Origin of the sequence: Streptomyces sp. AC555_RSS877 (genome assembly GCF_019049245.1) — a bacterium.
Taxonomy (GTDB): domain Bacteria; phylum Actinomycetota; class Actinomycetes; order Streptomycetales; family Streptomycetaceae; genus Streptomyces.
Genome location: NZ_JAGMUK010000001.1, coordinates 114,942 through 227,864 on the forward strand (window position 1 = coordinate 114,942; position 112,923 = coordinate 227,864).

Below are 112,923 nucleotides of genomic sequence, written 5' to 3' on the forward strand. Positions count from 1 at the left end.
GCAGAAGCTGCTCGACCAGGGCGTGATGCAGATCGTCGCCGTCACGGACCCGCTCACCGTGGGCTTCCGCCGACAGGCGATGGTCGGCATTCACGTGGAGGGTGACGTGGAGTCCGTCGCCGACGCCGTGACCGCCATGTCCGAATGCGAGTACGTGGTGATGACCGCAGGCTCCTTCGACCTGATGGTGGAGGTCGTCTGCGAGGACGACGACCACCTCCTGGACGTCATCAACAAACGCATCCGAGCCATCCCCGGAGTGCGCTCCACCGAGAGCTTCGTCTACCTCAAGCTCAAGAAGCAGACCTACATGTGGGGAACCCGATAGCCGTGAGCAAGGACCTCAGCCAGACCGCGTACGACCACCTGTGGATGCACTTCACCCGCATGTCCTCGTACGAGAACTCCCCCGTCCCGACCATCGTCCGGGGTGAGGGCACCTACATCTACGACGACAAGGGCAGGCGCTACCTCGACGGTCTCGCGGGTCTGTTCGTGGTCCAGGCCGGTCACGGCCGCACGGAACTCGCCGAGACCGCCTTCAAGCAGGCTCAGGAGCTGGCGTTCTTCCCGATCTGGTCCTACGCCCACCCGAAGGCTGTCGAGCTGGCCGAGCGCCTCGCGCACCACGCGCCCGGCGACCTGAACAAGGTCTTCTTCACCACCGGCGGCGGCGAGGCGGTCGAGACCGCCTGGAAGCTCGCCAAGCAGTACTTCAAGCTGACCGGCAAGCCCACCAAGTACAAGGTCATCTCGCGTGCGGTCGCCTACCACGGCACCCCGCAGGGCGCACTGTCCATCACCGGCCTGCCGGCCCTCAAGGCCCCGTTCGAGCCGCTCGTCCCGGGCGCGCACAAGGTCCCCAACACCAACATCTACCGCGCCCCGCTCTTCGGCGACGACCCGGAGGCCTTCGGCCGCTGGGCCGCCGACCAGATCGAGCAGCAGATCCTCATGGAGGGCGCGGACACGGTCGCCGCGGTCTTCCTGGAGCCGGTCCAGAACGCGGGCGGCTGCTTCCCGCCCCCGCCCGGCTACTTCCAGCGGGTGCGCGAGATCTGCGACCAGTACGACGTGCTGCTGGTGTCGGACGAGGTCATCTGCGCCTTCGGCCGCCTGGGCACGATGTTCGCCTGCGACAAGTTCGACTACGTCCCGGACATGATCACTTGCGCCAAGGGCATGACCTCGGGCTACTCCCCCATCGGCGCCTGCATCATCTCCGACCGTCTGGCCGAGCCGTTCTACACGGGCGACAACACCTTCCTGCACGGCTACACCTTCGGCGGCCACCCGGTGTCGGCCGCGGTGGGTCTGGCCAACCTCGACCTGTTCGAGCGCGAGAACCTCAACCAGCACGTCCTCGACAACGAGGGCGCCTTCCGCGCGACCCTGGAGAAGCTGCACGACCTGCCGATCGTCGGCGACGTCCGCGGCAACGGCTTCTTCTACGGCATCGAACTGGTGAAGGACAAGCACACCAAGGAGTCCTTCAACGACGAGGAGACCGAGCGCGTCCTGTACGGCTTCCTTTCCAAGGCCCTGTTCGACAACGGCCTGTACTGCCGTGCCGACGACCGCGGCGACCCGGTCGTCCAGCTCGCCCCGCCGCTGATCTCCAACCAGGAGACGTTCGACGAGATCGAGCAGATCCTGCGCGCGACGCTCACGGAGGCGTGGACGAAGCTGTAGTCCCCCGGCGGTTCCGCGGCCCGGGTGCACCCGTACGAGTGAGAAGGGGTGCACCCGGGCCGCGTGCTGTCCGGCGTTCCGGCCCCGGATCCTTAGCGTGCCCTGTGACCGATCGGCCCTGCCTTCGTTCCCCCGCACGGGGGATTGGCCGGGAATTACGGATCTGAACGAGGTGTACGCCCATGGTGGCCCCGCCGGACAACGACGTGCTCTGGGCACGCGCCCTGCACTTCACCCACGACGACGGCTCGCCCGCGCTCAGCGGCGTCTCGCTCGGCGTCCGCGAGGGCGAGATCCTCGCCGTCAGCGGCCCGCGCGGCAGCGGCAAGTCGACCCTGCTGCGGTGCCTGTCCGGCCAGGTCCCCGCGCAGCGCGGCGAGGTCTGGTTCAACAGCGCGCCCGTGCACACCATGAACCCGGCGGCCCGCGAGCGCCTGCGCCGCGACCGCTTCGGCTGGATCGACCCGGCCCCGGTGCTCGTCCCCGAGCTGAACGTCTGGGAGAACGCCGCCCTGCCCCTGATGCTGCGCGGCACCAGCCGCCGCCGCGCCAAGACGGCCGCCCTCGAGTGGCTGGAGCGCCTCGACATCGGCGACCAGACCCGCAAACGCCCGCACGAACTGCGCCAGTCCGAACGCCAGCGGGTCTGCATCGCGCGGGCCCTGGCACCCGCCCCGACCGTCCTGTTCGCCGACGAGCCGACCGCGCCCCTGTACCGCGCCGACCGCGCCCACGTGCTGCGCACGCTCACCACGGCGGCCCGCTCGCACGGCATCACGGTGGTGCTGGCCACGCACGACGCGGACACGGCGGCCCTCGCCGACCGCACGGTGTCCCTGCTGGACGGACGACGCGTGCACACCGTCCACCTGCCCCCCGTCACCGAGACGGAAGGCCGGGCCACGTGCTCGCTCTCCGTCTGACCCGCGGCGCCCACCCGGCCGTCCAGCTCCGCCGCCTCCTGGTGGCGGCGGCCTCGGCCGGCACGGGCTTCCTCCTGCTCTGCACCCTCGGCTACGCGATGAGCCACCCGGACGCACCGGCCGCCTCGCTCCTGCGCCTGGCCTGGTGCGCGACCCCGCTGGCCGCCACGGTCTACTTCGCTCTCGCCGTGGCCCGCACCGACCCCGCCACCAAGCCCCGCACCGGCCTCTCGGCCATCGGCCTGGGCCCGGCCCGCCAGATGGCGATGTCGGCAACGACAACGGCCCTCTCCTGCACCCTGGGCTCGATGCTCGCCCTCCTGTTCTTCCTCCACCTGCGAGGCGACCTGACGGGCATGCCCTTCGACGGCGCGGCCGCGGAGTTCCTGGCGGCGCAGAACCCGCTGCCGCTGCCGGCCGCCCTGACCCTGCTGACGCTGACACCGGCGATCGCGTCGGTGGCGGTCGCCTGGGTGCTGCGCCCCCGCGAGGACAGACCGGCATCGACCCGGGCGGGAGCCAGGTCGTACGGCCGCTTCGGCACGTACGGCAACTCGGCCGCACGGGACACCCTCGGTGCGTACGGCCGCTTCGGCGCCCGCCTGCGAGGCGCGGGCAGCCGCTCCACGCAGCCTGCGGGCAGTGGTGCCGCTGGGGCGATGGGGGTCCCCCCGCTCGAGCGAAGCCGAGAGTGGGGGAGGGTGGGCGCAGGCGGCACCCCGCACGCGCGGGCCAGTGAAACCCACCCCCCAGCACCGGCCCAGGACGCGCCCACCCCCGACCTGGACCCCAGTACCACCCCAGCCCCGGACCCCATGACCCTCACGCCGGCCCCCCAAGAGGCCCCCCGAGGCCTCCCGTGGGGCATCGCCGTAATGGCCGCGGGCCTGGCGGCGGAGGCATACGCCACCCGCACAGCCCCCGGCACTCCCGCTACCCTGCCCGGCGGCCTGGCCACCCCCGGCCCGGCCTCCGTCCTCGTCGGCTGGATCCTCACCGCCACCGGCCTCGCCCTCGCCGGCCCCGGCCTCACCCACCTCTGCGGCCGCCTCCTGCAGACCGCCCGCCCCGGCGCCCTCCGTCTCCTCGCCGGCCGTGTCCTGATGGCGGAGGCCGGCCGCATCGGCCGTCCCCTCGGCGTGGTCTGCGCGGTGGCGTCGGGCACGTACGCCATGGCGTCGCTGTACGACAGGGCGGAACCCTCCTTCGGCCCGCTGACCGCCCTCGGCCTGCTCCTGGTGACCGGCTGCACGGTGGCCACCCTCCTCACCGCCGCCGTCGAGGCCAGGCAGGCCCGCGCGGACACCACGGCCGCGCTGCTGCGGCTCGGCGCCCCCGCCACGATGCTGCGCAGTGCCGCCGCCCTCCGGGCCGGCGCGCTGCTGGCCCTGTTCGGCCCGCTCACGCTGGTCGTCGCGGAGCTGGCGGCGCTGCCGCTGGCCCGCTGACAGGCCGTAGCGAAGATCCGTAGAAAAAAACTCCGTCGGGCGATGAGTTCCGCCGGGACGCACCGTCTATCCCACCGAACACCACGCACCCGATGGGAGAGACCGATGACCTCCACGTACCAGCAGATGATCTTCGTGAACCTGCCCGTGAACGACCTCGACGCATCGAAGAAGTTCTTCACGGAGCTGGGGTACGCGATCAACCCGCAGTTCAGCGACGACAACGCGGCCTCCGTGGTGATCAGCGACACCATCGTCGCCATGCTGCTCACCAAGCCGTTCTACGCGACCTTCACCAAGAAGGAGATCGCCGACGCCACGAAGACCAGCGAGGTGATGGTCGCGCTGAGCGCCGAGAGCCGCGAGAAGGTCGACGAGCTGGTCGAGAAGGCCCTCGCCGTCGGCGGTTCCCCGGCCGGCGAGACCCAGGACCACGGCTTCATGTACGGCCGCTCCTTCGACGACCCCGACGGCCACACCTGGGAGGTCGTGTGGATGGACCCGTCCGCCATCGAGGGCTGAACCGATGTGCCTAGCATGGGCGGGTGCAGACGATGCCCGCCCATGCGGCCCACCACAACGACCGTGAGATCGAGAGCCTCGACGAGTTCGACGCGACCGTCTCGGCCCGTGCGACGCTCGCCGGATACCGGGTCCAGGCCGTGGACCTGACGGACCGTACGCGGGAGTTGCTCACCACGGATGCGGCGGGCGCCGTCTTCCTCGGCTGCCCCATGCGGGAGGATGCGGCGGCCAAGGTCCGGGCGGACGGCGCGATGGTCTTCCCGCCCGTCCCCGACCTGCCCTTCGACCCGTACAGGGGCCTGGTCTACTCCCCCGACGAACTGTTCGCGTCCCTGCCGGACGGCTACGAGGCCACGCCCGACGCCCTGGCGTACGCCTGGTTCCAGCAGACCAAGGCCGACGGCGACATACTCGCCTCGATGCTGCGTTCGGTCCACGACGACTCCATCTCGGACGCCCTGGACGAACTCCTGCGCGGGGCGCGGGTGGTGGGCGTCATGGGCGGCCACGCGATGGCGCGCGGCACGGAGGCCTACGCGGGTGCCGCGCGGCTCGGCCGGGAGCTGGCCCGTGCCGGTTTCACGGTCGCCACCGGCGGCGGCCCGGGCGCGATGGAGGCGGCGAACCTCGGCGCGTACGCCGCCCCGTACGACGACGCGATGCTGGCCGAGTCGCTCCGACTGCTCGCCAAGGCGCCGAAGTTCACGCCGTCGGTCACCGAGTGGGCGTCGGCCGCCTTCGAGGTGCGTGCCCAGTGGCCGAAGGGCGGCGCCTCCGTCGGCATCCCGACCTGGTTCTACGGCCACGAGCCGCCGAACCCCTTCGCCTCGCACATCGCCAAGTACTTCGCCAACGCCACCCGCGAGGACGGCCTGCTGGCCCGCTGCACCGCGGGCGTGGTCTTCCTGCCGGGCGCCGCCGGCACGGTGCAGGAGATCTTCGACAACGCGACGCCGAACTACTACGAGTCGCGCGGCGAACCCACGCCGATGGTCCTCGTGGACCGCGCCCACTGGACGGAACGGCTGCCCACGTGGCCGCTTCTCCAAGCGCTCGCGCGGGAGCGGTCGATGGAGTCCCGCATCGCGCTGGTCGACCGGATCGAGGAGGCCCCGGGGGTGCTGAAACGTCTCGGTGGTTAAACAGACGGCAAAGCAAACGCTTGTAGCCTGCATATGCGTTGACACTTCTTATGCAGCGCTTATAGACCTGTGAGCCTCCAGAGGATGCTGATGTCACATCACCACCTCACCCACCCCCCGCAGTTGCGCAACCCGTAAAGGACAAACGTGTCCATAACTCGCCGTACCGTCGCACGTTCCGTGCGCATCCTCGGTGTCGCCTCCGCCTCGGCCGCGCTCGCGCTCAGTGCCTCCGGCAGCGCTTTCGCCTGCAACATCAACGAGTTCTCCGCCGAAGCCAAGTGCCAGGGCGCCAAGGGCGTCATCACTGTCACCAACGTCGACCCCGAGGGCATCCCGGCCACCGTCTCCGTGTTCCTCGAGAGCAACGGCGCCGACGTCAAGAAGGTCGGCGAGCAGGTGGTCAAGGGCTCGCGCGAGGGCGTCACGATCACCTTCAAAGAGGACTGGCTGCCGAACGCCGAGTACCGCATCCACGTCAAGGCCGAGACCTACGTGGACGAGGACATCAAGCCCAACCTGACCACCCCGTCCACGGCCTGCAAGGCCGAGGACGCCCCGGTCCCGACGCCCACCCCGACGCCGTCGGTGTCCGCCTCGACCCCGGCCGAGGAGACCATCACCCCGGCCCCGGCGGCCTCGGAGAGCAGCAGCACCGCCCCGGCGGACACCACGAGCAGCGCTCCGTCTCCGGCGGCCGGTGAGTCCAACCTCGCCGAGACCGGCGCGAACTCCAACACCGGCATCATCGCCGGCATCGCGGCCGCCCTGGTCGCGATCGGCGGCGGAGCCGTCTTCTTCGGCCTGCGCCGCCGCGGAACGAACAACAGCCGCTGACCCCTCCCGCACACCACGGTGGCCCGCCCCCTCACACCAGAGGGGACGGGCCACCGCCGCGTCACACTGCCAGGCGTGCACCCCCAGCTGCGGGCAATCGTGCCGCGGGTGCGGCACGGGTGGGCGCAGCGGCACCCCGCAAGCGCAGGCGAGCCAAACCCACCCGGCGCCGGCCCCCACGCGCGTGCACCACGAAGACCGACAGACGCTGCCCGGCTCACGCCTCAGCCGAGCACGACCACGTCACCCACATCGAACTCCACCCCCACCACGTCCCCCACCCCCGGCGCCACCCGCAACGCACACGCCGCCTCCAACCGAGGCGCACCCTCCTCCGGCTGCAGATGTACGGCGACATGCGTGCCCTTGAACGTCCGCGCGGCCACCACACACCGCAGCCCCTCGTCCGCACCCACCAGCCGTACCCCCGCGGGCCGCACCAACAGGGACCGCACCCCCTGCGCAGCCCCCGCAGGCACCGGCACCTTGCCCCACGGCGTGTCCGCGGCCTCCCCCGCGACCGTGCCCTCGACCACGTTCTCGAAGCCGAGGAAGCGGGCCACGAACTCGTCAGCCGGCCGCTGCCACACCTCAAGAGGCGTACCGGACTGGGCGATCCGCCCGTCCCGCATCACCACGACCCGGTCGCCGAGCGCGAAGGCCTCACCCTGGTCGTGGGTCACGGCGAGCACGGTGGTGCCCAGCCGGCCGAAGAGCTCCCGCAGTTCGACGACCAGCCGCTCCCGCAACGACCGGTCGAGCTGCCCGAGCGGCTCGTCCAGCATCAGCAGCCGCGGCCGCGGCGCGAGTGCCCGGGCCAGCGCCACCCGCTGCTGCTCGCCCCCGGACAGCGAGGCGACGGCACGGCGCCCGGCGCCCGGAAGGCCCACCAGATCGAGCAACTCCCGTACCCGCTCGCCCTGCTGATCCTTCGACGCCCCGTGCATCCGCAACCCGAACCCGACGTTGCCGCCCACGTCCCGCTGCGGGAAGAGCTGATGGTCCTGGAACATCAGCCCGACCCCCCGCTTGTGCGCGGGCACGCCCGCCTGATCGCGCCCGTCGAGCAACACCCGTCCGCCGTCCAGGGGTTGCAGGCCGGCCACCGCCCGCAGCAGCGTCGACTTGCCGCTGCCGCTCGGCCCGAGCACGCACACGATCTCGTGCTCGGCGACACCGAGGCCGACCCCGTCCAGCACGGCCCGCCCGCCGAACCGTACGGTCGCGTCCTCAAGACTCAGCAGCACGCAGAACTCCCCGGCATCTAGAACTCCCCGGTCCGGTCGGTCCGCAGCCGCTCCAGGACCAGCAGCGCCACCGCGCACACGAGCATCAGGATCGTCGAAAGGGCCATCGCCTGGCCGTAGTTGAGTTCGCCGGCCCGCCCGAGCAGCCGCGCCACGGCGACCGGCAGGGTCGGGTTGTCGGGCCGTGCGATGAACACCGTCGCCCCGAACTCCCCGAGCGAGACCGCGAACGCGAACCCCGCCGCGATCAGCAGCGCCCGCCGCACCATCGGCAGGTCCACCTCCCGCCACACCCGCCACGGCGACGCCCCGAGCACGGCCGCCGCCTCCCGCAGCCGTACGTCCACCGCCCGCAGCACGGGCAGCATGGTCCGTACGACGAAGGGGACGCCGACCAGCGCCTGCGCGAGCGGCACCAGGATCCACGACGACCGCAGGTCCAGCGGCGGCTCGTCCAGCGCGATCAGGAACCCGAACCCGACGGTCACCGCGGACACCCCGAGCGGCAGCATCAGCAGCGCATCGAACCCACGTACGAATCGGCCCGCGTCCCTGCGGGTGAGTGCCACAGCGGCCAGACCGCCGATCAGCACGGCGATGGCGGTGGCCACGACGGCGTACTGCAGCGAATTGCCGATCGCCTCGATCGGCGGCACCAGGAAGAGCCCGCCGTCGTCGCTGGTCAGCGCCCGGTAGTAGGCGAAGTCGGGCGCGTCGAGGGACCGCTGCACCAGGACGGCGAGCGGCAGCAGAAGCAGGACGACGACACAGACGAGGACGCCGGCCAGCAGCGCCCACTGACCGGCCCCGCGCGGCCGGCGCGCGGTCACGGACGCGTCCACCAGCCGCAGGGCGGTCTCCCGCCGCCGTACGGTCCACGCGTGCAGGGCGAGGATCGCGCCCACCGCCATGAACTGGATCAGCGTCAGCACGGCGGCCGTGGACAGGTCGAAGATCTCGGACGTCTGCCGGTAGATCTCCACTTCGAGCGTCGAGAAGGTCGGTCCGCCGAGGATCTGCACCACACCGAAGGAGGTGAAGGTGAAGAGGAACACCATGAGCGCGGCGGCGGCCACGGCGGGCGCCAGTGCGGGCAGCGTCACCGTCCGCCAGGCCGCGAGCCGGGACGCTCCGAGCATGCGCGCGGCCTCCTCCTGGCGCGGGTCCAGCTGTCCCCAGAGCCCGCCGACGGTCCGTACGACCACCGCGTAGTTGAAGAAGACGTGCGCCAGCAGGATCGCCCACACGGTGGTGTCCAGGCGTATGCCCCACAGCTCGTCCAACAGTCCGCCGCGCCCGACGAGCGCCAGGAACGCCGTGCCGACGACGACCGTCGGCAGCACGAAGGGGACGGTGACGACGGCCCGCAGGACCTGCTTGCCGGGGAAGTCGAAGCGGGCGAAGACATACGCGCCCGGCAGCGCGATCAGGAGGGTGAGCGCGGTGGAGGCCAGCGCCTGCCAGGTCGTGAACCACAGCACGTGCCGGACGTCGGACTGCCCGAGCACGTCCGCGATCCGGCCGAGCTGCCACACCCCGTCGGCCTTGAGGCCGCGTGCGACGATCGCGGCGACGGGGTAGGCGAAGAAGACCGCGAAGAACGCGACGGGCACGGCGATGAGGCCGAGCCGCGCCGCCGCGCTCTTCCTGGCTCCCTTGCGCGGGACTACTTCAGTACGAGCGAGGTCCACGACTTGACCCACTGGTCACGGTGTTCGGCGATCGCGGCCGGTTCCATGGTCTCGGGAGCCTTCGCCTGCGGACCGAACTTCGTGAACTCCGCCGGCACGCGCGCACCCTCTCGCACCGGGTAGACGAACATGTTCAGCGGCATGTCCTCCTGGAACTCCTTGCTCAGCAGGAAGTCGAGGAGCGCCTTGCCGCCCTTGGTGTTCGAGGCGTTGCTCAGCAGACCCGCGTACTCGACCTGGCGGAAGCAGGTGCCGTCGGCGACGCCGGTCGGCGCGGTCGTCGGCTTCGGGTCGGCGTAGATGACCTCGGCGGGCGGGGAGGAGGCGTAGGAGACGACCAGCGGCCGGTCGGCGCCGGTCTTCTTGCCGGTTGAGGAGCCGGAGAACTCCTCGTTGTAGGCCTGCTCCCAGCCATCGACGACCTTGACGCCGTTGGCCTTGAGCTTCTTCCAGTAGTCCGCCCAGCCGTCGTCGCCGTACTTCGCGGCCGTGCCGAGCAGGAATCCCAGTCCCGGCGAGGAGGTGGAGGCGTTCTCGGTGACGAGGAGGTTCTTGTACGCGGGCTTGATCAGGTCGTCGAACGAGGCCGGCGGGGTCAGCTTGTGCTTGCTGAAGTACGCCTTGTCGTAGTTGACGCAGATGTCGCCGGTGTCGATGGGCGTGACCCGGTGCTTGTCCTGGTCGGCCCGGTATGCGGCCGCGATCCGGTCGGAGCCCTTCGCCTCGTACGACTGGAAGAGCCCGTTGTCGAGGGCCCGGGACAGCAGGGTGTTGTCGACGCCGAAGAAGACGTCGCCCTGCGGGTTCTCCTTGGTGAGGATGGCCTTGTTGACGGCCTGCCCGGCGTCGCCGTCCTTGAGGACCTTGACCTTGTAGCCGGACTGCTTCTCGAAGTCCGCGAGGACACTCTTCGAGACGGCCCACGAGTCGTGGCTGACGAGGGTCACGGTCTTGGAGTCCCCGCCGCCGCTCCCGCCGTCGGAGGACCCGCACGCGGAGAGCGTGACGAGACCGAGTCCCACGGCCAGAGCCGTGGCGTTCCTGGTGATGCTCACAGAATTCCTCCTGGGGGTGGCCAGGAAGAGACGCGGCCCTGCCCGGACGCCTCGGAAAGAATCCGAGACTCCCGGGCAGGGCGCAACAGCTCGAGTAGTGACCGAACTTCCTACCCAGAATGACCTGGGCGAGGTTCAGAGGGTCTGCGGCCGGTGCCGCACTCTCAGCGCTGTGGCGCTCCCCTGTCGGAATATGAAGATGTTCGTACGGACGTCACACTACCGTTCGGTCGCGGCGAGCTGACCACACGCCCCGTCGATCTCCTGTCCACGGGTGTCCCGGACAGTGACCGGCACCCCATGGGCGGCGATGGCCTCGACGAACGCCTTCTCGTCCTCGGGACGGGAGGCGGTCCACTTCGACCCGGGCGTCGGGTTCAGCGGGATCAGGTTGACGTGCACGGGCTTGCCGCGCAGCAGCCGCCCCAGCCGGTCACCCCGCCATGCCTGGTCGTTGATGTCCCGGATCAACGCGTACTCGATGGACAGCCGGCGCCCGGACCGCTCCGTGTACGCGAAGCCGGCGTCCAGGACCTCGCGCACCTTCCACCGCGTGTTCACGGGGACGAGCGTGTCGCGCAGTTCGTCGTCGGGGGCGTGCAGGGAGATGGCGAGCCGGCACTTGAAGCCCTCGTCGGTGAAACGGTTGATCGCCGGGACGAGTCCGACCGTCGAGACGGTGATCCCACGCTGGGAGAGCCCGAGCCCGTCCGGCTCAGGGTCGGTGAGCCGACGGATGGCGCCGACAACCCGGTTGTAGTTGGCGAGGGGCTCACCCATACCCATGAAGACGATGTTGCTGAGCCGCGCCGGACCACCGGGAATCTCGCCGTCCCTGAGCGCCCGCATCCCGTCCACGATCTGGTGCACGATCTCCGCGGTGGACAGGTTCCGGTCCAGCCCCGCCTGCCCCGTGGCGCAGAACGGGCAGTTCATGCCACACCCCGCCTGGGAGCTGATGCACATGGTGACCCGGTCCGGGTAGCGCATCAGCACCGACTCGACGAGTGTCCCGTCGAACAGCCGCCACAGCGTCTTACGGGTGGTGTCCTGATCGGTCGACTGATGCCGGACGACCGACATCAGCTCCGGAAGCAAGGCCTCCTGAAGCAGGCCGCGGGACCCGGCCGGGATGTCGGTCCACTCCTGCGGATCGTGCGCGTACCGCGCGAAGTAGTGCTGCGAGAGCTGCTTGGCACGAAACGGCTTCTCGCCGACCGCGGCCACGGCTTCCCTGCGCTCGGCAGGCGTGAGGTCGGCGAGGTGCCGCGGCGGCTTCTTGGCTCCGCGCGGGGCGACGAAAGTGAGTTCTCCGGGTGCAGGCATAACACGTCCAGTGTGGCAGATCATCTCCGGGACCCCAGGCCAGAGCGGGGTGGGGGCGGTCACCCGTGGGTGGCATCTGTCAGCGTTGGTCGGCCTCGCACGGCCCAGGGACGGCCCGGGGGCTCGGCAGTACGTTCTGCTGCGCTCTCAACAGGTTGCGCGTGAAGGTCCTGTTACAGCACCATCCTCATACCTCATGTGAGGTGCGATGGATTGGAGCGACGAGGTTGAATAAATCTCTGCTCAGGGCGGGGGATTATGTCTGTCTACTCAGCGGTCGACGCCATCAGTACCTGGACAGCAATACCCTTTGCCGTGGGAGGGTTCGGCATTACGATCTGGCAAACCACCAAAGCCAAGAGGGCTGCAGAATTGGCGAGAGACGCGGCTCAAAGCGCACGGGAAGATGTCAGTAGAGCTTCGCTTCTTGTATTGATTCCTCAGCTCAATCATGCTGAAGATCAGCTCGAGAGATCGATCAGGGCTAGGTCGCTAGATTCCACCATTTCCTGGTTGTCCACGTGGCGCTGGCAAGCAGGACAGGTTAGAGGCCTACTCGACGGCCAAAACGGAAATAACGATACTCTAGCGAGTCTCCTTCAAGCGTCCATTACCGCTGCCACTTCCGCCAAGCTGCGGCTAGTCGACAGTAATTCACCAGATATCATCACCAGCACTAAGGCGGCGCGCCAAGCAGTGAGCAAAGTGACTAACGAGCTTGGTGCGCTTGCGGCGGCATACGGAACGCAGACGGGGAGTGGACAGGCGTGACAAGGAATTACGAATACCAGGTCGAGAAGATGATCAAGCTCATTTCTACACTCGCCGAGCGCACAGGTTCTGGAAATATCACATGGTCGATCACCACTCCCGTGAACGGACCACGCGGAACGGCAGAATGCTTCGGCGTTTCGCTACCTCACGGGTCCGTGGATGTTTGGAGTGAAGATAACGACGGACTCCACCCGTTCGGCTTTCGCCTCTACGGACCTGATGGGGAGATCGTCGAAACAATCACCACTACGCGCATTCTCGAAGATGAGCGGCCGCCCATTGAAGAATACATCGAAGACCTGTACGAAATCGTAAATCGCCAGGTCCGAAATGTCGACGACCTGCTGGATAGCCTGATTAGCGATTTGGAGTGAGTGCTGCGGTAGAACGGAGGTCGGCGGAGCGGCTTTGGGCTGGAGCTGTTTTGGGGCGAGTGATCATGGCCCCGTAAGCTTCCGGCGAGTCGGGCAGTCTGTGGACCTGCCCGTTAAAGCACGACGTTGGGGCCATGATCTTAGAGGCTCGCCCCAAAGTGGCTGCCTAAAGCCGTGGAGCCGACCGCCCCAGCCACAGAGGGTGTCTCCCACTTCATGCCCGCAGCTCGCGAGCGCGCCGCCGGGCGCGGCCAGCCGGGGCGGAGACAGGAGGCAGGCCGCGCCGCAGAGGCGGCGCGCGCCCGCGCCGTGCGCGGGCCTTGATGAAGTAGGGAAAGTTGTACCGCGCCCATGATCGAAACCGCTCGATCGTGCCCTGTCGGCTCACCACTCGTCTCGGCTACCGTTCCATGCATGCCTTCTGCACTGGACACGCCTCAGGGAGCGGCCGAACTCGCCGAGTCCCTGCTCCCCCAGCTCGGGAACCGCTGGCTGCACACACAGGCGGTGGCTGCTCGAGCTCAGGAAGCTGCTGCGGCTGTGTCCGAGGCTGACCGGGATCTCCTCGTCGCCGCAGCGTGGCTGCACGACGTCGGATACGCCCCCGAACTACGGGACACCGGATTCCATCCCCTCGACGGTGCCCGCCACCTGGAAACGCTGGGTGCGCCGGCGCGCCTCGTACAGCTCGTCGCCCACCACTCCGGGGCCGTGTACGAAGCTGAGCAGCGCGGGCTTTCGGCAGAGCTGGCCGTCTACGAGCGGGAGGACTCCCCCGTCCTCGATGCGCTGATCTTCGCTGACATGACGACCGGCCCCGCCGGGCAGTCCTTCGACTTCGACACGCGGATCGACGAGATTCTCGTCCGCTACGAGCCGGGCAGCGAGGTGCACAACGCGATCAGCAAGGCGCGACCGTACCTCGGTGCGGCTGTCGACCGGACGCGTAGCCGTCTTGGTGTCAGCTCCTGATCACTTGGTCAGTGCGAATGTCCGTGCTTGTGCAGTGCCGCGCTGGCGCGGAACCGCACACGTCCGCAGCGGTCCTTCTCCTCATCGGACGCGTCCGCGGGGCAGCAGCAGTGGCCAGACAGCCATCGCAGGTCGTCGGGGTCTAGCCAGAGTGACACTCGGCCCTTGGCCGCTTCCGTCGACGGGTCGGTTTCGTTCATGGCGGGACCATACCGAGGACATCAGCCGATGTAGGGCTCGGTCCGGCCGGCCAATCCGTGCTCGATCCGCATGCGCATCGACGGGTGGATGCTCAGCTCGTCCAACCTGCTCGGATCGACGAACGCCACTTCCTTGCTCTCGCTGCTCGTCCGCAGCTGGCCACCGACGATGCGGGCGTGGAAGCAGATGGAGAACTGCTGGCGGACCTCGCCGTCGTCGTACGCCATGACATGCCCCGGGTTCGTGTAGATCCCGACCAGGCCGGTCACCTCCACGTCGAACCCGGTCTCTTCCCTGGTCTCGCGTACAGCCGCGCCGGGGGCTGACTCGCCCAGATCGATGCCGCCTCCGGGCAGAGCCCACAGGTCGTTGTCGGTCTTGTGGATCAGCAAGACCTCTCCGGCCTCGTTGCGAGCCACGGCGGTCACGGAGGGAACGAGGCTGTTCGCCTTCGGGGCGTTCGGATCGTTGAAGTAGTCGACACGTGCCATGCCTTCAGCGTCGCATGCCGCTTCTTGCTACTCGGTCCGGCCCTGCTCCCATGCGTAGTCGAAGCTCCGCATGTAGTGCCGGAACGTCCGCGCCCCCGGCAGGTACTTGAAGTGCATCACTGGGTTCTGTCCTGCGGGAGCTCCAAGCACATGGGGGTTCACCAACACGTCGTCATCGAACCGGTAGATCGAGTTGTAGAGGATCGTGTCGTGCAGTCGGATCTCAACGCCGGGCGTCGCCATGGCGGGCTGGAGATACCGCCGAGTGATCCTCGCTCGCGCCGCGAGATCGTCGCCGATGCCCTCCTCTTCACCACGCTGGCGAACAGCCGCGGACTCCGGGTCGCCCAACAGGATGCGGACCTGGGCTCCGGCCTTCGCCTTCTCGGCCAACTGATCCGGCAGGTCCGGATGGCTGTCGAAGAGGAACAGTCCCGCGTACACCAGGACGTCGACCTGGTCCGTCGCCTTCTCAATCAGGGATGACCACAGCGGGACTGGGACTGCACCACGATGCGGGTAGTACGTGATCAGCTCCGACGCGCTCGCTTTCTCGGCCTGCTTCTCGACTGACGGCCAGAGATAGACCTCGTCGACTCCGAGGACGCTCGCGGCCTTCCAGCGGTGCCCCCGGTGGGGAGTTCGGTTGGTGGTGATCCAGCGCTCGACGCTCTTTGGGTCCACTCCGACGTGCTCGGCAACGGACTGGATCGTCTCGCCCTTCGCTGAAATCGCTGCACGTAGACGCTCGTTCGCCATGGCGTGCCCTCTCTCGGGACCCGTAGGGACGTTTTGACGATAACTCAGACGTCCCTAAACGTCCATACGGGCCGTGATGTGTCCACCCCTTCTCGCGGTCTCCTGGTCTCACCGACGGGACGTCGGTCAAAAACCCACTGCAGCAGGAGACAAGACGATGCGTCAGATTCCCGTGGACACCTCCAACGCGACCGTGATGATTGCCAAGGCTCCGCAGAAGAAGGTCAAGGACCGCCGGACGGGCGAGATCGCCCTCGACAAGGACGGCGTCACGCTGATGACGGTGGAGGTCATGTTCTCCACGCCGGATGAGGTGGAGATCCTCAAGCTCACCGTGCCGCAGCCCGGCGTGTCGGAGGAGCTGACCATGGGTACCCCGGTCGCCCTGACCGGTCTGGTCGCCTCGGCGTGGGAGAACGAGTTCAACGGGCAGAAGCGGCACGGGATCGCGTTCCGCGCGGTGGCGGTGACCTCGCTGGCCGGTGCGGCTTCGCAGTCCAAGGCTGCTTGATCATGACGTGGTTCATGGTCGCTCTGGTGCTGGTCGTCGCTGCCGCAGTGATCCTGCGGTGGCGGCGCCCCGCCTGGTACTGGCTGACCTTCGGCGTCACCCTCGCCACCCTGCGGGTCCTGGTCCGCTACGCCTCCGTCATGGACGCCTGCGGCCTGACCGTCCCGCCCTCCCGCTGGCGGCTCGCGCTCGCCCGGATGACCAACCGGCCCGTTCCCGAGTCCCGTCCGCCGCGCATCCTGCGGATCCGCCCGACCCGCACCGGCCTGGTCCTGCGGCTGGGCCTGCGCCCCGGCCAGGACGCCTTCGACGTCGCGGCGGCCTCGGACCGGCTGCGCCACTCCTTCAACCTGTACGGCGTCACCTCGCGTGAACTGCGCTCCGGTGTGGTCGAAGTACGGATGACGGGCTATGACGTCCTCAAGCGGGTGCAGATGCCCGCCCGGACCGACACCCGCCCCATGCGGGTCCCGGTCGCCCTGCGCGAGGACGGCGCTGTCCACTACCGCGACTACCGGGCCGTCCCGCACGGGCTCACCCTGGGCGCCACGGAATCCGGGAAGTCCGTCTACCAGCGCAACCTGGTCGCCGGTTTGGCTCCGCAGGATGTCGCCCTCGTGGGCATCGACTGCAAACAGGGCGTCGAGCTCTTCCCGCTGGCACGCCGGTTCTCCGCGCTCGCCGACAACCCGGACACCGCCCTCGACCTCCTGGAAGCCCTCGTCTCCCACATGGAGGACGTCTACCAGCTCATCCGCGCTCAGCAGCGCATCAGTGTCGCGATCCCGGATGCGGAGATCGCCGCCGACATCTGGGACCTGCCCGCCGACCTGCGCCCGGTCCCGGTGGTGGTCCTGGTCGACGAGGTGGCCGAACTCGCCTTGTTCGCCACCAAGGACGAGGAGAAGCGGCGGGACCGCATCATCACCGCTCTGGTGCGCCTGGCCCAGCTCGGCCGCGCCGCCGGCATCTATCTGGAGATCTGCGGGCAGCGCTTCGGCGCCGAACTCGGCAAGAGCATCACGATGCTCCGCTCCCAGCTCACCGGCCGGACCGCCCACCGCGTCAACGACGAGACCTCCGCCAACATGGCCTTCGCAGACATCTCCCCGGACGCGGTCCTGGCGGCCGTGCAGATCCCCACCGACATGCGCGGTGTCGCCATCGCCGGGGACTCCTCCGGCGGCTGGGCCCGCATCCGTGCCCCGCACACCTCGCTGCGTGAAGCCGTGAACATCTGCAACAAGCACGCCGACCGGGTCCCGGACCTGCCCGCCCTGGCAGCCTTCCGCCCCGCGATGGGCCCGCTGCCCTCGGCCCGTGTGCCGCTGTCCAAGACAGCCCCCGCCACCGCCTGAACCACCCCCGCTCCACCGGTCGGCGCGGCCGTCCTCGCGCCAGGTCCCTACCCCCGCCATGCCTCATCACCGGAAGGAGCCGTGATGGCCCGCCCCGCCCTCCGTGTCGACGCCGTGCTCGTCCAGGCCGTCATTGCCGGGGCACTGTCCTTCGCCCACCTCCACGACCTCGCCGCCGCTGCCGGACAAGACGGCTGGAAAGCCTGGGCCTACCCCATCTCGGTCGACCTGCTCCTGGTCGCCTCCTGGCGGCGCCTGCGCTCGGACGGTCCGTCCCGGCTGGCCTGGTGCTGGTTCGTGATCGCCCTGGTGGCCTCCCTCGGCGCCAACGTCGCCACCGCCGGACTCCTCAACCTCCAGCACGTACCGGCCTGGCTGCGCATCCTCGTCGCCGCCTGGCCCGCCCTGGCCTTCATGGGCGGCACCCTCCTCGCCCACTCCACCACCGACCACCCCGCACCCGAAGTGCCGGCCACCACACCCGAGCCCGACTCCGACCGCGAACCGGTCGCCTCGCCTGAGCCGGAAGCCACCCCGGCCGCAGTGACCGAGGTCCAGGAAACTCCCGCACTTGCAGCTGCTGAACCCGTCCCGACGCCGGAGTCCGCCACGGCTGCTCCTGCTGTCCCGGCTCCTTCGGTCCCGGCCGCGCTGGTCGACCACGCCCGCAAGGTCTCCGCCGACCACCAGGCCCGTACCGGATCGCCGATCGACACCGACACGCTGCGTGCCCGCCTCGGCGTCCCTCCGCAGCTGGCCGACGCCATCGCCGCCCAACTCGCCTGACCAAGAAGGGAGCAAGACCGATGCTGCGTGATCCCGCCGACCTGACCGTCGCCGACTACCTCGACGGTGCCCGCGAGATGGCCGCCGCCAACCGGCCCTACCTCGCCCACCTTCTCGCCGAGGAAGCCGCCCAGCGCACCACCGACCCGGCCACCGCCGCCGGTATCCGCGCCCAGTTCCCCGCCCCCACACGGAAGGACTGACCGACATGCCTGCCCGCGACCACTTCCACTCCGTCATGCGGATCGGCCCCGTGCAGATCGGCACCCACCGCGACCGCCACGGCCGCACCAAGCACGCCGCCGTGTGCACCAACGACCGCTGCGGCTGGTCCGCCGACTACTCCAGCCAGACCGCCGCCCAGCTCGCCGCCCGCACCCACCGCTGCACCGCCCGATAGGAGGCCACCACCCATGGAAGTCCCCCTCTGGTTCGCCCTCGCCGCCGTCGGCTACCTCGGCATCAAACTCATCCGCCCGCCGCTCTGGCTGGTCCTGGTCCTCCTCCTCGGCGGCTACCTCATCGCCGACAGCCTCCTCGCCCCCGTCATCGACACCGCCATCAAGTAACCACCGCTGAAAGGAGATCTGCTGATGTTCCGTCCCAAGCTCCCGGTCATGCCCCAGCCGACCGGCCTGATCACCCCGCCCGCAGCCGTCGAGCCGACCGCCGTCATCCAGCACCAGCCGACCACCCCGGTCGCTCCGGCCCCGGCTGCGGTGTCTGCCCGGCCCACCGTCCAGCTCACCCCCGGCGCCGTCGTCGCCCTCGTCGGTGGCGGCACGGCCGTGGTCCTGGTCGTCGGTGCCGTCCTGGTCTCGATGCTCCTCGCGGTCGCCATCACCGGCGCCTCGGTCGCCATCTGCGCCCTGGTCATCCGCTCACTCATCACCAGCGAAGCCAAGCGGTACTGACCGGCCCCCGGGCGGCCTCAACCGCCAAGCATCCGCCGCCCGGGAGCCCTGCCCCATTCCGAACCCGAAGAGCCGGAAGGAACCCCCAGCATGACGCAGCACACCACACCCCTGCCCCGGATCTGCCCCAACTGCGACGGGCACGCCTCCGCCGCCATCACCCTCGGCGGCCGCGACCAGCACGGCCACCTGCGCACCATCACCGCCCACTGCCCGGCCTGCCACGGCACCGGCACCCGCCCCGCCCGCACACGGGAGGGCGCCCGTGCCTGACCTTCTCCTCGACCCGGTCACCCTCGGCGATCTGCTGAGGGTGGCCTCGGCCGATGACTACGACCGCTGGCACGAACAGATCCGCCGCACCGGCGGCTGCGCCGACCCCATCCACCTCACCGGCTGGACCCTCGCCAAGGACAAGACCACCGGCGAGACCCTGCACCACTACTCCACCGAGTCCGAGCCCGGCGGGCGCCTGCGCGTCGCTTGCGGGAATCGCCGTGCCTCCCGCTGCCCGTCCTGCGCCTGGACGTACGCGGGCGACACCTACCACCTCATCCGCGCAGGCCTGGCCGGAGACGACCGCCGCGACATCCCCGCCACCGTCCGCGACCACCCCCGCGTCTTCGCCACCCTCACCGCCCCCTCCTTCGGCCCCGTCCACAACCGGCCCGACCGAGGCGTCTGCCGCTGCGGCACCCGCCACACCCCGGATGACCCGGCCCTCGGCACGGCGCTCGACCCGGGCACCTACGACTACGCGGGCGCCGTCCTCTTCAACAACCACGCCGGACAGCTCTGGCAGCGCTTCACCAACCGCCTCCGCCGCGAGATCGCAGCCCGCGCCGGCATCACCCAACGCGAACTCAAGGAAGCCGCCCGCGTCTCCTACGGCAAGGTTGCCGAGTTCCAGAAGCGCGGTGCCCTGCACTTCCATGCCGTGATCCGTATCGACGGCCCCGACGGCCCGGACACCCCGCCTCCGGCCTGGGCCACCGTGCAGCTGCTCGACGACGCGATCCACGCCGCTGCCGCCCACTCCTACACGTCGGTCTCGGTCCCGGCCTCCCATGACCAGCCCGCCCGCACCTTCCGCTGGGGCAAACAGCTCGACGTCCGACCGGTCAAGGCCTTCGGCGACGGCTCCGACATCACCGAACAGGCCGTCGCCTCATACGTCGCCAAATACGCCACCAAGGCCGCCGAGAACACGGGAACCCTCGACCGCCGCATCGGCGAACTCTCCGAACTCGACCGCCACCAGGTCCCCGACCACACCCGCCGCCTCATCGAAGCCTGCAAGACCCTCGACCCGCTCTACCCCGACCGCCGCATCTGGGCCTGGGCCCACATGCTCGGCTTCCGCGGCCACTTCTCCTCCAAGTCCCGCCGCTACTCCACCACCCTCGGCGAACTCCGCCAGGCCCGAGCCGACTTCCGCGCCGCCCAGGAACGCGAAGCCCTCGGCCTCGACGACGTCGAACCGGACACCGTCCTCGTCCTCGCCGACTGGCAATACGCCGGACACGGCCACACCCCCGGCGAATCCGCCCTCGCCGCCACCATCGCCCGCGACCTGCAACACAACCGCGAAACCGCCCGCGAAGCCCTACGCGACCAGTTCTCCACGGAAGGAACCACCGCATGACCGTCCGCACGCTCCCCGAGCGGTACCTGACTCCGGCCGATGTCGCCGACCTTCTCGGCATCCCGGTCGAGACGCTGTACCAGTGGCGGCGCAAGCGCACTGGTCCTCCGGCCTTCCGCGTGGGCAGGCATCTCCGCTACGACCCCGCACGGCTTCACCAGTGGATCGACGGTCTGACCGACGTGGCCGCCTGATGGCCGGACACGTCCAAGACCGCTGGTACAAGACCGAGCCGGGTCCGAACGGCAAGCCGGTCAAGGTCAAGACCGAGCGCTACGGCAACGGGCTCCGCTACCGCGCCCGGTACGTCGGCCCGGACGGCACCGAGAAGAGCAGGTCATTCCCAGACCGTCAGAAGCGCCGGGCGGAAGAGTGGCTGGCCGAGACGGCTGCCGACATGTCCCGTGGTCAGTACGTGGATCCGAAGGCGGCCCGGATCACGTTCCAGCAGTACGCGGAACGCTGGATCGCCGGTCAGACGACCGACCCGACCACCCGCATCGCCGTGGAAACGCGCCTCCGGCTGCACGCGTTCCCCCGCATCGGGGCCCGGCCGCTGGGGTCCTTCCGTCCGGTACACATCCGCGAGTTCGTGCGCGACCTCGAGCACGACCCGATGGCCGGCACCTACGCCCGCACCATCTACGCCAACGTCCGGGCGGTCCTGTCGGCCTCCGTCGATGACGGCCACCTCGCCCGGAATCCGTGCTCGGCGGCCTCCGTCCGCCCGCCCGCCATCTCCGCCGCCCGGGTCGTGCCCTGGCTCCCCTCCCAGGTGCGCGCGGTCCGCGACGCCCTCCCCGAGCGCTACCGGGCCATGGTCGACATCGGCAGCGGCTGCGGCCTCCGCCAGGGCGAGATCCTGGGCCTGGCCGAAGACGCTGTGCGACTCGACAGGGACACCCTTCGGGTCACCACGCAGGTCAAGCTGATCCGGGGCGTCGCCGTCTTCGCCCCGCCCAAGGGCAACAAGGAGCGAGACGTCCCGCTGCCGTCCTCCGTTGCCTCGGCCTTGCGGCGGCACGCCGAGAAGCACTCGCCCGTGGGAATCAAGCTGCCGTGGATGAGGCCGGACGGACCCCTCGTCGAGCGGCGTCTGATCTTCACCAACACCGCCGACGGGATCGTTTGGCGGAGCAACTTCAACATCCACGAGTGGAAGCCCGCTCTTGCCGCCGCCGGCCTTATCCCGACTCCCGAACCCGGCGAGCCGTACGCCTCCGCCCGGCAGCACGGAATGCACGCCCTGCGCCACTTCTACGCCTCGGTCCTCCTGGACGCGGGCGAGAGCATCAAGGCCGTGAGCGAGTACCTCGGGCACTCCGATCCGGCGATGACGCTGCGGGTGTACGCCCACCTGATGCCCACCAGTAACGAGCGAGCCCGCCGGGCCCTGGATGGTGTCTTCGGAACGGCCCAGGAGCCCTGACGGCCCAGAGACGGCCCACTGGGCGTAAGACGGCCCCCTACTGGCGACAAACGCGCTGGTAGGGGGCTTCTTCGCGCCTGCAGAACATGAGTTCTCCGGGTGCAGGCATAACCCTTCCAGTGTGGCAGATCAACTCTGGGGGCCCAGGCCAGAGCGGGGTGGGGGTGGTCACCTGTGGGTGGCGACTGTCAGGCGGCACCTGTCGGTATCGGTCATTTCGAGTGCCCTTCCACTGCCCGATACGGCCGGGAGGCACTCGTGTCCGGAGAACGCATGACCGTTCACCTCGCCCGCGGCGCACCTCCGTGGTGCGATGGAACGGGGGCAGAAAGGAGAGCGTGATGGTCCTACCAGCAGCGGAGCGCAAGAGTGGCGCGGCCCCGGTAACCGTCCGCCCGCTGGTTGAGGCGGACCTGGATCGGGCCGATGAGATCTGCAGGGCCGCCTTCGGGACCTTCCTGGGGGCACCTGATCCGTTCGGGACCGTCGACTACGTGCGCACCCGCTGGGCGGCCGATCCACAGGCGGCCTTCGCGGCGACGGTCGAGGGCGAAGTAGTGGGGTCGAACTTCGCCGCCGACTGGGGCAGCGTCGGGTTCTTCGGACCGCTGACCGTACGTCCGGATCTGTGGGACCAGGGCATCGGCAGACGTCTGATGGAGCCGGTCATCGACTGCTTCGACGCCTGGGGGAATCGCCACCTCGGCCTGTTCACCTTCGCGCACAGTCCCAAGCATCTCGAGCTCTACCGCCGGTACGGTTTCTGGCCTCGATACCTCACAGCCATCATGAAGAAGCAGGTCACAGACGGAGTCGCAGTCCCCGGCCGGGTGCTCTACGGCGAACTGCCCGCCGCCGAGCGACCCGACGCACTGAGCCTCTGTCGCGCACTGACCGGAGCCGTGTACGAGGGCCTGAGCCTGGAGCGCGAGATCGTGGCTGCGCACGCGCAGGGACTCGGTGACACCATCCTGCTCCATGGCGCCGGCCCCGAGCTCGACGGCCTGGCCGTCTGCCACTGCGGAGCCGGGTCGGAGGCCGGCATGGACGTGTGCTTCGTCAAATTCGGCGCCGTACGTCCTGGTCCGGAGGCCGCCGACCGGTTCGAGCGACTGCTCGACGCGTGCGAGCGGCTGGCCGCCGAGCGCGGGCTGGGGCAACTGGACGCCGGCACGAACCTGGGTCGCCCGGATGCCTACCGGCGCATGATCGACCGCGGTTTCCGCACCTGGTTGCAGGGCGTGACCATGCACAGGCCCAACGAACCCGGGTACAGCCACCCTGAAGCGTATGTGATCGACGACTGGCGTTGAGCGCGGTCCGCTGCTCCCCCTCCCCACCCAAGCCGGAACGCAGATTCACTCGGATTGCTCCAGCCGGTCCTTGAGCAGTTGCTTGTCGCGCGGGAGCTCCTTGCGCATCTGCGGACGGGCGACGAGAGGGACGAGGACCTTGCCGAGGCCGTGGCCTTCGAAGTCGATGTCGATCGTCACTCGGGAGCGTCGCCCCTCGTCGAGCGGTTCGATCGCACCGTGGACGCGCGGCCTGACGGGACCGTCGACACCGTGCAGGCCCCAGCTGTGCGGCGGGACGTGCTCGTCGAACTCCACAGTCATCGGCATCTCGCGGCTGCCGATACGCCGGAGGACCCGGACCTGGGAGCCCTCGTGCAGCGGACCCTTGTCGAGCCGGCGTGCGGAGACCGCGCTCAGTTGCCAGTCCGGCAGATGGGAGGTGTCCGTGACATACGTGTAGACGTCGTCGGGGCTGCGGTCGATGTCGATCACTTCTCGGATGGCGGACATGGCGCCCTCCTTCCAGAGTGAACCCGTTTGCGGGCTTATACCAGAATCGTCCCACTCGGCGGCCGGAGGGGCCATCGCCCGGAAACGCAAGAGGCCCCCGCCGAAGCGAGGGCCCTCACGAGAACGGCGTACGAGGATCAGCCGGAGCCGACGAAGATCACCATCAGCAGCCACACCACGGGAGCCGTCGGCAGGAGCGAGTCCAGACGGTCCATGATGCCGCCGTGTCCGGGGAGCAGGGTGCCCATGTCCTTGATGCCCAGGTCCCGCTTGATCATCGACTCGCCGAGGTCGCCCAGCGTGGCGCTGGCCGCGACCGCGAAGCCCAGCACCACGCCCTGCCACCAGGTGCCGTCGTCGATCAGGAACTCCATGGACAGCGCGCCCGCCACCATGGCGAAGCTCAGCGCGCCGAGCAGGCCCTCGCGGGTCTTGCCGGGGCTGATGCGCGGGGCGAGTTTGTGCTTGCCGAAGCGCCAGCCGATGGCATACGCCCCGGTGTCGCTGACGACGGTCAGGAGCAGGAACGTCAGTACGCGACGCGGGCCGTCGTCGGCGGTGAGCATCATGGCGACGAACGTGGCCAGGAACGGGACGTAGAAGGCCGCGAAGACGCCCGCGGTGACGTCCCTGAGGTAGCCCTCCGGCGGTTCCGTCATCCGCCAGACCAGGACGGCCAGCGCGGTGAGCGCCATCGCCACCCACGCGCCCTCGGCACCCCGGACGTACCCGGAGACGACCATGGCCGCGCCGCCGAGCGCGAGCGGGACAAGGGGCGCCTTGATGCCCTTGCGCTCCTCGAGCCGCTTGGTCAGCTCCCAGACGCCGACCACGACGGCGACCGCGATCACACCGACGAAAGCGGCCTTGACGACGAACAGCGACGCGACGATCACCACGCCCAGACCGACGCCGACCCCTATGGCCGCACTCAGGTCACGCCCCGCGCTCTTCTTCTGCGGCGCGGACGCCGGCTGCGAGGAGTCGGGCATGGGCTCCGGATTCTGCGGCGCCGTCCTGTGGGACGACGTCTGCGGCATGTCGTAAGGGCCGTAGGACGGGGCCTGCGGCGGGTCGTACGGCCGCGACTGCCGTACGTCGTACGGCGGCTGCGGCGTCTCGTCGCGGAACAAGGGGCCGCTCAGCCGAGCGGCCCCCCGGTCGTCATCCTGGTCTCCGCCATGTGCGGGTACGTCGGGCACGATGGGCATGGGGCGAGTCTGCTGCGCGTCATGCGCATCGTACGTGGGACCCGCCGGGTCGGCCCTCTGGACAGGCCCCTGGTCGGTGGGCTGCCAGTACCCGGCAGGTGGCCCGGCGTGTGGCGGAGAGCCCCAGGAAGAGTCGTTCATCAGACCTCGAGCAGCTCCGCTTCCTTGTGCTTGAGGAGCTCGTCCACCTGGGCGACGTACTTGTGGGTGGTGTCGTCGAGCTCCTTCTCCGCACGGCGGCCCTCGTCCTCGCCGACTTCGCCGTCCTTGACGAGCTTGTCGATGGAGTCCTTGGCCTTGCGGCGCACCGCGCGGATGGAGACCTTGCTGTCCTCGGCCTTGCTCCGGGCGACCTTGATGTAGTCGCGGCGGCGCTCCTCGGTGAGCTCGGGGAACACCACCCGGATGATGTTGCCGTCGTTGCTCGGGTTGACGCCCAGGTCGGAGTCGCGGATCGCCTGCTCGATGTTGCGCAGCGCGCTCTTGTCGAACGGGGTCACGACCGCCATGCGCGGCTCCGGCACAGAGAACGAAGCCAGCTGGTTGATCGGCGTCGGCGCGCCGTAGTAGTCGGCCACGATCTTGTTGAACATCGCCGGGTGCGCACGGCCGGTGCGGATCGCGGCGAAGTCCTCCTTGGCGACCACGACGGCCTTCTCCATCTTCTCCTCGGCCTCGAGGAGGGTCTCTTCGATCACCACTTGCTCCTGCGTGTCTTGAGTAGGCCCGGCCGCTGTTCCTTGGTGAGGGCGGCGGCCGGCTTCGTCGCGTCTTCTTCCTGCACGGTTCCCGACCGGCAGGACATTGTCCATCCCTCCGGTCGGGTCATCAGCCCTGGCTGACTTGGTCACCCACCAGCGTGCCGATCTTCTCACCCTTGACGGCGCGCGCGATATTGCCCTCGGCGAGAAGCTCGAACACCAGGATCGGGAGCTTGTTGTCGCGGCACAGCGTGACGGCGGTGGCGTCGGCGACCTTGAGGTCACGCGTGATGACCTCGCCGTAGCCGAGGGCGTCGAACTTGACCGCGTCGGGGTTGGTCTTCGGGTCGGAGTCGTAGACCCCGTCCACGCCGTTCTTGCCCATGAGGAGCGCCTCGGCGTCGATCTCCAGGGCGCGCTGGGCGGCGGTGGTGTCGGTCGAGAAGTACGGCATGCCCATACCGGCGCCGAAGATGACCACGCGGCCCTTCTCCAGGTGCCGGATGGCGCGCAGCGGGATGTACGGCTCGGCGACCTGCCCCATGGTGATGGCGGTCTGCACCCGGGACTGGATGCCCTCCTTCTCCAGGAAGTCCTGGAGGGCGAGGCAGTTCATGACGGTGCCGAGCATGCCCATGTAGTCGGACCGGGCACGGTCCATGCCTCGCTGCTGGAGTTCCGCGCCACGGAAGAAGTTGCCGCCGCCGATGACGACGGCGATCTCCGCGCCGTCCCGCACGACCGCCGCGATCTCACGGGCGATCTTGTGCACCACGTCGGGGTCGACGCCCAGGCCCCCGCCACCGGCGAACGCCTCTCCGGACAGCTTCAGCAGAAACCGCCCGCGTACTTTGCCGTCGTCGCTCTTCTGGGGCTTGGTGGTCATGGCGTTCTCCTCATGGTGCACATACGAGGAGGCCATTGCCGGCGGGGTGTCGTTCGCAACCCATGCGCGGCAATGGCCTCCTCGTCAGATCTGCTGTCGTCCGCCACACATGTGACGGCGTACGCGGACGACTGCTGCCGACCCTATCGGGGTCGCGCGTCGATCGCGGTACGGACTCAGATGCCGACCTTGATGCGCGAGAAGCGCTTCAGGGTGACACCCGCCTCGTCCAGAACCTTCTGGACGGACTTCTTGTTGTCCAGCGCGTACGGCTGGCCGAGCAGCGTGGCGTCCTTGAAGAAGCCGTTGAGGCGACCCTCGACGATCTTCGGCAGGGCGGCCTCGGGCTTGCCCTCGGCGCGGGTGGTCTCCTCGGCGACGCGGCGCTCGGACTCGACGACCTCGGCCGGAACGTCGTCCTTGGAGAGGTACTTCGGCGCGAAGGCGGCGATGTGCTGGGCGACGCCCTTGGCGATCTCGGCGTTGGGCTTGTCGAGCTCGACGAGGACACCGATCTGCGGCGGCAGGTCGGGCATCGTGCGGTGCATGTACGCCGTCACGAAGCCGTCGGAGAACTGCGAGAAGCGGTCCAGGACGATCTTCTCGCCCAGGTTGGCGTTGGCCTCGTCCACGAACGCCTGGACGGTCTTGCCGGGCTCGATCTCGGAGGCGAGCAGCGCCTCGAGGTCGGCCGGGGCGCTCTTGGCGACGTGCTCGGCGATCGCGGTGGCGACGGCCTGGAACTTGTCACCCTTGGCGACGAAGTCCGTCTCGCACTTCAGCTCGACGAGGACACCGGAGGAGTTGTCGTCGGCGATGATCGAGACCACGGCGCCGTTCTCGGCGGAGCGGCCCTCGCGCTTGGCGACGCCCTTCTGGCCCTTGATACGGAGCGCCTCGACGGCCTTCTCGACGTTGCCCTCGGCCTCGTCCAGCGCCTTCTTGCAGTCCATCATGCCGGCGCCGGTGAGCTCACGGAGCTTCTTGACGTCGGCGGCGGTGTAGTTCGCCATGATTCTGGAATCTCTCTCGAAGTCTGAAGGTCTACGGGCGCCGGACGGCGGGGGCTTCGTGGGCCCCCGCCGTCCGGAACCCGAAGGTCGTGAGGGGTCAGGCCTGCTCGGCGTCCACAGCGGGGGCCTCGGCGGCGGGGGCTTCGGCGGCAGCCTCGGCGGGGGCCTCAGCAGCGGCCTCGGCCGGCGCCTCGGCGGCGGGGGCCTCGGCCTCAGCGGCAGGGGCCTCGGCAGCGGCGGGGGCCTCGGCCTCGTCGGCCTTCTTCTCGCCCTCGAGCAGGTCGCGCTCCCACGCGGCCAGCGGCTCGCCCGCGGCCTTGTCGCCCTTGCCCTCGGTGGCGACACCGGAGCGGGAGATGAGGCCCTCGGCGACCGCGTCCGCGATCACACGGGTGAGCAGCGTGACGGAGCGGATCGCGTCGTCGTTGCCGGGGATCTTGTAGTCGACCTCGTCGGGGTCGCAGTTGGTGTCGAGGATGGCGACGACCGGGATGTTGAGCTTCCGGGCCTCGCCGACCGCGATGTGCTCCTTCTTGGTGTCCACGATCCAGACGGCGCTGGGAACCTTGGACATCTCGCGGATACCGCCGAGGGTCTTCTCCAGCTTGGCCTTCTCGCGCGAGAGCACGAGAAGCTCCTTCTTGGTCAGACCGGACGCGGCGACGTCCTCGAAGTCGATCTGCTCGAGCTCCTTGAGGCGCTGCAGACGCTTGTAGACGGTCGAGAAGTTGGTGAGCATGCCGCCCAGCCAGCGCTGGTTGACGTAGGGCATGCCGACGCGGGTGGCCTGCTCGGCGATGGCCTCCTGCGCCTGCTTCTTCGTGCCGACGAACATGACCGTGCCGCCGTGGGCGACGGTCTCCTTGACGAACTCGTAGGCGCGGTCGATGTACGACAGCGACTGGAGCAGGTCGATGATGTAGATGCCGTTGCGCTCCGTGAAGATGAACCGCTTCATCTTCGGGTTCCAACGACGGGTCTGGTGACCGAAGTGGACGCCGCTTTCCAGCAGCTCCCGCATCGTGACGACGGCCATGGCCGTTCTCCTTGAATTTCTCGGTTGTGCCGCGGGTACCGGCGGTACCCGCGCCTGACGCCCGCGATGCGCCTTGCCGCTAGGGACCGAGAGGCGCTGACACCGGCTGTTTGACGGCCTGATGTCGGGGCGTGCGAAGTCGACCCGGTGACCCGGATCGCCAGAAGAAGTGTACGGGACCCGCGAGGCACCGGGTGACGCCGCTGTCCACAACCGGGGAGTGGTCCACAGGCCCCGGCCACGATCTAGGCGGGTGCGGGACGGTTCTCGCATGCGAGCGATGCGATGTGTGCGATGCGCGGGTCCGTGGACGGGGTTGCTGCTGCTTCTCACAGCGACGGTGCTGATCTGCGCGCCCGCGCCGAGCAGCCGACCGGCCCCTTTCGGCCCGACGGCCACGGACACCTCCGTCCCGCCCCTCGGCCGCACCTGGCCCGTGGGCACCCGACCACCGGTCATCCGGGGCTGGGAACCCCCGGCGACGGCGTACGGCCGCGGCCACCGAGGCATCGACCTCGCGGCCGCCCCCGGCACACCGGTACGAGCGGTGGCGGCGGGCCGGGTCTCCTTCGCGGGCCGGGTGGCGGGCAAGGGGGTCGTCTCGGTGGAGCTGCCGGGGACGGGCGCCCCACCGCTGCGAACGACGTACGAGCCGGTACGGGCGTCGGTGAAGAAGGGTGAGGAGGTGGCGGCGGGCGAGGTGGTGGGCACGGTGGAACCGACCGGCTCCCACTGCACGCGCACGTGCGTGCACTGGGGCCTGAGAAGGGGCGACACCTACCTGGACCCGCTCTCCTTGCTGCCTCCGTGGCTGCTCACCGGTAGACCGTCGCGACTTCTTCCGGTGATCGGCGTACCGATGCCGTCATGACCAGCCGCCATGACTGCCGACAGCCGACGCCGTTCGTCGTGAGCTCGCGAGCAGCCATACCGCCGAGACGAACGGGCAAACGCGGGCGACACGGGTGGGCGCGGGCGGCACGCGTGGTGCTGCTGCGCGCTGCTCGCGCCGACGAGGGCGGAGGTCACCGGCCCCGCGCACGCCCGGACGCGACCGACACCCCACTGACGCCCGGCCGCTGTCCGCGGGCAGTCGTGCCGACGAGGCGAACGGCCACACGCGGGCGGCACGCACGGACGCGGGCGGCACCCCGCCGGCGCCGGGCCGCGGTCCGCGGGCAGTCGTGCCGCTGGGGCGGCACGGGTGGGCGCGGGCGGCACCTCGGCAGCGCCGGGCCATGCGACTCACCCCGCCGGCCACGGCCGACGTCAGCCCTGGACGCGGCCGACGTCAGCCTGGACGCCCCGCAGCGCCATGGAAACCGCCGCCTCCGTGATCACCGAAGGCTCCTCCGCCGCTCCCAGCTCGATCCGCCGCACAGCCGCGTCCACAACCCCCTGCAGCAGCATCGCCGCCATCCGAGGCTGCGCGTGCCCCATCTCCGCCAACGCCTCGACGATCATCGCCACGAGCCCGCCGTGCGCGGCCCGGATCTTCTCCCGGGCCCCCGCGTCCAGCTCACTCGCGGAGATCGCCACCACAGCCCGGTGACGCCGGTCCCCGACCAGCGCCAACTGCTGCCGCACATACGCCTCGACCTTGCCCTCGGGCGCCTGGGCCCGCTCCATCGCCGACGACACCTCCGCCGCCCAGACGGGGAAGTCGACCTCGCACAGCTCCTCGACCACGGCGGCCCGCGACCGGAAATACTCGTACACCGACGACCGCGCGAGCCCCGTCCGCTCGGCGAGGGCCGGGAAGGTCAGCGCCTCCGTCCCACCCTCGGACAACAGGGAACGAGCCGCGTCCAGCAGGGCGGCTCGCTGCATCGACCGGTGCTCGGCCACGGAGGCCGCTCGAATCCTTGGCACTCAACCACTCTACGGACGGACCACCGCCGACGGGAACGACTCCCCCTCGCCTCGCCGCCTCAGCGACCGAAACTCGCCAGCTTCGCCCGCAGCTGGAGCACCGACTTGGTGTGGATCTGACTCACCCGGCTCTCGGTCACCCCCAGCACGTTCCCGATCTCGGCGAGCGTGAGCCCTTCGTAGTAGTAGAGCGTCACCACGGTCTTCTCCCGCTCGGGCAGCGTGTTGATCGCCCGTGCCAGGAACCGCCGCAGCTCCCGGTCCTCGGCCACCTCCACGGGGTTGTCCGCGGCGGTGTCCTCCAGCGTGTCCATGAGGCTCAGCCGGTCGCCGCCCTCACCGCCGACGTGCAGCAGCTCCTCCAGGGCCACCACGTTGGCCAGCGACAACTGACTGAAGACCGCGTGGAGGTCGTCGACCGCGATGCCCATCTCGGCGGCCACCTCCCCCTCGCTCGGCGTCCGCCGCAGCCGCGCCTCCAGCGTGGCGTACGCCCGCTCGACGTTGCGCGCCTTCTGCCGCACGGACCTCGGGATCCAGTCCAGCGCCCGCAGTTCGTCGATCATCGCGCCTCGGATCCGCGTGATCGCGTACGTCTCGAACTTGATCTCCCGGTCGACGTCGAACTTCTCGATCGCGTCGATGAGTCCGAAGACCCCCGAGGACACGAAATCCGCCTGCTCCACGTTGGGCGGCAGGCCGACGCTCACCCGTCCCGCCACGTACTTCACGAGGGGCGAGTAGTGCAGGATCAGCTGCTCGCGCAACCGCTCGTCCCCCGTCGCCTTGTACGACCGCCACAACTCGTCGAGCGTCGAGGGAGCGGGCGGCCGCACGCTGCCACCCTCGCGGGCGGCTGGGGGGATCGCCGCCCGGTCGGACCCGGAGGTGTGCTGGGGCATTCGTCGCCTTGTGCCGTTCTGCCGTGATGTGGGGGTGCCTGGGTGAGCTGTCGGACTGATGCCGTTCTGATGTCGAGTCGCCTGTCTGTGACGGAATCCACGTGAGCGTAGCGTGACTGTAGCGTCGCAGTGCGCGAACGGCGTGCCTCGCACTGTGCGCAGATACGTTCCGCTGCTGCCCCACCGCGTCGCACCCGTCGCTCTGAGTGATCATCGAATCGCGTCAACTGCGGGGATTTCCAAGGGCGTCAGGGTTCCCCCGGACGGCCGAACACGCTCGGTCAGCACCCGCGTCCGTCACCGCCCGCTGAGATCATTGCCTGGCGTGTCAACTTCCAGCCGTCGCCGTGTCGTTCGACGTAACCAAGTGCTCGGAGTTCGTACAGTCTCGCGACCGCGTCGTCCCGGGTCGTCAGCGCGCCGCGCGCGATCTCGTCCGGCGTCGCCGCGCGGTGACCGGGCAGCGCGGCCAGGACCCGCCGTGCCGCCGCGTCGAGGAGGTCGCGCGGCAGCACAGGGCCGCGCCGGTCCGGGGCCAGCTCCCCCATGTCACCGACCAGTTCGACCACTTCCGCGGCGTCGGTGGTCAGTACCGCCTCTCCGCGCAGCAACTCGTGCACTCCGGCGGACAGGCCGCTGGTGGCCGGTCCGGGCACGCCCATGGTGTGGCGGCCCAGCCGCTGTGCCGCACGTGCCGTGACCAGCGAACCGCTGCGATGGGCGGCCTCGATGACGACGGTGCCTCGGGTGAGCGCGGCGATCACCCGGTTCCGCAGCACGAATCTGCTCGGTGTCGGGTGGTCGCCGGGCGGCAACTCCCCGATGACCAGGCCCTGTTCCGCGATCCTGGTGATCAACTGGGTGTGCCCGCGCGGATAGGGCCGGTCCACCCCGCAGGCCAGTACTGCGACGGTTGCACCGCCGGCGCCGAGGGCCCCGCGGTGGGCGGCGCCGTCGATTCCGTAGGCACCGCCGGACACCACGACCCAGCCGCGTTCGGCGAGGTCCGCGGCGAGGGTGGCCGCCATGTGGGCGCCGTATTCGGTGCAGGCGCGGGCGCCCACGACGGCCACCGACCGGAGGGCCCACATCCGCAGACTGGGCCTTCCCCGCACCCACAGCCCCAGCGGGCGGGCGTCCCCCAGGTCGTCGAGCTGCCCCGGCCACTCGCCGTCGCCCGGACCGACGAACCGCACACCGGCCTCCCGCGCGACGGCGAGATCCCGCCCGGGCTCGGCCCCCGCGACCCGGCCGACCAGCCCGGCCCACCGCTTGTCACTCACCCCCGGCAACGGCATCTCACCGTCCCGCAACCGCCGGACCACCTCCCCCACGCCGTACTCCCGCACCCACCGCCCGGCGACCTCGTCGCCGGGCTCGACGACCCGAGTGAGGAAGACCCGTCCGAGCAGCTCACCGTCCGGGTCGTCGCCGATGTTCATGTCAGCGCTCCGATGGCCATGGGCACGCCCCGTGGCACTCCCGTACGCAGTTGCAGCGCCAGGGCGACGTCCGTCGCGTCCGGACGGTCGTGACCGACGAGGTCCGCGACGGTCCAGGCCACGCGCAGCACCCGGTCGAGCCCGCGAGCGGTCAGCACGCCCCGCTCCAGGTTGCGCTCCGCGTCGTCCATGGCACCGGCCACGGCATGCCAGCGGCTGCGCAGCTCGCGTCCGGGAACGTCGCTGTTGGTGCGCCACGGAGTACCGGCGAGACGGGCCACCGCTCGCTCCCTGGCCTCCCGGACCCGGTCGGCCACCGTGGCCGTGGACTCACCCCGGGCGCCCCGCTCGGTCAGCTGGGCACGGGTGACCCGGTCCACCTCGACCCGCAGGTCGACCCGGTCGAGGAGAGGGCCGGACAGCCTGGCCTGGTAGCGCCGGATCGAGGAGGGCGGGCAGTCACACAGGTCGTCCGTCTGGGAGAAGCGGCCGCAGGGGCACGGGTTGGCCGCCAGCTTGTGGCCGCCGTTTAGAACTGACCACTGACCGTCTGCAGGCGAAGCTGCAGACGGTCTAGAGCCCACTATCACGTCTCAGCCCCCGGCGACGGAGTCGGCCGGGGGGGTGCATCAACGAGGTCGGCGGTCGGGTCAGAGTCCAGCGTGCTGAAGCAACCTTCGGACAATGCTGGTGATGATCAGCATTCTGAAGCGCGCCTCGTCCGCGTTGGAACGGCCGGGGTGGGGGCCCTCCGGGTGCGAGATGTCCCAGGCCCCCTGCATGAGGCGGCCCCACTTTTCGGGGACGACCTTCTTCTGGTCGACCATGAAAGTGATGGCGTTGCCGCCTGAGGTGCCCGTGTAGCCGTACTTCTGCGCGACTCGAAAGGTCACGTCTTCGAGCATCGGGCGGAGGGCACCGTTACTGGCCTCGTAGTTGTGGTGGTTGAGGTTGTCGACAGCCTGCTTGTAGTGGTTGAGGGCGACCTCGAAGCCGGCGGCGTCAAGCTGCGCCTCCAAGGCGCTGATCTCCCCACCCATCTCGGTGCCCGCGGCTTCGGTCGGGCGGATGTGATAAACGACGGGCCCCCTGTCGATCTCGATCCAGCTGTCGGAGCCGGTGTCCGTCCGGATGGTCGGGTCGTCCCACTGGAGGTCGTAGCCATCCGCGAGGAGGGCTTCCTTGAGCTGGAACAGCAGACTCTCCGGGCCCAGCTCATCGGGGCTCCGGAAGCCGCTCGTCTGCTCCTTGGCGAACATGAGCAGGCCGCGGTGGGCGTCCTTGTCACCTTTCTGTGCCGCCCGCCGGGCGGCCATCAGGACCGTCTGGACGAGCCTCTCCTTGGAGGACGTCACGGTGATGAACCGATCGAGGTTGGCGGCGAGCAAGCTTGTGTTGATCTCCTTCATCGTTCGCTCGATAGCGATCTTGGTGAGAACGGCCAGAGTGGGACTCGAGAGGGTCTGCATCACAGCGAGACATCCTCGGGGGCCGACGGTCATTCCGTCCCGTGGATTTCCGAGATCCGTGCTTGGGTTCGTTCAACCTGGCGAGGCTGCGGCCGCCAATCGGGGTGACCGTCGAAGCCAGCCGCGCCCGCTCACGGTCTCGGAAGGTCACTCGGGATCAGGCTCTGCCAGGGCCACGAGCGTCTGAGCCAGGCGTCTCATCGGGTCCCACTCGCTTCCGATAGCGCCCTCGCCGACTTCCGCGGCTCGGAGCATCTCCTTAATGCGCTCTTGGACGTAGGGCTTGTTGACGAGTTCGCCTTGGTAGTCGTTCATCGAGTCGTTGTGACCCTTCCAACGGACTGGGATCAGCTTCCCGTCGGTTCCGCGCAGGCAGTCTTGTCCGAAGTAGAACTCCACGGAGCAAGCACGACCCGCCACGTCGTCGACGGAAGCGCCTGAGGGGCCGAGGGTCGGATAGGCGTGCGCGTAGTCGAGGTCGGGCAGCCTGCAGACCGCGTAATGGTCAGGCAGAGGTGTGCCGGCGAGTTGCTTCTCAGCTAGGCGCCCTGCTGTGTCGTCGTCCAGGATCCCGATCACTCGGTTCATCACGCCGGCAGCTGCGAAGCTTCTCATGTTCTTGACGACTTGATCGGTGCCACCAGCGGCCTTCGTAGTCTCGATGTCCCAAAAATTGAAGTATCCGGCGATTTCAGGACGGACCAGCCTAAGAGCGCGGGGTAGGACCTGCGCGTCGAACTTTCCCTCGGTGATCACGATGATGGGGCCTGTATTCGCGGTGATGAAGCCCAGCTCGCCGAGGGCTTGAGCGGACAGGTCCTCGAAGCTGCTGCAGTAGCCGGCCGCCAGCAGATCTGACAAGTCCATCGTCAGCACGGCCTGAGGGTCTTGGTCGTAGAGAAGAGCACTCAGAATAAAGCGAGGATCGTCAGTGCCGTCTTCAAAGTAGAACTCCAGCTCATCAATGCAATTCAATTCCACCAGGTCAAGGTCCTCACCCTCCTCTTCCTCCTCTTCCTCTCCCTTGAAGTCGAGCTCATGGTGCGCGGTGCACCCCTTGATGTAGGCGGCAAGCCCAGTGAGGATCACCTGCTCGCATGACATCTCGTGAGGTGTCCCCTGAACTCCGTGAGCTGGGCTGACGAGGAGGATGTTTTCGTCCATCCCATTCTCCCTCAGCTGCGACCTGCGGATCTCTGCCATCGACCGCACGCTGGCCTCGGGTGTGAAGCCCATGAGCTTCAGGCGGGCGAGCACGGTTGCGACTGTCGTGCGATAGCCAAAACGATCAAGCGTATCGACGTCATCGCCCCCCTCCGCAAACACCTGAAGCTCTGGCGGGAGCTCTTGACCCGAGGGGACCTGGTTGAGCTGGTCGACGCCCTGAGCCCAGTCGTCCTGCATGTACTTGTCTTCTTCTTGGAAGACGGTCATGAGTCGGGACGGAAAATCATTCTTTCCGGACAAAATCTGCCGTTCTCCCAGCAGCAGTCGCCATCTGTCTCCCATGAGCGCCTCCGTCTCAGTGCCGACAGCGAGTCATGGTGATGATGCCAAGGATGGTCGACGCGAGTCATAGCCTCCGACGCTGCCGACCAAGCTGACGTCGATCGGCAATCGACGAGACCCTCGCTTGGATCTCCAGCGCATCCTGCATCTTGGCAACACGCAGAGCCAGGTGTTGGATCTGCGCCGCCGCCAGGGCGAGCTGGGTGTTCAGCTCGCGGTTGCGTCGGCGGAGCTTCGCGTTGCGAGCGACGAGCCTGTCGTGCTCGGTCGGCCCGCTGCGCAAGGTGGTGGGGGCGGCCCGATGATCGGCGATCTCTCGTGCGATCTCGGGGTAGCGCCGACGGAAGGTGGTGTTGGTCAAGCCGAGCCGGCGGGCCAGCATGAGGACGCTGGGGGCGGTGTTGGTCTCGCGGCAGCTTTCCAGCACCTCCTGGAGGTGTTTGCGGACCAGCGCCTCGGGGAGGTCGGGGACTCGGCGGGTCATGCCCGGATGGCCTCCTGCCCGTTGGATGTCAGGAACTCGACGACCTCAGCCCGCCGGTTCTGCAGGAGTTGCAGAAGACGGGGAGCCAGGGTCGGCCGGGAGCCGAGCCGTTTGTCGATGCGGGCGATCTCTCGCTGCCAGGTAGCAACGTTCTCCGGGGTGAGCGCGACGTTGCGGCAGGCCAGAGGCAGGCAGCCCCCGTGCGAGGGCAGTCCCTCGCTGTTGCCGCGGCGGCCCTTCTCGCAGAGGGCTTTGGCCGGGTCGTTGACGCAGGTGATGTACTCACCGGGATAGATCGCCGGATCGTGCCGCTTCATGATCCTCTTCAGGCGGTGCTTGTCCAGGGCGACTTGGCCTCGGAACTGAGCGCGGTCGCCGAAGTCCTTCAGCCGCCGGGCAGCCTCTTCCGCCGAAGGACCCGCCAGATCAAGGTGCTCGTGAGCGTCGATCATCTCCATGAAAACCTCGCCGCGAGCGATGGCCTGCTCGCTTTCGACCTCGGCCCGGAAACCGGAGTCGCTGGTGCCGGCATAACCCTCGAACATTTGAATTGAGTGATGCCGGAACTGCAGGGCGCCTGCGATGACCCCACCTGGGCGCCGGGCGATGAACCAGGCCAGCGTCCGTCTAAAATGGCTGGTCTTGAGCCTGATCCGTTGGCCAGGACCGGCTGCGATGGTGTCGGTGCGGCCTCGACCAGCACAAAGGCGGTTCACGAACGCGGCGAACTCATTGAGGTGCTTGTTGGTCGCCTTGTTGCCGAGGGCCTCGTTGTCACCTTTGTGAGCTCCGCAGCCGTGGAGGAGACGGCCGAACAGGAAGGCCTCGGTCGATGGCTGGAGCTGTTCCAGGACCTTGATCGCGCGAGCGACGGCTGCGCTGACCGTCCAGGTCGCCGGGACGCCTGCGACATCTTCCTCGCCCTTGAACGCCAAACTATTGAGTCGCCAGCGATAGGGGCGGCCGTCTTCGTCGTACTTGATCTCCAGAGACCCGCGCTTGATGTGCTTGACCTCGCTGTCCCGCATGCCGCTGAGGAACGCGATCACGATGTAGCAGGCGGCCTGGAGATGACGGGCCAACCGGGACAGGCTGTTGGCCGTGGTGTGGTGAGTGGTGATCGATTCAATCCAGGGCTCTCCGTCCAGCCGCCCCTGAACGTTCTCGATGAATGCGCTGTCCGTGACACCGACGATGGCCGTTGCGGCATCGACGGCCCGGCGGTATTGATCGACGGCAGCTCGGTCGCAGTCCAGCACGCGTGCGAGGTAGGCGATGTTGGGCTGCCCGCCACGACCAGGCAGAGGACGGCCGGCGGCGATGTGCTGATCGAGCAGACCCTGCAGTCGGGCAGGAACGCTGCCACGAGCCGATCTCCGACTCGGGCCGCGCATGCGGGCTTCTCGCCATCGCCGGTCCGCCTCGAAGATGTCCTGCGCGAAGTCGTCGATGAACCGCAGCGCCCAGACCACCAGCGGCCCCAGGACATCCTCGGGCAGTCGGTCGGTGTCGTTCTCACCGTGCCGGACCTGCTTCGACTCGCTCCAACCCTCCAGGTCGAGCGGGTTGAATCGCAGTGCGTCCACTCCCAGGTGTCGACGCCAGCGCCATAGCAATCGCACGGCTGTCCGGGATCGCTCACGCTGTGCGTGATGGTTCGGGAAGCGGGCCAGAAGGTGCTTGCGGTAGCCGTCGAGGTCGCCGGGCGACAGCTCGGACAGTTCATTCCGCTCTGGTGTCCACCTGCGGTCGAGCCACTTTAGAAACCGCTTTATCTCGGTGAACTTGCTGCGGATAGTCGTGATCCCCGGTGCCTCCTCGCCATCCGGCAGCTCCAGGGACAACAAGGCATAGAAGAGCCGCTTGGCCGCGGGCCGGAACCGCTGCGGGAGTGTGGGGAAGTTCAGGATCAGGGCATGCTCGTGGGCCTTGAGCCGAGCGGGGGTCAGCTGCCAGATGTCGTGGCTGTAGCGGGAGGTGTCCTCCAGCCTGATGCCGGATCGCAGCTGACGGCCGTGCAGGACGTACGGATCCTTCAGCGTGACGGCCGTGGGGTAGGAGGCGAAGGTGGCAATGCTCATGGCTGTTCCCAGGGGGCTTCGACCAGGTCGAGGAAGGCATCGGGGAGGGGCTGCTGGCGTACTTTGTCGACCTCCGCCGGGGTGAACTTGGCGAGGATGTCGCGCCGGACGGCGACCCAGGCGGGCCCGTAGCGCTTCCACCAGGTGTCCTCGCTCATGCGCTCGCGCATGACGCCCAGGGCGTCCAGCAGGGCCAGGAGCTTCGGCAGATGCGTCCGGGTGACAAGGCAGTTCCCGCAGTGGAAGCAGGCCAGGAAGGAGTCGCCGCAGGTGCTTCCCGTCTCCGGGTGGTGCTCGTAGTCCTCGCAGGCCGTCCAGGCGGTGTCCAGTCCGCCGTCGGCAAGCTCCCGGGCTGTCTGCGGGGCGAGCCCGGCATCTTCGAGTTGCTGGGGTGACTCGGCGTCCGTGATCACAGTGGGTTCGCCGCGGCGGCCAACCGCCGCCGCGTGTGCGTCCCAGGCCGTCTGTTCAGCGTCTGCGAGGGCTTCTGTGATCACTTCTTCGGCCCACTCGCGGGTGGCCTCATCCGGTTTGAGGTAGTTCGTGAACAGCACCTGGGCCGTGTTGCTCTTCGTGGACGAGGGCAGATGCCCACCGAGCTGCTTGGTGCGGCGGGCGTCGACGCTGGTCTTGATCTGGTTGAAGGTCACCTTGAGCGGCGTCGGTCCGGTGTCAGCCGACTCCTCCGCCTGGTTCTTCTTCGTCTTCGCCGTGGGCGGCGGGTCCGCAAGGACCGGCTTAGGCCGAGTGGCGGCCCATTCAGACATCGCGATGCGGCCGCCGTCGTGGAGGTCGGACTCGAAGGGAGCGAAATGCTCGCCGCGGCCCCCGATCACCGCGGTTCCGTTGCGCCAGATGCAGAAGGCCAGGGATGATCCGCAGATCTCCCGGCTGCGTGCGGTCAGCTCTAGCAGGAGGAGATAGAGGCCGCCGGGCGTGTGCAGTTCACGCTCTTTCGGACCGATCTCCCAGGTCAGCGTGTCGAACCACTTCCTGGTCCCGCGTCGGCGTTTGACCACCACAAGCTCGACCGCCCGGTCCTCCAGGATCCGGTGCTTGGCCGGCAGCTCCTTGAGGGTCTCCCCGTTGCGCTCGGTGACCAGGGCCAGCAAGGCCATCAGCGGGGCCAGGTCCCTCCAGGTCAGGAACAGGTGAGAGGCGAGATCGGCCCTCCGTCGACGATGCGAAAACTCAGCCGACACCGGGACCTCACCGGTGGTCGCCATCGTGGTCAGGACCCCCGACAAGTCCCGTTGCCCTGGTTCCACGTTCTCAGGGGCGGCACGATGCTGTCGCACGAGCAGTTCACCCGCCCGGATCCGCCGGGCGATGCGAGCCGTGTCCGCCCTTGCAGCCGCGGTCAGCCGGTCCAGTTCACCGTGCGAGTAGCCGCCGACCCCACCCCGCGAGGGCCTGCGTAACCGACGTGCGAATGCATCCCCGGCGTCAGCAGGTAGCCGACTCTGCAGACGGTCATCAGCGAACTGCAATTTCAGCTCAGCCATGTCGCTGTACTTCGTCTGCGGGGACGTGCCACTGCGGCCGTGGAAGGCATCCACATGCGCGCGGGTCAGCTCGTCCGGAGTCGCTGGCGGCGATTCCGTCGAGGCCAGGAAGCCGGTCCAGTTCTTGATCGCTCGCCAACTGGTCTTGGTGCCCGCCAGTGTGCGGATGCCGCCGCTGGGGCCGATCCGCCGCGACATCGCCTCGGCCAACAGCGGGTGCCAGCCTGGCATAGGCAGTTCACCGACGTCGTAGCTCGCGCGGCGACCGTCGTCCCCGTGGAAGTCGACGATCAGGCTCCCTGCGATGCCTTTCCGGACCGGTGCGGGCGACTCGTAGCCGTCCGGCGGCAGGCTGGACGGACGGCCCGGACCGGTGCTGCCGCGCCCCCGTCGCGTCATGCCCTCACCTCCGCTTCCTCAGACAGGTCGTTCGGCGGCTTCTCGTCCCCGAGGGCGCCGAAAGGCGTGTCGCGGGGGTCCTCCCAGGTGTCGGGGACCAGCGCCATGCGGGTCTCCATCTCCAGTTCCTGCAGGGCGTGCAGGTAGATCAAGGTCGACAGCTGAGAGGTATGTCCGAGTCGGCGGCGGACCCAGTCCATGGGGTCACCGAAGATCCGCTGGTAGTGCAGCCGCTGGGCCTCGTTCATGTCACCGAGCGCGGCGATGTGCCCGCGCTGGAGCTGTTCGAGGGTGATCACCGCGAAGGTGTGCCGCAGGAGATGTGCGTGGGCGTAGAGGTCGAGGCCCTGTTCCTCGCAGCGACGGTTGGCATCGGTGAACATGTCCTTCCAGGTCGACAAGGACAGCGGCATCCCGCCCTCACCGAGCCAGAACATCGCCGGCTCCAGACCGTCCTCGGTGTCGATCAGCAACCGCTGACGCTCGCGCGGATCAAGCAGCCGGGTGTCGACCTTCTCGCCCCGGTTGATGCCGCTCGAGTACTGGGCCAGGTGAGGCCGCTCCGGATCGAAGATCACGATTGGACGCCGGATCTTGTCGTAGCGGCCCGCAGCGCGTGCCTCCTCGATGACCCACCGCCGGTCCTCGTCCGCGTAGGCCGTCAGGTCCCGGCGGACCGAGGCTGGCTCGTAGACCCAGCGGGCCGAGTTCCGCTTGGCGATCACCGCGGGCAGCCAGGACTTGCTGTAGCCGGCCGGGCCCGGCCCCACGGGAACCTCCGTGACCAGACGGCTGGCCTGCTCTTCCAGCCGCAGGCCGGTGCGAACCGTGGAGTCGCTGAAGGTTCCGTTGCGTGAAACCCACCGGCCGCGGAAGTTATCCCGGGGCAACCCCTCGCGGTCATAGCCGAGGACACCGACATCCCGCCAGCGCCGGTAGGACGGTGCGGGCAGCCACTCCACGACCTGGCCGCCCACGTCGTGGGCGTAGGTCGCCGGCACCCTCCTCTCCGCGCTGTCCGGCTTCGGGCGGCGCCCGCCCTTTTTCTGCTCGTGTTCGTCGCGCGGTGGCCGCTGCGGGATCGGCACCTCCGGCACCCACAGCTTCTTCTTCGCGTAGAGGTAGAACTGCTGCAGGTGGGAGACCTCCTGGCTCCACGTATCGCCGTCGACTCGCGGCCCGCGAGGATCGCGACGCCGCCAGTAGTGGTAGGCGGTGTGGTCGGCCTCGGTCGCGTCCCGCCAGTCCTTCCCGCCCCTGCTCTGGTGCAGGAAGTTCAGCTTCCGGCAGAGGGCCGACGCGCGGTTGATCTGGCTGTTGAGCGGACCCTCTATGAGGTTCACCTGATGGAAGTACGAGTTCAGGTCGGTGTCGTAGACCAAGCACGGCGACAACAGGTACGGCGTCCCGTCGGGAATGCCCAGGTCGTCGAGCCATAGCTCCCACTCAGTCAGAGAAACTCGCAGGTGCCAGGGCTGGGGTTCAGGCTGCGGCAGGTCTCGCGAGCTGTAGTGGACTGACCAGGCACCTTGTCTCAACACCCGCGGACCATATAGGTCCTGATCAATCGGGCGACTGCCGGAAGTGCGGCGTGGTCACGCACTGGATGGTCGAGAGGTGGCGGCGCCGCTCTTGTCGGCGGTGCCGTCTTCCCTCGGCGTCAGCCAGGGGAAGTGCGCGCCGTGGTGTAAGGCGGCGATGAACACGCTCCGCAGTTCCCAGTGCAGACCGGCCGTGGAGAGTGGCCTGCTTGGGTGAGGCGACCACGAACTTATGCGTGGTACCGGCCGCCACAGCCACAACCTGTAGCAGGAGCCGTTGTCGGTCATCACCCCTTCTAGCGTGACACCGCAGGCCAATTACCCCGCGCAGCAGCGCCCACCAGGACTTCTTCAACCTCTGGTTGAGAGCGTACGGCGCTTTGCGCTCCACCTCCGGAGGCCGGGCCGAACCTCCCCGGCCTCTCCTCGCGGCTGTACGCATGAGGGCGCCGCCGCTGCTCGCCCGTTCTCAGGCCCGGGGCCAGCCTGGTGAGCAGTGTCGCGTCTGTGTCGAGGCTCGCGGACAGAGTGAGCATCGGCGGGAACCACTGGGCGCAGCGTTCGTGCGGGGCGCGGTCAGGGGCGGCGGCGCTTGCCTTGCTCGTCGTTTTCCTCTTCCGCCTCGATGCGCTCCTTGGGGACCTCACCGGTGACGGTCTCCTCATCGGTGACGGTCTCCTCATCGGTGACGGTCTCCTCATCGGTGACGGTTTCCTCATCAGTGGTCAAGCGGACCCGTTCCTCGGGCACCGCCCTGGTTTCCACCACAGGCGCTTCCTCGTGGGGGGTGACCTCGTGTTCCGCCTCCACGATGTCCGGGCCGGCGTCGCCGCGATTGGCGTCGGTGATCGGCTCGCGCTCCACGCGGACCTCTTCGCGCCGTACGGGTACGGTCCGCTGCTGCTCCTCGGTGACCACGTATTTACGCAACCGCGCGCGCCCAGCCTCGCGGCGTTCGACGCCGACGCGCATCTCCTCCTCGGAGCGTGTGACCGCGTCGTCGGAGTGCGTCATCGCGCCCTCGGGGGTGACGGCGGTCCGGCCGACGCCGGACTGCTCCTGCGGCCAGGCGGCGCCCCAGTCCAAGCCGTAGTGCTCGTACAGACGACGCTCTTCCTCCTCCGATAGGAAGTCGCCTGCGTGGACATCGACATTGGGTGCGTCCTTGACCTCATCCCTGCGGTAGGGGACCTCAAGGTGGTCCTCGACCACAGTGGCGTTGCGAACGGGGATGAAGGACTCGCTGGTCCCGAACAGGCCCGTCCCTACGCTCACCCATTCCGGCTCGCCGGTTACATCGTCGAAGAAGACGTGCTTGGCGTCACCGATCTTGTTGCCATTCGCGTCGTAGACGGGGTGATCCAGCACTCCTTGTATTTGCTTGAGGGTGAGGGACGAGCGGAATTGGGTGAACCTGCGATTACGGGCCGCTACCGTTCGGCGGGTCGATGCCTTGTTCACGGCTTGACCAAGGAGGTCTGCTAGCTCTTCCGAGCGGCTCCGATCGACTCCGCGTGCAAAGACATCACGGAGAACCGGCGCCCACTTGGCCTCCCACTCGGCAAGTTCCTTCGGTGAGATGCGAGGCTTGACACCCTTGACGAGGGACTGCCGCGCTTGTGATTGCGCCGTGCTAGACATCGTCGAGCCACCTCTCCATGAGAGCGATGACCTCCTCCGGGACTCCTGCGCACATCAGGCACTCACCTCTTAGATCGATCGTAGCGGTGAACCCGGTCCACGCGCACTCCTCAGCCTTGTCCAACTGGTCATGTGCTGGTAGCGCCATGATCTGCTTGAAGTTCTGACACTTCTGTACCCACCTGATCCAATGGTGCTGAGCCCAGGTTCGATCATTGTTGTGCCGATGCAAAAGATCCTTTGCGAGCTTGTCCAAGTGCGGCATGCCAGACTCTTCGAGTTCTCGAAGGCTGCGGATGTGCCGTCTCATTGTCCAGCTCCAGGGGTACCACCGGGACCGGGGGGCTGCTGGGATGCGGCGATGCCGAGTTCTTCTTTGATCGCTTCAGCGGCCTGCCTGACCGTGATGCCTGTCATACGGCGCTCCATCACATACCCCACCGCTTCACCAGCCAGCGCACCGATAAACGCAGGCACTACCAGCCAGCCCGTGATCCACACCACCCAGCCCATCTCAGGGTTCCTGACGTCCTGGTCGTACGGGGGCGTATTCGACAGCAAGACGTCGTAGGTGATGCGCCCGCCGAGTAGCCACGCCCCCAGCAGCAAGATGACTGCAAGCAAAAAGAGCATTGGCAAGAAGTCAATGAGCATCAGCACGGGGAAGGGGTATGTCCGCCTGCCTGACCAGTACCTGATCAAGAACTGCACCCACCGTGGCCTGGGCTTCGACATACGGGAACGCTATGCACTCCCCGCTCGGGCGGCATACGCAGAGAGCCAGCCGGGTGAGCGCTCCCCATCTCGTCGTGCGCTCTTCCTGGCGCCGACTCTCACGGGCGGTGTCGGCTCAGCCCACGCCGGTCGTCGATGCGCGAGATATTCACCTGGCCCTCAGGCGCCTCCTGCATCCGAGCGACACGAAGAGCGAGGTGCTGGACCTGTGCAGCAACAAGGGCAGGCTGAGCGGTCAGCACACAGTTGCGTCGGCGGAGCTTCGCCTTGCGAGGCCCGCTGCTTCTTCTTCGCGTAGACGTAGAACTGCTGCAGGTGGGAGACCTCCTGGCTCCACGTATCGCCGTCGACTCGCGGCCCACGACGATCTCGGCGTCGCCAGTAGTGGTAGGCGGTGTGATCGTCGCCGGTCGCGTCCCGCCAGTCCTTCCCGCCCCTGCTCTGGTGCAGGAAGTTCAGCTTCCGGCAGAGAGCCGACGCGCGGTTGATCTGACTGTGCAGCGGACCTTCCGTGAGTTCACCTGATGGAAGTACGAGTTCAGGTCGGTGTCGTAGACGAGCACGGCGAGAACAGGTATGGCGTCCCGTATGGAATGCCCGGTCATCGAGCCACAGCTCCCACCCATCCGGGCAAACCTGCAGCTGGCAGGGTTATAGCTCCGGCGTCGGCAGATCCCGCGAGGTGTAATGAACTGACCAGGCACCTTGTCTCAACACTCGCGGGCCGTACAGCTACTCGGTCACTGACCGAGCGTGCACAAGCCAGCACCATCAGGAACCGCGCCGGGAAGCGCACCACCCCCGCACTGCGGGCGATCACGACATGGCCCGCCTCCAGGGGCTGCCGGAGGGCGTCCAGGGCCCGACTGCTGAATTCGGGGTTTCGTCCAGGAAAAGAACACCTCGGTGTGAGAGGGACACCGCGCCGGGCCGGGCAATGCCGGGACCCCCACCGACCAGCGCCTGCATCGTCGCCGAGTGGTGCGGGGCGCAGTAGGGCGCGACGTCGATCAGGGGCTTGCCCGCAGGCAGCAGGCCCGCGACCGAGTGCACCGCAGTGACCTCCAGCGACTCCTGGCGGTCGAGTGGCGGCAGGATGGCGGGCAGCCGCTCCGCGAGCATCGTCTTGCCCGCGCCGGGCGGTCCCTCCAGGAACAGGTGATGTCCGCCCGCCGCGGCGACCTCCACGGCCGTCCGCGCCGACGTCTGGCCCACGACGTCGGCGAGGTCGTGGTCGAGCTGTGCGGCACCCACGCCGTGCATTCCCGTGGCCGCGCCGGTGCCCGGCACCCGCAGGCCGGCCAGGAGCGGGTCGGGGCGGCCCACCTCGTCCGGCTCCTCTTCCGGCACCGGCTCGTCCGCGAGGACCGCGATCAGCTGCCGCAGACTGCGCACTCCCAGCACGGACACACCGGGCACCAAGGATGCCTCGGCGGCGGCGCACTCCGGCACCACCACCTGCTCGTAGCCGGCGTCCGCCGCGGCCAGTACCGCCGGGAGGATGCCCCGCACCGGCCGCACCCGGCCGTCGAGTCCCACTTCTCCGATCATCACGATGTCGGCGAGCACCCGCGGATCGATCCGCTCGGCCGCCCCCAGCACCGCAGCCGCGACGGCCAGGTCGAACCCGCTGCCGCTCTTCGGGACGGACGCCGGGCTCAGGCCGACCGTCAGCTTCTTCTGGGGCCATGAGGCCCCCGAGTTGACCACCGCGGCCCGGACCCGGTCCCGGCTCTCCGTCAGGCTCTTGTCCGGCAGTCCCACCAGGGTGAACGCCGCGACCCCCGGTTCCAGGTCGGCCTGGACCTCGACCACCACGCCCTCGACGCCCACCAGCGCCACCGAACACGTACGTGCGAAACCCATCTCAGGCCACCCCCCGCACATGCTCGACCGCGGGTGCGCCGCGGCTGGGCAGGACGACTCCCACCACGTCGATGCGGACGCCTCCCGGCGGCGCCCCTCCGTGTGCGTGGATCCAGCGTTCGGCCAGGCCCCGCAGGCGCTGCGCCTTGTCGGGGGTCACCGCGGCCATCGGGTGCTCGAAGAGCCCGGCCCGCCGCGTCTTGACCTCGCAGACGACCAGGACGTCGCCGTCCCGCGCCACGATGTCGATCTCACCGGTCCTGCCGCAGCGCCAGTTGCGCTCCAGGACCGTCATTCCGGCCTCCGCCAGCCGCCGCGCGGCCAGTGTCTCGCCGTACTTGCCGAGTGCACTGCGTGCCTGATGCGTGTTCATGTCGGCACCACCTCCGGCGCCAACCGTCACGCAACCGCCCCCAAGAAGTGGATCTTGGTGGACTACTCGGCGGTTGTGGAAAACCCCGTCACCCCGGCGGGGGAAATCTCAGCGGACCGACCCCGGGCCGGCCTCAGCTGCCCGGCATCTCCAGGTCACTCTTGTTCAGCTCCTCGATGTTCACGTCCTTGAACGTGAGCACTCGCACCTGCTTCACGAACCGAGCGGGCCGGTACATGTCCCACACCCAGGCATCCGCCATGGACACCTCGAAGAACACCTCACCCTGGACCGAGTGCACCTGCATCTCGTAGTCGTTGGTCAGATAGAAGCGCCGCTCGGTCTCGATCACGTATTTGAACAGTCCGACGACATCGCGGTACTCCCGGTAGAGCTTGAGCTCCATCTCGGTCTCGTACTTCTCGAGGTCCTCGGCGCTCATGGCATGTTCCCCTTCAGCCGTGCGATCCCACCATTGTGCGCCAGTCCCGCGAGCCCCTAGACGATCTCGGTGTCCAGGGTCACGGGCCCGGCCGGGGGACCTTCGTCGAGCAGCCTGCTCAGCAGCTCGGCGAGTCTGGTCGGATACACCGTCTCATGTGCCTGGCTCAGTTCCCGACACGTCCACCAGCGCGCTCCGGCGACACTGCGCCGTTCCAGTTCGGTCAGCCCTCTGGCCTCGGTGACCGTCTGGGTCGTACGGGCCAGGTAGTACCACTCGTCCTGGTCCCAGCGGCGACCCGCGAACGGGAAGGAGCACATCCGCCGCCACAGGACCGGGCCGAGCTCGACCTCGGTGATGCCGGTCTCCTCGGCGAGTTCCCTGAGGGCGGCCTCCTCACGAGTCTCGTCGCCCTCCAGGCCGCCGCCGGGCGTGAACCACCAGTCGTCGGCCGGGTCGTCCGGCTCGTGGCCGTGAAGGAGAAGGATGCGGTCATCGGGGTCGAGCAGGACGACCCGGGCAACCTTCCGCAGACCGCCCTCGTACGAGTCCCGGCCCGTGTCCGGCGCCTCAGCGGGCACCGGCCGGCTCCGTCCGCGTCCGGGAGCGGCCGCCGAACAGCTTGGCGACCGGGCCGTACGCGCCACCGCCGAGGACGAGCACGCCTCCGCCGACGATCAGCGCGACGATCGTACGGAGCGGACCCGGTGAGGACAGCGCGCCGAGCGTCTCGAAGCCGCTCGGCCGCTCCAGCATGCCGTTCATGGGCCAGACGACGGCGTCCACCCGGGCCGACACGGCGCTCTGCGCCACCGTGCCACGGGCCGCGTCGCTGAGGTGGGCGGTGGAGTCCAGGGAGCCCGCTCGCTCGTCGCCCAGCAGGAACAGCCGGCCCTCCGGAACCTTCACGGCCGCGAAGCCCGTGATCTCGGCCGCGCTGCCCGCGGGCAGATACGGCTCGTCGATCTGCTTGCCGTTGACGGTCAGCTTGCCCTCGGTGCAGCAGGCCACGGTGTCGCCGCCGACCGCGACCACCCGCTTGACCACGGGGGCGTTGGTCACCCAGCTCTCGTCCGTGAAGACGACGACGTCGCCACGGCGTATCTCACCGCCGTCGATGCGCTGGGCCAGGACCCGGTCGCCGGCGTCGATCGTCGGCGTCATCGAGCTGGTAGGCACGGTGTACGGGCGGTAGGCCACCGCTGCCCAGGCGAAGCCCCCGAGGAACAGCACAAGGCCCAGTGCGACGGCCAGTCCGGACAGTCTCTGTCCGGTCCGGCTGCCCACCGGGCCCGTGTCCGTGCCGCCGCTGCGCGGGGCTGTACGCGTCGTGCTCTCGCCACCCATGGGTCCGCACCCTACCCGGCGGTACCTGACCCGGTCAGCCCTTCGGCCCCGACCAAGGTCACAAGCTGTACGAGGGTTTTGTCGAGCCTTGACCTCAGCGGGTCTCGGCCACCGCGATCTTCCGACGGCGCCACAGCGCCACCGGCACCACGCCGACGAAGGCGAGCGCGTTCGGCGCGACCGTCAAGGCCGCGGACGCCGCCGACTGGGTGTTCAGACCGGACTGGTCGAAGGTGTCCGGGACCGGCAGGGTGCCCCAGCGGTTGATCGGCCAGGCCTTCACGATGGCGCGGCCGACGACCTCGCTCACCGGGACCATGCCGTGGTGCCTGTCGTTCTGGTTGTAGCGCGAGTCGCGCGAGTTCTGCCGGTGGTCGCCCATGACCCAGATGGAGCCCTCGGGGACCTTCACCGTGAACTGGCCGCCCTGGTCGTCCTGGCTGCACGGGGTGTTGCCCGGGTAGACGTACGCCGACTCGTTCAGCGCCTTGCCGTTGACCTTCAGCGGGCCGGTGCCGTTGCACGAGACGGTGTCGCCGCCGACGCCGACGACCCGCTTGATCAGGTCCTTCTCCGACGGGGACGGCATCAGGCCGATCCAGCTGAGGAACGTCTGCACGGCGTTCGGGTTGGTCGTCGGCTCGCCCGCCAGCCAGTTGTCCGGGTCGTGGAAGACGACCACCTCACCGCGCTCGGGCTCGGAACCGAACCAGGGGGTGAGCTTGTCGACCAGGACGCGGTCGCCCTCCTGGAGGGTGTTCTGCATCGAGTCGGACGGGATGGAGAACGCCTGCACCAGGAACGTCTTGATCAGCAGCGCGAGCACGAGCGCGATGCCGATGAGGATCGGCAGCTCCTTCCAGAAGGAGCGCGGCTTCTTCGCCCTGGAGGAGGAGCCGCCCCGTCCCTGATCGTCCGTTCCGGCCTCGTCGGTCCTCATGCCGTCCTCGGCCGCCCCGGAGTCATTCCCGGAGGTCACGGCGCTGTCCGCGGCCGGGACGGCTGATTCCGCGGGTCGCCCGCGGTGCTCCTCGCCGTCGTGTCCGGACCGTGCGCCAACCGCCACATCCCCCACGCCAACTCCTCACTCTGTGCCGCTGCCTGCCCCACGTTCGGTGCAGGCCCACCACTCCCATAACGAGCGGGAGTTCCGCAGGGCTCGGGAGTTGGGTAGATGCGTTCGGATCGTCGTGAGCAACCCTAAGCGACAGCTCGGGAGCCGCGGTCGCCCCGGACCCCGAGTCGGACACGGATGCGTAGGTTTTCGGCTCCTCGAGCGTGGTCCAGTGGCCGAAGGGCCAGGCGATGACCCTGGCCCGTCCCACCACCGAGTCCTCGGAGACCGTGCCGCCGTAGTCGGTGTCCTGGTGCGCGCGGGAGTCCGCGGAGTTGGCCCGGTGGTCACCCATCACCCACAGCCGCCCCTGCGGGACGGTGATGTCGAACTGTGTCGTGGACGGGGCGTTTCCTGGATACAGGTATTCCTCGATCAAGGGAACGCCGTTGACGGTGACTCGCCCTTGCGTGTCACAGCACGTGACACGGTCGCCGCCGACGCCGACGACCCGCTTGATGAGGTCCTTCTCGTCGTCGGACGGCAGCAGGCCGATGAAGGTGAGCCCTTCCTTGACCTGCTTGACGACGATGGGGTCGTCCTTCTTCGTGGTGGTCTGCTCGTCGTTGAGCCAGCCGCCGGGGTCCTTGAAGACGACGACGTCCCCGCGCTCGGGCTTGGACCCGAACCACGGGGTGAACTTGTCGACCAGGACCCGGTCACCGATCTGGATCGTCTGCTCCATCGAGCCGGACGGGATCACGAACGCCTGGACGAGGAAGGTCTTCAGGACGAGGGCGATGAGGACGGCGACCCCGACGAGAAGGGGTATCTCCTTGACCGCGCCGCGCCTGCGGCGCCGTTTGACCTTGCGCTGGAGTTTCCGCCTCTCGGCGCGGGTACGGCTGCCGGTCGGGCCGGAGGAGCGGCGGGAGCCGGTGGGCAGCAGGTTCTCGGCCGCGCTGGCGGGCGCACCGCGCGGTTTGCCACGGTTACCCATGGGCGCCGTCCACCGGGTCCGGCTCGCTCGACTCCGGGCCGGGCACGCGCGCGTAGGCACCGGGGCGATGCAGGCGGGTGAAGTGGCCCGTGGGCCAGAGGATCCAGTCGGCCCGTCCGATGACGCCGCCGAGGGGGATCATGCCGCCGCCCGGTGAACCCAGGTGGTCCCGTGAGTCGCTGGAGTCGCTGCGGTGGTCACCGAGGACGAACAGGGTGCCGGCGGGCACCTCGACGTCGAAGGGCACCGTGGAGGGGCTGTCGCCGGGGTACAGGAACGTCGACTCGTCGACCGACCGGCCGTTCACCTCGATCCTCCCCTCCCTGTCACAGCAGACCACGTGGTCTCCCCCTACCCCCACAACGCGCTTGACGTAGTCCCCGTCCCCGAAATACCCCGTTCCGTCGAACACGACAACATCGCCGCGCTGCGGTTCGGAACCGAAACGGTACGCCAACTTATTTACGAGAACGCGGTCCCCGATCCTCAATCCGCTTTCCATGGATCCGCTGGGAATCTGGAAGGGCCGCACCACGAAGGTGCTGAGCAGCAGCAGGAACAGCAGGCAGAGCAGCAGGGTCAGGGTGATCCGTCCGCCGGGCAGCCATTCGGCTGCCCGCGACACCAACGCGAAACGCGACCGGTCCTCCGGCCCTCCTGAGTCCGAGATCTCCTCGGCGTCGGAAGGGCGGGAGGAGCGGTCGCGCTCCGTCGGCTGTGCTTCGGTGTCCATCGGGGCCAGATGCTATCCGGCCCCGCTGTGGGACTCCGCGCGCGATCAGTTGTCGCGCTTCTCCTTGATCTTCGCGGCCTTGCCGCGCAGCTCGCGCAGGTAGTAGAGCTTGGCGCGACGCACGTCACCGCGGGTGACGAGCTCGATCTTCTCGACGATCGGGGTGTGCACCGGGAAGGTGCGCTCGACGCCGACGGAGAAGGAGACCTTGCGGACCGAGAAGGTCTCGCGGACACCGGCGCCCTGGCGGCGGATGACTACGCCCTTGAACTGCTGCACACGGGAGCGGTTGCCCTCGATGACGCGGACGTGGACGTTGACCGTGTCGCCGGGGCGGAAGGCCGGGACGTCGGTGCGCAGCGACGCCGAGTCGACGGAGTCGAGCAGGTGAGACATTTCGTCTGCTTTCCTCGCTGATGCCACAGGTCATCAACGGAAACTAGGTTCTTTGGGTGGAGTTGCGCGGATCGGGGCGGGCGTCGTGTCCCCCTGTGGCAGGGGCGCACGCCGGACGACGCACAACAGCGGCCTATTCTTCCACGCCCTCCGGCCTGCGCCAAAATCGTCCGTACGACTCCCCGGCCGGATCCGGCGCCCAGCCCAGGATGGAGAGCATCTCGCGGTCCTTCTTGTCGAAGACCTTGGGCTCGCAACGCTCGATCAGATCGGGCCGGTTGGCCGCCGTGCGCTTGAGGGCCTCGTCCCGGCGCCAGCGGGCGATCTTGCCGTGGTGGCCGCTGAGCAGCACGTCCGGGATGCCGCGCTCACGCCACCGGGGCGGCTTGGTGTAGACGGGGCCTTCCAGGAGGTTGGCCATGGCCCCGGGCGCGAAGGAGTCGTCCTGGTGCGACTCGGCGTTGCCCAGGACGCCGGGCAGCAGCCGGGCCACGGCCTCGGTGACGACGAGTACGGCCGCCTCGCCGCCGGCGAGGACGTAGTCGCCGATGGAGACCTCGTAGACCGGCATCCGGGTCGCGTACTCGTCGATGACGCGGCGGTCGATGCCCTCGTAGCGGGCGGGCGCGAAGACCAGCCAGGGACGCTCGGAGAGCTCGACGGCGAGTTCCTGGGTGAAGGGGCGGCCGCTGGGCGTGGGGACGATCAGCGCGGGGGCGTGGGAGCCCGTCTCGTAGCCGTCCGCGAGGATCTCGTCGAGTGCGTCGCCCCACGGCTCGGTCTTCATGACCATGCCCGGACCGCCGCCGTACGGGGTGTCGTCGACCGTGTTGTGGCGGTCGTACGTCCAGGACCGCAGGTCGTGCACGCGCACGTTCAGCTGTCCACGCGCGCGTGCCTTGCCGACGAGGGAAACGTTCAGGGGTTCCAGGTACTCGGGAAAGATCGTGACGACGTCGAGCCGCATTACGCCTCTTCCTCTGAGGCGCCCTCGGAGGCGTCCCTGGAGGACGCGATCACCGCGTTGTCGTCGATCAGGCCCGGCGGCGGATCGATGACCGCCCGCTGCTCCTCGAGGTCGATCTCGGTGACGATCTCCTCGACGAACGGGATCATCACCTCGCTCCCGTCGGCCCGCTCGACGATGAAGAGGTCCTGGGACGGCAGGTGCGAGATCTCGGTGATCCGGCCCACCTCCACGCCGTCCTTGGTGACGACGTCGAGGTCCATGAGCTGGTGGTCGTAGTACTCGTCCTCGTCCTCCGGCAGTTCCTCCGGATCGATCTCGGCGATCAGGAGGGTGTTGCGCAGCGCCTCGGCGGCGGTGCGGTCACGCACGCCCTCGAAGCGCAGCAGGAGGCGCCCGCTGTGGACGCGGCCCGTCTCGATGGTGAGCGGACCGGTGGCGGCCGGCTCGGTGGCCAGGACCGCGCCGGGGGCGAGCCTGAGCTCCGGCTCGTCGGTACGTACCTCGACGGTGACCTCGCCCTTGATGCCGTGGGCGCGGCCGATCCGTGCGACTACCAGCTGCACTGTGCTTGCTCTCCTGTCATACGACGGGCCGTTCGACGTCGGACATACGACATCGGGCCGGGGACGGCCCAGTGGCCCTCCCCGGCCCGAGCCGGTGCTGCGTTTGGCGCGTCAGCGCACGTGGTCCACGTCGACTAGGTCGACGCGGACACCGCGGCCGCCGATGGCGCCCACGACGGTGCGCAGGGCGCGTGCGGTGCGGCCGTTGCGGCCGATCACCTTGCCGAGGTCGTCGGGGTGGACCCGGACCTCGAGCACCCGCCCGCGGCGCAGGTCGCGCGAGGCGACCTGCACATCGTCAGGGTTGTCGACGATGCCCTTCACGAGGTGCTCGAGAGCCTCCTCGAGCATGCTCAGGCCTCGGTCGACGCGGACTCAGCCGGGGCGTCGTCCTTCTTCTCAGCCTTCTTCTTCTGGGTGATGGCCTCACCCTTGCCCTCGTCTTCGCCGCCGAGAGCCTCGAACAGCGGACGAGCGGCCTTCTCGGCGGGCTGGAGCAGCGGAGCCGGGGCGGGCTCGCCCTTGAACTTCTGCCAGTCGCCGGTCTTCTTCAGGATGGCGAGCACGGGCTCGGTCGGCTGAGCGCCGACGGAGAGCCAGTAGGCGACGCGGTCGGCGTCGACCTCCATGCGCGACGGGTTCTGCACCGGGTGGTACAGGCCGATCTCCTCGATCGCACGGCCGTCACGACGGGTGCGGGAGTCGGCGACGACGATGCGGTAGTGAGGCGAACGGATCTTGCCCAGACGCTTCAGCTTGATCTTGACTGCCACGGGAGTGGGTTCTCCTGGTTTTGACGTGGTTGGGCACGGCAGATGGCCGCGTGGGGTTGCGGTACCCGAGTGCCCGATGGACGCGTCAGCCGGAGGCGAGAGGGTTCCTGTGCGGCTGTCGAGTACAGCTGGCCATTCTGCCACACTCCGCGGGCCGACTCCGACCGCGGGGCCCCGAGGCATGCCTGAGGGGCGCCCGGCGCCACGGGGTGCCGCTGCCTTACGGCTGCAACGACGCCCCGCGCCCCTGCCGTCCGCACGTCCGGCACCCACGAGATGCCGGTGAGGCGGTCAGCTCGCCGCCGCGCCCACGATCTCCGGGATGCGGAACGGCTTCCCGCACCCTCCGCACACGATGGGCGCCTGGGCCAGTACCGACGGGACGACCCGGACGTTGCGCCCGCAGTCGCAGACCGCCTTGACACGGACCCCGCCACCGGAGGAGCCGTGGCGGGCGGCCGGGCCCCGGAAGGTGCTGGACGTGTCGGCGGCGGTCGCCACCGAGTGGGCCTTGAGGGCGCGCTGGATGCGCTCGATGGTCGGGCGGTAGCGGCGCTTCGCCTCGGGCGTGAGCGTGACCAGGGAGAAGCCGCTGCTGGGGTGCGGTTCCTCGGGGTGGTCCAGGCCCAGCTCCTCGGCGATCGCGAGGAATCTGCGGTTGTGGTAGCGGCCGGCACGGGACGTGTCGCGGATGCCGCGCGCGGCGGCGATGCCATGGACTGCCTCGTGAAGCAGTCGCTCGAAGGAGAGCTCGTGACCGCACGCGGACGACGACTCCCCGATCAGGGACTCTGGCGCGGCAAGATCGGGCAGCTCGGGGTGGTACCGCTGAATGTCGGCCCACGCCTCTGCCAGCTCTGCGGCGAGAACAGGTGGTGTCTGTGTCGTGCTCACGTAATGACAACGAGCCAGAGTGCCGCTGTGTTCCGATTCCGGGGCATCCCAAATAATTTGCACGTACCCGTCAGTTGCCGCTGATGCGTCCTGACGAGGGCGGGTGCGCTGATCTGCGGATAAGCCTCGCAGCTCGTCACAAGCTGGTGCGTAGCCTGACGTACGCCCCGGCGCGTAGACGTTGTCCACGCGCCGGGGTACGTGTGTTCCGCAGGTGCGCAAGAGACGTTTCGGTCGCTCTCTCGCCGGAGGGGCGCTACTCAGTAGGCGCGCGCGACGACCGCGACGTTACCCGGTGCGTCGCCGTCCTCCGGCACCGACCCGTCCTCGGCGACCAGACACCGTACGGTCACCGAGTGCTCGGCGAGATTGGCCTCGCCCTCTTCGCCGAGGTTCGCCCAGGGGATGCGCGCCCAGCCGCCGGCGACGGCGGCCTCGACGGCCTCCTCGATCGTCGACACCTCGGACGTACGGGATTCGCGGCGCTCGCGGGACTGCTTCAGCAGCAGCGCCTGGTCCTCTTCGAGGATCGCGGGGAGGAGGCCGACGAGGGAGTCCAGGGCCACCGGCTCCTTGCCTCCCGGGATGCGGCGGGCCAGCATCGCGGTGCCGTTCTCCAGGTCACGGGGCCCGATCTCGATCCGTACGGGCACTCCCTTCAGTTCCCAGTCGACGGCGCGGCGGCCGAAGGGGGTGTCCACCCGGTCGTCCACCTGGACGCGTACGCCCGCCGCCTTCAGCAGGTCGCCGAGCTCGCGGACCTTGGCCAGAACCGCCTCGTCGCCCTTGATGGCGAGGACGACGGCCTGGGTCTGCGCCAGGCGGGGCGGGACCCGCAGGCCGTTGTCGTCGCCGTGCATCATCACCAGGGCGCCGATCATGCGCGTGGTCGAGCCCCAGGAGGTCTGCCAGACCAGTTCCTGCGTGCCGTCCTTCGACAGGTACGAGGTGTTGAAGGCCTTGGCGAAGTTCTGGCCGAGCTCGTGGCTGGTGGCCATCTGGAGGGCCTTGCCGTCGCCCATCATGCCTTCGAGCGTGAGGGTGTTGATCGCGCCGGCGAACCGCTCCTTGACGGTCTTGCGTCCGGGGACGACGTCCATGGCGAGGACGTTCACCATGAAGTCCTCGTAGACGTCGCGGTGGATGTGCGAGGCGAAGTCGCGCGCGTCCTCGAAGGTGGCGTGCGCGGTGTGGCCCTCCTGCCACAGGAACTCGCTCGTGCGCAGGAACAGGCGGGGCCTGAGTTCCCAACGGACCACGTTGGCCCACTGGTTGATCAGCAGGGGCAGGTCGCGGTAGCTCTGCACCCACTTCGAGAAGTAGTCGTTGATGATCATCTCGGAGGTGGGGCGGACGACCGCGGGCTCCTCCAGCTCCTTGCCGCCGCCGTGCGTGACCACGGCCAGCTCCGGCGCGAATCCCTCGACGTGGTCCGCCTCGCGCGCCAGGTACGACTGCGGGATCAGCAGTGGGAAGTACGCATTCTGGGTACCCGTCTCCTTGATGCGGGCGTCCATCTCGGCCTGCATCCGCTCCCACAGCCCGTACCCGTACGGTCGGATCACCATGGTGCCGCGCACCGGGCCGTTGTCGGCCAGCTCGGCCTTGCTGATCAGATCCTGGTACCAGCGCGGGAAGTCGTCCGCGCGGGGCGTGAGAACGGGTGCCTTTGCCATGGCGCGATGGTACGGGCCCAGATTGCCGGGATGTGAATTCTCGCCACTCGGGCTGCGAATGCGCAAACCGGGCCCGACAACCCCTGGACGCGGGGTCGAGTGCGGAGTTATCTGGCATACGGGGGGAGTGCGGCGCACGTCACGGGGGCTACGGAATCGGGCACAGCGACAACTCTCGGCGGATTGGGGCGCGTATCCATGACACCTACGCTCGTGCGGCAGCACCTGTCTCATACGGGAGGAGCACCCCGTGTGGACCCCGGTGCACGCGCGCGTGACTGGTCCGAGATCCAGGAGCGGATGCTGGTCCCGCTCTACGAGGCCGTCTACGAGCGACTCGAAGTGGGCCCCGGAGCAAGGCTGTTGGGCCTCGACTGCGGCTCCGGGCTCGCCCTGTTGATGGCGGCCTCCAGAGGTGCCGCGGTGACCGGTGTCGACGCCTCCCCCGAGCGGCTGGCCCTCGCCAAGGAGCGGCTGCTGCCGCCGGCGTGGGGCACGCGCGCGGGGGGCGGCACCCGGCTCGTCGAAGGGGCGCCCGGGGACGCGGCCGACCCGGACGCGCCCGCGTACACCCTGATGACCGCCTTCGAGCCCATCGGGCATCTGGCGGGCGACTCGGAGGGGCTCGCGGAACTGCTCGCTTCCGCGGTGCCGCTCGCCGCGCGCGGGGCGTCGGTGGTGCTGGCCGGCTGGGGTCCACCGGAGCGGTGTGCCACGTCGTCCGTGCTGCGGGTGGCCACCAAGCTGGCGGATCCGCTGCGCGGCACGGGCAGTTGGCGTCTCACCCTGAGGGACGACCTGGAGGAGGTCGCCCACCGGGCCGGCCTCGAGCCGGACGGCTCCGGCCGGGTCGCCTGCCCCTTCGGGTACGCCGACGTCGGCAGCGCGGTACGGGGACTGCTGTCGACGGGGCTCTTCGACGCGGCGATCTCCGCGACGGACCGGGTCCAGGTCGACAAGGAGCTGACGGAGGCCCTGCATCCGCATCAGCGCCGGGACGGCACGGTGTGGATGCCGAACGTGTTCCGGTACCTGATAGCGCGTGTCCCCTAGACCGGTCGTGTCGAGGGTCCCCGGGGCGGCCGTCAGACGGTGGCCGCCTGCTGGGCGTCGTCCGGGAGGGCGGACGGACGGCCGACGCGTTCGCTCATGCCCCACCGGGCGAGCAAGGCTTCGGCGGCTCCTCCGGGGTGCCCTCGGTGTGCGCCAGCGCCGGTCAGGGGCCGCAAACGCCCTGCGGGCGCCCCTCCGAAGAGGGGCGCCCGCAGCGCCGTACGAGAGGCTGTCAGCCCATGAACTTCTTGAACTCGTCGGGCAGTTCGAAGTCCTGAGGAGCCTGCTGTCCCGGCACGCCGAAGGCGTTGCCGCCCTCGGCCGCGGCGGCGCGGCGCGCGGCCTCCTCCTGCTCCTGCTGCTTGCGCTTCATCGGGTTGCCGGAGCGCTGCTTGCCCTTGGCCTTCTTCGGCTGCTTCTTGGACCGGCCGGGACCGCCGCCCATGCCCGGAACGCCCGGCATGCCCGGCATACCGCCGCCCTGGGCCATGCGCGACATCATCTTGCGGGCCTCGAAGAACCGCTCGACCAGGCCCTTCACCGCACTGACGTCGACGCCGGAGCCCTTGGCGATACGGGCGCGGCGCGAGCCGTTGATGATCGTCGGCTCCTGGCGCTCGGCCGGGGTCATCGACTTGATGATGGCGGCCGTGCGGTCGACGTCGCGCTCGTCGAGGTTGTTGATCTGGTCCTTGATCTGGCCCATGCCCGGAAGCATGCCGAGCAGCTTGGAGATGCTGCCCATCTTCCTGACCTGCTCCATCTGGGCCAGGAAGTCGTCCAGGGTGAAGTCCTGGCCCTTCTTGGACGCCAGCTTGGAGGCCATCTGCTGGGCCTCTTCCTGACTGAACGTCTTCTCCGCCTGCTCGATCAGGGTGAGCAGGTCACCCATGTCGAGGATGCGGGAGGCCATCCGGTCAGGGTGGAAGGCGTCGAAGTCCTCCAGCTTTTCGCCGTTGGACGCGAACATGATCGGCTTGCCGGTGACCGAGGCGATCGAAAGGGCCGCACCACCGCGGGCGTCACCGTCGAGCTTGGAGAGCACCACGCCGTCGAAGCCGACACCGTCGCGGAAGGACTCGGCGGTGTTGACCGCGTCCTGACCGATCATGGCGTCGACGACGAAGAGGATCTCGTCCGGCGAGACCGCGTCCCGGATGTCGGCTGCCTGCTGCATCATCTCGGCGTCGATGCCGAGGCGGCCGGCGGTGTCCACGATCACGATGTCGTGGACCTTGGTCTTCGCGTGCTCGATGGAGTCCCTGGCGACCTTGACCGGGTCGCCCACGCCGTTGCCCGGCTCGGGCGCGTAGACGGCGACGCCGGCCCGCTCGGCGACGACGCTGAGCTGGTTGACGGCGTTCGGGCGCTGGAGGTCGGCGGCGACCAGGATCGGAGAGTGGCCCTGCTCCTTCAGCCAGCGGGCGAGCTTGCCCGCGAGGGTGGTCTTACCGGCACCCTGCAGACCCGCCAGCATGATCACGGTCGGCGGCTGCTTGGCGAAGCGCAGGCGCCGGGTCTCGCCGCCGAGGATCGTGACGAGCTCCTCGTTCACGATCTTCAGGACCTGCTGGGCCGGGTTCAGCGCCTTGGAGACCTCGACGCCGAGGGCACGCTCCTTGACGTTCTTGATGAACGTCCGCACGACCGGCAGGGCCACATCCGCTTCGAGGAGCGCGATGCGGATCTCGCGCGCGGTGGCGTCGATGTCCGCCTCGGAGAGCCGTCCCTTGCCGCGCAGGTTCTTGAAAGTCGCTGAGAGGCGATCGGAGAGAGTATCGAACACGGCGCTCGCGGTCCTCGTGGTTGTCGGTGGCTGGCTTCGGAATCGCCCTCCAGGGTATCCCGGCTCCACAAGACCGGGTCACTGCCGGTCAGCCCCGCAAGGTCTCCTCCAGTTTCCGCGCCACGGAGGCGGCCTCGTCGTTCGGCAGGGGCGAGCCGTCGGAGCCGGTCACGTAGAAGGCGTCCACGGCGTTGGCGCCCAGGGTGCTGACATGCGCGCTGCGCATCCGCACGCCCGCCTCCTCCAGCGCGTGCCCGATGCGGTGCAGCAGGCCGGGCATGTCCTGGGCGCGGACCTCGATGACGGTGGCCAGTCGGGACGCGGCCGGGTGGACGGTGACGCGGGGCGGCGGCGCCACGACACCCCGGCGGCGCGGGTAGGCGGCGTCGCGCTCGGCGAGGCGGCCCGTGATGTCCAGGGAGCCGTCGAGGGCGCGTACGAGATCGGCGCGCAGCCGGGCGGCCTGGGGCAGGGAGCCGTACTCGGCGGCGACCCGCCAGTTCAGCAGCAGGACGGAGCCCTCGACGCCGTCGGGCAGGTCCAGGGCCCGCAGCTCGGCCGTGCGGACAGTCAGGCGGTGCATGGCGAGGACGCCGGCCACGGCGGGCAGCACGCCGGGCTGGTCCGGTACGGCGATGAGCAGTTCCACGCCGAGGGGTTCGGGATCGCCGGCCGGCTGCTCCTCGACCGGCGGCGGCTCGGTCTGCGCGCGCAGGGCGAGCACCGGGCCGCCGGTGGCGACCGACTCGATGGCGAGCCGTTCCTGCTCGGCGGTGGGCGCGGCGGACTCGGGCTCGTCCGGCAGCTCCCCGGACAGGACCGCGTGGACCCGCTTGACCAGGTCGGCGACGAGCGAGCCCCGCCAGGACGACCAGGCCGCCGGTCCGGTGGCCAGCGCGTCCGCCTCGGTGAGCGCGTGCAGCAGTTCCAGCGCGCCCTGCGAGCCGACCGCGTCGGCGACCGAGCGCACGGTGGCCGGGTCCTCCAGGTCGCGCCGGGTGGCGGTGTCGATGAGCAGCAGGTGATGGCGTACGAGGGTGGCGAGCACCGACACGTCCGCGCGGTCGAAGCCGATCCGGGCGGCCACGTCCTTGGCGATGATCTCGCCGGCCACCGAGTGGTCGCCGGGCCAGCCCTTGCCGATGTCGTGCAGCAGCGCGGCGACCAGGAGGAGGTCGGGGCGGCTGACGCGGCGGGTGAACTCGGAGGCGCGGACGGCGGTCTCGATGAGGTGCCGGTCCACCGTCCAGACGTGCACGGCGTTGCGCTGCGGGCGGCAGCGCACCCGCTCCCAGTCGGGCAGCAGGCGGGTGATCAGCCCCTCCGCCTCCAGTGCCTCCCACACGTCGATGGTGGGCGGGCCGGAACCGAGCAGTGTCACGAGCTGTTCGCGCGCCTCGGCGGGCCAGGGCGCGGGCAGGGCGCGTGCGCCCGCCGCCATGCGCCGCACGGCGTGCAGGGAGAGCGGAAGGCCGGCCTGTGCCGCGGCGGCCGCGGCCCGCAGCGGGAGCACGGGGTCCCGTTCGGGGCGCGCGGCGCGGGCGAGCACCACCTCGCCGTCCTGCTCCACGACCCCCTCGGCAAGCGGTGAACGGTCGGCGACGGGCTTGCCGCCCCCGAGCATGGCGCGCAGACGCGGCCGCACGGCGCGCGACCTGAGGACGCGCCCCACTTCGCGCCAGGTGACATCACTGGCGTACGAGATGACCCGCGCCGCCTCGTACACCTGCCGCAGCAGCGTGTCGGCGTCGAGCAGGCCGAGCTCGGCCGCGACCTGGTCCTGCTCCTGGAGTGCGAGCCGGTCGGTCGCGCGCCCGGTCGTCAGGTGCAGGGCGTCACGGACGTCGAGGAGCCGGCGCCGGGCGTCGTCGAGGCCCTCGCGCGGGGCGTCGGCCAGCCAGGAGGCGGCGACGGCGCGCAGGGCGGTGGCGTCGCGGAGGCCGCCGCGGGCCTCCTTGAGGTCGGGTTCCAGGAGGTACTGCAGCTCGCCCTGCCGCTCGGCGCGCTCGGCACACAGCTCCTGGAGCTCGGGGAGACGTTTCGGCGCCTGGTTGCGCCAGTCGGCGAGGACGGCCGTACGCAGGCCGGCCGTGAGGCCGAGGTCGCCCGCGAGGTGCCGGGCGTCCAGTAGGCCCAGCTGCACCTTCAGGTCCTCGCCGGCGGTCTTGCGGGCCTCGGCCGGCGTACGCACGGAGTGGTCGAGGGCCAGGCCCAGGTCCCAGACCGGGTACCAGATGCGGTCGGCCAGGGCGGCGACCGCGCCGGAGTCGCTGCCGTCGTGCAGCAGGACCAGATCCAGGTCGCTGCGTGGGGACAGTTCGCCGCGGCCGTAACCGCCGACCGCGATCAGGGAGACGCCACGCACCTCCCCCGCCGCGTTGAACAGACCCGACAGCCAGTCGTCGGTCAGCTCGGCGAGGGCGGCACGGCGCGGCGGCCCGGACCGCGCCCCCTCTGTGAGGAGGCGCAGCCGGGCCGCCGCGTAACCGCTGGGTCCCGAGTCCTCTGCATCCTTGCGCACGTCCGTACTCGTCACCCAGTGGCTCCTGTTCTGTTCTTCTGTCAGAGCGCGTCCGGGCCGCGCTCGCCGGTGCGCACCCGTACGGCGGTCTCGACCGGGAGGGACCAGACCTTGCCGTCACCGATCTTGCCGGTGCGGGCCGCCTTGACGATGACGTCGATGAGACCCTCGGCGTCGTCGTCCTCGGCCAGCACCTCGATGCGGATCTTCGGGACCAGGTCGACCGTGTACTCGGCACCGCGGTAGACCTCGGTGTGGCCCCGCTGACGACCGTAGCCGCTCGCCTCGGTGACCGTCAGGCCGTGGACCCCGAAGGCCTGGAGGGCTTCCTTGATCTCGTCGAGCCGGTGAGGCTTCACGACGGCGGTGATGAGCTTCATGCGTCCACCTTCTTCCCGGTGTCGGCCACCGGGGCCGGAACTGCGGTCGTGCGGGCGGCACCACCGCCGGCACCGCTGAAGTCGTATGCGGTCTCGGCGTGCTCGGCCGAGTCGATGCCGGCCACCTCGACGTCCTCGGAGACCCGCATGCCGATCGTCTTGTCGATCAGGAAGGCGAGGATCGCGGAGGCGACGAGCGAGTACGCGAGAACCGCGAAGACACCGGCGCACTGCTTCCAGAACTGGGTCATGCCGCCGCCGTAGAAGAGGCCTTCGACGGTGGACTGACCGTGACCGCTGGCGAAGAGGCCGACCAGCAGGGAGCCGACGACACCGCCGACCAGGTGGACGCCGACGACGTCGAGCGAGTCGTCGTAGCCGAGCTTGTACTTCAGGCCGACGGCCATGGCGCACAGGACACCGGCGATGGCGCCGACGGCGATCGCCCCGAGCGGGGAGACCGCACCACCCGAGGGGGTGATGGCGACCAGACCGGCGACCGCGCCGGAGGCGGCACCCAGGGTGGTGAACGCGCCGTGGCGGATCTTCTCGTAGATCAGCCAGGCCAGCATGGCGGCGGCGGTGGCGACCTGCGTGTTGACGAACATCAGCGCGCCGACGCCGTCGTCGTTGCCGAGCCACGAACCGGCGTTGAAGCCGAACCAGCCGAACCACAGCAGACCGGCGCCGAGCATGACCAGCGGCAGGCTGTGCGGACGCATCGGGTCCTTCTTGAAGCCGACGCGCTTGCCGATGACCAGGATCACGCCGAGTGCCGCGGCACCGGCGTTGATGTGCACCGCCGTACCACCGGCGAAGTCGATCACGCCCAGCTCGAAGGCCCAGCCACCGGCGCCCCAGACCCAGTGCGCGACCGGGAAGTAGACGACCGTGGCCCACAGGGCGACGAACAGCGCCCATGCGGTGAACTTCACGCGGTCCGCCAGGGCACCGCTGATCAGGGCGGGGGTGATGATGGCGAACATCATCTGGAAGACCAGGAAGACGAAGATCGGGATGGTGTAGCCGGGCCACAGTTCGGTCAGGCCGATGTTGCTGAGGCCGAGCCAGTCGGAGTTCCAGCCGATGATGCCGCCGGAGTCGGTACCGAAGGCCATCGAGAAGCCGTACAGCACCCACAGGATGGTGACGATCCCGATACTGATGAAGCTCATCATCAGCATGTTCAGGGTGCTCTTGACCCGGACCATGCCTCCGTAGAAGAAGGCCAGACCCGGAGTCATGATCAGCACCAGGGCGGAACAGATGAGCATGAAGCCCGTGTTGGCGGCAGACAGCTTGGGCGCTTCTGCGGCGAGCGTGATGGCTGCTGGTGCCATCGGCGTCTCCTCGTCGTTGGTACGGCCCCGTGCGGGCGAAGCCTGAGCGGATTGAGGGGTGGGCCGGTTATGCGCCATGAGATTGACGCAGCGCCGTTTCGGTCGAAGCCCCTCGTTGTTTCGCCGCCGTGACGAAGGCACCTCGCGTGTTACGTCTAGATGAACTGGCAGATATTGGACGCGCCGATCGTTATCGTGGCGCAACCTTCGGCGAGGGACGGAAACCGGCCGTGGCCGGCCTTCCGATGACCTGGCATGGGGGAGCCGAGTCGGGCAGTTCGGGAGGGCCGGCCACGGCCGGGGTTCAGGGGATTCCCTGGGGTGTCAGACCGCCTCTGCGGTCTCGGGCAGCTCGATCGCCAGCTGCTCGGTGAGGTCCACGACCTCGGCGAGATCACCGAAATCGCGTACAGCCGTGTCGACCGTCTTTCGGATACGAGTGTTGACGCGCTCCGAGCGCACCTTCTTGGCTTCCAGCATGGCCCGCTTGGCCAGCACCGCACTGCGCTCGGGCTCCCGCTGGAGCAGGTGGACCGTGGCCAGACCGATCAGGTTGAGTGCGTACGAACGCTGGTGATCGGAATCGTCGGTGAACAGCTCGACGGCCCGCTGCATCAAGGGCTCGGCGAGGGAGGCGTAGGTGGGGCTGCGGCCGGCGACGTAGGCGAGGTCGCGGTAGGAGTGGGAGTTCTCGCCGTACAGCTCGGCCTCGGAGAAGAAGCTGATCCAGTCGGGGTCCGGCTCGTCCCACTCGTCGGCGTCGGCGAAGGTGTCCTCGGCCATCCGGACCGCCCTCTTGCACTTGCCGGGCTGACCCATATTGGCGTAGGCGCGGGCCTCCATCGCATACAGCATGGACTGGGTGCGCGGGCTCGCGCAGTCCCGGCTGCCGTACTGCGCGAGGTGGATCAGCTCCAGGGCGTCCTCGGGCCGCCCGAGGTGGATCATCTGGCGGCTCATGCTCGACAGGATGTAGGAACCGAGCGGCTTGTCGCCCGCCTCCTTGGCCGCGTGCAGGGCGAGCACGAAGTACTTCTGGGCGGTCGGCTGCAGCCCCACGTCGTACGACATCCACCCGGCCAGTTCGGCGAGCTCGGCCGCGACCTTGAACAGTCTCCGGGTGGTGGTCTCGGGCTGTGGCTCCTGGAGGAGGTCGGTCACCTCGTGCAGTTGGCCGACGACGGCCTTGCGGCGCAGGCCGCCGCCGCACTGGGCGTCCCACTGGCGGAACATCATCGTCGTCGACTCGAGGAGGTCCAGCTCGGGCCGGGACAGCCGGCCCCGGCGGGCCGCGGAGGAGGACGGCTCGGGCTCGCGGTGCGGGGACGGGGCCCCGGGCACCAGCCAGCGCTGCATGGGCTCGATGAGGGACGGGCCCGCGGACAGGGCCAGCGAGCTCCCGAGGAAGCCGCGCCGCGCGAGCATCAGGTCGCTGCGCGAGAACTCGCTGAGCAGAGCCACCGTCTGCGGACCCGTCCAGGGCAGGTCCACGCCTGTCGCCGAGGGTGCCTGGCGGGCGGCGCGCAGGCCGAGGTCCTCGACGGAGACGACGCAGCCGAACCGCTCGGAGAACAACTCGGACAGGATCCGGGGGATCGGCTCGCGGGGGTTCTCGCCGTCCAGCCAGCGGCGCACCCGCGAGGTGTCGGTGGAGATGTGGTTGGCGCCCAACTGGCGGGCCCGGCGGTTGACCTGGCGGGCGAGCTCACCCTTGGACCAGCCGCTGCGCACGAACCACGAGGCGAGCAGCTCGTTCGGGCGCTTGTCAGCGTTCGTTGCGTTTGTCGCGCTCGTCCCGCTACCGCCGTTGCCGCTCACTGGAACGCCCCCATCCCTGAGACCACTTGTCACTGAGTGCGCCAAGCCTTATCAGAATGCCGGTAAATACGGCTGCCCGTCGGGCTGTTGCCATCCTTCGAACGGGAACCCGAGTTGCCTCCGGCATACCCACACGTGCATGTGCCCCCAGGACTCGTGCACTCAAAGTAATCCTACGATCACGCGTCCAGCCATGGCGATCCCGGAAACGCCACCATTCGCCACCCCTTCGAATGAACTCACGGTTGCCTCCACACGATTCACTTGACAGAGAACGACGCGGAGTGGCGGGTCGATGCGCACAGGGGCGCACGAGGCCGGGCACACCACCCGGAGCGCTTCCGGGCGCCGACATGACCCGGACGTGATGGTGGAACCGGTAACGGAGAGTCACAGTTCGCGTTCAGCACGTAACCACCGGCACCCGGACACGTTGGAGGGGGCATGGGCTTCACGATCGGCGGCATTCGGGAGATCCGCTCCGGCTCGCGTCGGCGCGGCCGCTCGTCGGAGTGCACGACCGTCGCCGAATTCACCGGACTCTGGGGCTGGGACGTCGTCCCGGGAGCGCGCGCCGCGGCGGGTGTCTGCTCGTGCGGGCGCGCCGACTGCACCGCCCCGGGCGCCCATCCCCTCGACTTCGCGCCGCACGTCCCCGCCGGCGCGACCCTCGACGAGGTCACCAAGACGTGGGGCGAGTTCCCCGGCGCCTCGGTGATGCTGCCCGTCGGCCGGGCGTTCGACGTGATCGAGGTGGCCGAGCCCGCCGGGCGCCGCGCCCTGGTCCGCCTGGAGCGCATGGGCCTCCCCCTCGGCCCGGTGACCGCCACCCCCGAGGGCCGCGCCCACTTCTTCGTCGCCCCCGGCGCGGCCGCCGAACTTCCCGAGCTCCTGTACCGCATGGGCTGGGACGACCCCACCTCCCTCGACCTCCACGGCCTCGGCCCCGGCACCCACCTCACGGCTCCGCCGTCCGACCGGGGCGGACTGGGCCCGGCGCGCTGGCTGCGGCCACCGTCACTGGACACCGCCACGAAGCCGCCGGCGGCCCGGTTGCTGCTGGGGACGCTGGCTTACGTGGCGCATCGGTCGCGCGCGTAGCCGTACACAGCGAAGCGCCCGCTCCCGACTGCACCTCGGGGGCGGGCGCTTCTTCGCGGTTGCTGCCGGTCATTCTCCGATAAGGGCGTCAACGAACGCCTCCGGCTCGAACGGCGCCAGGTCGTCCGCGCCCTCGCCGAGTCCGACCAGCTTGACCGGTACGCCCAGCTCGCGCTGGACCGCGATCACGATGCCGCCCTTGGCCGTGCCGTCCAGCTTGGTGAGGACGATGCCGGTGATGGCGACGACCTCGGCGAAGACGCGAGCCTGCACCAGACCGTTCTGGCCCGTCGTCGCGTCGAGGACGAGCAGTACCTCGTCGAGGGGGGCGTGCTTCTCGACGACGCGCTTGACCTTGCCGAGCTCGTCCATGAGGCCGGTCTTGGTGTGCAGCCGCCCCGCGGTGTCGATGAGCACGACGTCCGCGCCCATCTCCTTGCCCTCCTTGACCGCGTCGAAGGCGACGGAGGCGGGGTCGCCGGCCTCGGGGCCGCGCACGGTGTGGGCGCCGACCCGGTCGCCCCAGGTCTGCAGCTGGTCGGCGGCGGCTGCGCGGAAGGTGTCGGCGGCGCCGAGCACGACACTGCGCCCGTCGGCCACCAGGACGCGGGCGAGCTTGCCGGTTGTGGTGGTCTTGCCGGTGCCGTTGACGCCGACGACCATCACGATGCCGGGCTTGCTGGTCTCGGGCTCGGTCTTGACCGTGCGGTCGACGTCGGTGCCGACCAGCTTGAGCAGCTCCTCGCGCAGCAGCGTGCGCAGCTCCTGCGGGGTGCGGGTGCCGAGCACCTTCACTCGCGCGCGCAGCCCCTCGACCAGTTCCTGCGTGGGCAGCACCCCCACGTCGGCGGTGAGCAGGGTGTCCTCGATCTCCTCCCAGGTGTCCTCGTCGAGGTGCTCGCGCGCGAGGAGCGTGAGCAGCCCCTTGCCGAGCGCGTTCTGCGACCGGGAGAGCCGGGCACGGAGGCGGATGAGCCGCCCGGCGGCCGGCTCGGGGACCTCGATCTCGGGGACTAGTACGGCAGGAGGCTCCTCCACGGCGACGGGAGCCGAGCCGTCCGGGAGGTCCACCTCCTCTATCGTCCGGCGCGGTTCGTCGCGCGGCGTCTCGGCCTCGTCGCCGACGTGCGGCTCGGCCGGAGGGGCGGTGATGTCGGGCGCGGTGGGCGGCGGCGGGGGCAGCGGCTTCTTGCGCCGGCTGCCGACGATGAGCCCGCCGAGCACACCGAGCAGGACCACGGCGATGACTACAGCAAGGATGACGGTTTCCATAACCCGTCCAGTATGCGTGACCCCTCCCCCGCGGGGCCGTTGCCCGCGCCTCCGAACGAGGTATGCCTTACCTCTGGTTACCTGACGGACCGTCAGCTAATCTCCTCCGGCACCGGCACCCCACCCGCTTGGCGAAGGGGGCTCCCATGCCCGTCACGGTCGTACGTTTCAACCTCGTCGAGCCCGGCGCCACCCCCGCCTCGCTCGGCGCCCGCTACCGGTCCGCCCTGGAGATGGCCGCGTACGCCGACTCCCACGGAATCACCACCGTGCAGACCGAGGAGCACCACGGCGTCGAGAACAACTGGCTGCCGTCGCCGTTCGCGTTCGCTGGAGCGGTCTTCGGCGCGACCCGGCGGATCGCGGTCACCGTCTCCGCGGTGATCGGTCCGCTGCACGACCCCCTGCGGCTGGCCGAGGACATCGCCGTACTGGATCTGCTGAGCGGCGGGCGGCTGGTGACGGTCGCCGGCATCGGATACCGGCCCGAGGAGTACGCGCTGTTCGACGTGGAGTGGAAGCGCCGGGGCCGGCTCCAGGACGAGCTGCTGGAGACGTTGCTGCAGGCCTGGACGGGTGAGCCCTTCGCCTACCGGGGCCGTACGGTACGGGTCACCCCGCGCCCCTGCTCCGACCCGCACCCCCTTCTGCTGGTCGGCGGCTCCTCCGAGGCCGCCGCCCGCCGGGCCGCCCGGCTCGGCCTGCCCTTCTTCCCCAGCGCGCATCTGCCGGAGCTGGAGACCTACTACAAGGACCGGCTCGTCGAGTACGGCACCGAGGGCTGGACCATGATGCCCGCCGCCGAGACCCCGCTGCTGCACCTCGCCGAGGACCCGGACCGGGCGTGGGCCGTGTACGGCGAGCACTTCCTGCACGAGGCGCGGACGTACGCCTCCTGGCAGTCCGGCGACATCCGCTCTGCGGTGAGGTCGGCGGCCACCACGGTGGACGAGTTGCGCGCCGAGGGCGTGTACCGGATCCTCACGCCCGACGAGTGTGTGGCCCAGGGGCTCGACAACCTCGTCCTGCATCCGCTGGCGGGCGGGATGCCGGTGGACGAGGGGTGGCGCGGTCTGCGGCTGTTCTGCGAAGACGTACTGCCCCGGCTCGGGCCGTGAAGGCCGCGTGAGCCGGGGCAGCACGTCCTACGGGTGTCGAGGAGAAGGGCGGCGGGGACTTGGCCCGTGTCCTCAAGTGCGAGGGCCTCTGGACGAGGCTCAGCCCATTTCCTCCAGGGCCTTGCCCTTCGTCTCCTTGACGTACTTGAGAACGAAGGGGATGGAGAGCGCGGCGAAGGCCGTGTAGATCACGTAGGTCGCGGAGAGGTTCCAGTCGGCCAGCGACGGGAAGCTCGCGGTGATGGCCCAGTTCGCGATCCACTGCGCGGCGGCGGCCACACCCAGCGCGGCGGCGCGGATCCGGTTCGGGAACATCTCGCCGAGGAAGACCCAGACGACCACACCCCAGGACAGGGCGAAGAAGAGCACGAACACATGGGCGGCGATCAGGGCGATCCAGCCCTGGGTGGCCGGCAGCTTGCCGTCGACCAGGTCGAAGGAGAACGCCCAGGCCTCCAGCGCGAGGCCGATCACCATGCCGACGGAGCCGATGAGGGCGAGCGGCCTGCGGCCGACGCGGTCCACGAAGATCATGGCGATCACGGTGCCGACGATGTTGATGATCGACGTCGTGAAGGAGTAGAAGAACGAGTCCGTCGGGTCGACGCCGACCGACTGCCACAGGGTCGAGGAGTAGTAGAACGCGACGTTGATGCCGACGAACTGCTGGAAGACCGACAGGCCGATGCCGACCCAGACGATCGGCTTGAAGAAGAAGGAGCCGCCGAGCAGGTCCTTGAAGGTGGACTTGTGCTCGCTCTTCATCGCGTGCTCGATCTCGGTCACGCGCGCGTCCAGGTCGACGTCCTTGCCCTCGACCTCTTCGAGGATCTCGCGGGCGCGCTCCCGCTTGCCGACCGAGATCAGGAAGCGGGGGGACTCGGGGATCGCGAAGGAGAGCAGGCCGTAGAGGACGGCCGGGATCACCATGACGCCCAGCATGACCTGCCAGGCCTCCAGGCCCATGAGCTTGCCGCGCTGGTCGCCGCCGGCGGCGTTCAGCAGGCCCCAGTTGACCAGCTGGGAGATCGCGATGCCGACGACGATCGCGGCCTGCTGGAAGGAACCGAGCCGGCCGCGGTAGGCGGGCGGGGCGACCTCAGCGATGTAGGCGGGGCCGATCACGGAGGCCATACCGATGGCGAAACCGCCGACGACGCGCCAGAAGGCGAGGTCGTACAGCGCGAAGGGCAGCGCCGAGCCGATGGCGCTGACCGTGAAGAGGACGGCGGCGATCTGCATACAGCGGATGCGGCCGATGCGGTCGGCGATGCGGCCGGCGGTCGCCGCGCCGATGGCGCAGCCGATCAGGGCGATGGCGATGACCTGCGCCAGGGCCGCCGATCCGACGTCGTAGCGGTCCCGGATGGCCTCGACGGCGCCGTTGATCACGGAGCTGTCGTAGCCGAAGAGGAAACCGCCCATCGCGGCCGCCGCCGCGATGAAGATGACGTGCCCGAGATGATCGGGATGAGCCGGTACGGCTCCTGACTTGGGCGCCTGCGCTGTGCTGGTCACGTGTACTCCTCGGGCCACCGGCAACGCTGCCGACGGGGGTTCGGCCCTTCGAGGTAGGTGGTACCTGAAGGTAAAAGCAACATCGCCGAGACTATTCCTTCAACTTTCGAAGTCAAGACCTCATGGATGTGAGCTATACCCCTGTACGTGACAGTGTTGCATTCAAGTCTTGAAGAAATGAAGGAGGTGTCAGCGGAGCCGCTGGGAGATGACCTTCGACACGCCGTCGCCCTGCATGGAGACGCCGTACAACGCGTCGGCGACCTCCATCGTCCGCTTCTGGTGCGTGATCACGATGAGCTGGGAAGCCTCCTGCAGCTCCTGCATGATCCGGATCAGCCGCTGGAGGTTGGTGTCGTCGAGCGCCGCCTCGACCTCGTCCATGACGTAGAACGGGCTGGGCCGCGCCTTGAAGATCGACACCAGGAGCGCCACGGCGGTCAGCGACCGCTCACCGCCCGACAGCAGGGACAGCCGCTTGACCTTCTTGCCCGGCGGCCGGGCCTCGACGTCCACACCCGTGGTGAGCATGTTGTCGGGGTCGGTCAGAATCAGCCGCCCGTCGCCGCCCGGGAACAGCCTGCTGAACACGCCCTCGAACTCGCGGGCGGTGTCCCGGTAGGCCTCGGTGAAGACCTGCTCGACGCGCTCGTCGACCTCCTTGACGACCTGCAGCAGGTCCGCGCGGGTCTTCTTCAGGTCCTCCAGCTGCTCGCTGAGGAACTGGTGGCGTTCCTCCAGCGCCGAGAACTCCTCCAGGGCGAGCGGGTTCACCTTGCCGAGCTGCTGGTACGCCCGCTCGGCGGCCTTCAGGCGCCTCTCCTGCTCGGCCCGGTGGAACTGCTTCGGCTGGTTGCGCGGGTGCTCCGGGTCCTCCGGCAGCTCCTCGCCTTCGGCGGGGGGCGAGGGCGGCACCAGCTGGTGCGGGCCGTACTCGGCCACGAGCCCCGCCGGTTCCACACCGAGTTCCTCCAGCGCCTTGGTCTCCAGCTGCTCGATCCGCAGCCGCTTCTCGGCGCCGAGTACCTCACCCCGGTGGACTGAATCCGTCAACTTGTCGAGCTCCGCCTTGAGGTCACGCCCCGCGTTCCGGGCGGCTGCCAGCTCCTGCTCGCGGCGGGTCTTGGCGGCCTCGGCCGCGGTGCGCTCCGCGTCGGCGCGGGCGAGGGAGACCTCGACGTGTGCGAGCAGCTGCCGGGCACCGGAGGCGACGGCCTCCGCGACGGCCGCCTCGTGTCTGAGGCGGGCCCGCCGCTGCTCGGCACGCGCGCGTGCCTCGCGTTCCGCGCGGGCGGCCCGGTCGAGCGAGTCGGCCCGCCCCGACAGGCCCCTGACTCTTTCCTCGTGCGTACGGACCTGGAGGCGGGCCTCCATCTCGGTCTGCCGGGCGTTGGCCCCGTCGGCGGCGAGCCGGTCCCGTACCGAGGTGTCGGGCTCCTCCTCGACCGGCATCTCCTCGGCCACGGCCAGCCGCTCGGCAAGCTCCTCGACATCCTGGAGGGCCTTGTCCAGCGCCTCCTGCGCCCGCGCGGCGGCGGCCACCGACCGCTCCGCCTCACCGGCGGCCCCGCGCGCCTGCCCGGACAGCCGCCCCAACTGCTGGGCCACGGCCGACTTCTCCCGGTCGGCGGCCCGGCGCCGCTCCCCCAGCTCCTCGACCCTCGCCGCGCATTCCCTGCGCCGCTCCCCCACCGCGTGCTGCGCCTCGGTGAGCTCCTCGCACCGCACGGCCAGCTCCTCGAGCTCGGCGGCGGCCTCGTCCACGGACGCCTGCACCTCGAGCAGACTGGGCGCCCCGGCGGACCCACCATGAGCGAAGTGCGCGCCCAAGAGGTCGCCTTCGGCGGTGACGGCGGTGAGGTCGGGCCGCGCGTAGACAAGATCCTCGGCGTCCTCGAGGGTGCCGACGACGACGATCCCGCGCAGGAGGCGGCGCACGGCGGGCATCAGGTCGGAGGGGCCACGCACCAGGTCGGCGGCGAAGGGAGGACCGTCGGGACGCGACCGCCCGGCCGAGGCGCCGAGCCGGGCGCGGTCGGCCACGTTGCCGGAGTCCGTGCCCGTGGGCGCTTCCGCGGCGGCGACAGCCGTCGTGGACGATGTCTCGGCGGCGACGTTCGTGGGAGTGGCCACCAGGGGTGGCTGAACGCCACTCCCGGCCGAGGGCCCTTCGCCGGCGTCCGCGGCTGCGTCCACCGGGGGCGGCTGTGCACCACCTCCGGCCGCCGCGGCCGGGCCCAGAGACCATGCCTCGCCGCCCATGTGCCCTTCGCCGGCGTCCGCGGCTACGCCCGCCGAGGGCGCCTGTGCACCACCCTCGGCCGTCACGGCCGAGGCCGCGGGCCATGCTTCCGCTCCCACCCGCTCGGCCTCGGCGTTCGCAGCTGCCGCCAGCGGGCGTGTCCGTGCGCCGTTTTCTGCTCTCTCGGCACTCGTGGCAGTCGCGCCCGTGTCTTCCGGCGCTCCCGCCAGCAGCAGGGCCGCCCGGCCCGCGTCCTGCTTGCGCAGCAGTCGGATCGCGTCGGCTGCCGAGGACGGGGTGGTCACCGCGATGGCGTCCGCGGCGGCGCCGAAGGCGGCGGCCAGGGCGACCTCGTGGCCCGGGGTCACGGTCAGCAGCTCGGCGGCCGGGCCGAGCAGGCCGGTGAGGCGGTCCTTCGCGCCGAGCAGCACACCCGTGCCGTCCTTGCGGCGCAGACCGAGCGCCAGCGTCTCGTGGCGGGCCTGGGTCGCGGCCCGCCTCCGCTCGGCGGCCGTGGCCGCCTCACGAGCGGCGGTGAGCGCGGCCTCCGCCTCGGCGAGCCGCTCCTTCGCCGTCTCGTGCTGCTCGGCGAGTTCCGCGTCGTCGGCGTCGAGTCCGTCGACCTCGGCCTTCAGGACCTCGTACTCCTCCTGGGCGCGGACGGCACGCTCCTGCGCCTGGTCCCGCGCGGCGGCGAGGCGGTCGATCTCGGCCTGGGCGGAGGCGGCACGTGAGCGGGCCGCGTTGACCTGACCGTTCAGGCGGGCCAGGCCCTCGCGACGGTCGGCGATCGCGCGGGCCACGTCCTTCAGACGCCGTTCCTCATCGGCCAGTCCGCGTTCCAGCTCGGCGCGGTGCGCGACCGTGTCCTCCAGAGCGTGCTCGGCCGCCTCCAGGGCCGCTTCGAGCTCGGCCTCCTGTTCACGGATCCGGGCGGCCTCGCGTTCCATGTCCTCGGGGTCGCGGCCGTGCCGTTCCTCAGGAGGTGCCAAGGTCGCGCTCTTCACGCGCGCGTCGGCGAGCGAGACCGTCCCGCGCACCCGCTCGGCGAGCTGGGAGAGCTCGTACCAGGTCTGCTGTGCGCGCTGGAGGCGCGGGCTGAGCTGCCGTACCTCGTCCTCCAGGAGCGACTCCCGCTGGAGCGCCTTCCTCAGCTCCAGCTCGGCGGCTTCCTTGCGCTCCTTGAGGGCGGCCTCGTCCGCGACTTCGGCCCGCAGCGCCTCCCGCAGCCGTACGAGATCGTCGGCGAGGAGCCGGAGCCGGGCATCGCGCAGATCCGCCTGGATCACGGCGGCCCGCCGCGCGACCGCGGCCTGACGCCCGAGCGGCTTCAACTGCCGGCGCAGCTCGTCCGTCAGGTCCTGCACGCGCGCGAGGTTGGCCTGCATCGCGTCCAGCTTCCGCAGCGCCTTCTCCTTGCGCTTGCGGTGCTTGAGGACGCCGGCCGCCTCCTCGATGAAGGCGCGGCGGCCCATGGGGTCGGCGTGCAGGACGGAGTCGAGCTGGCCCTGGCCGACGATGACATGCATCTCACGGCCGATGCCGGAGTCGGACAGGAGTTCCTGGATGTCGAGGAGACGGCAGGTGTCGCCGTTGATCTGGTACTCGCTGCCGCCGTTGCGGAACATGATCCGCGTGATGGTGACCTCGGCGTACTCGATGGGCAGCGCCCCGTCGGAGTTGTCGATGGTCAGGGACACCTCGGCACGGCCCAGCGGCGGGCGGCCGGTGGTGCCGGCGAAGATGACGTCCTCCATCTTGCCGCCGCGCAGCGACTTGGCGCCCTGCTCGCCCATGACCCAGCTGAGCGCGTCCACGACGTTGGACTTGCCCGAGCCGTTCGGTCCGACGACACACGTGATGCCCGGTTCGAACCGGAGTGTGGTCGCCGAGGCGAACGACTTGAACCCACGGAGGGTCAGGGCCTTGAGGTGCACGCCGCCGGACTCTACCTTCCGGTGGTGTCTCACTCCATGAACCCGCGGTTTCACCCATGAACGTGCAGGGCACACCAGACGTTGAAGAGTGAAAGGCTGCACGGGGAAAAAACTGGGCAGGGGAAAGAAAGAAGGGACGCCGAAGCGTCCCTTGCAAATCTGACAACTTAGCGGTTGATACAGGCTGCCCAACCACTGCGTGAGCTGTCGTGTAGCGATGCAGTGATCAGGTGAGCGCAGGCTCCGCCTGGTGTGCGTCGATGCTCTCCATGATCCTGTCGTGAGAAGCGGCAGCCGCGAGCGCGTCGTTCTCCTCCTGGATCCGAACGAGTTCGGACTCCAGGTCCTGGACGCGCTGCTGAAGCCGTCGCATCTCGGCGAGGAGTCGAGGGTCGGAGCCGCCGACGTAACCGAGAAGCGCCTTTGCCATGATGGATGGTCCTCCACACTGAGTGACCGACCGAAGCGGTGTGGGTCGTGAGGGATTCGCACCCGCGGTGCTTGACACTTTTGAGTTCGTGCTGCCGTTCTTCCATGCCAAACAGCTAAGGTGCGCGGGGTGCTTTCAGCGTCTCACCAAAAAGTTTGACGGTCAACACGATCACGCCCCGTATTGGTGGGCAACCCTGTGCCGCGCGGCCGGAAACGGCGACGCTGCGGCTCCTTCGGGGCCTTCGGGGGAGTGACGATCATCCTTACTTGCGGAGCCTGCCACGGCAAGCGTTTGTTGGCAACCACCAGGCTCTTTCTGCTTCTGGCAGCTGCCGGTGGCATGTCCCTCCGCTTCCGCCTGGGCCGTTTTACAGAATCGGGTCAGCGGATGGCGAAGCCGTCGTAACCCCCGCGAGGTGTGTCCCAGATCTCGGTGACGCCGTCCACCCGACCGGGCGTGTCGTCACTCTGGAGCCAGTCGAGGAGTCCCTGGCAGCCCGTGCGGGGCCCTTCCGCGACCACCTGGACCCGGCCGTCGCCCAAATTGAGAGCAAAACCACTCAGGCCGCCGATCTCCAGGGCCTTGGCCCGCGTGAACCAGCGGAAACCCACACCTTGGACCCGTCCACGCACCCAGGCGACCAGTCGTACATCCTCGCTCATGAGTGCAACCTAACGGGCCAATGTCTCTCGGGACACTTCCTCCCCGGGCGCCATGCGGTACCGTCCCCACCCAATGAATCTCATACGAAACTCACTCGATCGTGTGGGTTTCGTGAGCTTGGTTGACCGGGGGGACGCGTCGACCGCCAGGACGAGGAAGGCAAGGACATGGGACGCCACCGACGCTCCGCCGCCGGCCGCGCCGCCACGGGCCGCGCCACAGGGGTGACAGAGACGTATGACCCCTACACGGGGAGTTATGCGCACCACGACTCGTACGGGGATCACCCCACGGCAGGCATGGCCCCCTATCTGAACCCCGAGGCGCACGCCGAGGCCGACGCGAGGAGTGACGCCTACCTGTTCGCGACGGAGGAGGACTACGCCACCTACCGGGGCGAGGGCTTCACGCCCGGCGACGGCCCACGGCGCGGCTCGCACCGCCGGAGGAAGAGGACCGTGACGCCGGTGAGGACCGGCCTGCTCGGCGTCTCCGCGGCGGTCGCCCTCGGCACGGTCGCGGTCGCCACAGGTGCGGTGCCCGGCCTCGAGAACTACAAGCTCGGCGGCGGCAACAGCAGCGGCGGCGGCGACAGTGTGCAGGCCGCGGACTCGCCGACCAACAGCCCGGCCGAGCAGGGCGGCACCTCGGGCAGCGCCGAGAGCCGTGACGAGGGGGCGACCAGCCGCGACGCGGACCGCTCCGCCTCGCCCTCGCCCTCCCCTTCGACGTCGTCGGCCGCGCCGACCAAGACACCGTCGAAGAAGCCGCAGGCCACCCCCAGCAAGAAGCCCAAGACGACTCCTCCGCAGGCGGCCACCAAGGCGCCGCCGAAGGAGACCAGCGCCCCCGTGACGGTGTCCGCGGAGACCGCCGCCGCGGCCGAGGTGCTGAAGCTCGTCAACGAGGAGCGGGCGAAGGTGGGCTGCAGCGCGGTCGCCGCTAACAGCGCACTGGCCGACCTCGCCCAGGCCTTCAGCCAGGACATGGCCGCGCGCGGCTTCTTCGACCACACCGACCCCGACGGTCTGAGCCCCTGGGACCGGGCCGCGAAGGCAGACGTCACCGACCTCGGGGGCGAGAACATAGCCCGGGGCCAGGCCGACGCGGCCGCGGTGATGGAGGCCTGGATGAACAGCCCCGGCCACAAGGCCAACATCCTGAACTGCGACTTCAAGACGCTGGGAGTCGGCGTGCACCTCGCGTCGGGCGGCCCTTGGTGGACGCAGGACTTCGGCTACTAGTTCCGGCGACAACCGGCAGGTCGCACTAACTCTTGGTTAGCGCGACCTGCCGGTCAGCGCTGCGTTCGAGTACGCTTGAGGTATGGACACCACGCAGGAGCGCACGGAGGCGCAGGACCTCCCGTACGACGTGTTCGCCAAGGCCTGCCCCTCGCGCGGCACCCTGGAGCACGTCACGGGACGCTGGGGAGCACTCACCCTCGGTGCCCTGCACGAGGGCTCGCTGCGCTTCAACGAGCTGCGCCGCCGCGTGGACGGCGTGAGCGAGAAGATGCTCTCCCAGACGCTGCACGCCCTGGAGCGCGACGGCCTGGTCCACCGCGAGGCACAGCCCACCAACCCGCCCCGCGTGGACTACGAGCTGACCCCGCTCGGCCGCGAGATCGCCACCCGCCTGACCGGCCTCATCCAGTTCGTGGAGGGGCGCATGGACGACGTGCTCACCGCCCGCGAGCGTTACGACGCGACCCGCGGCGCCCGCTGACACCTCGGGCAGAAGTAGCTGGACCGGTTCATCCAGGGGCGCCGGCGCATCGGCGTGGCGCAGCGCTTGCAGGGCAGGCCCTCGCGGCCGTACGCGTCGAGTGAGCGGTCGAAGTAGCCGGACTCACCGTTGACGTTGACGTAGAGGCTGTCGAAGCTCGTGCCGCCGACCGCGAGGGCCGCGTTCATCACGTCCCGGACGTGGCCCAGGAGTTCGGCTGTGCGCGGCCGCGTGAAGCCCGTCGTCGGGCGCTCGTAATGGATGCGGGCGCGCCAAAGGGCCTCGTCCGCGTAGATGTTGCCGACGCCGCTGATCAACGACTGGTCGAGCAGGGCCCGTTTGATGGTGCTGCGCTTGCGGCGCAGGGCCTGGTGGAAGGCCTCGTCGTCGAACTGCGGGTCCAGGGGGTCGCGGGCGATGTGCGCGATGACGTCGGGCAGGCCGTCCGGGGTGGTGTCGTGCAACGACAGGCCACCGAAGGTGCGTTGGTCGACGAAGCGGAGTTCCGTGTCCACCTCGTCCGCGAACCGGACCCGGATCCTGAGGTGCTTCTCGTCGGGCGCCGCGTGCGGCTGGACCAGGAGCTGCCCGCTCATGCCGAGGTGCGCCAGGACCGCCTGGTCGGTGTCCTCCAGCGGCAGCCACAGGTACTTGCCCCGGCGGCTGGGCACGCCGATGCGATGGCCCTTGAGACCGTGGGCGAAGTCGTCAGCGCCGGCGAGATGACGGCGTACCGCACGCGGGTGCAGCACCTCGGCCTCGGCGACCGTCCGGTGGGCGACCCACCGCTCCAGACCGCGCCGTACGACCTCGACCTCGGGCAACTCGGGCATGGGGCTCCCCCGTCACATCCGGTGTATGAGTCGAGCGCCCGCCCCGGGGCAGGACCCCAGGGACGGGCGCTCGGTCGCGCTTGTTCGGTCAGGCGGAGACGGACGACGGACCTTCGCCGTCCTCGGCGGCCCGCTCGGCCGCCTCCTTGGCCCGCTCGTCCGCGGCGGCCCGAATGGCCCGCCAGGCGGACTCGGCGGCCTGCTGCTCCGCCTCCTTCTTGCTGCGGCCGGTGCCGGTGCCGTACGAGACGCCTCCGACGCGGGCGGCAGCAGTGAAGACCTTTTCGTGGTCGGGGCCGGTCTCCGTGACCAGGTACTCGGGCACGCCGAGTCCTTCGGTCGCGGTGAGCTCCTGGAGACTGGTCTTCCAGTCCAGGCCGGCTCCGAGATTCGAGGACTTCTCGATCAGTGGGTCGAACAGGCGGTGCACGAGCTCCGCCGCCGAGTCCAGGCCCTGGTCGAGATAGACCGCGCCGATCACCGCTTCCAGGGTGTCGGCGAGGATGGACGCCTTGTCCCGGCCGCCCGTGCCCTCTTCACCGCGGCCGAGCCGGATGAAAGAGCCCAGGTCGAGCCCACGGCTGACCTCCGCCAGCGCACGCGAGTTGACCACCGCGGCCCGCAACTTGGCCAGTTGGCCTTCGGGCAGGTCGGGGTGGGTGCGATACAGCGTGTCCGTGACCACGAGGCCGAGTACGGAGTCCCCGAGGAACTCCAGGCGTTCGTTGGTCGGCAGACCGCCGTTCTCGTACGCGTACGAACGGTGGGTCAGTGCACGCACCAGAAGGGCGGACTCGAGTGTGTACCCGAGCCGCCCTTCCAACAGCGTGTGGGACGAGGCTGTGTTGTCCGCCGGGCTACTCCCGCTCACGCGGGGAGCGGTCTTCTTTGGCGTGGACACTGTGCCTCTCACCAGCCGCTCAGACCTCGAGGACCTGGCGCTTGTTGTAAGTGCCGCAAGACGGGCACGCGATGTGCTGCAGCTTGGGCTCGTGGCAGCGCTCGCACGCAACCAGGGTGGGGACCGCAGCCTTCCACTGCGACCGGCGGTGGCGCGTGTTGCTGCGCGACATCTTCCGCTTCGGAACAGCCACGGCTACTTCTCCTGCTTCTCGTCGACGCCCGCTTCGGCGCCGCTCATGTCGTCCTTCTCGCCGTCTCCGAGTGAATCGGCGAGTCCCTGCAGTGCCGCCCAACGAATGTCGACGGCGTCATGGTGGTGGTCCGGGTCGTCCGTGAGCCGTGCTCCGCACTCGGAACACAGGCCCAGACAGTCTTCCTGGCACACCGGCTGCATCGGCAGTGAGAGCACCACCGCGTCCCGCAGCACGGGTTCGAGGTCGAACAGGCCGTCCTCGATGAAGAGCATGTCCTCGTCCGGTACCGCTCCCTCGGCGTCGTCGGCCGGCTCCGCTTTCACGCGGCCCCGGTCGTCGGCGTCAGGGTACGAGAACATCTCCTGGAAGTCCGCTTCGAGCAGCAGCTCGAGCGGCTCCAGACACCTTACGCACTCCCCCTTGGCCCGTGCACGGGCGGTGCCTGTGACAAGCACCCCCTCCATGACCGACTCAAGGCGGAGATCAAGCTTCATCGGGGCGCCTTCCGGCACTCCGATGACCTCCTGGATGCCGAGATCCTTGGGGGCGTCGATCTCGCGGGTCAGGCGCTGCAGCGCGCCAGGACGCCGCCCCAGCTCGTGTGTGTCGAACACGAGAGGGTTGCGGTGGTCGAGGCGGGCGTTCAGGGCCATTCCTGCTTTCGATCTTCTGAGCTTGGGGGACGCTGCCCTTCGGTGTTCCCGGGCAGCGTTGATCGCGGACGTACACGCGACCGAAGAGCCAGGATACTGGACCTTTCGCTCACGGCCCAATCCGGTGTGCGCTCCCGGCCACAGCCCCTTCCCGAAGGGGCTGATCAGCCGTTTCCGCGCCCTTGTTCGTAGGCCCGCAGCTGCTCCGCGCTGATCATGCCGGTGTCGAAGAGGCTGGTCTCGTCGAGGGCGGGCGTCTGCGGCTGCTCGGCGTAGCCCTGCTGGGCCTGCTGGGCCTGCTGGGCCTGCTGCGGGTCGTAGGTGCCCTGCTGACCGTCGTAGCCCTGGCCGGGGGTCCCTCCCGCTTGCGCGTAGTCGAAAGCGGGGGCGTACGGATCGGCCTGCTGGTAGCCGTACGCGTCCTGGCTGCCGCCGTACTGCTGCTGGTAGCCGCCGTACGGATCGGCGGCCGGCTGCTGCTGGTAGCCGTAGGCCGGCTGCACGGTCCGCTGGTCGTACGGCTGCTGTACGGGCTGCCCGGCGGGGGCGGCCGGGGTGCCTGCCTCCGCGTGGGCGACGAGGTCGGCCAGGTAGTCGGCGTCGCTGGAGTGCTGGAGGGTGGAGAGGTCGTCGGCGAGGGCGCCGAGGTCGTCCGAGGCGATCCGGCCGTGCAGCTTCTGGCGGCCGCGGCCGACGGCCTCCAGGGTCTTGGCCAGGACCGCCTCGAAGGCGCCGAGCTTGACGTCGACGTACTCGTCGGCGGTGCGGCGCAGGGTCTCCGGGTCGTGGCTGCGCTCGGGGGCGTCCTCGTCCTCGTAGCCCTGCTCGTCGATGCCGGGTCCGGTGCCGAGGAGCTTCTCGCGGCCGCGGCCCACCGAGCCGAGGGTCTTGGTGAGGACGACCTCGAAGTTGGCGAGCTTGGAGTCGACGTAGTCGTCGGCCTCCGCGCGGACGTCCTCGGCCTCCTTGCGGGCCTCGGCGAGGATGCGGTCGGCCTCGGCCTGGGAGCGGCGGGCGATCTCCGTGTCGGAGATCAGCGAGCCGCGCTCGGCGTGTGCCTGGCCGATGATCCGCTCGGCCTCCTGACGGGCCTGCTCGACCATCTGTTCGCGGTCGCCGATCAGCTCCTGGGCCTGGGCGAGGGAGCCGGGCAGGGCCTGGCGCAGCTCTTCGAGCATCGAGAGCAGGTCGGCGCGGTTGACCACGCACGAGGCCGACATGGGCATCGACCGGGCACCGGAGACTGAGGCCACGATCTCGTCGAGCTTCTTCTGCACGTCCACCTGTGCTCGCCACTCTCTACAGCTGTGTTGGAGACGGACGGAACGACTGTAGCCCCATCAGTCCTTGCGCAGGCGCTCGTTGAGGGCCTCGAGGACGGTGGGCGGCACCAGGTGGGAGACGTCTCCGCCCCAGGTCGCGACCTCCTTGACGAGCGAGGAGGAGAGGAAGCTGTAGGTCGGGTTGGTCGGCACGAACAGCGTCTCCACACCCGAGAGGCCGATGTTCATCTGGGCCATCTGCAGCTCGTAGTCGAAGTCGCTCACCGCGCGCAGGCCCTTGACGATGGCGGGGATGTCGCGCTGCTTGCAGTAGTCGACGAGGAGGCCGTGGAAGGCCTCGATCCGGACGTTCTCGTACTCGGCGGTGACCTGGCGGATCAGGTCGATCCGCTCGTCCACCTCGAACAGGCCCTTCTTGGACTTGTTGATCATGACCGCGACATAGACCTCGTCGTACAGACGGGAGGCGCGGGAAATGATGTCGAGATGTCCGTTGGTGATCGGGTCGAACGACCCGGGACAGACGGCGCGGCGCACTTGAGTTCCCTCGCTCTCCGGTCCGGTCATCGTGCGTCTTCGCACGTAGAGGCGGCGCGACCGTACCAAAACGTTCCCTCGCCGTAACGACGGGACCGGATCGAGTCGAAGCCGTCCGGCCACCTGAATTCTCCGCCTCTGGTGCTGCGCTCCACGGTGACGAGGGCATCGTCCGTGAGCCAGCCCTGCGTACGGAGTGTGAGCAGAATCTCCCGAAGATCGTCGTCCGTGACGGCGTACGGCGGGTCCAGGAAGACGAGGTCGTAGGGCTGCGCGGGCGGCACCTGGATCACCTGCCGGGCCTTGCCCGCCCTGACCTCGGCGCCTGGCAGATCCAGGCTCTTCACGTTCTCCCGGACGATGCGGGCGGCCCGGGCGTCGGCCTCGACGAGCAGGGTGTGGCCGGCGCCGCGGGACAGCGCCTCCAGGCCGACGGCGCCCGAACCGGCGTACAGGTCGAGGACCCGCTCGCCGTCCAGCGGGCCGCCGAGCAGGGACTGCCAGGTGGAGAAGAGGCCCTCGCGTGCGCGGCCGGAGGTGGGGCGGGTGCCGGTTCCCGGTGGGACGGTCAGGCGACGTCCGCCGGCTGCGCCGGCGATCACGCGGGTCATTTCCTCGGTCCTTGTCCGTACGTCGGTGGAGCTCGGTGGGGTTCCAGTGTCTCAGCCTCGGGAGGCGGGTGCCCGGGTCACCCCTTGTCGAGGTACTGCTCCCTCTCCTCGTCCAACAGGGCGTCCAGGGCCGTGCGCAGGCCCGGGAGGCGGGTGAGGTCCGGGTCGGCGGCGACGAGGGCGGCGGCCTCCTGGCGGGCCTCGGCGATGATCTCCTCGTCCTCGATGACCGCGAGCATCCGCAGGCTGGTGCGGGCTCCGGACTGGGCCTGGCCGAGCACGTCGCCCTCGCGGCGCTGTTCGAGGTCGATGCGGGAGAGCTCGAAGCCGTCGAGGGTGGAGGCCACGGCGGTGAGCCGCTGGCGGGCCGCGCTCGCCTCCGGCATCTCGCTGACCAGGAGGCACAGTCCGGCCGCCGAGCCACGGCCGACGCGGCCGCGCAGCTGGTGCAGCTGGGAGACGCCGAAGCGGTCGGCGTCCATGATCACCATGGCGGTGGCGTTGGGTACGTTGACGCCGACCTCGATGACCGTGGTGGCGACCAGGACGCCGGTCTCCCCGGCGGCGAAGCGGCGCATGACCGCGTCCTTGTCGTCGGGGTGCATACGGCCGTGCAGGACCTCCACCTTGAGGCCGTTGAGCGGCCCCTTGGCGAGCTGGTCGGCGACGTCGAGGACGGCGAGGGGCGGGCGCTTCTCGGCCTCGTCCTCGGGGGACTTCTTCTTGGCGGCCTTCTTGGGATCGTCCTCCTCGTCCCCGATGCGGGGGCAGACGACGTACGCCTGGTGGCCGTTCTCCACCTCCTCGCGCACTCGCTCCCAGGCCCGCGCCAGGAAGTGCGGTTTGTCGGCGGCCGGCACGACATGGCTGGCGATCGGCGAGCGGCCGGCCGGGAGCTGGTCGAGGACGGAGGTCTCCAGGTCGCCGAAGACGGTCATGGCGACCGTTCGCGGAATGGGTGTGGCGGTCATGACGAGCAGGTGGGGCGGCTGCTTGCCCTTGCCGCGCAGGGCGTCGCGCTGCTCGACACCGAAGCGGTGCTGCTCGTCCACCACGACCAGCCCCAGATCGTGGAACTGCACCTTGTCCTCGATCAGCGCGTGCGTGCCGATCACGATCCCGGCCTCGCCCGTGACGAGGTCGAGCAGGGCCTGGCGGCGGGCGGCCGCGCCCATGGACCCGGTGAGCAGCACCACCTTGGTGGCCTGATCGGCCCCGCCGAGCATCCCGCCCTCGGCCAGCTCCCCCATCATCTCGACGACCGACCGGTGGTGCTGCTGGGCGAGCACTTCGGTGGGCGCGAGCATGGCGGCCTGGCCGCCCGCGTCGACGGTGGCGAGCATGGCCCGGAGCGCCACCATCGTCTTGCCCGACCCGACCTCGCCCTGGAGCAGCCGGTGCATCGGATGGTCCGTCGCGAGGTCGTCGAAGATCTCCCGGGAGACCTTCTGCTGGCCGTCGGTGAGGGTGAAGGGCAGACGGGCGTCGAAGGCGCCGAGCAGGCCGTCGGGGGCGGGTTTGCGGGGGACCGCGGGGAGTTGGGCGTCGGCGTGGCGGCGGCGGGCGAGGGCGACCTGGAGGACGAACGCCTCGTCCCACTTGAGGCGGGAGCGGGCGTCCTCGATGTCCGCCTTGGTGTGCGGGCGGTGGATCTTGAGGAGGGCCTCGGGAAGAGAGACCAGGCCGCGGCCCTCGCGGAGGGAGTCAGGGAGCGGGTCGAGGGCTTCCTGGGCGCTGGGCAGGACGGTCTGGATCGCTTTGCCGATCTTCCAGGACTCCAGCTTGGCGGTGGCGGGGTAGAGCGGGATGAGGGCGCCGGCCCACGTGTCCACGGCTTCCTCGCTGTCGCCCCGCAGCAACTCGTAGGCCGGGTGGGCCAGTTGAAGGCGACGGTTGAAGACGGAGACCTTGCCCGCGAACAGCGCGCGGGTGCCCGGCAGGAGTTCCTTGTGGGGCTTGTGAACGCCGTGGCCGAAGAAGACCAGTTGGAGGCGGCCGCTGCCGTCCGTGATGGTCACTTCCAGGCGCTGGCCCTTGCCGCGCGGGGCCTTCGCCGAGGCGAAGGTGTGCAGGCGGGCGTCGGCGACCTGGGCGACCACCGTGACGTGCTCGTCCATGGGCAGGTCGGCGAGGTGGGTGAGCTGGCCCCGCTCCTCGTATCTGCGCGGGTAGTGGTGCAGGAGGTCGCCGACGGTGTGCAGGCCGAGATGCTCGGCCATCACCTTCGCGGTGGCGGGGCCGAGCACCTTTTTCAGTGGTTCTTGCAGTGCGGGCACGAGATCCATTGCACACCACGACACTGACAATGCCGTATACGTCTCGGGAAACCCCTGGTCAGACGGCTGGTTGGGGCCTTAGGATGGCGCGCCTCCGGCCATCCCCGCGGTCACCGCCTCACACGGGACCGCCCGACCCCGCGCCGTCGCCCCTCCCCCCACCGGCGCTGCGACGATGGACTCCCAGATCTCACAGCCCTTCCCCGCATCCCCGTCACCCCAGTCACCTCATACGTTCCAGGTCGACCTGCGCGGCCTGGTGGACCTGCTCTCCCACCACCTCTACTCGAGCCCCAAGGTCTACCTGCGCGAGCTGCTGCAGAACGCGGTGGACGCGATCACCGCCCGGCGGGCCGAGCAGCCCGACGCCCCGGCCCGGGTGCGGCTGTACGCCGAGGGCGGGTCCCTGCGTGTCGAGGATTCCGGGATCGGGCTCACCGAGGCGGACGTGCACGCCCTGCTCGCCACCATCGGGCGCAGTTCCAAGCGCGCCGACGGGCTCCAGGAGGCCCGCTCCGACTTCCTCGGGCAGTTCGGCATCGGGCTGCTCGCCTGTTTCGTGGTCGCCGAGCGGATCCGGGTGGTCAGTCGCAGCGCGCGTACGCCGGATGCCCCGCCCGTGGAGTGGACGGCGAGGGACGACGGTTCGTACACCGTGCGGACGCTGCCGGACGAGGCCCGTCCGGAACCGGGCACCACCGTGCACCTGGTGGCGCGGGCGGGCGCCGGGGAGTGGCTGGCGAAGGAGCGGGTCCTCGCCCTGGCGCGGGACTTCGGCTCGCTGCTGCCGTACGACGTACGAGTGGGCGACGAGGCGGTCACCGACCTGCCCGCGCCCTGGGACCGGACGTATCCGAGCCCCGCCACCCGAAGGGTGGCCCTGGCGCGGCACTGCTACGACCTGTTCGGGTTCACTCCGCTGGACTCGATCGCGCTGGACGTGCCGCTCGCCGGGATCCGGGGGGTGGCGTACGTCCTGCCGTCGGCGGTCAGTCCGGCCCAGCGGGCGGGTCACCGCGTGCACCTGAAGGGCATGCTGCTGACCGAGCGCGGCGAACAACTGCTGCCGGACTGGGCGTTCTTCGTGCGCTGTGTCCTGGACACGGACAGCCTGCGGCCCACCGCCTCGCGCGAGTCGCTGTACGAGGACGAGACGCTGGCCGCCGTCCGGGAGGCGCTGGGCGAAAGGATTCGGTCCTGGCTGACGGGCCTCGCGGCCGGTGATCCGGAGCGGCTGGAGGCCTTCCTGGCCGTGCACCACCTGGGCGTGAGGTCCTTGGCGCGGCACGACCGCGAGATGCTGCGCACGATGCTCCCGTGGCTGCCCTTCGAGACGACCGACGGACGACTGTCCCTGGAGGAGTTCGCGCAGCGGCATCCGGTGGTGCACTTCACGCGGACCGTCGAGGAGTACCGGCAGGTCGCGCCGATCGCGTCCGCGCAGGGCGTCGGAGTGATCAACGGCGGCTACACCTACGACAGCGAGCTGATCGAGGCACTGCCCTCGGTGCGGCCGGGGACGGTGGTCGCCGAGCTGGACGCCGACACCGTGACCGCGCATCTGGACGCGGTCGATCCGGTCGAGGAGCTGGCCCTGGCGGGCTTCCTGGCGGCCGCGCGGGCGAAACTCGACCCCTTGGGCTGTGACGTCGTCCTGCGCGCCTTCCACCCCCTCTCCGTGCCCGCGCTGCACCTGGACGACCGGGCGGCGCGGCACGAGCAGGCCCGGGCGGAGGCCGCGGAGCAGGCCGACGACCTGTGGGCGGGCATCCTCGGCTCGCTGCGGGGCAGCGCCCCGCGCGCACGGCTGGTGCTCAACCACCTCAACCCGCTGATCCGGCGGATCAGTTCGCTCGGCGACCCGGAGCTGATCGGCACCGCCACGGAGTCGCTGTACGGGCAGGCGCTGCTGATGGCGCAGCGGCCGCTCAGGCCCGCGGACTCGGCGCTGCTGAACCGGGCGTTCATCGGCCTCCTGGAATGGGCCACCCATGGCGAGGACGGTCACTGATGAGTGAGATCACGGACTTCGACGAGCTGCGCCGGGCGATGGCGGAGAACTCCGAGCAGCCGGAGGGTCCGGCCCGCAACGCGCGCGCGGAGCGGCTGCTCGCCGAGGCGGAGAAGCTGAACATCCCGCTCGCGGTGATCGAGGCGCTCGGGCACCAGCTGAAGGTCTACAACTACAGCTCCGAGAAGGCCAAGATGTTCGTCCCCTTCGCGCGGCTGCTGCGCATGTGGGACGAGCGGCCCGAGGACTTCGACGAGTACGAGACGCACTCGCTGCACTGGGTCTTCAAGTGGATGTCGTCCGGCATGCTCGACCAACCGCACATCCCGCTCGCCTCCGTCGAGAAGTGGCTCGGCGAGATGGAGTACCGCTACCGGCTGGCCGGACATACCGAACGGGCCGTTCGCGGGGCCGAGTTCAGCGTGGCCGCGCACATCGGGGACGTGGCGCGGGCCGAGCGGGCCTACGCCGCGTGGCTGGCCGCCGACCGGGACACCATGGCCGACTGCCACGCCTGCGAGCTGCACGGGCAGGGCTGGTGGCAGGCGGAGCGCGGGCGGGACGCCGAGGCGCTGGAACTGTGGGCGCCGGTGCTGGAGGGCGAGTACACCTGCGCCCACGAGCCGCACACGGTGCTCGCGTCCTCCCTGGTGCCCCTGCTGCGGCTCGGCCGCGTGGACGAGGCACGGGCCAACCACCTGCGGGGCTTCCGGCTCGTGCGGGGCATGGAGAGCATGCGCGGCGCCTACGCGGACCACGTCGAGTTCTGCGCGCTGTCCGGCAACGAGGCGCGCGGTCTGGAACTGCTCGCACAGCGGTCCGCGTACTTCACGGACGACGGGCAACCGCGCAGCAAACTGGACTTCATGGCCGTGGTGGCCCTGCTGATGGACCGCCTGACCGAGCTCGGGCTCGGCGACCAGCGGGTGCCCGGACCGGCCGACCGGGCGTGGAGCGCGCGCGAACTCGCCGCCCACGCGCGCGGGGAAGCCCTCGCGCTGGCCGCCCGTTTCGACGAGCGCAACGGCACGCGGCACGTCAGCGAGCGGGCACGCGCGCGTATGGCGCAGCGGCCGCTGGTGGAGCGGCTGGCGCTGGGAGTGCGGTCGGCGCGGACAGTGTCCTCGCCTCCCGTGCCGGCCCCGGTGGCCGTCACCCCGGACGAGCCCGGCCCGCCCGATCTCGCCGCGCTGCTCGCCGAGGCGCGGCGGCTGTCGGACACCCTGGAGCCGAACGCCGTCGAGGCGTGGGCGGCCGTCGGACGGGCCGCGCAGGGCGTCGAGCTGGCCGCCCGCGACCGGGCGGAGATCGCCGACCACGAGGCGATGGACCGGGGCCCCGAGGGCGTCGACCTCTTCGAGCACGCCGCGGAGCTGTACGCCGAGGCGGGCGACCCCGGAGAGGCCCTGGCCGCACGGACGCGTGCGGCATACGTACGCGCCCTCGCGGGCCGCGTGGACGAGGCACTGACAGCGGTCGCCGATCCCTACGACGAAATCCTCGCCCTGTACGCCGAGGGCGGCACGGGCATACGGCAGACGGCGTCGGTGCTGATGGGGCGGGCACGCATCCTGATGCGACGCGTGCAGGGGGTCGTCGAGTCCCTGGGGGACGACGAGGGCCCGACCGGTGAGGTGCGGGAGGCTGACGCTGCCGGTGAGACCGGGGAGGCTGGAGCGTCGGGTGACGACTCCTGGGGCGGGGTGGTCCCGGGTGACACCCCCGGGGACGCCGCGACGCCGGACGACGGCTCCCGGGACACCATCCCGGGCCCGGCCGACGGCCCCGACGGAACCGTCACTCCGGCTGGCGCACCCGACGGCGGGGCGGTCCCGACCGACGATCACCCTGGCGCCCTGACTCCGTCCGCCGACGCCGGGGCAGCTCCGGTCGACGACCCTGACGACTGGGCGGATCCGGCCGACGGCCCCCACGGCACCGCGGCTCCAGCCGACGCCCCCCACAGCGGGACGAATCAGGCCGACGGCCACCCCGGCGCCACGACTCCGTCCGGCGGCCCCGCCGTGGGATCCGTGCTGGCCGAGGCCGAAGTGGCCGCGCGGGAGGTGCTGGCGCTGGTCGAGGGGCGTACCGGGGACGACGTACGGCTGGCGTCGCGGGCCGCCGAGGCGCTCGCGATGCTCGCGGAGCTGGCGGCGCACGGCGGGGAGGTGAAGGCGGCCGCGGAGCTGTTCGCGCGGGCCGCGGCGGCGTTCGTGGGGGCGGGGCTGCCGTGGTTCGCGGTGGAGTACGAGGCGCGGTTGGCCGGGCTCGCGCACCATCTGGGCGACGTGGCCGAGACGGAGCGGGCGCTGCGGGCTGCCCTGGAGCACGGCGGTCCGCATCTGGAGGCGACGGGGCGGGCCCAGTTGTACCTCCAGCTCGCGGAGGTCGTCGGCGGCAGGGGGCTGGTGGAGGAGGCGGCCGAGCACGCCCTGGAGGCGGCGCACTGGGCCGACGTGGCCGGCGAGGGGCGGACGCTCGGCGCCTGGGCCCGGCAGCAGCTCGGCGGGTTCCTGTTGCGGCTGGGGCGATGGGCCGAGGCCGCGGAGGTGCTGGAGTCGGCGCTGCCCGATCTGCACGCCGAGACGCACGGCGACGGCGCGGTCGTGCAGACGCAGTGGTGGCTCGGCGACTGTCTGAGCGAGCTGGGCGAGCACCGCGCGGCCGCCGAACGGCGGCTCCAGGCGGCCGAGCTCGCCCGGCACTGGCCCGAGCAGCACGACCACGCGACGCTGGCCCATCTCGCCGCGGAGTCCCTCGGGCACGCGGGCCTGCACGCCGACGCGGACCGGGCATACGCGCGCGCGGGCGACCTGTGGCGGTCGCTCGGCAATGTCCACGGCCTGGTCCGCTCCCTGCGCGCCCGCGCGTGGCTCGCACTGCGTCCGGAGGAAGGTCCGGACGAGGCACGGGAGTTGATGGCGAACGCGGTCCGGGAGTGCGAGGCGGCGCTGGCCGCTGAGGTCGCCGACGAGGACGCCCGGCAGCGGCTCGTCGCGGAACTCGGCCACACCCGGCGTCAGTTCGGCGATCTGCTGGCCCGTTCCGCCGCCGAGGACGCCGAGGACGACTCGATCCGCGCCGTGCTGGAGGATTCCCTGGCCCAAGTGGCCGAGGCCATCGTGCTGTTCGCCTCCCTCGGGGCCGACGCCCTGCACAGCCGGACCGGCGCCGAACTCACCGCGGGCTGGCTGGAGGCCGACCTGGGCCGCCCCGACCGGGCGGCGGCACGCGCGCGTGCGGTGCTGGCCGCGTACGGCGCCACCGAGGACGAAGTGGCGGTGGCGCGACTGGCCGAGGCCCGTCAGCTGCTCCAGGTGGTGGAGGACCAGGCGGCGGCACAGGCAGACGGACAACCCGCCGACTAGGGGGTGCTACTCGACCCCGATGAGGAGCACGGCTCCCTGCCGCCCGCCCCGGTACACCACCGTGTCGACGGCCATGTACGCCTCCCGTACGCGTGCTTCGAGGTGTTCGGCGATCGGCTCGGGAGCCTCGTTGCCCAGGACCAGGGTGACCAGTTCGCCGCCGGCCGCGAGCATGCGGTCAAGAACCGTTTCGGCGGTGACGGTAACGTCCTGCCCGATGACGGCCACGTCGCCGTCGATCAGGCCGAGGACGTCGCCGGCCTGGCAGATGCCGGCCATGGTCCACGACTGGCGTTCCGCGACGACGACTTCGGCGTAACGGGTGGCCCCCGCCGCCGAGGTCATCGTCACGACGTCCTCGTCGAAGCGGCGGTCCGGCGCGTGCACGGCGAGCGCGGCGATGCCCTGGACCGCGGAGCGCGTCGGGATGAGGGCCACCCGGATGCCCTCCGTGCGGGCCTGCTCGGCGGCCGCGGCCGCGGTGTGGCGCAGGTCCGCGTCATTGGGCAGCAGCACCACCTCGCGCGCGTGGGCCCGCCGTACGGCCTCGACGAGTTCCCCGCTCGCGGGCGGCTCCCCGGGCCGCGCCAGCACGGTCGTCGCGCCCGCCTCGGTGTAGAGCCCGGCCAGACCCTCGCCGGGCACGACGGCCACGACGGCGCGCTGGGCGCGCTCCCGGGGCGGCCTCTCGGCGCCGGTGGTGTGCACGTCGCCGAGCGCGAAGTGCGTGATCCGGATCCGGTACGGCCGCCCGGCCTCGACGCCCGCCTCCACGGCGGCGCCCGCGTCGTCGACGTGCACATGGACGTTCCACAGCCCGTCGCCGCCGACCACGACGAGCGAGTCCCCGAGGGCGTCCAGCCGCTCCCGCAACCGCTCGACGGCGGCGTCGTCGGCCTCCAGGAGGTAGATCACCTCGAAGGCGGGCCCGCCGTGCTCCGGGTCGGCGGGACTGTCGGCGCAGTCGGTGGCGAGGGTGGCGGCAAGGGTGTCCTCGGGGGCACCTCCGTCGGCCGCACGCGCGGGCGGCCCTCCGGCGAGCCCGTCGTCCACGGGCGCGTGCGGCGCCGACAGCGCCACCTCCCGCGGCGTCTCCCCCGTGAACGTCTCGACCAGCGCCCCGAGGACCGCCACCAGCCCCCGCCCGCCGGCGTCGACCACCCCGGCCCGCTCCAGCACGGCCAGTTGCGCTGGGGTCGCGGCCAGTGCCGCGCACGCCCCCTCGTAGGCCGCCCGTGCGACGGTCCCGCAGTCGCCCTCCGCCTCCTCGGCCTCCTCGGCCGCGTCGGCCGCGGCTGAGGCGACGGACAGCACCGTGCCCTCGACGGGATGGGCCACCGCCTTGCGGGCGGAGTCGGCGGCATGCCTCAGGGCCAGCCGCAACCCCGCCCCATCGGTGTGAGCGGTGTCATGATCGGCGGCGAGCACCTGGGCCATGCCGCGGAACAGCTGCGCGAGGATCGTCCCGGAGTTCCCTCGTGCCCCTATGAGAGCGCCGTGCGCCATCGCGCGCGTGGCGTCCGCCAGGGACGGCCCCTCGGCGTCGGCCTCGTACCCCGCGAACACCGCCTCGACCGCGGTCGAGGCGGACTCCACCGTCAGATACAGGTTCGTGCCGGTGTCCCCGTCCGCCACGGGGTAGACGTTGATCGCGTCGATCTCCTCGCGCGCCCGTCCCAGCGCCCGGAGCGCGAGAGCGCACCAGGTGCGTACCGCGAGAGCATCGAAGAATGTCTGCGGCACCTGCGCCACCTGCGCCTCCCTGAGCTGCCGGCCTGGGACGCAGCGTAGACCTCGGGGTGGTGTTCACCGGAAGAGGGCCTGGAGCGAGGCCCTGAGCAGCCATGGTAGTTTCGTTCCACTGGCGCAGTCGTTGTATGCTGCTCCGGTTGCCCGATGACATCGGGCCATCCCCCTGGCAGCGCCACTCAGATCTCTGATCCTGCGATCTCGATCCCGGCATGCCGGGATCCACCGTAAGTGCATCTGAAGTCTTTGGAGTGACCCGTGGCTGCCAACTGCGACGTCTGCGGCAAGGGGCCGGGCTTCGGCAACAGCATCTCGCACTCGCACCGCCGTACGTCCCGTCGCTGGAACCCGAACATCCAGCGCGTGCGTACTGTGGTCGGCGGGACGCCGAAGCGCCTGAACGCTTGCACCTCGTGCATCAAGGCCGGCAAGGTCTCGCGCTGACGCACAGTAAGCGCGCGGCTACTGCTGGTTCACTGCACGGAGCCGGTCCACCTCGTGTGGACCGGCTTTTTGCACGTCCAAGCCGACCGGCAAGCCCTCGCGCAAGCGTTTACGCGCCGCCGCCCGCCCGGAACCGCCACCCGTGGTCCACGGGACCGATCCCTGCGCCGAGCGCGAACCCGGCCGCGATCGCCCCGGTGACGTACTCCTTGGCAGCCGCCACCGCCTCCGGCACCGACTGCCCCTTCGCGAGCTGAGACGCGGTCGCCGACGCGAGCGTGCAGCCCGTGCCGTGCGTGTGCCGGTTGTCGTATCTCGGCGCCCGCAGCCAGTGCTCCTCGGAACCGTCGGTGAGCAGGTCCACGGCGTCACCGGGCAGGTGACCGCCCTTGATGAGCACCCATCGCGGGCCGTAAGAGAGCACGGCCTCGGCGGCTTCCCGCATCAGGGACTCCGACTCGACCCGCACACCCGTGAGCTGCGCCACCTCGTCCAGGTTGGGCGTCGCCACGGTCGCGACCGGCAGCAGCCTGGTCCGTACGGCGTCCAGGGCGGAGGCGGCGAGCAACGGGTCGCCGTGCTTGGAGACACCCACGGGGTCCACGACGACCGGTGCGCCGGTTTCGCCGATCAATTCGGCGACCGCCTCGACGAGTTCCGCGGAGGCCAGCATCCCGGTCTTGACCGCCTGTACGCCGATGTCGTCGACCACGCTGCGGTACTGGGCCCGTACGGCCTCCACGGGCAGTTCCCAGGCCCCTTGCACGCCGAGGGAGTTCTGCGCGGTGACGGCCGTGATGACGCTCATGCCGTGCACGCCGAGCGCCAGCATCGTCTTCAGGTCGGCCTGGATGCCCGCGCCGCCGCCGGAGTCGGAGCCCGCGACCGTGAGAACCCGCGGCGGCGCGCTCATGACTCGATGTCCCCGAAGTGGTCCCAGCCGCCCTTCTTGGTCCACGGCGCCCCGTCCACCGTCACCTGGGGCAGCGCCGAGGGGTTGAGGACCTCGCCGATGATCTTCCAGCGGGCCGGCAGCTTCACGTCCGGCGGGAAGGTCGCGACGATGGCGTGGTCCTCTCCGCCGGTGAGCACCCACTGCATGGGGTCGACGCCGACGGCCTGCCCGATGTCGTTCATCTGGGAGGGGATGTCGATCGCGCCGGAGCGGACGTCGATACGGACCTTGCTGGCCTCGGCGATGTGCCCGAGGTCGGCGATCAGCCCGTCGCTCACGTCGCACATCGCGGTCGCGCCGAGCCCGGCGGCGGCCGGTCCCGCGTGGTATGGCGGCTCGGGGCGCCGGTGTGCCTCCACGAAGGCGCGCGGCGAGCGGAACCCGCGGGACAGCACCGCGAACCCGGCCGCGGACCAGCCGAGCCAGCCGGTCACCGCGACGATGTCGCCGGGCTGCGCGCCGCCCCGCGTGACGGGCTCGTTGTTGCGCAGATCGCCGAGCGCGGTGATCGACACCATGATCGTGTCGCCGCGTACGACGTCGCCCCCGACCACGGACGCCCCCGCGACCTGGCACTCGTCGCGCAGGCCGTCCATCAGCTCGACCGGCCAGGCCACCGGGAGTTCGGCCGGGACGACCAGGCCGAGCAGCAGCGCGGTCGGTACGGCGCCCATGGCGGCGATGTCCGCGAGGTTCTGCGCGGCGGCCTTGCGGCCGACGTCGTAGGCCGTGGACCAGTCGCGCCGGAAGTGCCGTCCCTCGAGGAGGATGTCGGTGCTCGCCACGACCCTGCGGTCGGGCGCGGCCACCACCGCGGCGTCGTCGCCGGGGCCGACCCGGACCGCCGGGGTGGTGGTGAGACGGGAGGTGAGCTCCCTGATGAGCCCGAACTCACCGAGCTCACCAACAGTGCCCTTCATTGCCCTTACGCCCCTTCTGTACCTGTCCGAGCCCGGTCGCGCGTCACCAGTGTCCTCGATACGGTCGAGGTGACCGTCAACTTCTGTCGTGCCTGCACCCCGGCGCGCGCGCCCTGGTCGCCGCGGGTCTCCCCGCGGCGCGCGGCGACGCGATACCGTGGCGTTCCTTTTCCCCACATGATCCTCGTGGCCGCCCTGGAGGTTCCGTGGTACAGGCGTACATCCTGATCCAGACGGAGGTCGGCAAAGCGTCGACCGTCGCCGAGACGATCAGCAAGATTCCTGGGGTCATCCAGGCCGAGGACGTGACAGGACCGTACGACGTGATCGTGCGCGCCCAAGCGGACACGGTCGACGACCTCGGTCGCATGGTGGTCGCGAAGGTCCAGCAGGTGGACGGCATCACCCGCACCCTGACCTGCCCGGTGGTCCATCTGTAGCCCCCGTCTACCCTTGGCCGGTGAACTTCTTCCGTCACCGGTACCGCATCCTCATCGGGCCGCCCGCGCTTGCCGTGCTGATCACGGTCGCGGGCTGCTCCTCAGCAGACGACAGCGCGTCGGCGGCGGTTCCCAGTCCGGGTGCGAAGGTCATGAAGCTGTGCCAGAACCTGGACAAGGCGCTGCCGACGAAGCTGGACGGTCTGGGCCGTGAGGATCCCGAGCCCGCGTCCGCACTGACGGCGGGCTGGGGAAGCCCGGCGATCATACTGCGCTGCGGTGTCGTGCGACCGCCCAAGATGATCGACCCCAAGGTGGCCGAAGGCGGCGACCCGGACGCGGTCGCCGGCGGTGTGAACGGCGTCGACTGGCTGATGGAGAAGCAGGACGACGGAGCGTACCGCTTCACCACCGCCAATCGCAGTGCGTACGTCGAGGTGACGGTGCCGAAGGGGCAGGACAGCACGGGAGTGCTGGTCGACCTCGCCCCGGCCGTCAAGAAGGCGGTCCCCGAAGGGATCGCCGGCTAGGGCCTGTCCGGCGGATCAAGTCGCAGGACCTCCGCGGCGCCTCATCGACGCAGGTGAGCGGGGCCTGGTGCGTCGAGCTGCAAGGCGGAGGAGGGCGTCGACGCGATGGGGATCCCCCCGCTCGAGCGAAGTCGAGAGTGGGGGGAGTCGGGCAACCGACGACAACGCCGCAGATCGACGCAGATCGACGCACCAGGCCCCGCGTCTGCGGCATGATCCGCCGGACAGGCCCTGGCCGAGCGGCTCAGCGCAGGCCGGTCGACCGCCGCAGCGCCGCCTGCACCAGCCGGTCCACCAGCTCCGGGTAGCCGATCCCGGACGCCTGCCACATCTGCGGGTACATCGAGATCGGCGTCATGCCGGGCATCGTGTTGATCTCGTTGATCACGAACTCGCCGTCCTCGGTGAGGAAGAAGTCCGCGCGTACCAGGCCCTCGCAGGAGGCGGCCTCGAACGCCTCCACCGCGAGCCGCTGCACCTCGGCCGTCTCCTCGGCCTTCAGCGGCGCGGGCACGATGCCGGGCGTCGAGTCGATGTACTTCGCCTCGAAGTCGTAGTACGCGTGCGTGTCCGGCGGCGGGATCTCCGAGGGCACGCTGGCACGGGGGCCGTCCTCGAACTCCAGCACCCCGCACTCGATCTCCCGGCCGCGCAGCGCCGCCTCCACGAGGATCTTCGGGTCGTGCCGCTGGGCCTCGGCGATCGCCTCGTCGAGACCGGACGGGTCGTCGACCTTGGTGATGCCGATCGACGAGCCCGCGCGCGCGGGCTTCACGAAGAGCGGCCAGCCGTGCTCGCCGGCCAGGTCGACGATCTTCTTGCGGGCGCCGGACTCGTCGCGCTCCCACTCACGCGGCCGGATCACCACGTACGGGCCCACCTTGAGACCGAAGGAGGTGAACACCCGCTTCATGTACTCCTTGTCCTGGCCGACGGCCGAGGCGAGCACGCCCGAACCCACGTACGGCACCCCGGAGAGCTCCAGGAGGCCCTGGAGGGTGCCGTCCTCGCCGTACGGGCCGTGCAGCACCGGGAAGACGACGTCGACCTCGCCGAGGGCCTTGGGCACCGATCCGGGCTCGCTGTAGACGACTTCGCGGTTCGCGGGGTCGACCGGGAGCACGACGCCGCCCTCGCTGGACTCGGCCAGTGCCGCGACGTCGGGTGTACGGCGCTCGGTGATCGCCATGCGCTCCGGTTCGTCGGCGGTGAGCACCCACCGGCCCTCCCGGGTGATGCCGATCGGCAGGACGTCGTACTTGGTCCGGTCGATGGCCCGCAGGACGGCGCCGGCGGTGACCGTGGAGATCCCGTGTTCGGAGCTGCGCCCGCCGAACACGACGGCCACGCGCGGCTTGCGAGGCGGCTGCTCAGGGTTCTGGGGGAGGTTCTCGGTGCTCATATCGCGTTGAGGGTACCCGGTGGTAGTGCCCCGAGACAGTGTCCGCCCCGCGGGTGGCTCAGCGTCGTTCCGGCTTCGCGCTGCGCGACATCAGCTCCTTGAGGGCGACCACCGGGGGCTTGCCCTCGTGGACGATTCCCACGACCGTCTCGGTGATGGGCATGTCGACGCCGTGCCGGCGGGCCAGATCCAGCACGGACTCGCAGGACTTGACGCCCTCGGCGGTCTGCCTGGTGACCGCGATGGTCTCCTGGAGGGTCATGCCCTTGCCGAGGTTGGTGCCGAAGGTGTGGTTGCGGGACAGCGGCGAGGAGCAGGTCGCCACCAGGTCGCCGAGCCCGGCGAGTCCCGAGAACGTCAGCGGTTCGGCGCCCATGGCGAGGCCGAGGCGGGTGGTCTCGGCGAGCCCGCGCGTGATCAGGGACCCCTTGGCGTTGTCGCCCAGACCCATGCCGTCCGCGATGCCGACGGCGAGGCCGATCACGTTCTTGACCGCGCCGCCCAGTTCACAGCCGACGACGTCGGTGTTGGTGTACGGGCGGAAGTACGGCGTGTGGCAGGCGGCCTGGAGCCGCTGGGCGACCGCCTCGTCGGTGCACGCGACCACGGACGCGGCCGGCATCCGGGCGGCGATCTCCCGCGCGAGGTTGGGTCCGGTGACCACGGCGATGCGGTTCTGCCCCACCTTGGCGACGTCCTCGATCACCTCGCTCATCCGCATGGCGGAACCGAGTTCGACGCCCTTCATGAGCGACACCAGGACGGTGTCGGTCGCCAGCAGCGGCGTCCATTCCGCGAGGTTGGCGCGCAGCGTCTGCGACGGGATCGCGAGGACGGTGAAGTCGGCGTCGCGGGCGGCCTCGGCGGCGTCCGTCGTCGCGCGCAGGTTCTCCGGGAGTTCGAGGCCGGGGAGGTAGTCGGGGTTCGTACGCGTGGAGTTGACCGCTTCCGCGAGGTCCGCGCGGCGCCCCCACAGGGTCACCTCGCACCCCGCGTCGGCCAGCACCGTACCGAAGGCGGTGCCCCATGATCCGGTGCCGAAGACGGCCGCCTTGACGGACTTGCTCACGTGCCCTGCCCTTCTTCCTGTCCGACCTTGCGCTGCGTCTGCGCCCGGGTGCGGTGCCGCTGCTCGATCCGCTCGCGGCGCGGGTCGTAGGGCCTCGCCGGCGCCTTCTCGCCGCGGACCTCCTCCAGCTGGCGGGTGATGGCGGCCATGATGACCTCGGTCGCCTCCTTCAGAAGCTCGGGGGTCATCTCCCTGTCGTAGAAGCGCGCCAGGTCGACGGGCGGGCCCGCGAGCACGCGGTGGGTCTTGCGCGGAAACAGTTCGAACCTCTTGGCGTACGGCGGCAGCACCTCGTTGGCGCCCCACTGGGCGACCGGAATCACCGGGCACTTGGTCTGCAGGGCGACCCGGGCGGCACCGGTCTTGCCGGTCATGGGCCAGCCGTTGGGGTCGCGGGTGAGGGTGCCCTCGGGATAGAAGGCGACGCACTCGCCGCGCTCCACTGCGTCGATCGCAGCGCGAAAAGCGCTGAGCGCGTCCGTACTCTCGCGGTAGACGGGGATCTGTCCGGTGCCGCGCATCGCGGCACCGACGAATCCCTTACGGAAAAGGTCGCTCTTCGCCAGGAATCTCGGAACACGGCCGGTGTTGTACTGGAAGTGCCCGTAAGCGAAGGGATCAATGTGCGAATTGTGGTTCACCGCGGTGATAAATCCGCCCTCGACCGGAATGTGCTCCATTCCGCGCCAGTGCCGCTTGATCAGAACCACCAGCGGCGGTTTGCACAGGACCGCTGCGAAGCGGTACCAGAACCCGATTCTGCGGCGGGGCACGCGGACACCTTCCTCTAGGGCCTGGGGGCCGCACAAGTGTCGCCCCAGGCCGCCGGTCTGTCGAGAACACCGTACGCCCCGGCTCCGCGACCGCCAGATGGTCCTGGTGACGGCTGAGTGACAATGGCCGCGACAAGAGAGGTACGAAACGCTCGTGCAGTGGACCTTGGTCATACCCGTGAAACCTCTGGCGCGGGCGAAGAGCAGGCTCGCGGACACCGCCTCCGACGGGCTGCGCCCGGGCCTGGCACTCGCCTTCGCCCAGGACACCGTGGCGGCGGCGCTGGCCTGCCCCGCGGTGAAGGATGTGGCAGTCGTCACGGACGACGCCCTGGCCGGCCGTGAGCTCGGATCGCTGGGCGCCCATATCGTCGCCGACGAACCGCGCGGCGGCCTGAACGCCGCTCTGGCGCACGCGGCGGCCCTGGTGCGCGCCGCCCGCCCCGAAAGTGCCGTGGCGGCCCTGAACGCCGATCTTCCGGCGCTGCGTCCGCTGGAATTGGCCCGGGTCCTGGACGCGGCGGCGGAATTCCCGCGCGCTTTTCTCCCGGACGCCGCCGCAATCGGCACCACTCTGCTGGCCGCGCGCGAAGGCGAGGAATTGCGGCCCGCCTTCGGCACCGATTCCCGAGCCCGTCATCGTGCGTCCGGCGCCGCGGAAATCACGCTCGGCGCGGTGGATTCCGTACGACAGGACGTGGACACCGGCGACGACCTGCGCGCCGCGCTCGCCCTCGGAGTGGGGCCACGGACGGCCGCGGCGGCCGCGCGGCTGTTGATCCCCGGGCAGTAGGCTGCCGCCATGCAGGCGACCGCATACACGTACGACCCCGACAGCCGCAGCGGGCAGGTGCTCCTCGACGACGGCACCCCGGTGCCCTTCGACGCGCCGGCGTTCGACGCGGGCGGGCTCAGACTGCTGCGGCCCGGGCAGCGGGTGCGCGTCGAGACGGAGGGCGAGGGCGAGGCCCGCCGGATCACCCTGGTGACGCTCCACACCTTCTGAACCCCTGGTGGACACGCCGCGGGCCGGGCTCCGTGGGGAGTCCGGCCCGGCGTGTGAGTGCCCCTGTGCCCTTACCTCTTGCGGGCGGTGGCCTTCTTGGCGGTGGTGGTGCGGGAGGTCGACTTCTTGGCGGGGGCCTTCTTGGCCGTCGCCTTCTTCGCCGGAGCGCTCTTGGCCGTCGCCTTCTTGGCGGTGGTCTTCTTCGCGGCGGTGGTGCCGGCGGTCGCCGTGGTCTTCTTGGCGGGCGCCTTCTTCGCCGTGGTCTTCTTCGCGGTGGCCGTGGTCTTCTTGGCGGGCGCCTTCTTGGCCGTGGCCGTGGTCTTCTTCGCGGCGGTGGTCCTGGTGGTGGCCTTCTTCGCGGCGGCCTTCTTGACCGTCGCGGAAGCACCGCCGGTCAGGCTGCCCTTGGGGGCCTTCTTGACGGCGACGTCGTTCTTCGGGAGCTTCTTCGAGCCGCTCACCAGGTCCTTGAAACCCTGGCCCGCACGGAAGCGCGGAACGGAGGTCTTCTTGACCCGAACTCGCTCGCCGGTCTGGGGATTGCGGGCGTAACGAGCGGGACGGTCGACCTTCTCGAAGGAACCGAAACCGGTGACCGAAACCCTTTCACCTGCGACAACCGCACGGACGACGGCGTCCAGGACCGCGTCGACAGCGTCGGCGGCCTGCTGACGGCCGCCCATCTTGTCGGCAATCGTTTCTACGAGCTGCGCCTTGTTCACGTCTTCCCCTTCGGAGACATTGCCAGAACGAAAGTGTTCAAGCTTTTTCGCACGTTAGGCAGATATATACCGCAAATCAAACACGAAACGGGCTTATCACCCGTGCGCCGCAACGAACTCGACTGTCCTGGACTCGTTCAGCGTTCCTCTTCGGGGAATCGACCCGCGTCGAGGTCCGCCACGAACCGCTCCAGACGCCTTGTCGCATCGGCGAGATCGTGCTTGGCCGCGGCCGTAATGACCAGCAGCTTCCGGGTCAGCGCCATCCGTACGCCCTCCGGGACTTGCAGTGCGCGCACTCTTGTGTGCGCTTCCTTGAGTTGGTCCGCGACTGCCGCATAGAGCTCGAGTTGGCCGTCGTGTTCCATGCACAGATTGTGCCATCTGGGGCGAGTTGTCGCCTGCTCAGGGTGCAACTGCCGCCTCGAACGGCCTCCCGGGCGCCTGTCGGAGCCGCGGTCACAACGATCGCGTACCCCGGCAACAACCGTCCTAACGTGGGAAGTTGACAAGCGCGATCGCGCAGCGCAGGGCCGTTCGGGTGCAGACATGGCTGTACCCCCGATCGGGCCGATCGGGGGTACGGCGGGGGTGTCGCGGTGGCCGAAACTCGACCTGTTCGGTCGCTCGGGGCGTCCGCCCGGGTCAGATCTGGAGCGTCCTCGGCTTGTACGACGGGCGCTTGGCCTCGTACGCGGCGATGTGGGGCTCGTTCTGCAGGGTGATGGAGATGTCGTCCAGCCCGTTCAGCAGCCGCCAACGGGCGTTCTCGTCGAGTTCGAAGGCAGCGGTGATGCCCTCTGCGCGCACCTCACGAGCCTCAAGGTCCACAGTGACCTCAGCAGTCGCGTCCTTCTCCGTGAGCTCCTGCAGCGCGTTCACGATCTTCTCCTCCAGAACCACCGTGAGCAGGCCGTTCTTGAGCGAGTTGCCGCGGAAGATGTCCGCGAAGCGGGAGGAGATGACGGCCTTGAAGCCGAAGTTCTGCAGTGCCCACACGGCGTGCTCACGGGAGGAGCCGGTGCCGAAGTCGGGGCCGGCGACCAGGACGGTCGCGCCCTTGCGCTCGGGCTGGTTGAGGATGAAGGACGGGTCCTTGCGCCAGGCCTCGAACAGCCCGTCCTCGAAGCCGTCCCGGGTCACCTTCTTGAGCCAGTGAGCAGGGATGATCTGGTCGGTGTCGACGTTGCTGCGCCGCAGCGGGACGGCCCGGCCGGTGTGCGTGGTGAATGCTTCCATGACTCTCAGACTCCAGCGGGCGTACGGGTCTCGGCGTCGGACAGGTCGGCCGGCGAGGCCAGGTGGCCCAGGACCGCCGTCGCGGCTGCGACCTGCGGCGACACCAGGTGCGTACGACCGCCCTTGCCCTGCCGTCCCTCGAAGTTGCGGTTGGAGGTGGACGCGGAGCGCTCACCGGGGGCCAGCTGGTCGGGGTTCATGCCCAGACACATCGAGCAGCCCGCGTGCCGCCACTCGGCGCCGGCGTCCTTGAAGACGACGTCCAGACCCTCGGAGACGGCCTGCAGACCGACCCGCGCGGAGCCCGGGACGACCAGCATCCGTACGCCGTCGGCGACTTTGCGGCCCTTCACGAGCTCGGCGGCGGCGCGCAGGTCCTCGATGCGGCCGTTGGTGCACGAGCCTACGAAGACGGTGTCCACCTTGATGGAGCGCAGCGGCTGCCCGGCCTCCAACCCCATGTACTCCAGGGCCCTTTCGGCGGCGTGGCGCTCCGAAGCGTCTTCGTACGAAGCAGGATCGGGGACGTGCGCCGAAAGCGGCGCGCCCTGGCCGGGGTTGGTGCCCCAGGTGACGAACGGCGCCAGCTCTTCGGCCTCGATCACGACCTCGGCGTCGAACTCGGCGTCGTCGTCGGTCCTGAGCGTCTTCCAGTACGCGACGGCCGCGTCCCAGTCCTCGCCCTTGGGGGCGTGCGGACGGCCCTCGAGGTACTCGAAGGTGGTCTCGTCGGGGGCGATCATGCCCGCGCGGGCGCCGGCCTCGATCGACATGTTGCAGATGGTCATGCGGGCTTCCATCGAGAGCTGCTCGATGGCGGAGCCGCGGTACTCCAGGACGTAGCCCTGGCCGCCGCCCGTACCGATCTTGGCGATGATCGTCAGGATCAGGTCCTTGGCGGTGACGCCGTCGGGCAGATCGCCGTTGACGGTGATGGCCATGGTCTTCGGGCGGGCCATGGGCAGCGTCTGGGTGGCCAGCACGTGCTCGACCTGGGAGGTGCCGATGCCGAACGCCAGACCGCCGAAGGCGCCGTGCGTGGAGGTGTGGGAGTCGCCGCAGACGACCGTCATGCCGGGCTGGGTCAGGCCCAGCTGCGGGCCGACGACGTGCACGACGCCCTGCTCGACGTCGCCCAGCGGATGCAGCCGGACACCGAAGTCGGCGCAGTTCTTGCGCAGCGTCTCCAGCTGGATCCGGGACACCGGGTCGGCGATGGGCTTGTCGATGTCGAGGGTCGGGGTGTTGTGGTCCTCGGTCGCGATGGTCAGATCGAGGCGGCGCACCTGGCGACCGGTCTTGCGGAGGCCGTCGAAGGCCTGCGGGCTGGTCACCTCGTGCAGCAGGTGCAGATCGATGAAGAGGAGGTCGGGCTCGCCCTCGGCGCGCCGGACGACGTGGTCGTCCCAGACCTTCTCCGCGAGTGTCCTACCCATCGCTTTCCCTCCGGCCGGAAAAGGTGCCCCGGCCCAACTAGAGATCTTGAGGATGCGGCGCCCGCACCCCTGTTCCCGGGCGTCCGCCACCGGACCCGTTGGTCTGCGGGCCGCTGTGTCTTCAAGAGTGGCGTGTTCCACCGAAAATTGAACTTGCGTTTCACAGAGTGAGACGCGAGTATCGTTTCATGGACAACAGTAGCGGCGTCGGCGTTCTGGACAAGGCAGCCCTTGTCCTGAGCGCCCTGGAGTCCGGTCCGGCCACCCTCGCGGGTCTGGTCGCGGCCACCGGACTGGCACGACCCACGGCCCACCGGCTGGCCGTGGCTCTGGAACACCACCGCATGGTGGCGCGTGACATGCAGGGCCGTTTCATTCTCGGCCCGCGGCTCGCCGAGCTGGCCGCGGCCGCCGGCGAGGACCGCCTCCTCGCCACGGCGGGCCCGGTGCTCACCCACCTCCGGGACATCACGGGCGAGAGCGCCCAGCTCTACCGCCGCCAGGGCGACATGCGCATCTGCGTCGCCGCGGCGGAGCGCCTGTCCGGCCTGCGGGACACCGTCCCGGTCGGCTCGACGCTCACGATGAAGGCGGGCTCGTCCGCGCAGATCCTGATGGCCTGGGAGGAGCCGGAGCGCCTGCACCGGGGCCTGCAGGGCGCCCGCTTCACGGCCACCGCACTCTCGGGTGTACGACGCCGGGGCTGGGCCCAGTCCATCGGCGAGCGCGAGCCGGGCGTCGCGTCCGTCTCCGCGCCCGTGCGCGGCCCCTCGAACCGCGTGGTGGCCGCCGTCTCGGTCTCCGGCCCCATCGAGCGCCTGACGCGCCACCCGGGCCGCATGCACGCCCAGGCCGTCATCGACGCCGCCGGCCGCCTCTCCGAGGCCCTGCGCCGCACGGGCTGAGGCCTTTCGGGACAACCGCTTCAGGGACATCAGCGAGAAGGGCCTGCCTCAACGCCGCGGCAGGCCCTTCTCGCTCCCTCGAGCCGATCTCAGATGTTCCTTTCGCCGCCTTCTCCGCCGCCGCGACGCAAAGGGCGGGGATCCCGAACTGATCGTGGGGTACGGCCGGTTGACGCACTCGTCGAGCCGGTGCTCCGGGCGCTGCACCGGCTGACGCAAGAGGAGTCAGCGCGGAGACACGGCTTCGAGTAGGCCCGGGAACGCCTCAGGGCCCCCACCGAAGTGGAGGCCCTGAGGACTCGCATGTACCCCCGACCGGATTCGAACCGGCGCTACCGCCTTGAGAGGGCGGCGTGCTAGGCCGCTACACAACGGGGGCCTGGACTCTGCGTTTCCGCAGGTCCGAGCTGGTCTACCTGGACTCGAACCAAGAATGACGGTACCAGAAACCGTAGTGTTGCCAATTACACCATAGACCAATGTGGTTCAGACCAATTCGTACCCCCGACCGGATTCGAACCGGCGCTACCGCCTTGAGAGGGCGGCGTGCTAGGCCGCTACACAACGGGGGCCCTAGCGATCCTGCATGAGAGTCAGCGGGTGCGACCCGTACTGTCCCCCTGGGAAGGATCTGTACCCCCGACCGGATTCGAACCGGCGCTACTGCCTTGAGAGGGCAGCGTGCTAGGCCGCTACACAACGGGGGCTTCGCGGAGATGACCTCCGCTTTTGCAGATGAGCTCTGCGAGCTGGCCTACCTGGACTCGAACCAAGACTAACGGAACCAGAAACCGTCGTGCTGCCAATTACACCATAGGCCACTGGAACTCAAGCCCCTGTGGGGATCTTGCTCCTAGTGTGCTCCCCCGGGTTCCGGCCTTTCGGCCCGCACCCCGGCGGCGCAGGAAGAACATTACCCGAAGGTGGACGGGGCTCCAAAACGGGTATCCGCGCCGAGGATCGCGGGGAGTTCGGCGAGCGAGGCGATCCGGTGCGGACCGCCGAAGGCGTCACCGACGGTGTGGACTCCCTCGCGGTCGATCCAGACCGACAGCAGTCCGGCGTCGGCGGCGCCCCGCCCGTCGATCTCCGGGTGGTCGCCGACGTACGCCACTTGGTGCGGGGCCAGCTCCAGGGCGTCACAGGCGGCCAGGAAGGCTCCGGCCTCGGGCTTGGAGACGCCGAGCTCCGCCGCGCACAGGATGATCTCGAAGCGGTCGTGCACACCGAGGACGCGCAGCTTGCGGTCCTGGACGTGAATGCTGGAGTTGGACAGCACGCCGTGGCGGTGGCTGGCGGCAAGGGCGTCCAGGGCGGGCAGGACGTCCGGGAAGAGGGCCCAGGCGGTCTCGTAGTGCGCGATGTACCGCTCGAACCACGCGTCGGCGTCGGCGTCGCTGAGCTCCTCGCCCAGGAACACCCGTACACGGTCCCGGCGCTGCCCCTGGAAGGAGGTCTCCCCCGCCGAGAACCGCGCCCACTGCCGGTCCGTGATCTCCCGCCACCGCGCGATGGCCTGCTCGACACTGTCGTACGCGTCGAGCAGCCCCTCGGCCGCGAGATGGACGCGCATGCCGACACGGTCGGCCGCGGTGTAGTCGAAGAGGGTGTCGTCGACGTCCCAGACCACGGCGCGAATGCTCATGGTCCGACGGTAACGCGAGGACCCGCGCCACGTCCGGCGGAACGACGGAGGGGCGGCCGCCCGTGATCCGGGTGGCCGCCCCTACACGCGCGCGTGCGCTACGCCGTCAGCTTCGCCAGTGCCGCGTCGATGCGGGCGAGGGTCTTCTCCTTGCCCAGGATCTCCAGGGACTCGAAGAGGGGCAGGCCGACCGTGCGGCCGGTCACGGCCACGCGGACCGGGGCCTGGGCCTTGCCGAGCTTGAGGCCGTGGGCCTCTCCGGCGGTCAGGACGGCCTCCTTCAGGGACTCCGGGGACGTCCAGTCCGCCGGCTCCAGCTTCTCGCGGGCCGTGCGGAGCAGGGCGTCCGAGCCCTCCTCCATCGCCTTCGTCCAGCTCGGCTCGTCGAAGACCGGCTCGGCGAGGAAGAGGAAGTCGACGTTGTCGGTGATCTCGGAGAGGACCTTGAGGCGGGTCTGGGCGTGTGGGGCGATCGCCTGCCACTTCGTCTCGTCGAAGGCCTCCGGCGCCCAGGGGGCGAAGGGGGGCTGCAGCCACGGGCGGCAGCGCTCGGTGAAGTCCTTCACGTCGAGCAGCCGGATGTGGTCGGCGTTGATCGCCTCGCACTTCTTCAGGTCGAAGCGCGCCGGGTTGGGGTTCACGTCCGCGATGTCGAAGGCCGCGACCATCTCGTCGATCGTGAAGATGTCCTGGTCGGCGGAGAGCGACCAGCCCAGCAGGGAGAGGTAGTTGAGCAGGCCCTCGGGCAGGAAGCCGCGCTCGCGGTAGAGGTTGAGCGACGACTGCGGGTCCCGCTTGGAGAGCTTCTTGTTGCCCTCGCCCATCACGTACGGCAGGTGCCCGAAGGACGGGATCCGCTGGGCGACGCCCAGCTCGATCAAAGCCTTGTACAGGGCGATCTGGCGGGGCGTCGAGGAGAGCAGGTCCTCGCCGCGCAGAACGTGCGTGATGTCCATCAGCGCGTCGTCGACCGGGTTCACCAGCGTGTACAGCGGGGCGCCGTTCGCTCGTACGATCCCGTAGTCCGGCACGTTCTCCGGGAGGTACGTGATCTCGCCGCGCACCAGGTCCGTGAAGGTGATCGTCTCGTCGGGCATGCGGAAGCGGACGATCGGGGTGCGGCCCTGGGCCTGGTACTCCTCGGCCTGCTCGGCGCTCAGGTCGCGGCAGTGGCCGTCGTAGCCGGACGGCTTGCCGGCGGCGCGGGCGGCCTCGCGGCGGGTGTCCAGCTCCGCCTGGGAGCAGTAGCAGTGGTAGGCGTGGCCGGCGTCCAGGAGCTTGTGCGCGACGTCCTTGTAGAGGTCCATGCGCTGCGACTGGCGGTAGGGCGCGTGCGGGCCGCCGACCTCGGGGCCCTCGTCCCAGTCGAAGCCGAGCCAGCGCATCGAGTCGAGCAGCTGGTTGTACGACTCCTCGGAGTCGCGGGCCGCGTCGGTGTCCTCGATGCGGAAGACCAGAGTGCCCTCGTGGTGCCGGGCGAACGCCCAGTTGAACAGGGCGGTGCGGACCAGGCCCACATGGGGGTTACCGGTGGGCGAGGGGCAGAACCGTACTCGGACGGCGGGGACGGATGCGCTAGCCACGCTTGACAACCTTGTTGGTGAGAGTGCCGATGCCTTCGATGGTGACGGCGACCTCGTCGCCGACGGTGAGCGGTCCGACGCCTGCCGGGGTGCCCGTGAGGATCACGTCGCCAGGGAGCAGCGTCATGGCCTCGGTGATGTTGACGATCAGGTCCTCGACGGAGTGGATCATCTCGCTGGTGCGGCCGAGCTGGCGCTGCTGGCCGTTGACCGTGAGCTGGACGGTCAGGTCGGACGGGTCGAGGTCCGTCTCCACCCACGGGCCGAGCGGGCAGGAGGTGTCGAATCCCTTGGCCCTGGCCCACTGCTTCTCGCGCCTCTGGACGTCGCGGGCGGTGATGTCGTTGGCGCAGGTGTAGCCGAGGATGACGTCCTTGACGCGCTCGCGCGGGACCTCGCGGCACATCCGGCCGATGACCACAGCCAGTTCGGCCTCGTGGTGGAGGTCCTCGGAGAAGCCCGGGTACTGGATCTCGTCGCCGGAGCCGATCACCGAGGTGGAGGGCTTGAAGAAGGCGAACGGGGCGTCGGGGACCTCGTTGCCCAGCTCACGCGCGTGCTCCGCGTAGTTGCGGCCGAAGGCCACGACCTTGTTGGGGAGCACCGGCGGCAGCAGCCTCACCTTGCTCAGCGGGACCTTCGTACCGGAGAGTTCGAAGTCCGCGAACGGGATGCCCTTGATGATGTCCAGGACGAGTTCGTCCGGCCGGTCACCTTCGACCGCGCCGAAGGCGACGTTCCCGTCGATGGAGAATCTGGCGATGCGCACGAGATCCTTGCGCCCCTCACTGAGCTGGCTGGAGTCTGACGCTCCAGGCTAACGCGGCAAGAGGCGGGCGCCTCGCGTATTTGCGGGGGCGCCCTTGACATCACCGGCGGCGTTGATGATCTACTCCTGGGCGGAGCCGGCCGTGGCGGGCATCTCCATCAGGATCGTGCGGCGGGGGTTGGCGGTCTGGGCCGGAAGGTCGATGGAGTGCTCCGGCTGCTCCGGGGTCTGCAGTTCGTCGGCGTCCTCGAGGTGTGCCAGCGTCGTGCGCCGCGGGTTGGCGGTGTGGCGGAACATCATCGTCGTCTTCACGGTTGTACGAGACCTGTCCTGTAGGGGCGCCGGGAGATCGTGCGGGCCGAAGGGCCGCTGGACCGGCGCGGGTTGTCGGATTTGCCATCCCTGTAAAGCGTCAGGCTAAACATGCAATGCCCCTGAAGAGACGCACAGCCCTCAAGATCGGTGTGTGAGTTTCCTCACTTACCTACGGGCAAATCGGCCAAACCGGACCTGCAGCCCACCCCAACGAAACGGACATTGACCCCCTGAAGCCCTCATTCCGCTCCTGATCATGGCGACTGGGACACCGCTTACCTCCAGGTGACTCGCTCACATATGTCCGATATAGGTGAGAACAGGTTCTACGTCCGGTGACGCGGCACTCACGTGGTGTCACGTAGGTCACGGCATGACCACGGGCCTTGTTGCAGATCCGGCACTGTGCTGGAATTCCACGGACCGCCGCAGGATCGAGCCGGCGCACAGGGGGCGCAGAGAAGCGCCGAGTGGCGGCGAGATAGGGGGAACCAGCGCGCCGGTCACTCACGACCACCAGGGGAGCGTATTTCAGGGCGCCCCCTACGACGCCGACACCGTCCTTCCGTTCACGCGGAGGGACGCCTGGTCCAGAGGTTGCGACGCTAGTGCAGGGACGTTTCAAGAGGGATGGCAGTGCTTCGGCGGAGCCGGAGCCGCACGGCGGGACTGGCCCGACGGCCGGCAGCTCCTCGCCCCAGCACGCCCAGAACCCGGGTCCGGCCCCGTCCGGTGACGGCGGTGAGCGCTCCGGGCGCCCCGGCGCGTCCGCGCCGGCCGGCCCCGCCACTCCGACCACGCAGGATGTGAAGCCGCCGAAGAGCGGCCCCGGTCCGCGAATAGCCCTGCGCAACTGGCGCATCTCCACCCGTCTGGTGTCACTGCTCGCGCTCCCGGTGGTCGCCGCCACCTCGCTGGGCGCGCTGCGCATCAACCAGTCCATGGACGACATCCAGCAGCTCGACAACATGAAGCTGCTGACGGAGATGACCAAGCAGGCCACCGAGCTGGCCGCGGCGCTCCAGGAGGAGCGCGACCAGTCCGCCGGTCCGCTGGCGCACGGCTCGGCAGCGACCGACTTCACGGTCAAGGGCTACCGGGACAAGACCGACCGGGCCATGACCGCCTTCCAGGACGCCGCCGAGGAGATCGACGCCTCCAGCAAGGAGGGCAACCTCCAGGGCGTCCGCGAAAGCCTCGTCGGCCTCATCCGCGACCTGGGCGGCCTGGAGAAGATCCGTAGCTCCGCCTACGAGACCACGAACAACGCCTCCCAGACCGTCGAGGGCTATCACCGCCTCGTCACCCACCTGCTCGACCTCTCGCAGGACATGGCGGAGGCCACCAGCAACCCCGAGATGATCCAGCGCACGCGCGCGCTGTCGGCCTTCTCCTCGGCCAAGGAGTACGCGTCGATCCAGCGCGCGATCCTGGCGGCGGCGCTGCCCACCGGCAACACCACGTTCGGCAAGCTCAGCGAGAACGACCGGCTGTACGCCGAAGGCGCCCTGGAGAGCGAGGACTCCGACCTCTCCAGCTTCCGGAGCATCTACGGCACCGACAACGCCCCCGAGCTCCTCAAGCCCATCGAAGAGGGCAACCCGACCATCCAGGCCACCGACACCTACGCCAGCCGCGCCCTGCGGACCTCGGGTGGTCTCGCCGACCTGGACAAGCGGTCGTACAAGGACTGGGTGGACGACAGCTCCACCAAGATCGAGCAGATGGGCAACATCGAGCACACGCTGCTCGAGGACATGGAGCAGAAGGCCCGCGAGCTGCGCAACGAGGCCGAGCAGGAAGCGATCATCTCCGGTGCGCTGATCCTGCTCGTGCTCGGTGTGTCGCTGGTCGGCGCCTTCGTCATCGCCCGCTCCATGATCCGCTCGCTGCGCCGGCTCCAGGAGACCGCCAACAAGGTCGCCCAGGACCGGCTGCCCGAGCTGGTCAAGCAGCTGTCGGAGTCCGACCCGCAGGACGTCGACACCTCCGTCGAGTCCGTCGGTGTGCACTCCCGGGACGAGATCGGCCAGGTGGCCGCGGCCTTCGACGACGTGCACCGCGAGGCGGTCCGGCTCGCCGCCGAGCAGGCCCTGCTGCGAGGCAACGTCAACGCGATGTTCACCAACCTCTCGCGCCGCTCCCAGGGTCTGATCCAGCGCCAGCTGTCGCTGATCTCCGAACTGGAGTCCCGCGAGGCCGACCCCGACCAGCTGTCCTCGCTGTTCAAGCTCGACCACCTCGCGACCCGCATGCGCCGTAACGGCGAGAACCTCCTGGTCCTCGCCGGTGAAGAGCCCGGCCGTCGTTGGACCCGCCCGGTCCCGCTGGTCGACGTGCTCCGCGCCGCCGCGTCCGAGGTGGAGCAGTACGAGCGCATCGAGCTGGCCTCCGTGCCGACCACCGAAGTGGCCGGCCGCGTCGTCAACGACCTCGTGCACCTGCTCGCCGAGCTGCTGGAGAACGCGACCTCGTTCTCCTCCCCGCAGACCAAGGTCAAGGTCACCGGTCACGCGCTGCCCGACGGCCGGGTGCTGATCGAGATCCACGACACCGGCATCGGCCTCTCCCCCGAGGACCTTGCCGCGATCAACGAGCGGCTCGCCTCGCCACCCACCGTGGACGTCTCGGTCTCCCGCCGCATGGGTCTGTTCGTGGTCGGCCGGCTGTCGCAGCGTCACGGCATCCGCATCCAGCTCCGCCCGTCCGACTCCGGTGGTACGACCGCGCTGGTCATGCTGCCCGTGGACGTCGCCCAGGGCGGCAAGAAGCCCCAGCCCCAGGGCAAGCCCGGCCAGGCCGGCGTCGGCAGCGCCTCGCAGGCCGCCGGTGTGGCGGCCGCTCGTCGCGGCACCGGCCAGCAGGGCGGCGGTGTCCTCGGGGGAGCCCCCGCCGGTGCGGGCGCCGGTGCTCTCGGCGCCGGTGCGCCCACGGGCGGCAGGCTCAACGCCGGTCAGGGGCCGCGCGCCGCGCTGCCCGGGCGTGACGGTGGCGGTCGTCCCGGTGGTGCGCCGCGCGGACCGCAGGGTCCGGGTACGCCGCCGCAGGGCCGCCCCGCTCCGGCCGGTGCCGGTTTCGGCGGCCAGGCGCCGGGCGCCCCGCAGGGACTGCAGGCCGCGGGCACCAACGCCTCGCAGGGCCAGGACGCCTTCGGGGGCAGCCGCCCCGTACCGCCGCAGTCGCCGCCGTCCCAGCAGCCGTCGAACCCGGGCAACGAGCCGCAGGGCCAGGGCCAGGGCCGGCGCCGTCGGCCGCAGCTGCCGGGCCGTGGTGGTCCGCGGGCCGAGCTGCCCGGTGGCGACAGTCCGCAGCCTCGCGTGCCGAGCTGGAGCGACGAGAACGCCCAGCCGCCGGTGCCGCGGGCCTCGCTCGACGCCCCGCGCGGCCATGACGAGCCGGACCCGGCGCAGACCTCCCGCATGCCGCAGCTCGACGACCGGCAGAACCCGGGCGCGACCACTCAGATGCCGGCGATCCCGCGCGGCGACGGCCGTCAGGGTTCCGGTGCACCCGCCTCCGGTGGGAACAGCGGTCCCCAGAACACGGGCCAGCTCCCCCGCCCCGGCACGAACGGCGTGCTGAACTCGGGCCACTTCGTCCGCCCGGACGTCTTCGGCGCCCCGCCCGCACCGAACACACCCCCGGCATCGTCGAATCCGTCGGCCACCGGTCCGTTCGCGGTGCCCCAGGCCTACGACAGCGGCTCCACCGGCCAGTTCCCCGCGCCGGGCTACGACGCCGGCTCCACGGGGCAGTTCCCCGTGCCGGGCTACGACAACGGCTCCACCGGTCAGTTCGATCGTCCGCAGCCGAACGGCACGCAGGGCGGCGCCGACTTCGGCGCTCCCCGTCCGCCTGCCCCGCAGCGTCCGCAGCAGCGGCCCGCCCGTCAGGAGCCCGAGGCGTTGCCGCCCGCGGGCCCCGGTGACGGCCGTACGCCGCTGTACGACACGCTCGAGACCAACTGGTTCCACGGCCAGCAGAACGGGCAGCAGAGCAACGGCTCCGCTCCCACCCCGGCGGCCCCGCAGCAACAGCCGCAGGCTCCCGCCGCTCCCCAACGTCCCGTAGCCAGCTCCTGGCGCAGCTCTCCGAACGACGACCTCGTCCGGCAGGCAGAGCGCGTACGGCAGCCGGCCGCGGGCGGCGTCACCACCTCCGGTCTGCCGCGCCGGGTGCCCAGGGCGAACCTCGTTCCGGGCACGGCGCAGCAGCAACAGCACCAAACCGGTCCGCAGGTCTCGCGTGCGCCTGACGACGTACGCGGCCGGCTGACCAATCTCCGTCGGGGCATTGCGCAAGGTCGACAGGCCGGTACCGGCCAGACCGGAAGCTTCCCGAGCCCCACTCACCAGCAGGAGCGTTAGTTGAGTCCGATGAGCCAGGCGGCACAGAACCTGAACTGGTTGATCACCAACTTCGTGGACAACACCCCAGGGGTGTCCCACACCGTCGTCGTGTCCGCCGACGGCCTCCTTCTGGCAATGTCCGAAGGCTTTCCGCGCGACCGCGCCGACCAGTTGGCCGCAGTCGCCTCCGGTCTGACGTCCCTGACGGCCGGGGCCTCCCGGATCTTCGAGGGCGGCAGCGTGGCACAGACGGTCGTCGAGATGGAACGGGGATTCCTGTTCCTGATGTCCGTCTCGGACGGCTCGTCCCTGGCCGTCCTCGCACACCCCGACTGCGACATCGGCCTCGTCGGCTACGAGATGGCGCTCCTGGTCGACCGCGCGGGCGCGGTGCTCACGCCCGACCTGCGCGCCGAACTCCAAGGCAGTCTGCTCCACTGACCGTCACAGGATCCACCCGCCTCACCAAATCACCGTCCGGCCGCCACGATCCCCCCACCGGCCCCTGTCCGACGGCTAGCTGACCGACTTGCTGTCCCGCCCGGAGGATTCATGACCCCGCCCACCGCCTCTCATGATCCGTACGCGGAGCCGTACGAGGATGAGGGCGACCAGCCGCTGGTACGTCCGTACGCGATGACCGGCGGCCGGACCCGGCCGCGCTACCAGCT

General features: G+C 69.8%; 107 protein-coding genes, 5 tRNA genes, 2 pseudogenes and 1 riboswitch (2 of these 115 running past the window's edge). Of the genes and pseudogenes, 38 read left to right on the forward strand and 76 right to left on the reverse strand.

Annotation, left to right across the window (positions count from 1 at the left end; genetic code table 11):
- From KUM49_RS00475 to KUM49_RS00505, 7 genes are all read left to right on the forward strand, one after another.
- Positions 1-328, forward strand: the 3' portion of a protein-coding gene (locus KUM49_RS00475) for an Lrp/AsnC family transcriptional regulator (RefSeq protein WP_217234613.1). It extends 191 nt beyond the left edge of the window; 328 of the gene's 519 nt are visible here — the last part of the coding sequence; its start codon lies beyond the left edge, outside the window; it ends in the stop codon at positions 326-328.
- A complete protein-coding gene (locus KUM49_RS00480) occupies positions 313-1,692 on the forward strand; it encodes an aspartate aminotransferase family protein (protein ID WP_217234614.1) in 1,380 nt (459 codons plus the stop codon). The genes KUM49_RS00475 and KUM49_RS00480 overlap by 16 nt, the downstream gene beginning before the upstream one ends.
- Positions 1,693-1,874: 182 nt before the next feature.
- Positions 1,875-2,615 carry an ABC transporter ATP-binding protein gene (locus tag KUM49_RS00485; RefSeq protein WP_217234615.1) on the forward strand — a complete coding sequence of 247 codons (741 nt, stop codon included), beginning with the start codon at positions 1,875-1,877 and terminating at the stop codon, positions 2,613-2,615.
- Entirely contained in the window at positions 2,597-4,063 is a 1,467-nt protein-coding gene (locus tag KUM49_RS00490) for a hypothetical protein (RefSeq protein ID WP_217234616.1), read from the forward strand. The genes KUM49_RS00485 and KUM49_RS00490 overlap by 19 nt, the downstream gene beginning before the upstream one ends.
- A 105-nt stretch (positions 4,064-4,168) precedes the next feature.
- Complete coding sequence (locus KUM49_RS00495; RefSeq protein ID WP_217234617.1) at positions 4,169-4,585, forward strand: VOC family protein; 417 nt, start codon at positions 4,169-4,171, stop codon at positions 4,583-4,585.
- A gap of 23 nt (positions 4,586-4,608) precedes the next feature.
- The gene (locus tag KUM49_RS00500; protein WP_217234618.1) at positions 4,609-5,730 is read left to right on the forward strand and encodes an LOG family protein; all 1,122 of its coding nucleotides are present in this window, start codon (positions 4,609-4,611) and stop codon (positions 5,728-5,730) included.
- Positions 5,731-5,910: 180 nt separating this feature from the next.
- A complete protein-coding gene (locus KUM49_RS00505) occupies positions 5,911-6,567 on the forward strand; it encodes an LAETG motif-containing sortase-dependent surface protein (protein WP_308406524.1) in 657 nt (218 codons plus the stop codon).
- A gap of 224 nt (positions 6,568-6,791) precedes the next feature.
- On the opposite strand, the gene KUM49_RS00510 is transcribed toward KUM49_RS00505, so the two are convergent.
- The 4 genes from KUM49_RS00510 to rlmN all read right to left on the reverse strand — a co-directional run bounded on the left by KUM49_RS00510 (position 6,792) and on the right by rlmN (position 11,886).
- Complete coding sequence (locus tag KUM49_RS00510; protein WP_217234620.1) at positions 6,792-7,814, reverse strand: ABC transporter ATP-binding protein; 1,023 nt, start codon at positions 7,812-7,814, stop codon at positions 6,792-6,794.
- A 17-nt stretch (positions 7,815-7,831) separates the two neighbouring features.
- A complete protein-coding gene (locus tag KUM49_RS00515; RefSeq protein WP_217234621.1) occupies positions 7,832-9,505 on the reverse strand; it encodes an iron ABC transporter permease in 1,674 nt (557 codons plus the stop codon).
- The gene (locus tag KUM49_RS00520; protein WP_217234622.1) at positions 9,481-10,560 is read right to left on the reverse strand and encodes a thiamine ABC transporter substrate binding subunit; all 1,080 of its coding nucleotides are present in this window, start codon (positions 10,558-10,560) and stop codon (positions 9,481-9,483) included. Before KUM49_RS00520 ends, KUM49_RS00515 begins: the two co-directional genes overlap by 25 nt.
- 89 nt (positions 10,561-10,649) lie before the next feature.
- A riboswitch (TPP riboswitch) is annotated at positions 10,650-10,755 on the reverse strand.
- A gap of 24 nt (positions 10,756-10,779) precedes the next feature.
- Complete coding sequence (rlmN, locus tag KUM49_RS00525) at positions 10,780-11,886, reverse strand: 23S rRNA (adenine(2503)-C(2))-methyltransferase RlmN (protein WP_217234623.1); 1,107 nt, start codon at positions 11,884-11,886, stop codon at positions 10,780-10,782.
- Between the two features lie 800 nt (positions 11,887-12,686).
- Between rlmN and KUM49_RS00530 the strand changes: the two genes are divergently transcribed.
- Both KUM49_RS00530 and KUM49_RS00535 read left to right on the forward strand, forming a co-directional pair.
- Positions 12,687-13,034: a hypothetical protein gene (locus tag KUM49_RS00530; RefSeq protein WP_217234624.1), complete on the forward strand. Its 348-nt coding sequence runs from the start codon at positions 12,687-12,689 to the stop codon at positions 13,032-13,034.
- Positions 13,035-13,448: 414 nt separating this feature from the next.
- The gene (locus KUM49_RS00535; protein WP_217234625.1) at positions 13,449-14,006 is read left to right on the forward strand and encodes an HDIG domain-containing metalloprotein; all 558 of its coding nucleotides are present in this window, start codon (positions 13,449-13,451) and stop codon (positions 14,004-14,006) included.
- Between the two features lie 221 nt (positions 14,007-14,227).
- On the opposite strand, the gene KUM49_RS00540 is transcribed toward KUM49_RS00535, so the two are convergent.
- Together KUM49_RS00540 and KUM49_RS00545 are read right to left on the reverse strand one after the other, a co-directional pair.
- Positions 14,228-14,698 carry an NUDIX hydrolase gene (locus KUM49_RS00540; protein ID WP_217234626.1) on the reverse strand — a complete coding sequence of 157 codons (471 nt, stop codon included), beginning with the start codon at positions 14,696-14,698 and terminating at the stop codon, positions 14,228-14,230.
- A 27-nt stretch (positions 14,699-14,725) separates the two neighbouring features.
- Positions 14,726-15,457 (reverse strand): XRE family transcriptional regulator, encoded by a 732-nt coding sequence (locus KUM49_RS00545; protein WP_217234627.1) that lies wholly within the window; start codon positions 15,455-15,457, stop codon positions 14,726-14,728.
- A 157-nt stretch (positions 15,458-15,614) separates the two neighbouring features.
- On the opposite strand from KUM49_RS00545, the gene KUM49_RS00550 reads away from it, so the two are divergent.
- The 12 genes from KUM49_RS00550 (at position 15,615) to KUM49_RS00605 (ending at position 23,413) form a co-directional block, all read left to right on the forward strand.
- Complete coding sequence (locus KUM49_RS00550; protein WP_217234628.1) at positions 15,615-15,968, forward strand: hypothetical protein; 354 nt, start codon at positions 15,615-15,617, stop codon at positions 15,966-15,968.
- A gap of 2 nt (positions 15,969-15,970) precedes the next feature.
- A complete protein-coding gene (locus KUM49_RS00555; RefSeq protein ID WP_217234629.1) occupies positions 15,971-17,326 on the forward strand; it encodes an FtsK/SpoIIIE domain-containing protein in 1,356 nt (451 codons plus the stop codon).
- 84 nt (positions 17,327-17,410) lie between these two features.
- Positions 17,411-18,112, forward strand: coding sequence for a DUF2637 domain-containing protein (locus KUM49_RS00560; protein WP_217234630.1), 702 nt, complete (start codon positions 17,411-17,413; stop codon positions 18,110-18,112).
- 20 nt (positions 18,113-18,132) lie between these two features.
- A complete protein-coding gene (locus tag KUM49_RS00565; RefSeq protein ID WP_217234631.1) occupies positions 18,133-18,315 on the forward strand; it encodes a hypothetical protein in 183 nt (60 codons plus the stop codon).
- Positions 18,316-18,320: 5 nt separating this feature from the next.
- Complete coding sequence (locus KUM49_RS00570) at positions 18,321-18,512, forward strand: mobile element transfer protein (RefSeq protein ID WP_062043666.1); 192 nt, start codon at positions 18,321-18,323, stop codon at positions 18,510-18,512.
- A 13-nt stretch (positions 18,513-18,525) separates the two neighbouring features.
- Positions 18,526-18,681 (forward strand): hypothetical protein, encoded by a 156-nt coding sequence (locus tag KUM49_RS00575; protein ID WP_217234632.1) that lies wholly within the window; start codon positions 18,526-18,528, stop codon positions 18,679-18,681.
- Between the two features lie 24 nt (positions 18,682-18,705).
- Positions 18,706-19,026: a SpdD-like protein gene (locus tag KUM49_RS00580; RefSeq protein WP_217234633.1), complete on the forward strand. Its 321-nt coding sequence runs from the start codon at positions 18,706-18,708 to the stop codon at positions 19,024-19,026.
- Positions 19,027-19,116: 90 nt separating this feature from the next.
- Complete coding sequence (locus tag KUM49_RS00585) at positions 19,117-19,299, forward strand: hypothetical protein (RefSeq protein ID WP_217234634.1); 183 nt, start codon at positions 19,117-19,119, stop codon at positions 19,297-19,299.
- The gene (repSA, locus tag KUM49_RS00590) at positions 19,292-20,671 is read left to right on the forward strand and encodes a replication initiator protein RepSA (RefSeq protein WP_217234635.1); all 1,380 of its coding nucleotides are present in this window, start codon (positions 19,292-19,294) and stop codon (positions 20,669-20,671) included. The genes KUM49_RS00585 and repSA overlap by 8 nt, the downstream gene beginning before the upstream one ends.
- Positions 20,668-20,865 (forward strand): helix-turn-helix domain-containing protein, encoded by a 198-nt coding sequence (locus KUM49_RS00595; protein WP_217234636.1) that lies wholly within the window; start codon positions 20,668-20,670, stop codon positions 20,863-20,865. Before repSA ends, KUM49_RS00595 begins: the two co-directional genes overlap by 4 nt.
- Entirely contained in the window at positions 20,865-22,100 is a 1,236-nt protein-coding gene (locus KUM49_RS00600; protein WP_217234637.1) for a site-specific integrase, read from the forward strand. The genes KUM49_RS00595 and KUM49_RS00600 overlap by 1 nt, the downstream gene beginning before the upstream one ends.
- Positions 22,101-22,441: 341 nt before the next feature.
- Positions 22,442-23,413, forward strand: coding sequence for a GNAT family N-acetyltransferase (locus KUM49_RS00605; RefSeq protein WP_217234638.1), 972 nt, complete (start codon positions 22,442-22,444; stop codon positions 23,411-23,413).
- A gap of 45 nt (positions 23,414-23,458) precedes the next feature.
- On the opposite strand, the gene KUM49_RS00610 is transcribed toward KUM49_RS00605, so the two are convergent.
- The 6 genes from KUM49_RS00610 to rpsB all read right to left on the reverse strand — a co-directional run bounded on the left by KUM49_RS00610 (position 23,459) and on the right by rpsB (position 28,752).
- A complete protein-coding gene (locus tag KUM49_RS00610; protein WP_217234639.1) occupies positions 23,459-23,905 on the reverse strand; it encodes an SRPBCC family protein in 447 nt (148 codons plus the stop codon).
- Between the two features lie 137 nt (positions 23,906-24,042).
- Entirely contained in the window at positions 24,043-25,257 is a 1,215-nt protein-coding gene (locus KUM49_RS00615) for a phosphatidate cytidylyltransferase (RefSeq protein WP_217234640.1), read from the reverse strand.
- Positions 25,257-25,814: a ribosome recycling factor gene (frr, locus tag KUM49_RS00620; RefSeq protein WP_217234641.1), complete on the reverse strand. Its 558-nt coding sequence runs from the start codon at positions 25,812-25,814 to the stop codon at positions 25,257-25,259. The genes KUM49_RS00615 and frr overlap by 1 nt, the downstream gene beginning before the upstream one ends.
- A gap of 130 nt (positions 25,815-25,944) precedes the next feature.
- Positions 25,945-26,703 (reverse strand): UMP kinase, encoded by a 759-nt coding sequence (gene pyrH / locus KUM49_RS00625; RefSeq protein ID WP_217234642.1) that lies wholly within the window; start codon positions 26,701-26,703, stop codon positions 25,945-25,947.
- Positions 26,704-26,879: 176 nt separating this feature from the next.
- Positions 26,880-27,716: a translation elongation factor Ts gene (tsf, locus tag KUM49_RS00630; RefSeq protein WP_217234643.1), complete on the reverse strand. Its 837-nt coding sequence runs from the start codon at positions 27,714-27,716 to the stop codon at positions 26,880-26,882.
- 97 nt (positions 27,717-27,813) lie between these two features.
- Positions 27,814-28,752, reverse strand: coding sequence for a 30S ribosomal protein S2 (gene rpsB, locus KUM49_RS00635; RefSeq protein ID WP_217234644.1), 939 nt, complete (start codon positions 28,750-28,752; stop codon positions 27,814-27,816).
- 271 nt (positions 28,753-29,023) lie between these two features.
- On the opposite strand from rpsB, the gene KUM49_RS00640 reads away from it, so the two are divergent.
- Positions 29,024-29,623, forward strand: coding sequence for a M23 family metallopeptidase (locus tag KUM49_RS00640; RefSeq protein ID WP_217234645.1), 600 nt, complete (start codon positions 29,024-29,026; stop codon positions 29,621-29,623).
- Positions 29,624-30,021: 398 nt separating this feature from the next.
- Here the strand turns inward: KUM49_RS00640 and KUM49_RS00645 are convergent, their stop codons facing one another.
- The 27 genes and pseudogenes from KUM49_RS00645 to proS form a co-directional block, all read right to left on the reverse strand.
- Positions 30,022-30,600, reverse strand: coding sequence for a TetR/AcrR family transcriptional regulator (locus KUM49_RS00645; protein WP_217234816.1), 579 nt, complete (start codon positions 30,598-30,600; stop codon positions 30,022-30,024).
- A gap of 83 nt (positions 30,601-30,683) precedes the next feature.
- The gene (gene whiG / locus KUM49_RS00650) at positions 30,684-31,526 is read right to left on the reverse strand and encodes an RNA polymerase sigma factor WhiG (RefSeq protein ID WP_217234646.1); all 843 of its coding nucleotides are present in this window, start codon (positions 31,524-31,526) and stop codon (positions 30,684-30,686) included.
- Positions 31,527-31,807: 281 nt separating this feature from the next.
- Positions 31,808-32,968, reverse strand: coding sequence for a DNA-processing protein DprA (gene dprA / locus KUM49_RS00655; protein ID WP_217234647.1), 1,161 nt, complete (start codon positions 32,966-32,968; stop codon positions 31,808-31,810).
- Positions 32,965-33,483 (reverse strand): annotated as a pseudogene (locus tag KUM49_RS00660) (ATP-binding protein); the annotation flags it as partial. The pseudogene KUM49_RS00660 and the gene dprA, both read right to left, overlap by 4 nt.
- 135 nt (positions 33,484-33,618) lie before the next feature.
- Entirely contained in the window at positions 33,619-34,470 is an 852-nt protein-coding gene (locus tag KUM49_RS00665; protein ID WP_217234648.1) for a hypothetical protein, read from the reverse strand.
- 114 nt (positions 34,471-34,584) lie between these two features.
- Positions 34,585-35,871, reverse strand: a complete 1,287-nt coding sequence (locus KUM49_RS00670; RefSeq protein WP_374200115.1) for a hypothetical protein — start codon at positions 35,869-35,871, stop codon at positions 34,585-34,587.
- Between the two features lie 139 nt (positions 35,872-36,010).
- Positions 36,011-36,430, reverse strand: coding sequence for a hypothetical protein (locus KUM49_RS00675; protein WP_217234650.1), 420 nt, complete (start codon positions 36,428-36,430; stop codon positions 36,011-36,013).
- The gene (locus tag KUM49_RS00680) at positions 36,427-38,511 is read right to left on the reverse strand and encodes a hypothetical protein (RefSeq protein WP_217234651.1); all 2,085 of its coding nucleotides are present in this window, start codon (positions 38,509-38,511) and stop codon (positions 36,427-36,429) included. Before KUM49_RS00680 ends, KUM49_RS00675 begins: the two co-directional genes overlap by 4 nt.
- The gene (locus tag KUM49_RS00685) at positions 38,508-40,415 is read right to left on the reverse strand and encodes a hypothetical protein (protein ID WP_217234652.1); all 1,908 of its coding nucleotides are present in this window, start codon (positions 40,413-40,415) and stop codon (positions 38,508-38,510) included. Before KUM49_RS00685 ends, KUM49_RS00680 begins: the two co-directional genes overlap by 4 nt.
- The gene (locus KUM49_RS00690) at positions 40,412-41,797 is read right to left on the reverse strand and encodes a site-specific integrase (protein WP_217234653.1); all 1,386 of its coding nucleotides are present in this window, start codon (positions 41,795-41,797) and stop codon (positions 40,412-40,414) included. Before KUM49_RS00690 ends, KUM49_RS00685 begins: the two co-directional genes overlap by 4 nt.
- 735 nt (positions 41,798-42,532) lie before the next feature.
- A complete protein-coding gene (locus KUM49_RS00695; RefSeq protein ID WP_308406526.1) occupies positions 42,533-43,333 on the reverse strand; it encodes a PRC and DUF2382 domain-containing protein in 801 nt (266 codons plus the stop codon).
- Positions 43,334-43,903: 570 nt separating this feature from the next.
- Positions 43,904-44,257 carry a hypothetical protein gene (locus KUM49_RS00700; protein ID WP_217234655.1) on the reverse strand — a complete coding sequence of 118 codons (354 nt, stop codon included), beginning with the start codon at positions 44,255-44,257 and terminating at the stop codon, positions 43,904-43,906.
- An 835-nt stretch (positions 44,258-45,092) separates the two neighbouring features.
- A pseudogene (locus KUM49_RS00705) lies at positions 45,093-46,198 on the reverse strand (YifB family Mg chelatase-like AAA ATPase); the annotation flags it as partial.
- 1 nt (position 46,199) lies between these two features.
- Complete coding sequence (locus KUM49_RS00710; protein WP_217234656.1) at positions 46,200-46,571, reverse strand: YraN family protein; 372 nt, start codon at positions 46,569-46,571, stop codon at positions 46,200-46,202.
- Between the two features lie 133 nt (positions 46,572-46,704).
- A complete protein-coding gene (locus KUM49_RS00715; protein ID WP_217234657.1) occupies positions 46,705-47,013 on the reverse strand; it encodes a DUF2469 domain-containing protein in 309 nt (102 codons plus the stop codon).
- Between the two features lie 56 nt (positions 47,014-47,069).
- Positions 47,070-47,594, reverse strand: a complete 525-nt coding sequence (locus KUM49_RS00720; protein ID WP_217234658.1) for an NUDIX hydrolase — start codon at positions 47,592-47,594, stop codon at positions 47,070-47,072.
- Entirely contained in the window at positions 47,584-48,360 is a 777-nt protein-coding gene (gene lepB, locus KUM49_RS00725; protein WP_217234659.1) for a signal peptidase I, read from the reverse strand. The genes KUM49_RS00720 and lepB (KUM49_RS00725) overlap by 11 nt, the downstream gene beginning before the upstream one ends.
- Positions 48,361-48,454: 94 nt before the next feature.
- Positions 48,455-49,435, reverse strand: a complete 981-nt coding sequence (lepB, locus tag KUM49_RS00730) for a signal peptidase I (RefSeq protein WP_217234660.1) — start codon at positions 49,433-49,435, stop codon at positions 48,455-48,457.
- Positions 49,323-50,414, reverse strand: a complete 1,092-nt coding sequence (lepB, locus tag KUM49_RS00735; RefSeq protein ID WP_217234661.1) for a signal peptidase I — start codon at positions 50,412-50,414, stop codon at positions 49,323-49,325. Before lepB (KUM49_RS00735) ends, lepB (KUM49_RS00730) begins: the two co-directional genes overlap by 113 nt.
- The gene (gene lepB / locus KUM49_RS00740) at positions 50,407-51,147 is read right to left on the reverse strand and encodes a signal peptidase I (RefSeq protein WP_217234662.1); all 741 of its coding nucleotides are present in this window, start codon (positions 51,145-51,147) and stop codon (positions 50,407-50,409) included. Before lepB (KUM49_RS00740) ends, lepB (KUM49_RS00735) begins: the two co-directional genes overlap by 8 nt.
- A gap of 45 nt (positions 51,148-51,192) precedes the next feature.
- Positions 51,193-51,543, reverse strand: a complete 351-nt coding sequence (gene rplS / locus KUM49_RS00745) for a 50S ribosomal protein L19 (protein ID WP_217234663.1) — start codon at positions 51,541-51,543, stop codon at positions 51,193-51,195.
- Positions 51,544-51,676: 133 nt separating this feature from the next.
- A complete protein-coding gene (gene trmD / locus KUM49_RS00750; protein ID WP_217234664.1) occupies positions 51,677-52,510 on the reverse strand; it encodes a tRNA (guanosine(37)-N1)-methyltransferase TrmD in 834 nt (277 codons plus the stop codon).
- Complete coding sequence (gene rimM, locus KUM49_RS00755; RefSeq protein ID WP_217234665.1) at positions 52,510-53,076, reverse strand: ribosome maturation factor RimM; 567 nt, start codon at positions 53,074-53,076, stop codon at positions 52,510-52,512. The genes trmD and rimM overlap by 1 nt, the downstream gene beginning before the upstream one ends.
- 111 nt (positions 53,077-53,187) lie before the next feature.
- Positions 53,188-53,427, reverse strand: coding sequence for an RNA-binding protein (locus KUM49_RS00760; protein WP_005479813.1), 240 nt, complete (start codon positions 53,425-53,427; stop codon positions 53,188-53,190).
- 2 nt (positions 53,428-53,429) lie between these two features.
- The gene (gene rpsP / locus KUM49_RS00765) at positions 53,430-53,849 is read right to left on the reverse strand and encodes a 30S ribosomal protein S16 (RefSeq protein WP_217234666.1); all 420 of its coding nucleotides are present in this window, start codon (positions 53,847-53,849) and stop codon (positions 53,430-53,432) included.
- A 291-nt stretch (positions 53,850-54,140) separates the two neighbouring features.
- Positions 54,141-54,743 (reverse strand): hypothetical protein, encoded by a 603-nt coding sequence (locus tag KUM49_RS00770; protein ID WP_217234667.1) that lies wholly within the window; start codon positions 54,741-54,743, stop codon positions 54,141-54,143.
- A gap of 260 nt (positions 54,744-55,003) precedes the next feature.
- Complete coding sequence (proS, locus tag KUM49_RS00775; RefSeq protein ID WP_217234668.1) at positions 55,004-56,419, reverse strand: proline--tRNA ligase; 1,416 nt, start codon at positions 56,417-56,419, stop codon at positions 55,004-55,006.
- Positions 56,420-56,617: 198 nt separating this feature from the next.
- Between proS and KUM49_RS00780 the strand changes: the two genes are divergently transcribed.
- Entirely contained in the window at positions 56,618-57,472 is an 855-nt protein-coding gene (locus KUM49_RS00780) for a class I SAM-dependent methyltransferase (protein WP_217234669.1), read from the forward strand.
- A gap of 232 nt (positions 57,473-57,704) precedes the next feature.
- On the opposite strand, the gene ffh is transcribed toward KUM49_RS00780, so the two are convergent.
- From ffh to KUM49_RS00805, 5 genes are all read right to left on the reverse strand, one after another.
- A complete protein-coding gene (gene ffh / locus KUM49_RS00785) occupies positions 57,705-59,258 on the reverse strand; it encodes a signal recognition particle protein (protein ID WP_217234670.1) in 1,554 nt (517 codons plus the stop codon).
- A gap of 88 nt (positions 59,259-59,346) precedes the next feature.
- A complete protein-coding gene (locus KUM49_RS00790; protein ID WP_217234671.1) occupies positions 59,347-61,794 on the reverse strand; it encodes a [protein-PII] uridylyltransferase in 2,448 nt (815 codons plus the stop codon).
- A gap of 26 nt (positions 61,795-61,820) precedes the next feature.
- Positions 61,821-62,159 (reverse strand): P-II family nitrogen regulator, encoded by a 339-nt coding sequence (locus KUM49_RS00795; protein WP_006379495.1) that lies wholly within the window; start codon positions 62,157-62,159, stop codon positions 61,821-61,823.
- Positions 62,156-63,499 carry an ammonium transporter gene (locus KUM49_RS00800; RefSeq protein ID WP_217234672.1) on the reverse strand — a complete coding sequence of 448 codons (1,344 nt, stop codon included), beginning with the start codon at positions 63,497-63,499 and terminating at the stop codon, positions 62,156-62,158. The genes KUM49_RS00795 and KUM49_RS00800 overlap by 4 nt, the downstream gene beginning before the upstream one ends.
- A 324-nt stretch (positions 63,500-63,823) precedes the next feature.
- On the reverse strand, positions 63,824-65,317 hold the full coding sequence (locus tag KUM49_RS00805; RefSeq protein ID WP_217234673.1) for a hypothetical protein: 1,494 nt from the start codon (positions 65,315-65,317) through the stop codon (positions 63,824-63,826).
- A gap of 444 nt (positions 65,318-65,761) precedes the next feature.
- Here KUM49_RS00805 and KUM49_RS00810 point away from each other — a divergent pair, with 444 nt between their 5' ends.
- A complete protein-coding gene (locus tag KUM49_RS00810; protein WP_217234674.1) occupies positions 65,762-66,418 on the forward strand; it encodes a bifunctional DNA primase/polymerase in 657 nt (218 codons plus the stop codon).
- 69 nt (positions 66,419-66,487) lie between these two features.
- On the opposite strand, the gene ftsY is transcribed toward KUM49_RS00810, so the two are convergent.
- Entirely contained in the window at positions 66,488-67,690 is a 1,203-nt protein-coding gene (ftsY, locus tag KUM49_RS00815) for a signal recognition particle-docking protein FtsY (RefSeq protein WP_217234675.1), read from the reverse strand.
- Between the two features lie 146 nt (positions 67,691-67,836).
- Here ftsY and KUM49_RS00820 point away from each other — a divergent pair, with 146 nt between their 5' ends.
- Positions 67,837-68,808 (forward strand): LLM class flavin-dependent oxidoreductase, encoded by a 972-nt coding sequence (locus KUM49_RS00820; RefSeq protein ID WP_217234676.1) that lies wholly within the window; start codon positions 67,837-67,839, stop codon positions 68,806-68,808.
- A gap of 99 nt (positions 68,809-68,907) precedes the next feature.
- Here KUM49_RS00820 and KUM49_RS00825 read toward each other — a convergent pair whose 3' ends face one another.
- The 4 genes from KUM49_RS00825 to KUM49_RS00840 all read right to left on the reverse strand — a co-directional run bounded on the left by KUM49_RS00825 (position 68,908) and on the right by KUM49_RS00840 (position 75,600).
- Positions 68,908-70,326 carry a sugar porter family MFS transporter gene (locus tag KUM49_RS00825; RefSeq protein WP_217234677.1) on the reverse strand — a complete coding sequence of 473 codons (1,419 nt, stop codon included), beginning with the start codon at positions 70,324-70,326 and terminating at the stop codon, positions 68,908-68,910.
- A gap of 189 nt (positions 70,327-70,515) precedes the next feature.
- On the reverse strand, positions 70,516-74,505 hold the full coding sequence (locus tag KUM49_RS00830) for an AAA family ATPase (RefSeq protein ID WP_217234678.1): 3,990 nt from the start codon (positions 74,503-74,505) through the stop codon (positions 70,516-70,518).
- 226 nt (positions 74,506-74,731) lie between these two features.
- The gene (locus tag KUM49_RS00835) at positions 74,732-74,935 is read right to left on the reverse strand and encodes a hypothetical protein (protein WP_217234679.1); all 204 of its coding nucleotides are present in this window, start codon (positions 74,933-74,935) and stop codon (positions 74,732-74,734) included.
- Between the two features lie 383 nt (positions 74,936-75,318).
- Positions 75,319-75,600, reverse strand: coding sequence for an acylphosphatase (locus tag KUM49_RS00840; RefSeq protein WP_217234680.1), 282 nt, complete (start codon positions 75,598-75,600; stop codon positions 75,319-75,321).
- A gap of 168 nt (positions 75,601-75,768) precedes the next feature.
- Between KUM49_RS00840 and KUM49_RS00845 the strand changes: the two genes are divergently transcribed.
- Together KUM49_RS00845 and KUM49_RS00850 are read left to right on the forward strand one after the other, a co-directional pair.
- The gene (locus tag KUM49_RS00845; RefSeq protein WP_217234681.1) at positions 75,769-76,845 is read left to right on the forward strand and encodes a CAP domain-containing protein; all 1,077 of its coding nucleotides are present in this window, start codon (positions 75,769-75,771) and stop codon (positions 76,843-76,845) included.
- 82 nt (positions 76,846-76,927) lie between these two features.
- Positions 76,928-77,329, forward strand: coding sequence for a helix-turn-helix domain-containing protein (locus tag KUM49_RS00850; protein WP_217234682.1), 402 nt, complete (start codon positions 76,928-76,930; stop codon positions 77,327-77,329).
- Here KUM49_RS00850 and mutM read toward each other — a convergent pair.
- The 8 genes from mutM to recG form a co-directional block, all read right to left on the reverse strand.
- Positions 77,302-78,162 (reverse strand): bifunctional DNA-formamidopyrimidine glycosylase/DNA-(apurinic or apyrimidinic site) lyase, encoded by an 861-nt coding sequence (gene mutM / locus KUM49_RS00855; RefSeq protein WP_217234683.1) that lies wholly within the window; start codon positions 78,160-78,162, stop codon positions 77,302-77,304. The two genes, KUM49_RS00850 and mutM, sit on opposite strands and share 28 nt — an antisense overlap.
- Positions 78,163-78,250: 88 nt before the next feature.
- On the reverse strand, positions 78,251-79,063 hold the full coding sequence (gene rnc / locus KUM49_RS00860; RefSeq protein ID WP_217234817.1) for a ribonuclease III: 813 nt from the start codon (positions 79,061-79,063) through the stop codon (positions 78,251-78,253).
- 19 nt (positions 79,064-79,082) lie between these two features.
- Positions 79,083-79,256 carry a 50S ribosomal protein L32 gene (gene rpmF, locus KUM49_RS00865; RefSeq protein WP_007493396.1) on the reverse strand — a complete coding sequence of 58 codons (174 nt, stop codon included), beginning with the start codon at positions 79,254-79,256 and terminating at the stop codon, positions 79,083-79,085.
- 2 nt (positions 79,257-79,258) lie between these two features.
- Positions 79,259-79,912, reverse strand: coding sequence for a DUF177 domain-containing protein (locus KUM49_RS00870; RefSeq protein ID WP_217234684.1), 654 nt, complete (start codon positions 79,910-79,912; stop codon positions 79,259-79,261).
- Between the two features lie 164 nt (positions 79,913-80,076).
- On the reverse strand, positions 80,077-81,195 hold the full coding sequence (locus KUM49_RS00875; RefSeq protein WP_217234685.1) for an ATP synthase F0 subunit B: 1,119 nt from the start codon (positions 81,193-81,195) through the stop codon (positions 80,077-80,079).
- A gap of 57 nt (positions 81,196-81,252) precedes the next feature.
- The gene (gene coaD, locus KUM49_RS00880) at positions 81,253-81,732 is read right to left on the reverse strand and encodes a pantetheine-phosphate adenylyltransferase (protein ID WP_217234818.1); all 480 of its coding nucleotides are present in this window, start codon (positions 81,730-81,732) and stop codon (positions 81,253-81,255) included.
- Between the two features lie 26 nt (positions 81,733-81,758).
- Positions 81,759-82,343 carry a 16S rRNA (guanine(966)-N(2))-methyltransferase RsmD gene (gene rsmD, locus KUM49_RS00885; RefSeq protein WP_217234686.1) on the reverse strand — a complete coding sequence of 195 codons (585 nt, stop codon included), beginning with the start codon at positions 82,341-82,343 and terminating at the stop codon, positions 81,759-81,761.
- A 77-nt stretch (positions 82,344-82,420) separates the two neighbouring features.
- Positions 82,421-84,628, reverse strand: a complete 2,208-nt coding sequence (gene recG, locus KUM49_RS00890; RefSeq protein WP_217234687.1) for an ATP-dependent DNA helicase RecG — start codon at positions 84,626-84,628, stop codon at positions 82,421-82,423.
- Between the two features lie 166 nt (positions 84,629-84,794).
- On the opposite strand from recG, the gene KUM49_RS00895 reads away from it, so the two are divergent.
- Positions 84,795-86,630 carry an HSP90 family protein gene (locus tag KUM49_RS00895; RefSeq protein ID WP_217234688.1) on the forward strand — a complete coding sequence of 612 codons (1,836 nt, stop codon included), beginning with the start codon at positions 84,795-84,797 and terminating at the stop codon, positions 86,628-86,630.
- Positions 86,630-90,001, forward strand: coding sequence for a tetratricopeptide repeat protein (locus KUM49_RS47945; RefSeq protein ID WP_254400526.1), 3,372 nt, complete (start codon positions 86,630-86,632; stop codon positions 89,999-90,001). The genes KUM49_RS00895 and KUM49_RS47945 overlap by 1 nt, the downstream gene beginning before the upstream one ends.
- A 6-nt stretch (positions 90,002-90,007) precedes the next feature.
- Here the strand turns inward: KUM49_RS47945 and KUM49_RS00910 are convergent, their stop codons facing one another.
- Positions 90,008-91,753 carry a DAK2 domain-containing protein gene (locus KUM49_RS00910; protein WP_217234689.1) on the reverse strand — a complete coding sequence of 582 codons (1,746 nt, stop codon included), beginning with the start codon at positions 91,751-91,753 and terminating at the stop codon, positions 90,008-90,010.
- 255 nt (positions 91,754-92,008) lie between these two features.
- Here KUM49_RS00910 and rpmB point away from each other — a divergent pair, with 255 nt between their 5' ends.
- Positions 92,009-92,194, forward strand: coding sequence for a 50S ribosomal protein L28 (gene rpmB / locus KUM49_RS00915; RefSeq protein ID WP_217234690.1), 186 nt, complete (start codon positions 92,009-92,011; stop codon positions 92,192-92,194).
- Between the two features lie 109 nt (positions 92,195-92,303).
- Here rpmB and thiD read toward each other — a convergent pair whose 3' ends face one another.
- Both thiD and KUM49_RS00925 read right to left on the reverse strand, forming a co-directional pair.
- Entirely contained in the window at positions 92,304-93,107 is an 804-nt protein-coding gene (thiD, locus tag KUM49_RS00920; protein WP_217234691.1) for a bifunctional hydroxymethylpyrimidine kinase/phosphomethylpyrimidine kinase, read from the reverse strand.
- Positions 93,104-94,069 carry a thiamine-phosphate kinase gene (locus KUM49_RS00925; protein ID WP_217234692.1) on the reverse strand — a complete coding sequence of 322 codons (966 nt, stop codon included), beginning with the start codon at positions 94,067-94,069 and terminating at the stop codon, positions 93,104-93,106. The genes thiD and KUM49_RS00925 overlap by 4 nt, the downstream gene beginning before the upstream one ends.
- A gap of 206 nt (positions 94,070-94,275) precedes the next feature.
- Here KUM49_RS00925 and KUM49_RS00930 point away from each other — a divergent pair, with 206 nt between their 5' ends.
- Positions 94,276-94,509, forward strand: coding sequence for an Lrp/AsnC family transcriptional regulator (locus tag KUM49_RS00930; RefSeq protein WP_003997603.1), 234 nt, complete (start codon positions 94,276-94,278; stop codon positions 94,507-94,509).
- Positions 94,510-94,529: 20 nt separating this feature from the next.
- Positions 94,530-95,039 carry a DUF3515 domain-containing protein gene (locus tag KUM49_RS00935; RefSeq protein ID WP_217234693.1) on the forward strand — a complete coding sequence of 170 codons (510 nt, stop codon included), beginning with the start codon at positions 94,530-94,532 and terminating at the stop codon, positions 95,037-95,039.
- A gap of 244 nt (positions 95,040-95,283) precedes the next feature.
- Here KUM49_RS00935 and KUM49_RS00940 read toward each other — a convergent pair whose 3' ends face one another.
- From KUM49_RS00940 to KUM49_RS00950, 3 genes are read right to left on the reverse strand one after another with little or no spacing between them, the layout of a single operon-like run.
- On the reverse strand, positions 95,284-96,441 hold the full coding sequence (locus tag KUM49_RS00940) for a D-alanine--D-alanine ligase family protein (RefSeq protein WP_217234694.1): 1,158 nt from the start codon (positions 96,439-96,441) through the stop codon (positions 95,284-95,286).
- A gap of 58 nt (positions 96,442-96,499) precedes the next feature.
- On the reverse strand, positions 96,500-97,510 hold the full coding sequence (locus KUM49_RS00945; RefSeq protein WP_217234695.1) for an NAD(P)H-dependent glycerol-3-phosphate dehydrogenase: 1,011 nt from the start codon (positions 97,508-97,510) through the stop codon (positions 96,500-96,502).
- The gene (locus tag KUM49_RS00950) at positions 97,507-98,283 is read right to left on the reverse strand and encodes a 1-acyl-sn-glycerol-3-phosphate acyltransferase (RefSeq protein WP_217234696.1); all 777 of its coding nucleotides are present in this window, start codon (positions 98,281-98,283) and stop codon (positions 97,507-97,509) included. The genes KUM49_RS00945 and KUM49_RS00950 overlap by 4 nt, the downstream gene beginning before the upstream one ends.
- Positions 98,284-98,437: 154 nt before the next feature.
- Here KUM49_RS00950 and cofC point away from each other — a divergent pair, with 154 nt between their 5' ends.
- On the forward strand, positions 98,438-99,076 hold the full coding sequence (gene cofC / locus KUM49_RS00955) for a 2-phospho-L-lactate guanylyltransferase (RefSeq protein ID WP_217234697.1): 639 nt from the start codon (positions 98,438-98,440) through the stop codon (positions 99,074-99,076).
- 9 nt (positions 99,077-99,085) lie between these two features.
- Positions 99,086-99,289 carry a hypothetical protein gene (locus KUM49_RS00960; RefSeq protein ID WP_040906068.1) on the forward strand — a complete coding sequence of 68 codons (204 nt, stop codon included), beginning with the start codon at positions 99,086-99,088 and terminating at the stop codon, positions 99,287-99,289.
- A gap of 71 nt (positions 99,290-99,360) precedes the next feature.
- Here KUM49_RS00960 and KUM49_RS00965 read toward each other — a convergent pair whose 3' ends face one another.
- The 4 genes from KUM49_RS00965 to leuC all read right to left on the reverse strand — a co-directional run bounded on the left by KUM49_RS00965 (position 99,361) and on the right by leuC (position 102,686).
- Entirely contained in the window at positions 99,361-100,011 is a 651-nt protein-coding gene (locus tag KUM49_RS00965; protein WP_217234698.1) for an HU family DNA-binding protein, read from the reverse strand.
- Between the two features lie 137 nt (positions 100,012-100,148).
- Entirely contained in the window at positions 100,149-100,379 is a 231-nt protein-coding gene (locus tag KUM49_RS00970) for a hypothetical protein (protein WP_030045295.1), read from the reverse strand.
- Between the two features lie 277 nt (positions 100,380-100,656).
- Positions 100,657-101,250: a 3-isopropylmalate dehydratase small subunit gene (gene leuD, locus KUM49_RS00975; RefSeq protein WP_217234699.1), complete on the reverse strand. Its 594-nt coding sequence runs from the start codon at positions 101,248-101,250 to the stop codon at positions 100,657-100,659.
- 5 nt (positions 101,251-101,255) lie between these two features.
- Positions 101,256-102,686 carry a 3-isopropylmalate dehydratase large subunit gene (gene leuC, locus KUM49_RS00980; RefSeq protein ID WP_217234700.1) on the reverse strand — a complete coding sequence of 477 codons (1,431 nt, stop codon included), beginning with the start codon at positions 102,684-102,686 and terminating at the stop codon, positions 101,256-101,258.
- Between the two features lie 188 nt (positions 102,687-102,874).
- Between leuC and ndgR the strand changes: the two genes are divergently transcribed.
- Positions 102,875-103,591, forward strand: coding sequence for an IclR family transcriptional regulator NdgR (gene ndgR / locus KUM49_RS00985; protein ID WP_028806673.1), 717 nt, complete (start codon positions 102,875-102,877; stop codon positions 103,589-103,591).
- A gap of 306 nt (positions 103,592-103,897) precedes the next feature.
- Here the strand turns inward: ndgR and KUM49_RS00990 are convergent.
- The 9 genes from KUM49_RS00990 to KUM49_RS01030 form a co-directional block, all read right to left on the reverse strand.
- A tRNA-Glu gene (locus KUM49_RS00990) sits at positions 103,898-103,970 on the reverse strand.
- A gap of 28 nt (positions 103,971-103,998) precedes the next feature.
- Positions 103,999-104,070, reverse strand: a tRNA-Gln gene (locus tag KUM49_RS00995).
- 20 nt (positions 104,071-104,090) lie between these two features.
- A tRNA-Glu gene (locus KUM49_RS01000) sits at positions 104,091-104,163 on the reverse strand.
- Between the two features lie 62 nt (positions 104,164-104,225).
- Positions 104,226-104,298: transfer RNA gene (locus KUM49_RS01005), tRNA-Glu, on the reverse strand.
- Positions 104,299-104,340: 42 nt separating this feature from the next.
- Positions 104,341-104,412, reverse strand: a tRNA-Gln gene (locus tag KUM49_RS01010).
- Between the two features lie 92 nt (positions 104,413-104,504).
- On the reverse strand, positions 104,505-105,236 hold the full coding sequence (locus tag KUM49_RS01015; RefSeq protein WP_217234701.1) for an HAD family hydrolase: 732 nt from the start codon (positions 105,234-105,236) through the stop codon (positions 104,505-104,507).
- 98 nt (positions 105,237-105,334) lie between these two features.
- Positions 105,335-106,819: a glutamate--tRNA ligase gene (gene gltX / locus KUM49_RS01020; RefSeq protein ID WP_217234702.1), complete on the reverse strand. Its 1,485-nt coding sequence runs from the start codon at positions 106,817-106,819 to the stop codon at positions 105,335-105,337.
- Entirely contained in the window at positions 106,812-107,588 is a 777-nt protein-coding gene (locus KUM49_RS01025) for a fumarylacetoacetate hydrolase family protein (RefSeq protein WP_217234703.1), read from the reverse strand. Before KUM49_RS01025 ends, gltX begins: the two co-directional genes overlap by 8 nt.
- Positions 107,589-107,708: 120 nt before the next feature.
- Positions 107,709-107,900 (reverse strand): hypothetical protein, encoded by a 192-nt coding sequence (locus KUM49_RS01030; protein ID WP_217234704.1) that lies wholly within the window; start codon positions 107,898-107,900, stop codon positions 107,709-107,711.
- A 611-nt stretch (positions 107,901-108,511) separates the two neighbouring features.
- Here KUM49_RS01030 and KUM49_RS01035 point away from each other — a divergent pair.
- From KUM49_RS01035 to KUM49_RS01045, 3 genes are all read left to right on the forward strand, one after another.
- A complete protein-coding gene (locus tag KUM49_RS01035) occupies positions 108,512-112,270 on the forward strand; it encodes a nitrate- and nitrite sensing domain-containing protein (RefSeq protein WP_217234705.1) in 3,759 nt (1,252 codons plus the stop codon).
- A 9-nt stretch (positions 112,271-112,279) separates the two neighbouring features.
- Positions 112,280-112,693 (forward strand): roadblock/LC7 domain-containing protein, encoded by a 414-nt coding sequence (locus KUM49_RS01040; protein WP_030611534.1) that lies wholly within the window; start codon positions 112,280-112,282, stop codon positions 112,691-112,693.
- Positions 112,694-112,804: 111 nt separating this feature from the next.
- On the forward strand, positions 112,805-112,923 hold the 5' end (the start) of the coding sequence (locus tag KUM49_RS01045) for a DUF742 domain-containing protein (RefSeq protein ID WP_030045307.1). The gene runs 277 nt beyond the window's last position; 119 of the gene's 396 nt are visible here — the first part of the coding sequence; the start codon lies at positions 112,805-112,807; its stop codon lies off the right edge, out of view.

Bases quoted from the DNA above. Each gene is read 5' to 3' on its own strand.
- KUM49_RS00485 (WP_217234615.1), top strand. From the start codon at position 1,875: ATGGTGGCCCCGCCGGACAACGACGTGCTCTGGGCACGCGCCCTGCAC.
- KUM49_RS00495 (WP_217234617.1), top strand. From the start codon at position 4,169: ATGACCTCCACGTACCAGCAGATGATCTTCGTGAACCTGCCCGTGAAC.
- rlmN (WP_217234623.1), bottom strand. From the start codon at position 11,886: ATGCCTGCACCCGGAGAACTCACTTTCGTCGCCCCGCGCGGAGCCAAG.
- KUM49_RS00530 (WP_217234624.1), top strand. From the start codon at position 12,687: ATGATCAAGCTCATTTCTACACTCGCCGAGCGCACAGGTTCTGGAAAT.
- KUM49_RS00535 (WP_217234625.1), top strand. From the start codon at position 13,449: ATGCCTTCTGCACTGGACACGCCTCAGGGAGCGGCCGAACTCGCCGAG.
- KUM49_RS00540 (WP_217234626.1), bottom strand. From the start codon at position 14,698: ATGGCACGTGTCGACTACTTCAACGATCCGAACGCCCCGAAGGCGAAC.
- KUM49_RS00545 (WP_217234627.1), bottom strand. From the start codon at position 15,457: ATGGCGAACGAGCGTCTACGTGCAGCGATTTCAGCGAAGGGCGAGACG.
- KUM49_RS00550 (WP_217234628.1), top strand. From the start codon at position 15,615: ATGCGTCAGATTCCCGTGGACACCTCCAACGCGACCGTGATGATTGCC.
- KUM49_RS00555 (WP_217234629.1), top strand. From the start codon at position 15,971: ATGACGTGGTTCATGGTCGCTCTGGTGCTGGTCGTCGCTGCCGCAGTG.
- KUM49_RS00560 (WP_217234630.1), top strand. From the start codon at position 17,411: ATGGCCCGCCCCGCCCTCCGTGTCGACGCCGTGCTCGTCCAGGCCGTC.
- KUM49_RS00565 (WP_217234631.1), top strand. From the start codon at position 18,133: ATGCTGCGTGATCCCGCCGACCTGACCGTCGCCGACTACCTCGACGGT.
- KUM49_RS00570 (WP_062043666.1), top strand. From the start codon at position 18,321: ATGCCTGCCCGCGACCACTTCCACTCCGTCATGCGGATCGGCCCCGTG.
- KUM49_RS00575 (WP_217234632.1), top strand. From the start codon at position 18,526: ATGGAAGTCCCCCTCTGGTTCGCCCTCGCCGCCGTCGGCTACCTCGGC.
- KUM49_RS00580 (WP_217234633.1), top strand. From the start codon at position 18,706: ATGTTCCGTCCCAAGCTCCCGGTCATGCCCCAGCCGACCGGCCTGATC.
- KUM49_RS00585 (WP_217234634.1), top strand. From the start codon at position 19,117: ATGACGCAGCACACCACACCCCTGCCCCGGATCTGCCCCAACTGCGAC.
- KUM49_RS00595 (WP_217234636.1), top strand. From the start codon at position 20,668: ATGACCGTCCGCACGCTCCCCGAGCGGTACCTGACTCCGGCCGATGTC.
- KUM49_RS00600 (WP_217234637.1), top strand. From the start codon at position 20,865: ATGGCCGGACACGTCCAAGACCGCTGGTACAAGACCGAGCCGGGTCCG.
- KUM49_RS00605 (WP_217234638.1), top strand. From the start codon at position 22,442: ATGGTCCTACCAGCAGCGGAGCGCAAGAGTGGCGCGGCCCCGGTAACC.
- KUM49_RS00610 (WP_217234639.1), bottom strand. From the start codon at position 23,905: ATGTCCGCCATCCGAGAAGTGATCGACATCGACCGCAGCCCCGACGAC.
- KUM49_RS00615 (WP_217234640.1), bottom strand. From the start codon at position 25,257: ATGAACGACTCTTCCTGGGGCTCTCCGCCACACGCCGGGCCACCTGCC.
- pyrH (WP_217234642.1), bottom strand. From the start codon at position 26,703: ATGACCACCAAGCCCCAGAAGAGCGACGACGGCAAAGTACGCGGGCGG.
- tsf (WP_217234643.1), bottom strand. From the start codon at position 27,716: ATGGCGAACTACACCGCCGCCGACGTCAAGAAGCTCCGTGAGCTCACC.
- rpsB (WP_217234644.1), bottom strand. From the start codon at position 28,752: ATGGCCGTCGTCACGATGCGGGAGCTGCTGGAAAGCGGCGTCCACTTC.
- KUM49_RS00640 (WP_217234645.1), top strand. From the start codon at position 29,024: ATGCGAGCGATGCGATGTGTGCGATGCGCGGGTCCGTGGACGGGGTTG.
- whiG (WP_217234646.1), bottom strand. From the start codon at position 31,526: ATGCCCCAGCACACCTCCGGGTCCGACCGGGCGGCGATCCCCCCAGCC.
- dprA (WP_217234647.1), bottom strand. From the start codon at position 32,968: ATGAACATCGGCGACGACCCGGACGGTGAGCTGCTCGGACGGGTCTTC.
- KUM49_RS00665 (WP_217234648.1), bottom strand. From the start codon at position 34,470: ATGACCGTCGGCCCCCGAGGATGTCTCGCTGTGATGCAGACCCTCTCG.
- KUM49_RS00670 (WP_374200115.1), bottom strand. From the start codon at position 35,871: ATGACCGTCTTCCAAGAAGAAGACAAGTACATGCAGGACGACTGGGCT.
- KUM49_RS00675 (WP_217234650.1), bottom strand. From the start codon at position 36,430: ATGACCCGCCGAGTCCCCGACCTCCCCGAGGCGCTGGTCCGCAAACAC.
- KUM49_RS00680 (WP_217234651.1), bottom strand. From the start codon at position 38,511: ATGAGCATTGCCACCTTCGCCTCCTACCCCACGGCCGTCACGCTGAAG.
- KUM49_RS00685 (WP_217234652.1), bottom strand. From the start codon at position 40,415: ATGACGCGACGGGGGCGCGGCAGCACCGGTCCGGGCCGTCCGTCCAGC.
- KUM49_RS00710 (WP_217234656.1), bottom strand. From the start codon at position 46,571: ATGAACACGCATCAGGCACGCAGTGCACTCGGCAAGTACGGCGAGACA.
- KUM49_RS00715 (WP_217234657.1), bottom strand. From the start codon at position 47,013: ATGAGCGCCGAGGACCTCGAGAAGTACGAGACCGAGATGGAGCTCAAG.
- lepB (WP_217234659.1), bottom strand. From the start codon at position 48,360: ATGGGTGGCGAGAGCACGACGCGTACAGCCCCGCGCAGCGGCGGCACG.
- lepB (WP_217234661.1), bottom strand. From the start codon at position 50,414: ATGGGTAACCGTGGCAAACCGCGCGGTGCGCCCGCCAGCGCGGCCGAG.
- lepB (WP_217234662.1), bottom strand. From the start codon at position 51,147: ATGGACACCGAAGCACAGCCGACGGAGCGCGACCGCTCCTCCCGCCCT.
- rplS (WP_217234663.1), bottom strand. From the start codon at position 51,543: ATGTCTCACCTGCTCGACTCCGTCGACTCGGCGTCGCTGCGCACCGAC.
- trmD (WP_217234664.1), bottom strand. From the start codon at position 52,510: ATGCGGCTCGACGTCGTCACGATCTTTCCCGAGTACCTGGAACCCCTG.
- KUM49_RS00760 (WP_005479813.1), bottom strand. From the start codon at position 53,427: ATGCTCGAGGAGGCTCTCGAGCACCTCGTGAAGGGCATCGTCGACAAC.
- proS (WP_217234668.1), bottom strand. From the start codon at position 56,419: ATGGCAAAGGCACCCGTTCTCACGCCCCGCGCGGACGACTTCCCGCGC.
- KUM49_RS00780 (WP_217234669.1), top strand. From the start codon at position 56,618: ATGACACCTACGCTCGTGCGGCAGCACCTGTCTCATACGGGAGGAGCA.
- KUM49_RS00795 (WP_006379495.1), bottom strand. From the start codon at position 62,159: ATGAAGCTCATCACCGCCGTCGTGAAGCCTCACCGGCTCGACGAGATC.
- KUM49_RS00800 (WP_217234672.1), bottom strand. From the start codon at position 63,499: ATGGCACCAGCAGCCATCACGCTCGCCGCAGAAGCGCCCAAGCTGTCT.
- KUM49_RS00810 (WP_217234674.1), top strand. From the start codon at position 65,762: ATGGGCTTCACGATCGGCGGCATTCGGGAGATCCGCTCCGGCTCGCGT.
- ftsY (WP_217234675.1), bottom strand. From the start codon at position 67,690: ATGGAAACCGTCATCCTTGCTGTAGTCATCGCCGTGGTCCTGCTCGGT.
- KUM49_RS00820 (WP_217234676.1), top strand. From the start codon at position 67,837: ATGCCCGTCACGGTCGTACGTTTCAACCTCGTCGAGCCCGGCGCCACC.
- KUM49_RS00835 (WP_217234679.1), bottom strand. From the start codon at position 74,935: ATGGCAAAGGCGCTTCTCGGTTACGTCGGCGGCTCCGACCCTCGACTC.
- KUM49_RS00840 (WP_217234680.1), bottom strand. From the start codon at position 75,600: ATGAGCGAGGATGTACGACTGGTCGCCTGGGTGCGTGGACGGGTCCAA.
- KUM49_RS00845 (WP_217234681.1), top strand. From the start codon at position 75,769: ATGGGACGCCACCGACGCTCCGCCGCCGGCCGCGCCGCCACGGGCCGC.
- KUM49_RS00850 (WP_217234682.1), top strand. From the start codon at position 76,928: ATGGACACCACGCAGGAGCGCACGGAGGCGCAGGACCTCCCGTACGAC.
- mutM (WP_217234683.1), bottom strand. From the start codon at position 78,162: ATGCCCGAGTTGCCCGAGGTCGAGGTCGTACGGCGCGGTCTGGAGCGG.
- KUM49_RS00870 (WP_217234684.1), bottom strand. From the start codon at position 79,912: ATGGCCCTGAACGCCCGCCTCGACCACCGCAACCCTCTCGTGTTCGAC.
- rsmD (WP_217234686.1), bottom strand. From the start codon at position 82,343: ATGACCCGCGTGATCGCCGGCGCAGCCGGCGGACGTCGCCTGACCGTC.
- recG (WP_217234687.1), bottom strand. From the start codon at position 84,628: ATGGATCTCGTGCCCGCACTGCAAGAACCACTGAAAAAGGTGCTCGGC.
- KUM49_RS00895 (WP_217234688.1), top strand. From the start codon at position 84,795: ATGGACTCCCAGATCTCACAGCCCTTCCCCGCATCCCCGTCACCCCAG.
- KUM49_RS47945 (WP_254400526.1), top strand. From the start codon at position 86,630: ATGAGTGAGATCACGGACTTCGACGAGCTGCGCCGGGCGATGGCGGAG.
- thiD (WP_217234691.1), bottom strand. From the start codon at position 93,107: ATGAGCGCGCCGCCGCGGGTTCTCACGGTCGCGGGCTCCGACTCCGGC.
- KUM49_RS00925 (WP_217234692.1), bottom strand. From the start codon at position 94,069: ATGAAGGGCACTGTTGGTGAGCTCGGTGAGTTCGGGCTCATCAGGGAG.
- KUM49_RS00940 (WP_217234694.1), bottom strand. From the start codon at position 96,441: ATGAGCACCGAGAACCTCCCCCAGAACCCTGAGCAGCCGCCTCGCAAG.
- KUM49_RS00960 (WP_040906068.1), top strand. From the start codon at position 99,086: ATGCAGGCGACCGCATACACGTACGACCCCGACAGCCGCAGCGGGCAG.
- KUM49_RS00970 (WP_030045295.1), bottom strand. From the start codon at position 100,379: ATGGAACACGACGGCCAACTCGAGCTCTATGCGGCAGTCGCGGACCAA.
- leuD (WP_217234699.1), bottom strand. From the start codon at position 101,250: ATGGAAGCATTCACCACGCACACCGGCCGGGCCGTCCCGCTGCGGCGC.
- leuC (WP_217234700.1), bottom strand. From the start codon at position 102,686: ATGGGTAGGACACTCGCGGAGAAGGTCTGGGACGACCACGTCGTCCGG.
- ndgR (WP_028806673.1), top strand. From the start codon at position 102,875: ATGGACAACAGTAGCGGCGTCGGCGTTCTGGACAAGGCAGCCCTTGTC.
- KUM49_RS01015 (WP_217234701.1), bottom strand. From the start codon at position 105,236: ATGAGCATTCGCGCCGTGGTCTGGGACGTCGACGACACCCTCTTCGAC.
- KUM49_RS01040 (WP_030611534.1), top strand. From the start codon at position 112,280: ATGAGCCAGGCGGCACAGAACCTGAACTGGTTGATCACCAACTTCGTG.